Source organism: Flavihumibacter sp. UBA7668 (assembly GCF_002483205.1).
GTDB lineage: Bacteria > Bacteroidota > Bacteroidia > Chitinophagales > Chitinophagaceae > Flavihumibacter.
Window position 1 is genome coordinate 1 of sequence record NZ_DLHM01000002.1, and the last position, 115,343, is coordinate 115,343.

Here is a 115,343-nt window from a genome sequence, read left to right on the forward strand (position 1 = left end):
CTCCCAACCTAAGTCCCTCTCAACCTAAGTCCCTAGCAACCTAATTCCCTCTCAACCTAAGTCCATCCCAACCCTGGAGACTGCTGACCAGCTCCGAAACTATATGAACAATACCTTCAATGATCCCCTGCATGACCGATGCTAAACAAGTATCCCTCCCATCAAAAAACAGCATGGATTCTTCCTCTCAGTTGATCATCCTCTCTCAGCGGATTATCCAAAAAAACAGGGCTTATTTACAACAGCTAATGAACCATACCTCAATGATTATTGCTCATTGATTATTGCTCAATAATTACTGCTCAATAATTACAGCTCAATGCCCTGTCACAAGCCCTGCTATGCAGCTTTCCAAATGAGCCCCTTTCTACCTTCTCCTTTTTCTCCCTTGTCTCCCTTCTTCTACTTATCCAGACAACGCAGCATCCTGAATACCGGTCATTTCAAAAAATGCAACTATGCGAAATATTTTTCTATTAAGCCTTTCCCTTTGTACTCTTATTTCCTGCTCGAAAGACAAAGATGAAACAAATAAGTACCCGCTGAATGGCACCTATTCGGGAACTTTTAAACGGTATAATCAACCGGAGGATAAAACTGCAGCTGTTAGTTTGGAGTTCAATAAAAATACCTGGTCAGGTAACAGTAATTTCGCCAAATACCCGGCACTTAACCAGGGAACTTATACAATGAATGACGTTGATGCACTGATATTTAAAAATACTTCACCCTGGACTGCAGATTTTGATTGGACATTTATACTGGATGGTATGTATATCCTGCATCTGAATGGTGATAGCCTGATATTTACCAAAAGTTATGGCAATGGGGCTGTGGATGTTTACAAACTGAAGAAACAAGCCCAATAAAATGCCGTTTTTAGACTACCCGATTGAAAATAATGGTGAAGTTATTGAATGCAGGGGAGTACCAAATTCAGAGAAGGTGTGCCCGAACCTGAAAATATAGTAAAAAAGAAGGTCTGGTAGTAACTACCAGACCTGTATCTTTTGATGTGTTGTGCCTTGATTAATAATCGCGACCGCCACCACCGTAACCGCCACGGCTGCCGCCACCGCCGTAACCGCCGCCACCGCCACGGTTTCCACCGCCGCCGTAACCACCGCCACCGCCACGACTTCCGCCGCCGCCGCCGTAACCGCCACGGCTTCCGCCGCCACCGCCACCGAAGCTTTTCTTCTTGAATCCACCACCACCGCCAGATCCACCTTCACGGGGTTGTGATTCGTTTACAACAATGCTACGACCCATAACTTCTGTGCCATGAAGGGCAGCAATAGCAGCGTTTCCAGCTTCTGAGTCGCTCATCTCAACAAAACCAAATCCTTTAGAGCGGTTGTTGTTGAATTTGTCTGTTACGATCTTGGCAGAAAGTACCTCTCCATAAGGAGCAAACATTTCTAAAAGATCCTGCTCAGTTAAATCCCAACTGAGGTTGCCAACGTAAATGTTCATTTTCTATTTTTTTGAACTTTTTAATAAACCCATAATGAAGCACAGTGTTGCAAAAAAGCCAGAAAATCATTTACTTGGAAACGCTCTGGGAAGTCTGAAACTGTAAAGATCATTAAGGAACCAAAACGAAGGTAATGAAATTGTGGAAAAACATACAAAATATCTAAATATTTAAAAGGACAATCCGGCCGGTATTGCCCGCCAGATCGTCCTTTTACTAAAGAAGCTTTGTATTTTTACTCAGCAACTACCTCAAAATCAAGCTCGGTTGATTTACCGTTCCCGAAATCAATAGTGGCTTTGTACTGACCCAATTCTTTTACTTCATCTGTAATCGAAATTCTCTTCCGATCAATTTCATATCCCTTTTGTTCACGAATGGCACGGGAAATCTGAAGTGATGTTACACTTCCGAAGATTTTTCCACTGGTTCCGGTTTTAGCACCCAGTTTCAAAGCACCTTCCTGAAGTTTGGCAATAACCTGGTTGATTTCAGCCAGCATTTTATCTTCTTTTTTCTTCTTCACTTTCAGCTTCTCATTGAGTTGCTTGAGGTTGGAAGGAGAAGCTTCTACCGCCATTTTCTGTGGAATAAGGAAATTCCGCGCATAGCCATTTTTTACTGTTACCAGTTCATTGGCACCACCCAGATTATCTACATCCTGAATAAGAATAACTTGCATTTTGTTCTTTTTTAGTACCCCAAAGAGCCCAATCAAATCTTTTTTAAATCTGACTCAGACTGTCTCCGCCGAAGCTTTAGCGTAGGCGGATTAGGGATTGGTTACTAGTTTGTTTTTATAACCTGATGAATCTTATTTCAACAGATCTGTAACGTAAGGAAGGATCGCCATCTGACGTGCTTTCTTAACAGCTTCAGATACTTTTCGCTGAAATTTCAGACTGTTTCCGGTAATACGACGAGGTAACATTTTACCCTGTTCGTTCAGAAACTTTTTTAGAAATTCACCATCCTTGTAATCCACGTATTTAATACCGTACTTCTTAAAGCGGCAAAACTTCTTGGCACGCTTCTCGGTCTTAATCGCGGTCAGGTATTTAATTTCATTCTTTGCCATGATTAAGCCTCCACTTTTTCAGTTCCGGTAGGTACGCCACTTCTCTTTTTTGCATTGTACTCAACGGCGTATTTGTCGAGTACAGTAAACATCTGACGAAGAACGTTGTCGTCACGCAACAGCTGAATTTTCAGCTTCTCATTGAAGTCGGATGGCGCTTTGTAATCCATTACCCAGTACAAACCGGTGGTTTTTTTCTGGATAGGATACGCCAGTGATTTTAATCCCCAGGGATTAGAATTTACCACCTCACCACCATTGCTGGTAACCAGGTCGATAAATTTTTTCTGAGCAGCTTTGTAGTCCTCTTCACTCAGAACAGGGGTAAAAATCACCATCAATTCGTAATTGTTCATGATCCCTGATTTGTTAAATAAAAAAATTAATTGGGCTGCAAAGGTAAGTGGTTTCAGTCATATGGCAATAAAAACTACGCTTTTAACCTAGAATGGGTATCCTATAGCAATATTTAGGATCAGGTTCTCTCTCCTCCAGTCCGGTTCTCCCAGCCTGATCTGATCAAGCACCCATTTCTGTCCGGCTGCTAACCAGGGTTTACGCAAGGGGGTTGCTAAATCTGCCCGAATTATCAGAATGGAGGCATCAATCCGGACACCGATTCCGGCACCCACGGCCAGATCATTCATAAATTTTCCTCCTGGCCATGCCGACCCGGGTTTCTCCGGATTCTCCCGCTCCAGCCAGATATTGCCTGCATCCCCAAACAGGGCTCCTTTTACCACACTGAATAGTTTGAACCGAAACTCGGTATTAAATTCCAGCTTGATATCACCTGCTTCACTGGCCGCAAAAGTACTGGTTTCCGAGCGGTAGCTACCCGGACCAAGGGTTCTGGCCCTGAATGCCCGTAAACTGTTACTACCCCCGGTCATAAACTGTTTCACAAAGGGAAGCGAATTATTGTTTCCATACGAAAAGCCGGATCCAACCAATAAACGGTTTACCCATTGCAGCTCCCGACCTAATTTCCAATAATGCCGAACTTCCCCTGTAAGTCGCAGGTATTGGGCAAATGGCTGATAACCGATTGTTTTATTTCCATCACTGTTTTTGGGAATCAGTAAGCCAAGTACATTACCCGCTGCATCCAAATTGCCCTGTAAAAAAACACTGTGAATCCTCCTTTTATTTACGTTATTATAAGTAACAGTATAATTGCTTCCAATAATAAACTGTTTCTCAATCGACTGACGCAGGGTAGGGTCTTTTTCCAGAATCTCTTCAAATGCAGGGGAGATTCTCGTTGGCAGCACATAGGAGATGGATACAGGTACAAGATGATGATCTGTTAATCTTCCCGTCTTCCATTGGTACGCCTGTTGCAGTGTAAAGGAATTCAGGTTATACAGACCAGGCCTGCTCAGTAATTCATACCCGATACTCAGTCTTGTTCTCGGAATAAATGCATTGCTGGTTCTTATTTTAAAAAAGGGCACAATTATACCCGGTAAATTCAACGCCACCTCACCATTCAGACTGTAGCCTCTGGTATTTGCCTGGTCTACCTGATTACCACCTACCTGCCATTCAAATCCACCGGATAGTTTTACTTCAAAACGGTTCGCTCTTTTTAACCAATTCCGATTTAATGAACTGATCGTTATCTGAGAACCCACAAAATTATTTGACTTGCTGTTTCCATTTAATTCAACCTGTAAACTTCGCCTCGGAGTAGGAGTCATAAAAAAACGTGCCCTCAATCTGCTGCTGTCTGCTTCCTCTATTTCTGTTTTTACAAATTTGTAAGTGCCCAAGCTCATTAATCGTTCCAGGGTTCGCTCATGCGCTCTGAAACGATACAGGCTGTCCTCCTTCAGTAAAACATAGCGGCTAAATATTTTCGGTAAAAACATATCATTGATATCTTTTACCCGGTAAGGTCCCATATCAATTTCCGGGGCATTTCTAACCAGACTGTCCTCCGATAAATTATAACTCGGATACAACGTGATGCTTTGCATCCGAAAAGCTCTCTTTGCATTTTCCGGAATACTGTCCTTATACCGGATAAATAACTTTACTTCTCCATTGTAATTGCTATCCACCTCTGTCAATAGATAATCAGGTAGAAAATAATAATACCCCTGTTGCCTTACCTGATTACTGATCCGCTGACGTTCCTGTTTTATCCGATCCAGATTATAAAAACGGTCCTCCTTCAACAAACTTTTTTCCTGTGAACGCAAAATAGTTTTACTCAGTCGCGAACTGTCCAGTTCAAAAACAACATCGCGTATTTTATAGCGAATCCCCGAATTTACCTCGTACTGTATGGCAGCTTTTTTACTCCCCTTTGTTTTGGTTTCATGCGCAACGGATGCCTGCATAAAACCATTATCTTCCATATAACTGGTTAATACTTCAGCAGTGTAAGCAGGTTTTGCTTTGCTTAACAAAACCGGAGGCTCCCCCCATTTATTCCGCAGCAAATGATTAAGCCCCTTGCCGGCAGGTTTATTTCCAAGATTATATAACCATAAACGAATCGGCATGCCTAAAAATTTCCGATTCGGTGCCGGCCTGCTCATTGATATCAAATCAGGCTCCAGCTCTTTCCGTTGACCCGGTTTTTTTCCTTCCCATTTGATACTGGTTCCGGTATATAAGCGGTCACCTTCCGGAACCGTTCTGGTGGAGCTGCAGCTTACCAGGAATGCAAATCCTGATAACAAAACAAGACGAATTATATTATTTTGAATTCCTGCCATTCTCCTGTTGCTTTTTAGCTTTTTCAAAAATCTCGCGGAACTGATCAAAATCCATGACCAGCATAAAGGAAACTCCTGTTTCAATTATCTGTCCCAATAAAATAGCATCCGTCTGATTACGCTGATAGGCACGGATTCTGTACCGGCCATCCCTACTAAGCTTGTATTCAATTAAAACATCACCGATCAATTGCGCACCATTTGCGGGGGCATTGCCCATCAGTCCAATATTTGAACCAACCGACACGGTTAAACGATCATTGAAAAGTGTTTTGCTTGCTCCCACATTCAATACGGTGGATTCCTGCCTCCTGCCACTCATATAATCTTCCTGTGTTTCCAGATCAAAATTGAGATCAATGCCCTTGATCAGGGATCCTGCCAGTGTATTCAATTGTTGAGAAAGAATCTTACTCACACTTTGTTTTGCGGTAAATCCGATGCCTCCTTCATTTCTGTTTTGCAGACTTTCCAATGGATTTTCCGAAAGGAAGGTTTGCAATACCAGTAAGGCCATCACCTGCTTGGTGAGCTCAGATTCATTACTGTTGATTTGTTTTAATCGGGTATACACCGCACCATTAAAAAAGTTTCGGTCTTTTTCCGGCATATCCAATCGGAAATTAATAGTTGGCTCCATCAACTGATTGGTAATATCAAGATACACTTCAACCGGAACCTTCTGACGCAAACTGGTAAGTTCCGATCTGCTTCCGCTGCTTTGGTCGCGGATCAGATCAATTGCCGGGGCATTTACCTGATATTTTGCACTAATCGCAATCGTAGCTTCCAACGGATCTCCATTCCAGGTAATGCTGCTGCCTTTCTCAATACTGAAACTTCGTTTGATTAACTGACTTAGCGACATTTCATATTTCCCTTCTTCAATTTCATAAATCCCTGTAAGCGTTATGCGATTCCCCTGCTCAATTTTTAAATTCAGATTCGTAGTTCCCTTTACTTCAAGAAAGTCACCATTGTATGGATCAATCACTATGGTAAGCGTGGAAGCCGGCGTAATTTCTATATCACCTGTAAATTCTATACCACTGAATCCGACAACTGAAGGAGACTTTCCTTTGGTTCTTATAATAAGTGTGGTATCCACCGGGTTCTGTCGGTTCACAAATTCAATTACACCTTCCCGATTCACCACACCCGGTTCATCTTCCGGTACAACAAATCCTACCACCGACTTATCAACCAGTTTCAATTTCAGATCAACTTTAGGCAATTTCAAATCGCCACCTACACGGATGGTGCTATTAATTCTTGCGGGTCCCCACATCAATTGATCCTCCGATACTTTAGGGCCAAGCACCATGAAATTGCTTGCGTTAACACTCAAATCAAATACCGGATTCTGTAAATCTTCCAGTCTAATTAACCCGTCAATGATGGCATTTCCACCAGCTGTATCTTTTAATGTAAACTGGTTTAACTTCAGGCCGTTCTCACTAAATACAAGTTTCTGCTGATCTATACTAAGTGGATTATTCAAATAACTAACCCGCATTTTCCCGTTATTGAAAAGCAATTCACCATTTAGAGAAGGATTCGTTGGACTTCCATTTACATCCAGCGATCCGGTTATTGTGCCGGTCATATTAGTTACCGACCCACTGGTGAAAGGTTCAATACTGGCTAATTGTAAACTGTCTAATTGCAATTTGGCAAGCAATTCATCTCCATAATTTCCTTTGATCAAAACATTATTCCCATACCCGGTTAAACTTCCGTCAATTCCGATGTCTTTTCCATTCCGCACAAGGTCAGCTTTGATGGTACCTACTGGTTTTCCAAAAAGCCGAAGACTGTCAACTTCAATGTTTCCGGTTATACTTGAATCATTGGCTGCATGTGAAAACTGAAGCAAGGCATTGATTTTGCCCTCAGCAAGCGTGGTATCCTTTGAAATAAACGAGCTGATCGTTTTCGCCTGAAAATCTTTAATGGTAAGCAGATAGGCGGCCACTTTGCCAGAATCCGGCCGCTGGTGATGTATCCTGATTGATTGGCTGTCTGAACCAATCTCAACTTCGGCATCTACCAGTTTGCCATCTTTGAATATGAGACCAGTGTCAGCCTTGGCATAAAATATCTCTTTATTCAATAATACTTCCGGCGCCAGACTGATTTTCCAGTTTTTCACCGACTCTAATTCCATTCCTCCACCAATACGATAAGATGGCTTTCTGTCTGTATCATCAATTGCAAGGAGCCAGTTGATATTTCCTTTTTCTCCTTTAGCAGTAAAGGAACTATGGTGAATAGGGAAGGAAGGATGATCAATTGCCGCAAATTCAAGGGAAGTATGAATGCTGTCTGCATTCATATATGCCAGTATCTGAAGACTGTCTACAATGGCTGCTCCATATTTGAATTGCGGTTGGCTGGCAAGTATATAGATCAAACTGCTATCTGAATTCATTCGTGCTTCTATCATCAATGGCTTGCGAATTTCAAATTCCGGTAATAATTTCTCCATTGAGCGTGGAAGCATAAACGAACCCACCAATTTGGCTGACTGGCTTCCTATACTGTCTGAAATTGCCACCAGCCCGGTGTCAGATGGATTCAATTGCTTGTTTACCAGCATTGCAGTTGTTTTTGCAAGCTTGGTATAATCGTAATCTCCAGTCAGAGAAGCGGTACCAAACGGACTGTTTAATAGAATAGATTGTTCATCCGGTTGGGCTGTTGCATTCAGTATAATGCTGTCAAGCTGATACTGGCCGGTTTCATTTGCATACTGTACATGATGTACGTGCACAGAACCATTCAGTTGCCTGGGCTGTGTATTGGAAAGGTCCAGTTCAACCAAACCTTTTATTATCATAGGACTCGTAGTTAATCCGATTGCCATCAAATCAATCCGGTCAACCAGTACCTTTCCTGCCACGGATGGAAACCCTTCCATTAACTCACCACGGAGATCAACACTCGCTTGAAGATTGGAATCAAGACTGTTTAATTTTGCTGCATAATGTTTGTTTTCGAGACGTCCATCAATACTAATATTCTGATAGGTATACCCTTGTAATTTTGCCTGTCGAATAGTTAAAACTGCACTTGAATTCATGGAGGACGGATCAAATCCTTTACCCTTCACTTTGCCACTTGCCTGAATCAATCCAATACTGGTATCTGAAATCCATTTCCCTGCATCCATATCCAATTCATCTAATGCGATGTCATAGGTTGCAGTGGAGCTGTTCTGTAAATGCCGGACAGTTCCCCTGAGCCGCACCCTGCCATAACTTGATTGAAGGTTTAATACTGTTTTAAATCCTTTCAATCCGCCGGATAGAGATCCGTTCAAATTTATATCATCAGCTAATTTAATAGTTGGGGGAAGTACATTCGCCGGTAACCATGCATCAATAGCAGATTTTCCAGTTTTAATTACGATGGTATTCAGCTCACCGCTCAACCGGTCGGGGTTTGAAATATGAAACAACTTTCCATCCATTCGAATGTCATTGCCGGCATTATCATGGATATGAATTTGGTTAAGAACAAGAGAAGATAAATTTCCTCTAAGCCTGCCGCTGAGTCTGATTTCTTTATTCCACCATTTCTTAAAATTGGTGTCCTGTTCAAGTTCCGGAGCAAAATACAAGGCCTCTGCCAAAACCAGTTTGGATTCTGGTAAATCTGCAGTTATTCCAATTTCATCCGTACGTAATTTACCCTCACTGCCGGAAGGCAGATAAAGCAATAAATTATTCGAAAGATTACTGGATCCTGTTTGTAAATAATATTTTTTCAGCGATAGGCTATCTTTACCATAACGAATATCAGCTACTGCTTTTTTTAGCTGGAATCCGGATCTTTCTTTAACTGATAACTGTTTTAAAAATGCTGTCAGTATATCCTTTTCCCAACTGATTTCTTCAATGCTTGTTTCAATATTTTTCAATCCCAGATAATTAAAGTCGATGGCTTTTTTATAAGAACTTCTTGCCATTCCAGGGTTCTGCATTCCGAAGGAACCGTTCTTTATAGCTAGTGATTTAAGTTTTACAAACAAGGGTGAACTTTTTACCGAAACATTTTCCGTTGTATCCATTCCTTTTTGCTGAATCAAATAACCGCTGGGTTGCAAAAAATCAACTGAACCTGCCTGATAATTATTCTGCCCAATATCTGCCCTGATTAATTCAAGACGGGCATTTCCAACCTGCCACCCGGTTTGAATTCCACTGCCTTCATCTGAATAGGAAAAATGAATATTTTCCAGTTGGATCAGTTTTCCTTTTGCCAACAATTTCAATGGGTTGGTTGCCACTTGCTCTTCTGACATTTCTGCCTTTTCATTCCTGTATTGCTGATCAAAATAGCCGATCAGACCATTTATTCGCAATTCATTGAAATCATACAGACCGGAACTGATATCCGTTTCCCTGAATCTCCAGCTTAGGTGATTCAAAACGAGATTGGTATTAATTCCTGCGGGTTTGTCTTTATAACTTAACCAGATATTGTTAAGCTCTATTCGGCCAATTGAAATTTTCCAGGAACTGGCGGAACTGGTATCAATTTGTTCAGGTGCTTTTGAGGAAGGTGCCAGCTGGTTCAGAATAAACTGATAGTTCAGGCTGTCATTCTCTAACGTATAAACATTGGCAAGGAGTTTATTCCATTGCAGGCTGTAAACTTTCAATTCGCTCCAAAAAAGTGGCAGCAGGGCATAATGGACCGAAAGCGAATCACTGTGCAGCAAAACCTTGTTTTGCCGGTCAAACAAGGTTAATCCTTCAATACTTACCCGATCGAAACCGTCTAAACGGATCCGGCGAAGTTCGACCCTGGTTTGAAGTTTGCTTTCAAGGGTGGATTTTACCTTCCTGGTAAGGTATTCCTGTCCCCAATTGCTCTGAATAAGCAGTAGGATCAATGCCAGAAACAGCAAAATAGCCAGCATCACCCGCAGGCTGATTCGCAACCACCGGGGCCCCCTTTTTGGATAAAGATGTATTATTTTCAACTGATTCTCTGCTGCTTATATCCTATAAATTCCATGCCGAAGCTACTTAGAAATGAGGTTAAGGCTGACAGGTAGTGCAGAGTTTCTGCCAAATTTGCTGTTTCAGTCCCTGAAAACAGGCGTGGCACCCGATTTGAGGCGGGGCAACAGATAACCAACGAAAAATAGAACAGTATGCAAAAAGGAAGTATCAGGGTTCAAACGGAGAATATTTTCCCCATAATCAAGAAATTTTTATACAGTGAGCACGATATTTTTTTGAGGGAGCTCATCAGTAACGCAGTGGATGCCACCCAAAAACTTAAGACACTTTCTTCTATTGGAGAGGCAAAAGGTGAGTTGGGAGACCTTTCCATTACAGTTACAATCGATTCAGAAGCCAAAACACTTACCATTTCAGACAAAGGGGTAGGTATGACGGCAGAAGAAGTAGATAAATATATCAATCAGGTAGCCTTTTCCGGTGCCGAGGAATTCCTGAATAAATACAAGGGCCAAAATGAGAACAATATAATCGGTCATTTTGGCCTGGGTTTCTATTCCTCTTTCATGGTTAGTGACAAGGTTGAAATCAGGACAAAAAGCTTTAAAGAAGCGCCTGCCGTTCGATGGGAATGTGACGGAAGTCCGGAATACCAACTGGAAGAAACTGAAAAAGAAAACCGGGGAACGGATATTGTACTCTTCATAAATGAAGAGAGTAAGGAATTTCTGGAAGCAGACCGGGTAAAAACCGTTTTGAAACGTTTTTGCCGGTTCCTACCCGTTCCGATATTCTTTGAAGGAGAACAGATTAATAATCCAACTCCAGCCTGGACAAAAAAACCGGCTGATCTTACAACTGAAGATTACCAGTCATTCTATAAAGAACTCTATCCGTTTAATGAACCACCCCTTTTCTGGATTCATCTCAATGTGGATTACCCCTTCAATTTGACGGGCATCCTGTATTTCCCTAAAATCAAACAGAGTTATGAAATTCAGAAGGACAAGATCCAGCTGTACAGCAATCAGGTTTTTGTCACAGATGAAGTAAAAGACATAGTGCCTGAATTTCTTATGCTTTTGCAAGGGGTAATTGATAGTCCGGATATTCCGTTGAATGTAAGCCGTAGTTATTTGCAGGGTGATCCCAATGTGAGGAAAATCAATAACCATATTACCAAAAAAGTGGCGGATAAACTGGATGAGATTTTCCGGAATGACCGTGCCGAATTTGAATCCAAATGGGAAAGCCTGGGGCTTTTTGTGAAATACGGAATGATGACAGATGATAAGTTTCTCGAAAAAGCAGAGAAATTTCACATCATGCAGGATACCCAATCTGCAAAATTTTATACACTGGAAGAATATAAAACAGCAACACTTGCACTCCAAAAAAACAAAGAAGGAAAACAGGTTATTTTGTATGCGACAGATCCTGTTCAACAGGACACTTTTATAAAAGCGGCAACAGACAAGGGATATAGTGTAGTGAAGCTGGAAACCATAGTGGATGCCGCCTTTATCAACCAGATGGAAATGAAATGGAGTGATGTTCAATTTACCCGTGTGGATGCTGATATTGCAGATAATCTGATTGATAAACAGGAGACTGGCACATCTGTACTAAGCAAAGAACAGGAAGAACAACTGAAAAAATTATTTGAACAGCAGGCTTCCGGTTTGCACCTGACTGTTGAAGTAAAAGGATTAAATCCGGAAACAGCACCTGTAGTAGCAACCCGTCCGGAGTTTATGCGTCGGATGAAGGATATGTCTGCAGTAAGCGGACCAATGGGAAGTTTTTATGCCAATATGCCGGATGAAGTAACCTTGACTGTAAACGGAAATCATCCCATTTATCAGCAGATTTTAAATGGCGGTGACGAACAGAAACAGGAAAAGCTGACACGTAATCTGGCTGATCTTGCTTTATTGTCACAGGGACTTTTAAAAGGAAGTAATCTCACCTCCTTTATTGAACGCAGCGTTGATTTAATGAAAGCCTGATTTAATTTTCATTCATACTGGCCCGTAGATCGATAATTCTCAGCTGAAGGTGTTTGGATCCATTCCATTCATTTTCGTCAAGAGTAAAGACGATATCTACGGGCTTTTCATTTTCCAATAGAGGGAATTTTTCAGCCAACCCGAATCCGATGCCATTAAACAGTATACTGTCCTGGACAAGACTGAATTTAATATGCTGGTCTTTTACAATTTTCGACCAGCCATTGTTTTTAACCTGACGCGCCAGAAATACCGGTCGGGTATTTTCCGGTCCAAATGGCTCCATCTGACAAAGGATATTATAGAAACTGTTTTTTAAATCAGCCAATCGAACTTCTGCATCAATATTAATTTCCGGGCTTAATTGATCCGGACCAATGGTAGCAGCAACAATTTCTTCGAATTTTTCACGAAAAGCGGACACCTGATCCGGTAGCAGGGTCATACCGGCAGCAGCAAAATGACCTCCATAACCCAGGAGATGTTCTCTGCAGGCATGTATGGCTTCATATAGATTAAAACCGGCTACTGATCTTGCACTGCCGGCTACAATATCTCCACTTTGTGTAAGCACTACGGTTGGGCGGTAGAAGCGGTCAATCAATCGGGATGCAACAATTCCAACAACGCCTTTATGCCAGTGTGGCTGAAATACAACCGTGGATCGGCGGGATGCCTGGGCCAGATCATTTTCAATCATATCCATGGCTTCCACGGTGATAGACAAATCTGCTTCCTTGCGGTCATCATTATGCGAATGTAATTGTTCAGCCAGACCGGCAGATTTTGCCGGATCTTTTTCAACAAAAAGCTGAACTGCAAGGCGGGCATCATCCATTCTTCCTGCCGCATTTACTCTTGGTGCAATTACATAAATCAGGTTATTGATCGTAAGTGTCTGGTGCTCAATTTTTGATAATTGAATCAGCGCTTTGATGCCCGGGGAAGGATGTTCATTAACTCTTTTTAAGCCAAAATAAGCGAGTACCCGGTTTTCTCCGGTAATTGGAACTATGTCAGCGGCAATTGCGGTAACAACAAGATCGAGATACCTCAGATAATATTCATCCGGCATTTGCATGTGCATACAGAGCGCGGTGATCAGTTTGAATCCAACACCACAACCGCAGAGTTCTTTATAAGGATAAGGGCAGTCAGTTTGCTTAGGATTAAGGATCGCGGTTGCCGGGGGAAGTTGTGCATCCGGCATGTGGTGATCACAAACAATAAAATCAATGCCCAGTTCTTTAGCATAACTGATCAGCTCAACTGATTTAATGCCGCAGTCAAGTGAAATAATAAGGGTTACGCCATTGGCATGTGCCAGGTCAATCCCTTTTTTGGAAATCCCATAACCTTCTTTATACCTATGGGGGATATAATAATCCAATTTGTCAGATTCGTAATTGTCGAGCAGAAATTGAAACAGACAGGCTACTGCTGTGGTGCCATCCACATCATAATCACCGAAAACCATTATTTTTTCTCTGGCCTGCAGGGCTGAAACAATCCGGTCAACCGCTTTTTGCATATCCTTCATCAGAAAAGGGTCATGCAGTTCGGAAAGTTGTGGGCGGAAAAAAGCACGGGCTTCTTCAAAGCTTTGAATTCTTCGCTGAACCAGAATTTTACAGATTACCGGATGTACTCCCAGTTTTTCCTGCAGGGCTTTGACCTCTTTTTGGGGGGCATTTAATAGTTTCCATCTTTTCTCCATTCAGCTCAATATTTGCGGTCGGTCGTAAACCGGACCAGTTCTTCCAGGGCCATTCTGGTATCAGTTGCGGGAAATTCGTGTAAGATGGACAATGCTTCATCCCGGTATTGGAACATCTTATCAGTTGCATACCGGATTCCACCGGACTGAACCACAAAATCGATCACTTCTTTCACCTTTTCGGGGTTTTTGTGGTCGTTTTTAATAATATTTACCATTTTTCGGCGGATTGGTTTATCTGCCTGGTTCAGTGAATAAATAAGAGGTAAGGTAAGTTTTTTTTCTTTGATATCATTCCCGGTTGGTTTGCCAATGGCTTCTGAACCATAATCAAATAGATCATCCTTAATCTGAAAGGCAATGCCAACTTTTTCGCCAAAACTTTTGAGCATAGCCGCCTGGTTTTCATCATTTTGGGCTGAAAATGCGCCGGCTGCACAGGACGAGGCCAGGAGGGAGGCTGTTTTATTGCTGATGATTTCGAAATAGACGGATTCGTCCATATTCAGGCTCCGGCTTTTTTCAATTTGCAGTAATTCTCCTTCACTCATACGCCTTACGGCGTCCGAGAGTAATTGTAAAATCCGGAAATCGTTGTTATCCAGTGATAAAAGGAGGCCTTTGGCCAAAAGATAATCACCAATAAGGACAGAAACCTTGGCTTTCCAAAGGGCATAGGTGGAAAAGAACCCCCGTCTTTCCATGGATTCGTCCACCACATCATCGTGCACCAGGGTAGCTGTATGTAGTAATTCTACGAGAGATGCCGCCCTGTAGGTAGAGTCGGTAATGGGACCGCAAAGTCGGGCTGACAGCAACACAAACATGGGCCGGAGCTGTTTTCCTTTCCTTTTTACGATAAAACTGGTAATCCGGTCGAGCATGGGAACCTGACTTTTAACGGCTTCCCGGAACCTTTTTTCAAAGACATTCAGCTCTTCGGCTATAAGTGACTGTGCTAATTTCATGAATTTAAATACCGCGGCAAATTACGTCAATGCTGACCATTTTCAAGCAAACCAAATCTTTCATAATATGTCTTTCAATTGATTCTGTGGATATTAAAGAGTGTTTATATGAGTTTTTTATTTGGTATTTTGCGCTCATTTGATATTTTTGTGCTTAGTTTGGAATACTGTATCCTGTCAATTCATTAACCATTATTTATAAAAATCTATTATGGCAATCAAAAAATACACAGCGCTCATTGGGTTTCTGTGTTTGTTGGCATCTGGCTCGTACGCCCAGATCGGGACGAGTTATGATGTACAAGATTCCTCGTTGGTAACCAGAAAAAGACTGCCTCAGCACAACGAATTTATGAACAATGCCTACCCTTTCCCGGCCAAACCCCGCAACCAGTGGGAGATTGGTATCAAAGGTGGGTTATTTAATATTTTTGGTGATGTACCCACTACCTTCCCCACTTTTGGAGGTGGTTTACATGTTCGGAAAGCACTTGGATACATGTTTTCACTTAGAGCTGAATTTATGTATGGTGTAGGAAAAGGGCTTAACTGGAAAGGTCGCGGATCGGGTATAAACAACGCATGGAGAGAGGAAGGATATGGTGTTGCTCCTTTCGGAACCGTATTTGATAACTACCGTACGGTAATGAAAGACCTTAATCTACAGGCAATCATCTCCTTCAACAATATCCGTTTTCATCAGGCAAAGTCCAATTGGAATGCCTATGGTATAATTGGTTTGGGTGCCAGCTGGTATAAAACCAAAATCAATGCGCTGGATGATGCCGGAAATCCATATGATTTCAGTTCTATTACGGTTAGAAATATTTATAAAGAAAGAAAAGAAACCAGAAAGCAGCTGAAAGACCTGATGGATGACAGCTATGAAACGGATGCAGAAACCGATGGTGATGCCCGGCCTAAATTGGGCGGAAATACACTCGGTGGCAATTTCCATTTCGGTGCAGGTATGGCTTTCCGCATTAGTCCAAGGGTGAATATTGCGATTGAAGATCGATTCACAGTAACCAAGAATGACCTGTTGGATGGCCAGCGCTGGCAGGCAGCCAGAACCGGCAACCCGGCTTCTCCATTTGGTTCTATTCTGACTCCTGACTACGATACGTATAACTACTTTACGGTAGGTGCCAACTTTAATCTGGGTGGAAAATCCACAGAACCTCTGTACTGGATGAACCCGCTGGATTATGCCTACAACGAGTTGAATGCACCCAAGCATATGAAACTTCCAAAACCCATTCTGGATGATGCAGATGGTGACGGTGTTACCGATCAGTTTGACCTGGAGCCGAACACTCCGGCCAACGCACCGGTTGACAGTCATGGTGTAAGTAAAGATACAGATGGTGATGGTGTGCCTGATTTCAAAGACAAGGAACTGATTACTCCAACACAATGTCAGCCTGTTGATGCCGACGGTATTGGTAAATGTCCGGAGCCTGCATGTTGTAAGGAAATCAGAGAAAGCGGAATCATGATGGGTACACAAAGTCAGTGTAGCATCGGTGATCTTCCAAGTATCTCCTTCTCTGGCCGTACGGTTACCCTGAACAATGACTCCAAAGCGGTTCTGGCAAGTGTTGCTGAGAAAATCCGTACCAATCCGAACTGCCGTATTGCAGTGATTGGTTATGGCGAATCCAGCAAGTCTGCACAGCAGCTCAGCTGGGATCGGGTAAATTCTGTAATCAACTACCTGGTTGAGCAGGAAGGAATCAGCGCAGACCGCTTTATCTTCAAATATGGTGAAGGTGGTGGAGATCCAAATACTGTAGATCTCCGTGATGGAACTACAGATGAGGGTCCGAATGCAGTACCTGCACCGCACCCGAACCTCCGCAGAAGGAACTAATATTGGTTAATATTGATATAAAAGAACCCCGCAATTGCGGGGTTTTTTTATATTTGATCAAATGTGTTAACTTTGCCAGCCTTTATGAGATCAATCCTTTTAGTTTGCATGATAGCGCTCCTCGGAACAGGATGTTCCAAATTTGCTAAAGTGCAGAAAAGTACCGATTATGATTACAAACTGCGAATGGCAGACCAGTATTTCGCCAAAAAGAAGTACATGTATGCCCAACAGTTATACGAAGAGCTCTTTCCATTGCTGAAAGGAGGTGATAAGTTCGAAGCAGTCTATTATAATTTTGCCTATTGTGCTTATTATATGCGGGATTATATGAATGCGGAGAACCTTTTTAAAGGGTTTGTGGAAGTGTTTCCGACCAGTAAAAGGGCAGAGGAAATGGAGTATATGCGGGCATATACCTATTATAAACAATCGCCCAAGGTGGAACTGGATCAAACCAATACCATCAAAGCAATTGGTTTAATGCAGGCATTTATTAATACTCATCCGGGATCGGAACGAAATAAGGAAGCTACAGCTATAATTGATGAAGGGCGGGCAAAATTAGAGTTGAAGGAGTTTAAAGCTGCAGAATTATATTTTAATCTGCGCCAGTTCAAAGCAGCAGCCATTTCATTTACCAATCTGCTGGAAAATTACCCTGATTCTGAGAAGAGTGATGCCTATAAGCTGGAAGTAATCCGTTCTTATTTCGAATATGCCGTATTGAGTATTGATGAGAAAAAAGAAGAACGATTTAATAAGGTTATCGAGCAGTGTAATGAATTTGCTGACCGGTTTCCTGAAAGTAGCCTGAAAGGGGAAGTAACCAATTATCTGTCAACATCGCAAAGTAATATTAAAGCAATAAAAAATGAGCAAGTTAAGACGTCAGCTTAGTTCCAATACCAGTAATGTAGCGGAAGCGAAAAATCTGTTGGAAATCAAAGGCAGAACTGGTAACCTCTATGAGTCGATTGCCGTTATTGCCAAAAGAGCCAATCAGATCAACATAGCGCTGAAAGAAGAATTGCATAACAAACTGGAAGAGTTTGCAACGCATACAGACAGCCTGGAAGAGATCCATGAAAACAAGGAGCAGATTGAGATTTCCAGGGCATATGAAAGAATGCCAAACCCTCCGTTGCTGGCAACCCAGGAGTTTATGGAAGATAAAGTATATTACCGTAAGAACGAGGACAAATTGTTCAGCTGATTCTTATCCATATATTTGTTAAAGCGACGGCTATGCTGTCGCTTTTTTTTTAATTTTATCACATGTTGCAAGGAAAAAAAATCCTTCTTGGTATTAGTGGCAGTATAGCCGCCTACAAATCCATATCCCTGGTTCGCCTGCTTATAAAACAGGGCGCCTCCGTAAAAGTGATCCTTAGTCCGGCTGCCCGCGATTTTGTATCAACTCTTACACTATCCACATTGTCCAAACAGGAGGTGCTCAGTGATTTGTTTGATGAGGCTTCCTGGGCGAATCATGTAATGCTGGGCCGATCTTCAGATCTGTTCATTATTGCTCCTCTCAGCTGTAATACACTGGCCAAAATGGCTCATGGCCTATGTGATAATCTGTTATTGGCTACTTATTTGTCTGCCACCTGCCCGGTTTGGGTGGCGCCCGCAATGGACGAAGACATGTGGCAGCATCCCACTACCAAAACCAACCTTAATTTATTGAGGTCTTTTGGAAATCAGGTGATTCCGGTAAATTCCGGAGAACTTGCCAGTGGACTAAGCGGTGAAGGAAGAATGGCAGAACCCGAGGAGATACTGGCCCTGGTTTTTGAACATTTTACCAAAAGCGCAGACTTTACCGGCAAAAAAGCACTGGTTACAGCCGGACCAACCTATGAACCAATTGATCCGGTTCGATTTATCGGGAATCATTCTTCCGGGAAAATGGGGGTTGCCATCGCGCTCGAACTAGCCAACAGAGGCGCTTTCGTTGATCTGATTGCTGGTCCGGGTGTTCAATTGCCCCGTCATCCGGGAATCAGTATTCAATCAGTATCCACTGCAAAGCAAATGTTTGATGCCTGCAACAGCCGGTTTCAGGAGGTTGATCTCGCTATAATGTCTGCTGCTGTTGCGGATTATACACCCGAAACAGTTGCAGAAGAGAAGATCAAGAAAACAGCCGGCGGTATGGATCTGAAACTAACGAAAACCAAGGATATCCTCAAAGAACTAGGGCAGATGAAATCATCCAGGCAGGTGCTGGTTGGCTTTGCGCTGGAAACGAATAATGAAAGAGCCAATGCATTGCAAAAACTCGAATCAAAAAATGCGGACCTGATCGTTTTAAATTCATTACAGGATCAGGGAGCCGGATTCGGTCTGGATACAAATAAAATCACCGTATTTGACCGTTCCGGGCAGGAGGAAAAATTCCCGGTTAAATCTAAATCAGAAGTAGCAGCCGATATTATTGATCTGATCCATAAAAAATTCTATGAATAAAAAATGGCTTACAGGCATTCTGTTGTGCGTCCTCTGGTTCAATACCCAGGCGCAGGAACTGCAGGCGAAAGTAGTAGTAATTTCCAGTGAAGTTGGTTCCCGTGTAGATAGAAAAGTCTTCAATACACTTCAGAATGCGCTAACCAATTTTCTGAACAACAGGAAATGGACCAAAGATACCTATCAAACCAATGAACGAATCAACTGCAACTTTCTTATAACGGTTAAAACAGCACTGGATGGAAATATTTACCAGGCTACTCTGACGGTTCAGGCAGCCCGACCGGTTTACAATGCAGCGTATGAAACTCCGCTGGTAAATTTTATGGATGAAAACCTGTTGTTCCGGTATGTTGAATTCCAACAGCTGGAGTTTAATGAAAACAGGGTGAGTGGTAACGATCCCCTGGTGTCCAACCTGACGGCTGTTCTGGCATTTTATGTAAATATCATCCTGGGTATGGATGGTGATTCCTTTGCTCTTAAAGGCGGAGAACCCTATTTTATCAAAGCTCAGAATATCGTAAATAATTCACCCGATAGCAGAGATATTTTGGGTTGGAAGGCATTCGACGGACAAAGAAATCGATATTGGCTGATGGAAAATATGACGGGAGCACGCTATAATCTGATTCACGATGCTTTTTACGGATATTTCAGGCTGGGGTTGGATCAGTTTTACGAGAAGGAGGCAGAAGCCCGTAAAGCGGTTCTAAATGCCCTTCAGCAACTCAATACGCTGAATAGTGAAATCCCCAATTCAATGGTAATTCCCTTTTTTTTCCAGGGACGAACCGGAGAGTTAAGCAAAATGTTCAAGAAATCACCTCCCGATGAAAAAGCGACTGCAGTTGATTTATTGTCGAGGTTGGATATAACCAATGCCAATACCTATAAACAGGAGCTCCGCTAATGAGAAAACTGCAATGCTTCTGGTACGCCCTGATAGTGCTGTTTGCAGCCTGTAAAAATAATGGGGGAGAGGGAAATCCGCTTAGTCAGAAGAAAATGGTTCCACTGGTATACCAGTTGATGCTGGTAGATGAAATCAGCCTCGATTATAAGACCCGGGATTCCAGTTTTCGGGTGGATTCCATACGGGGGAAAAAATACGATCAGGTTTTTCATCTCAATAAAACCGACTATACAACTTTCAAAGAAAGTTATGAATACTATCTGGCTCGTCCCAATCAGTTAAAACAGATTTTTGATTCTGTTGAAGCCTATGCAAACAGAGACAGAATCGAACGAATGAATCCTTCTGCCTCAAAACCTGTAACAAGCCCGAAAAAGCTGAATAAGGACAAGAAGCCGGAATAAAAACGATGCCATATGAATAAAACGATGCAAAATGCAGATCAGGCGATTGCTGATATCAGAGACGGCGCAACACTTATGCTCGGAGGTTTTGGTCTTTGCGGAATTCCGGAAGCTGCCATTGCAGCACTGGTTCGCAAAGGAATTGGTAATCTTACCTGCATATCAAATAATGCCGGTGTAGATGATTTTGGATTGGGTTTATTACTCCAAACAAGGCAGATCAAAAAAATGATCAGTTCCTATGTTGGAGAAAATGCGGAGTTTGAACGGCAACTGTTGCAGGGAGAGCTGGAAGTAGACCTGGTGCCTCAGGGAACGCTCGCTACCCGCATTCAGATGGCCGGTATGGGAATTCCTGCTTTTTTCACGCCCGCAGGTGTGGGTACGGAGATTGCTGAAGGCAAAGAAAGCCGTCGGTTTGACGGAAAAGAGTATCTGATGGAATTGGCCCTGCATGCTGATTTCGCTTTGGTGAAAGCCTGGAAGGGAGACAGCTATGGTAACCTTGTTTTTCGTAAAACCACCCGGAATTTTTCCACCTCCATGGCAAGGGCCGGCACTATCACAATTGCCGAAGTGGAAGAGTTGGTAGAACCCGGCCAGCTGGACCCCGACCAGGTACATGTACCGGGTATTTATGTGCACCGGATTTTTCAGGCAGACCATTATGAAAAAAGAATTGAACGCAGAACCGTTCAATTACCTAATAAAAACTGACCAGCTTTCCATGTTTACAAGTAAAAATGAATTGGTTGAATCCATGGGGGTTGAACCTGAAATCGCAGCTTTTTTTGTTGATCGGAAATTGCCGGAGGGAAATCGTTACTGGAAAGGACGTTATCTGTATGTTTCTCGCGGGACGGGTTATTTGTTCATTCCACTTTTTTTTGATCTGCAACATAAAGCAGGCTTGCCGCTTGAAACAGTCATTAAGGAAGAATATGTTCAGTTGATGGAACAGATTTTACACCTGGCTGCATTGTACGAATTTGGAGAGAAGGATTTTATACAGCATATCCAGGAAATTGAATCCCTGGTAAAAGATAAAGTGGAGAATACTACACTTTATACTGAGTTGCATACCTACTTCCGCCAGCCCCAATTAATTAAACAGGGGCGAATTGGCACTAATAATCCGGCACTCAACAGAGGTGATGCATTATTATACCTGCTTACAACAATAGACATACCGGATGCTGTTTTAAACCTGATAATTATGGGTTGGTATCAGTTGGTGCCAAGCTTTTTATTGCTGGATGATATCATGGATTTTCAGGAAGACAAAGAAAAACAGGAGGAGAACTCCCTATCGCTTTATGGATACAATCCTGCAGGAGTTAAAAAAGCTATTGAAGTGGCGGAAACTAATTTCTCCGGACTCGCAGGGTTAAACCCTCCGCTGAGTGCTTTTTTTCAGAATGTATTGAATAAGAAAAAACAGACACCCTATTTCAAACATATTTTAAACGATTGATATGCCGCTTGACAAATATGGAATAGCCAAACGAATTGCGCAGGAATTGCAGGATGGAATGTATGTGAACCTTGGTATCGGTATACCAACCCTGGTTGCTAATTATATTCCGGTCGGAATGCATATTTTTCTTCAGAGTGAAAACGGCATGTTGGGAATGGGGCCTTATCCGCTTGAGTCAGAAATTGATCCGGACCTTATAAATGCAGGAAAAGAAACCGTTACCTTATTACCCGGCGGGGTGTTTTTTGACAGTTCGGAAAGTTTCGGTATGATCCGGGCCGGAAAGGTGGACCTGACCGTATTGGGGGCGATGGAAGTTAGTGATACCGGAGATATCGCCAACTGGAAAATCCCGGGAAAAATGGTTAAAGGGATGGGCGGTGCAATGGACCTGGTAGCAAGTGCCAGGAATATTATTGTTGCCATGATGCATACCAATCCAAAGGGGGAATCAAAATTGCTGCCGGCTTGCAGTCTTCCTCTGACCGGAGTTGCTTGTGTGCGTAAAATAGTAACAGAACTGGCGGTTCTGGAAGTAACAACGAACGGGTTTAAATTACTGGAGCGTGCACCTGGTGTACCGGTGGAGGAAATTGTGCAAAAGACAGCCGGTCGCCTGATCGTGGAGGGAGATATCCCGGAAATGCGGCTCAGCTAAGGTGACTGTTAATCAATCAGATTGTTCTTTACGGCGTAGAATACGAGTCCGGCGGTGTTTTTTGTGCCAAATTTCTCCATTAACCGGTCTTTGATGGCTTCCACGGTTCGCGGACTAACTTCCATTTTCTGTGCAATTTCAGTGGCGGTAAATTCCATACAGATGTATTTGATTACATCTCTTTCGCGATCAGTAAGGGTAATTTCGCTGGTCAGACTTGGAATTACTTTCTGCTTGGCATGTGATTTCTTTAGGAGGATCCGATTTACGAAATTATTGAGGTAATAACCTTTTTCAAACACTTCCATAATGGCTCTTCTGATTTCGGAAGGGTCTGCACTTTTTAGCAGATATCCATTTGCGCCGATTTCCATAAGGTGACTCACAAATCGTTCATCTTCAAACATGGTAAGCACCACGATATGAACATTCGGATAGGTTTTGGCCACATATTTGGTGGTTTCTATGCCGTCTTTAACAGGCATACGAAGGTCCATAAGAATTACATCAGGAGCTGATTCAGCCAATCCTTCAATTAATTCAGTTCCATTTTCAGCTTCCTGAACAAACTTAATATTAGTGAATGGGCGAAGGGACAGGATGACTCCTTTCCTGAAAATTTTATGATCGTCAGCAATGGCTACTTTGATTACTCTCATAGGAATTTTGCAATTCGCGAGGGGTAAAAATAAGGATTACTTATTGATTATCCTCTCTGTTTAGCTCAATGGTGACTTTATAATAGGTTTGGGAACTGTCTTTTTCGAAAAAAATTCGCCCATGCAGCACTTTCAGACGGCTCTGGATGTTTTTAAGACCTAGTCCGGCTGAGCTTTTATTCATGCGTTCAAAGTCGGCCTGGGTGATGCCTTTGCCATCATGGTGCATCCGGATATAGAATTTATTCCCGTTGGTATTCTGGGTTAAATGGATGAAACTGGAATTGCTGTGCTTCAGGATATTATTGATGAGTTCCTGTATTACTCTGAATACAATCAGTTCGTTATCGGTTTGGAGGCGTTCTTTATAATCATGAAAACGGCAACTGGCGTTGATAATACCTGAGCTGCTGATCTTTTGGAACTGGTCATTAACGGCTGATTCCAGGCCGAAATTCTTAAGGGTAGGGGGCATCAGGCTATGGGAAATATTCCGGATTAGCTGGATGGTATCGTCAATAATCTGTTTTGCGTTATAGATGCTTTGCAGCTGGCTGGTTTTGTCCAGATTTACCAGATTTTCATTGAGGTAAAGACGGGCAGTTGCCAGGAGTGGTCCGGCATCATCGTGTAAATCTGCAGCAATGCGCTGCCGTTCTTCTTCCTGCAGGCGGATGGAAGCATTCAGGAGCATTTTCTGTTGTTCCTGCTCCATTTTTTGCAGGGTCATTTGGTAGCGGATGACCTTTCTCTGGTGAAATATGATGAATACGATTAACCCGATAGTCAAAGCCAGCATACCGATAGTGCCAAAAAAAAGCACCAGCGACACGTTCGCACTAGAGTTATTTACCTGTAAAAGCAACATTTAAGGGGTTAGGGTTAGCTGGTTCTTTTATTCTAATTTATTGAAATAATATTCATCAACATTTAAAGTCTGTTGATTTTCAGGTTTTAAGGTAAACGAAATGGAAAAGAAAATATTTTTTAGAACGAAACAAATCATATTAATAATCCAAAAATTCACTCTTTCTTGTTGAGAAAGGTTGTCATATTGCAAGAATAGAAAAAAAGTACCTGAGAAATAAATCATTATTCCAACCACAACCCAAAAACTAGGTTTGCTATATATAAATGTTATATTGGGATTTTGAATGGACTCGAAAAAATATGTAATTGAGCCAGTTATTAATATTATTGAACTGACTGCAATTGGAACTGAATCAAATTCAGGAGAGTTAGATCTATAGCCAATAATCAAGTTGCCAACAGCTACTATTAAAAATATTATAGAAAATATTAATAATATTCTTTTTAAACTAATAGTTTTCAAAAGAATATATAAGTATGAAGAAAGAAGTATATACTCAATAATAGTGAAAGTTGAAAGTAAAAGGAAGTCTTTGTTTGGTATATCAGGTAAAAGATTTGTAATTAGATCAAATCCCCTAGTAAAATCATTCAGGAATGAATACAAACAGTAGAAAAAAATAAGAAAAGATAACTTATTCTTGTTTCGTGTATAAAACACAGCAAAAATAAGTATTGGCAATAAATGTGCTAAATAGATAATGTATACAGAAAAATCCACAAAAACAATTGTAGTTCAAATATAACAATGCTTTTGTGGATTTCTAAAATAATAAAAATGATCAATTATTGTCTACCACCAATCTGAAACAATGGAAGTAGATGTGCTTTTAGTCCCGGGTTTTGGGAGATCATTTCTATCAGCTACAATTCCTTTTTCTCTTTTTATAATGCCCTCAGCATTAATTGATGAATACTCGGAAATAATTTCTTCTTGAGAATTAATGCCCACAGAAACTAATGTTTTGCGACCTAACTCATCAAGTGCATGATAGAACCTAATCCCTTGGCAATCCGGCTGATTTAGGATTTTCTGTAAAATGTCTTTTCCGCTGAATACCCATTGATTTTCAGAAGGGAAAGCATCCTGGAAGTCCTTAACCATTTTGGCACCCAGCTCAGGACCAATGTCTTCTCCTACAGCTGCCAGGGAGGTGTTCAAAATTTCATTTTGCATCATAGTAGTAAGTTTTTAGTGAAGGGTTGGTTTTAGGCGTAATAACCTTCAAAAAAAAAAGAGTGACAATGGGGCATTTCTTGCACAAATTGTTATAAATTGGCTAAAATTCAGGCTGGTAGTAGGTTTACGAGGAATTAAGTAGTAAAGATACTACGGTAAATTGAGTAAAAATACTCTACTAAATTAGTAAAAACCACATTTTATAGTTAGTTTAACTACTAAGGTTTTTTACTTAAGAATTAGTTGCAGTAAGGAAACTATTAAAAAACATTAAATATTTATATTATATAAATGGTTTAGAAGTTTAAGTATTAAATCTAAAACAACACATTATTATTGAAGAACTTTTATAGTAAAAAACGAAGGATATTTACGTTTTAATAAAAACAATCGAGTGAAAGTACGATAACCGTAGTCTATGACGTTATTGATTAGCTAAAACTAAAAATCCATAAACTCCCCCCAAAACCTATGAGTTCCGAGTTAAGCATCAAGGTTAGTATTGCTGATGACCATAAAATATTTCGGGATGGAATTAAGATGGCTCTGAAAAATAAAGAGTATCTAAAAATATTATGGGAAGCCGAAGATGGAAAAGATCTAATGCACAAGATGCAGCTTAAAAAGCCTGATGTTCTATTAATGGATATCAGAATGCCTGAAATAGATGGAGTAAATGCTATCAATTTATTGCGAAAAGAATACGATGATGTCAGAATCATTGTTTTGACTATGTACGACGACCAGGAAATGATTTCCAAAATGATGGAAATGGGAGCGAATGCATACTTAACCAAAACAACTGATCCGGAAGAGATTTACCAGGCTATTTTAACCTGCATGAATGACGATTTTTATTTTAATGATTTAGTGAATAAAGCTGTTCTTTCCAAGCTACAAACGAAAAAAGCGGTTCGCCAATTTTATCCAAACCCTATAAAATTCTCTGAAAAAGAGGTTAGAATTTTAAAATTGTTGGCGGAGGATAAAACAACTGAAGAGATTTCAAAGGAAGTTTTTTTAAGCCCAAGAACAATAGAGACAATCAGGCAAAATATGAAATCTAAAGTAGGTGCTAAGACGATCGCCGGATTAATTATGTATGGTATGAGAAATAAAATAATTGATTGATATTGATATATTTCATTAATTGTATTAATAATATTTGTGATTATATGTTTTTGGTTTAAATAATGGAAATGGTTTTAGAAACATTCCAGATAAATTGAAGAATCTCAATTAGGTTAGGATGAAGTTAGGTTTCTACTTATTATTACTTTCGTTCCTGTTCCTTGAGAAGATATAATTTTACATTCTGCATTTAAAAGATTAGCTCTTTTAATTATATTCTTCAAACCATGATGCTTGTTTTTAGTCTCTTTGTTAGTTTCTTCAACATTAAATCCAGAGCCATTATCTGTAATTTCAAAAGTCAAATTTGTGGTACTTGTGAAAAGATTTATATCTATTTGTGTAGCTTTTCCGTGAATGATTGAATTTCTTATTGACTCTTGAAAAATTCTATACAGAATTAATTGCTCTTCACCATTGATGTGAGTCGGTTCAAATTGAGAAACAACATTAATTTTAGTGTTATTTATTTCAAACACTCTTTCGCTCTCAACTTCCAGAGTTCGCAATAATCCAAAATCTGTAAGTGTTTCTGAACTAAGAGTTCTAGAAATGTTTGCTAATTCGCTTATCGCTTTTGTTATCAATTCTTTCGAAATATTGATCTTGTTCAAGACAGAAATATCTAATTGAAGATTATTGAGATTTAGTTTTGATAAACTAAGCAATTGGGTAATGTTGTCATGTAATTCTTTAGATATTTTTTGAATTGTTTCTTCCTGAACGTCAATTCTCGTTTTTAAAATCTCCTTTTCCTTTTCTAAATTTCTGAATTGTAATTGGCGATTAAACTCTATATTTTTTTTATTATATAGAGTTATTATGTGGTTAAGGAAAATTATAAAGGAAATTATAGTGGCCAATGATCCAGTTATAGTCCATAATAATATTTCTGTTGTTTTGTCGTGCATAAAAGAGCTTTAGAAAATAATATATACATAAAGATATTAAGTATTATATATATGTTAAATGTCACATTTGCCAATTCACTATAATACTGATACCCTTTTATTTTTAGAATTATTATTTCCGAAATCCAATATGGAATTGAGCCAGTATAACAAACGCAAATGCCCATTACAATCCAATAGTGTGAAGCATTCTTAAGATTAATTACCTCCTTTATTTTAAACAGCCATATAAAATATTTACACACGTAAATAGTGATGTAAACATTTGAAATTAAATAGAGAATAGAAGTGTAATTATTAATTAATAACCGCGATAAAATATAAGTTCCTATGCAAATGATAATTTGAATGAAGTAATTGTTTTTTTCACCAATTACAGTAGCTATATAATTTGGTAAGAGAAAAATTTCGCAGCAAGCAAATATATACATTGTGGATTCTGTTATAATAAGAGGTATTTTTATGAACTCCACAGCAGCAAGAATTATCATTGCGAAAAAGTTTGCCAAACAATATGGCAGTATATATTTCTTCTCATGATCTTTGTTTTTTTGAGTAGTAACCACACAAATTATGGTTCCTAGTATAATAATGATGAACTGAATCACAGTAAATACTTTCAAGGATGTCATTCATATAGTTTAATGCTAATTTAATTATGTATTTTTTGGAAAAAAAGGGTGAAAAGACCCTTTTTCATATTTTTCAACCAACATTTATTCCTGTTCGCATCGGATTTTAATTTTATCTGTTAAAGTTTGGTCCTTTTTGAGAATTGATTATGGGTTGTTGGTTATCGATCTAATCACAGTTTTATTCAATGAATTTGACTCTTTATATTAGGTATATACTACTCCAAATTAAAGAGATATATTTTCATTTCTAGAATAGAGATGCTTATATAATTTAGCTACTCAACGTAGTTAACATTTATTTTAAACTGCTTGCTAACCAGAAGCGATAGTAAGAATTTTAATAGCCCAATTTGTGAAAACAATTACCCTTATGTTAAGTTGTAGAATTGGTATATAAAAGGAGGTTTTCTGTTTGCCAGTTATAACTTGGCAATATTTCTAGTAAATTAGTTTAACTCTTTTTACCTCAGCTTTTGATTTTTTTGTTGAGTAATTGTTATTTTATTTCATCTCCACCAGCCTATTTATCACCCCCTCCACAATTGCATCTGGACAAGAAGCGCCGCTTGTGAGGAGGATTTTTAGGGGAGCTTTTTCAGGAAGATAACCGCTGATTTCTACTTCCAGCTTTTGATGAATATCAAAACTTCGAATGGTGATCCTATCTAGTAAATTTGTTGCATCTTTTACAAAGTAAGTGGGGAGTTTTGTTTCGCAAATTTCGACCAGGTGAGTGGTGTTGGAAGAATTGTATCCACCCACTACAATAGCCAGATCAGCCTCAGTTTCTAACATCCCCATTACTGCAGACTGATTGTCATTGGTGGCATAACAAAGGGTATCCCTGGTATCAGCAAATCGCTCCTGAATGGTAGACGAATCCAGTTGATGCAATGTCAACATTTCACTTTTAAGGTATTCAGCAATTTCCTGCGTATCAGAAGCCAGTTGGGTGGTTTGATTAATTACCCCAAATCGTTCCAGGTCTTTTTCAATATCAAATCCGGCAGAATAACGTCCTTTGAAGGCGTCGTAAAATGCAGCTGCCGGTTTTTCTTTCCGGATATAAGCTGCTAATTCCTTTGCCTCTGCCAGGTCATTTACAATTACGGCCGGCGCATTGGCTGCTGCATGAGAAAATGTAGCCCTGGTTTCTTCATGAAGCGGCTTGCCATGTATGACAATGCTGTATCCCTTTTTTGCAATCTGCTCACCACGGTTCCATACCTTCTCTACAAATGGACAGGTTGTATTGTATTTCTCAGTTTGAATGCCCTTCTCCTGCAACATGGTTTCTAAATCCAATGTTGTACCAAATGCCGGAATTAAAACAATATCATCCGAAGTTATTGTATCAAACGGGATCAACTGACGACCATATGTGTCCTGTAAAAATTGAACCCCATATTCCTGAAGATCCTGGTTTACCTGTGGATTATGAATCATCTCACTCAACAGGAAAATTCGTTTGCCCGGATTCTCTGCAACCGTGCGAAAAGCAATTTCAATGGCATTTTCCACACCGTAGCAAAAGCCAAAATGCCGGGCAAGATAGATATGAAGATTGCCGAAATCCAGCAAAGTGGGACTGAAATCTTTCTTCAGCCGGTCTTCCTGTTTTCTTTTTTGCTTAACCGATGTAATCAATGGACTACGGTATTTTACCGGTACCTCGAATTGCTTCATATCACAAATGTACTTAGTTTGAACCTGACGTTGCTGTAGGCATATTTATCTTATTTTCACCTGATAGGAAACAAGCAGCCACCGTTTTGGTTGTGCCTATTAATTATTAGCAAAAAATATCAGATGTCATACCTGCCTTTTAAACCAGTTGACTGGAGCCGGGCCAGCAATGTTTATGAAATAAATCTCCGTCAATACTCCAAAGAAGGGACCCTAGCGGGTTTTCGCCCCTCCTTACCAAGATTACGCGATATGGGCATAGAAATCCTCTGGTTCATGCCTATTACCCCTATCGCTGAAAAGGAAAGAAAGGGTACTCTTGGCAGTTATTATGCCTGCTCCGACTTTTTTAATATTAATCCCGAATACGGCACACTGGAAGAATTCAAATCCCTTGTAGAGGAGGCCCATCAATATGGCTTCAAGGTTATTATTGACTGGGTTGCCAATCATACAGGATGGGATCATAGCTGGACGATCACCCACCCAGAGTATTACAAACACAATGAAGCCGGCAATTTTTTTGATTCCAATGGCTGGGACGATGTAATCGACCTGGATTTTACCAATACCCAAATGCGGCTTGCCATGATTGAAGCCATGCGCTTCTGGGTAAAAGAATGTGCCATTGATGGCTTCCGTTGCGATATGGCAATGCTGGTTCCATTAGATTTCTGGGTACAGGCAAGAGCTTCTCTCGATAAGGAAAAAGCCCTCTTCTGGCTGGCAGAATGTGAAGAACCCCATTATCACGAAGCATTCGATGTTACCTATACCTGGGAGTGGATGCACAAAACCATGGATTTTATGAAAGGCCATACCGACTTAAACGGATTGGAAAATCTGCTCTGGAAATATAATCACCAATTTCCGCAAGGTGCCATACGGTTGTATTTTACCACCAATCACGATGAAAACAGCTGGAATGGAACGGAGTTCGAAAAATATGGCGATGCACATAAAGCTCTTGCAGTTTTTAGCGCAACCTGGAACGGACTGCCCCTTATCTACAGCGGACAGGAACAGCCCAATAAAAAACGCCTGAAATTTTTTGACCGGGACCCGATTGAATGGACAGACCAGCCACAGTATGCTGATTTTTATAAAAAACTGCTGACCCTGAGAAGGTCTTTCAAATGCATGGAAGCAGGAACTGAAGGTGTTTACTGTTTCCGGTTAAAAACAACGGCTGATCAGCATGTTTTTGCTTTTCTGCGCACATCCGAGCAGGACCAGGTGCTTGTAATGATGAACCTTTCGCCCTACGATGGAGTAGGGGTCGGATTCCTTGACCCTGCCATCGACGGATCCTACGAGGATATGCTGGATGGAGGAAACTTTGTTTTCCATCCCGGTTACCGTTTTTTCCAATTAGGTGCCTGGGGGTATAAAATTTTCGCCCTTTCGCGTAAAGCATAAAAAAAGAGCCGGCTCCTATCCCGAGCCGGCTCCTATTTCACCTTTTATTTCTTCACTTCCCACTTCCCACTTCCTACTTCCCACTTCCCACTTCCAGTATCACTCGACTATTTTCATTGGGTATCTGAAAACACCCTCATACCCTGGATACATTCCATCCAACGTCACAGAATTACCTGCTTTTTCTATCTCAGAACGGAACTGATCAATATTGGAAACCTCTTTTCCATTTACTTTAAGGATCACAAATCCAGCTTCCATCCTGGTTTTGCTGAAGGCCCCTGATTCGGAAATGTTTTTCACGATTACACCGCCCTTAACACCCATTTCTTTGGCAAGTTTGGCATCGATATTTCCGAAATCAGCACCCAGTTTATCGAGCACACTGATTTTTACGATATCAGTAGTGCCACTGCTATTCCTCAGAACTACATCACTGGTTAATTCCTTTCCATCACGGCGATAACCGATTTTAACTTTATCACCCGGACGATAAGTGGCAATCTGTCCCACCATTTCTGCACCTGTCGTAACTGGAACATTGTTGATTTTGGTGATGAAATCGCCTTTTTTAATACCGGAATTGGCAGCTGCACCATCCTTGGTTACATCCAGTACAAATACACCATCGCCACTGGTAATGCCTTCCTGCTTTTTAACTTCTTCACTCAGGTTATCCGGGGCATAATTAATACCCAGATAAGCCCGCTGAACGGTGCCGAACTTCATCAGATCCGCCACAATCTTTTTTACCATATTCACCGGAATAGTAAAGGAATAACCGGCATACGATCCAGTGGGGGAGGCAATTGCAGAGTTAATTCCAATCAGGTGACCTGAGGTGTTAACAAGTGGTCCACCACTGTTTCCAGGGTTCACTGCTGCATCCGTTTGGATAAAGGATTCAATGGGTGTATTGCTCTGCCGACGGTTGATCTCCAGCGTACGGCTTTTCGCACTTACAATACCTGCGGTAACTGTTGTTTGCAGGTTCAGGGGATAACCAATTGCCAATACCCATTGGCCAACCCGAACATCATCGGAGTTGCCGTACAGCAGAAAAGGCAATTTTTTTGCATCTATTTTTAGTACGGCCAGGTCACTGCTGGGGTCAGCACCAACCAGCTTGGCTTTATACGTCTTTTTGTCGCTCATCGTAACCGTAATTTCATCAGCCCCGTCAATTACGTGGTTATTGGTAACGATATAACCATCATCACTTATAATTGCGCCTGATCCGGAAGCCATCTGAGGCATGCTCCTGGGAGCCATACCTTCATCCCAATCGAAACCAAAAAGGTCAAATAAGGGGCTTCTTTTAGGGAGATTATTACTGGCAGTACGGTTTGCTTTGGTTTTGATATGCACCGTGGCAGGTGTAGCAGCCGCTGCTGCCTGACTGAAATCTGTCGGGGTGTCGTTTTCCCCGTCAAAAAAACCGGCATAATTGGAGGGGATGCGGTTGCTGTCGGAGTTGTTGTAAACAATTTTCTCTCCGCCTATATAATTGTTATAGGCCCACATACTTCCTACCGATGTAACCGCGCTGATCAGAATAACGGGTACAATTTGCTGTAGTTTCATATGATTCTTCCTTTTTTGTTTTAGTTGGTCAAAGCTTGTGCCTGACTCACACAAAATAACGAAGCAGACATCTTTTCAGTTGCATGCATTTTCAGTTTAACAGAAGTTTTACTAAGGTCTTCGTAGATGGCTGTTCGCTTGTCAGTCAAACTGTTATAAAGTTACCAAAAATGTCATTGTGTCAACACCATCTGCATAATCTGTCCAGCCAGGCACCTGTGCCTGCCCAAATGGAGTATACCCATGTCCAACGATACATTGGATACTATTATTGCCATCCAGTTCCTTTTCCACAGCGGATTTGTCTGTATAAAAGCTGTAATTCAACTGACTGATAGGAGAAAAAACAGCCTCGTTTTCCGATAAAAGAATGGAGCCGTTTGTCATATAGTACTTGTTATTCAATAAGTGGATGGCCAGTTGATAATCGTAATTGTTTTTGAATTTGGAATGTTCAAAAAAGAAGCTGTATTTCCTCATGGCCTCTAAAACGGGTTCGAAGGAATAAGCAGTCGGAACATACAGCTTGGTTACATTGCGGCATCCCAATCCAAAATAAAGATGGGTATCATCAGCCAGTTTCTCCAGTTCTTCACTTGTTTCAGTACCATCCAGAATGGCAACCGAGGTCCGGTTCTTCCGGATGATATGTGGGTATTTGCCAAAATAATAATCAAAATAACGGGCGCTGTTATCAGATCCGGTTGCGATATAGGCATCACATCCTTTGAGCATTTCTGCAAATCCTGTCTGGTTCTGGATGGTTACTTCCCATTGATACAGCTGCGTCAATAAAAAACGAAACAAAATATTGTCGCGTCCAGAGGGCTTGATCAGCGCATTATGTCCCGATAAAAATACGCATAACCAGTCATGAAACCCTACCAGCGGAATATTGCCGGCCATTACAATTCCAATGGTTTTCGGCTGTTGAACTTCCTCCGGAATACCGTATCTGGTAGTGATGGACTCCAATACCGGCCGCGTCAGAAACTCAGTAGCAATCGCCTTTGCAGCCAGATCTGAAAATTGTGGTATAAACCAGGCGTTGGCATAGGCGGCACGTTGCCGGGCATCTTCCCAATCGGAATTGTTTTCCAGTATAAATTCGCCCAGTTGAACCAATAAATCAATCCGGTGTTGTAAATTCAACATGTACCTATAAATTTGCGTGCAAAGTTAACTTTTATCTAACCCATATTAAATTATATACAATGGCAATCAAAATAACAGATGAATGTATCAATTGCGGGGCATGTGAACCGGAATGTCCGAATAATGCAATTTATGAAGGTGGTGTAGAATGGGCATTGAGTGATGGAACCTCAGTAAAAGGCAGCTTTTCCCTGATGGATGGTACGGTTTTGGATGCCGACCAGCGAAATGCCCCAGTAAGTGTAGACACCTATTATATCGTTCCTAACAAATGCACAGAGTGTCAGGGCTTTCATGAAGAACCACAATGTGCGGCTGTTTGTCCGGTTGATTGTTGCGTTCCCGACGAAATGTACCAGGAAACGGTGGATGAATTAATGGCAAAAAAAGAACGTCTGCACCTGTAAAATTAATTTTCCTTATATCAGGGTAATTTTCGATATTACAGTATAAATCGTTTAATAGTAGCCTGGCTACTTTTTATAGGCGGGTGATATTTCCCGCTAGGTAACGGGTGAAGGAATGAATCCTTCACCTTTTTTCTTAACAACCAACCCATATTCCATGAATGCGCGACCAGTGATCGCCTTTTTAACCGGTGGTTATTCCGGTGAAGCTGAAATCTCCTACAAATCTGCTATTACAATTGAAAAAAATATTGATACCGATAAATACGAGGTATATAAAATCGATATCCGCCTGGATGGATGGTGGTATCAATCCTCCAATGGAATAGCAGTTCAGATTGATAAAAACGATTTTTCCCTTACAATTGATGGCGCAAAAATTCTTTTTGATGCCGTTTTAATCGGAATTCATGGAACACCAGGGGAAGACGGGAAACTCCAGGGCTATTTTGATATGCTGGGTATTCCTTATTCCAGTTGCGATGCGGCCACATCTGCACTTACGTTCAATAAACGATATACGGTTGCCGTGGCTGCTTTTGCCGGTATTAAAGTAGCGCAGTCTCTTCATCTGTTCAAACACCGGCCCATTGCTGCAGCCAGTATAGCAGCCCAATTGCAGATGCCTGTTTTTGTTAAACCCAATAACGGTGGCAGCAGCATCGGAATGAGCAAAGTGATGGATCCATCCGGACTGGATGCTGCACTTGAAAAAGCCTTTCAGGAGGATGAACAGGTGTTGGTGGAAGAATTTATTTCTGGAAGAGAATTTACCATCGGTGTATTCCGTAAAGAGGGACAAATTATTACACTTCCCTTTACCGAAGTCATAACCAAAAAAGATTTCTTTGATTTCGAGGCCAAGTACCAGGGCCTGAGTGAAGAAATCACCCCGGCTCAGGTGGAAGAGGAGATTGCAGTTAAAGTCCGTTCTGCTGCCCGCAGGGTTTATGAAGTTTTTAACTGCCGCGGAATTATCCGGATTGATTTCATTTACAATGAAGCAGCCGGTGAGCCTTATATGCTGGAAATTAATACAGTACCCGGACAAAGCGAGGCCAGTATTGTACCCCAGCAGGTGAAGGCAATGGGCTGGACACTGCGCGATTTCTACGCTGCGCTGATCGAAGAGGCCTTGGCAGATAAATAATTTTACCTTTCTTTGAGTCCAATCCTAAAAAAAATATAATTAGTGTTTGCATCCATTTCAAAAAAACCACTTTGGGTTAGTCTGTTAATAGCACTTGGCATAATTGCATTGCTGGTGTTTGGTTTTTTCAGTTCGCTGGATTTTTTCACCCGCCATGGAGATGAAGTCGAAATCCCGAATGTTACCGGAAAATCGCTTGCTGAAGCTACCAAAATGCTGGAAGGGCAGGGATTTAATGTATCCATTCAGGATTCTATCTATCGTGATACCATTGCACCCCTTGCCGTGATCAAACAATTTCCTGAATCTGAATCAAGGGTTAAAGCCAATAGAACAGTTTATCTCACCGTAAACCGGGCAATACCACCCGATGTAGTTATGCCCAACCTGGTAGGGATGAGTGTTCGGAATGCAGCCATTGTTTTAAAACAGTTCGGATTGAAGATGGGAGATACCAGCTATCGGCCTGATTTTGCAAAAAATTCTGTGCTGGTTCAATTACATAAAGGAAAAGAAATTAAAGCAGGAGTAAAGTTGCCAATGGGAACCTCCATCTCTCTGGTGCTGGGAAGCGGCCTGTCCAATATTGATATGGCTGTTCCGGATCTGATTGGTTTAACTTATGCAGATGCCCGTGATCTTTTACAAACCAGCGGGATCAGTTTTGGCGCGAAAGTGCTGGACCCGGATGTGAAAGATACTACCAATGCATTTATTTACAGACAGAGCCCCGATCGTAGTACAATTGACAGAAAGGTTAACAGAATCCGGCCCGGACAAATGATTGATATCTGGTTGAGTTTGAAAAAACCAGTTCGAGATACCAGTGCGCAGCAACAAAGAGTCACAACTCCCGTTGAGAATAATTATTAAACTTTTGCTATATGGAAAATATCAGTGTTGAAGAACTGAAAGCGAGATTGGATGCAGGTGAAAAACTGCACGTTATAGATGTGCGTGAGCCGGAAGAATTTGAAGCCTTTAATATCGGTGCGCAATTAATCCCGTTGGGGAGATTCCAAATGATGGATGTGGATGAATTATTGCCATTGAAAGAGGAAGAAATTATCCTTCATTGCCGCAGTGGTAAAAGAAGCATGACCGCCTGCCTTATTCTGGAATCAATGGGTTTCACCAATACCAAAAACGTGGAAGGCGGTATGCTGGCCTGGCAGGAAAAATTCGGAAGTTAGGCTTACCCTTTATTTACCGGCTGCAAGACTGAAAATGATGTAGAAGATCAGAATGATCAGTACATTGATTACAATGGTTTTTTTCATTAGATACGGAATTTGGCATTTAGCACTATCCGAAATAGTGCCAAATGCCAAATTTTTGCATAGGAAATATACCGGGATATTTACCTCGTAAGAATTACAGCCTGATATTTACGCCACCCATACAGTTAATTCCCGCCATTGGGTAAACGTAGTTTTCCGTTGTAAAACGTTGATCATAAATATAACTGAACGTATAACCATTGGGTTCATAAGGTTTGTCAAACAGATTGTTGAGTTGAAAAATTAAGGTAAGATCTTTAATCGCTTTACCTTTAACAGTATAGGATAAACGTAGATCCTGTGTATAAAAAGCAGGCAGTTGTCTGTTGTTATTGGATGTATTATCCAGGTACTGGCTGCCAACATATTTTCCAATCAAAGCGATTTCTGCATTTTTGAATGGGGTAATAACTGCGGATGCTGATCCCATGATAGCCGGAGAAAAAGAAATAGTTGTTTTTTCGTATTGTACTGATTTTTGCGTGCCTTCATCATAATCATCGAAAAATTCTTCAAAATCAAGCACCTTATTTTCACTTAGTGTAAGGTTGCCAAGAACGGTTATCCAATTGGCAACTTTGTAACTTCCCTGAAGTTCAATTCCCATGCGATAACTGTTATCAATATTTGTGCGTGCATAGGCACCCACATCGTTAATTCTTCCCGTTAATACCAATTGGTTGCGATAGGCCATGTAATAAAAGGTTGCACCCAAGGAACTCCTGCTTTTTTTATGTTCGAACCCGATTTCAAAATCATTGAGTCGTTCCGGTTTAGGCTGCTGGCTCACACCTGCCTCAAAATCATCGCGATTGGGCTCCTTGTTTCCTATAGCAAAAGAAGCAAATGCGTTCCATGCCTGATTCGTATAACTGATACCCACTTTGGGATTGAAGAAATGATACCGATTGTCGGTACTAAGTCCCGGATTATTGCGGAATCCACTGATTCTATAATCCACCGTTCTGTATTGAAGATCAAGGAAACTCTGCCAGTTTGAATTTATCGACTGAGTCCATTTTCCATAGAAGTTAATGTCTGATTTGCGGGCCTGATTCTGATACCATTGATGTTCCGGTGCAATGCCAAGTTCAGACCAGATTATTTTACCATAATGATCACCATCGTATTGAACAATAGCTCCTCCGAGTGTAACCTGAGTGCCTTTATTTTTGTATTGTGCTGAATAAATGCCGCCATAGAAATAGTTGTCGAGCCATAGCTGGCGTATCAGGTCTGTTGAGCTAACCGGACTTCCATTGATAACTGGATAATCAAGTCCGTAATCGGCATAATCTTCATCTGCTTTATACTGTTCGTAATAACCTCTTCCTCTGGTAAGAAATGCGGCTGAATTGAAAGAAATCCGATCGGACAGGGAATGATTGAAAAAGAGCTGATAATGATCCTGCTTGTAATTATCAGTTTCGTTTTTATAGGGACTGCCGGGCTTTTCCGTACCGGCACTGTTGTAGCGACGGTTAGGACCATTTGCTTCGGATTGAAGAATACCATTCCAGGCCTGATAGGTTTTTTCTTTTCCGGAAAAAATATTTAAGCGTAGGCTTGATTTTTCTGTTATATAAGCTCCCGAAACATAAAAGGACTGGAGATTGGTACTTGCCCTGTCAATATAGCCATCACTGCTGATTCTTGACAGGCGGGCATCGATGGTGAAATGATCGCCAATCAGTCCGGATCCCAATTTAACCGTATTCTTCCAGGTGTTGAAAGAGCCGAAGCTGTTATTAATTTCAGCATATTTTTCTTCCCTGAATTCGTTTGTGCTGAGGTTTAAAGTTGCGCCGAAAGCACCACCTCCATTACTGGATGTGCCTACTCCCCGTTGAATCTGGATGCTTTCAACAGAGGATGCAAAATCAGGCAGGTTTACCAGGAATAAACCCTGACTTTCTGCATCATTATAGGGGATGCCATTGAGGGTCATATTAATGCGGGTTGCATCCGAACCCCGGATTCTAATCCCCGTATATCCTACCCCATTACCAGCATCGGAACTCACAACTACCGATGGAGTCTGATTGAGCAGAAAGGTCAGGTCCTGTCCGAGGTTCTGTTTGGCCAGATCCTTTGTTTTCAGGTTGGTTAGGGCAAAAGGAGCTCTGTCTCCTGCACGAAGTGCGGTAACTTCTACCGGATCGAGAAAGAGATTGATGGGTTGCAAGAAAATGGTATCTAAGCTTACCGGGAAATTTAATTGAATGGTGCGGTAGCCAATACTGGAAATCGTCGCCTTCCCTTTTTGGGTGGAAAGCAAGAGTATTCCATGCTCGTTACTGGTACTGCCGCTGCCATTGGAAAATTCAAGGCTGGCGCTGGCAATCGGTTGTCTGGTTTGTTTGTCTGCAATAATAACCGGCTTGTTTTGAGCCACTAATGGGATAAGATACATTGTAGCGCATATCCCCAAAAGCATTTTTTTCATTGATTTACATTGAGTTGAAAAAATGATTTGAGAGAAATGCTGCGAAAGCAAAAGGAGGAATAGAAATATGTAAAACCACCTTCCCTGCGCAGGCATTACCCTGGTCAGGTTCTACGGGTATTATCTCAGCCTTGGATTAACCATCCTTAGCACCCCGAGGAATCTGATTGTTGATTACGGCCGTAATCAACAATGCAAAATAAGGGCAAAAAAAATTAAAACTGCTGTAACATTTCAGAAACCTCGTCCGTCCTACTCTAAATACTTCATCATGCGCACTATTTTCGGCCTTCTCCTGCTGCTTTGCATGAGTACAGGACTACTGGCTCAAACCACTACTGTTTCTGATAACAATGCCCGGACAAGAACAGTTGGCAGCTTTACCGGGGTAAAAGTTTCTACAGGGATTGAATTATTGCTACAACAGGGAGATAAGGAGGCGGTTGCCGTAAGTTGTTCCAATCCGGAATATACAGAACGGATTAAAACCGTAGTAGAAGGCGGGGTTCTGAAAATATACATCGATCACAATGATGGGAACTGGAAATGGAGAAAAAACCTGAAATTTAAGGCCTATGTTTCCATTCGTGAATTAACTGAATTAAGCGCTTCTTCCGGAGCCATTGCAAAAACCGGATCATCTATAAAGGGGGACAAAATCAAGCTGGATGCAAGCTCTGGAGCAATCATCGAAGTGAGCCTGAATGCTGCTGAAATTAATTCAGACAATAGCAGTGGTGCTATTACGGAAGTAAGCGGCAGTGTTGAAAAACTGACTGTTGAAGCCAGCAGTGGTGCTATATTCAAAGGATATGGCCTAAGTAGCAACTACTGTTCCGCCGATGTAAGCAGCGGAGGATTGATTGATATTACTGTAACAAAAGAATTGAATGCCGAAGCAAGCAGTGGTGGTGCTATTCATTACAAAGGAGGCGGCTTGATTCGTAACTTACGTACCGGTAGCGGTGGAAGTGTAAAATCTCAAAGTAAATAACTGTTCATTTTGATCTCTAAACATATTTTATGAAAGGAATAATTCTTGCATTTTGTCTGGTGTGTTCGGGATTTGCAGGTCGTGCCCAGAAATTTCTGATTAATGACAAAAACGCTGAAATGCGCACGGTACCGGCATTTACGGCAATAGATGCCAATAGCGCCATTGATATTTACATTTCACAAGGCTATGAAAACGGACTAGCGGTAAGTTCAATAGATAAAAAAGTAACGGACAGAATCCGTACCGAAGTAAAAGACGGGGTATTAAAAATCTGGTTTGTAAGTCAGGGTTGGACAGACTGGCGCAGTGATCGTAAAATGAAAGCGTATGTTTCAGTAAAAAATCTTTCCATGATAAAGGCAAGTGGTGCCTGTGATGTTTCAATTATGGGCGTTTTGAAATCCGATCAGCTAAATATTGAACTGGGAGGTGCCAGCGATATGTCGGGGGAATTGGAATGCAAGGAATTAACCATGAACCTAAATGGAGCCAGCGATACAAGGCTGAAAGGGAAGGTCGGAAAATTGTCGGCGAAAGTAAGTGGGGCAAGCTCTGTAAAAGGATGGGATCTCAGTGCTGATTATTGTGAAATTGATGCTAATGGAGCATCCTCCATAAATGTGGTTGTTCATAAGGAGATTTCAGCCAAAGCAGGTGGGGCATCTGATATAAAAATCAGAGGAGAAGGTCTGATCAGAGATATGAAAAGTAGTGGTGCCAGCTCTATTTCCCGGAAAGAAGGAAAATAAGACAGTAAAAAAAATCTTACGAAAGCCGCTGACAGAGCGGCTTTCGGCATTTAAAAAAGGGTTTATTAAAGAAATTTTTGGAAGGAAAGGAATCTCGCTGTACATTTGCAATCCAAATCGCGAAGTAGAGCAGCGGTAGCTCGTCGGGCTCATAACCCGAAGGTCGGAGGTTCGATCCCTCCCTTCGCAACCAGAGCCAGCAAGTTTTACTTGCTGGTTTTTTATTGTAAACACCACCCTGTTTCGGGTTCCTTTTGGAATTTAGTAGCTTTGTGGACATTTATTCTATGCGGCAACAATATCGCGTTGGAATCTGATTACCTCCTGATCCTGCTTTAGCGTGAGTCTGTTGCCCTTTAATCGCTAAAGATGAAAGTCGGATTTGTAAACATATTCGGGAAGCCCAATGCGGGAAAAAGCACATTGCTGAATGCTTTGCTGGGTGAAAAACTGGCAATCGTATCACCAAAAGTGCAAACGACCAGGCACAGAATCAAAGGAATTCTGTCTGAACCCGGATATCAGATCATCTTCTCCGACACCCCCGGAATTATTGAACCGAAATACAAATTGCACCAGCGCATGATGCAGGCTGTTAAAAGCGCGCTGGAAGATGCAGACCTCGCTATTTTATTAGTTGATACCTGGGATAGCTGGGAGGAAAGCGATGCTATTTTTTCTGCACTTCGGTTGAAAGTTCCTGCACTACTGGTGCTCAATAAAGTGGATGGCATTCAGGCTGAAAAACTGAAAATGGCAGAAGACTTCTTTAAAGAGAAGTCCTATGTAAAAGAAATACTTCCGGTATCTGCGCTTAACAAAACCGGACTGGAAGAATTGCTTTCGACCATACTAAGCTACCTTCCGGAAGGTGAGCCTTTCTTTGATGAAGAAAATTTAACCGATCTGCCTACCCGCTTTTTTGTTGGCGAGCTGATTCGGGAACAAATTTATCAGCTTTATCAGGATGAGATTCCTTATCATGCTGCTGTATTGGTTCAGGAATTCAAAGAAAAAACATCCCTGGTGAAAATAATGGCAGATATTATTGTTCATCGGGATACACAAAAAGGAATCATCCTGGGTGATAAGGGTAAAATGATTCGTGAGTTGGGAACCCGTTCAAGGCTTGAGATTGAAAAATTTCTGGGCCAGAAAGTATTCCTTGAATTGTTTGTAAAAGTGCGCCCGAAATGGAGGGATAATGATTTGTACCTGAAGGAATACGGGTACAAATGAGGTGAAAGGTGAAAGGTGAAAGGTGAAAGGTGAAAGAATTACCATAAATGCAATTTTTAAAATAATCATAGGACAACAACTTCAAACTTCATACTTCAAACTTCCTAATTCAATAAAATGTCTGGATATACAGTTGCAATCGTAGGTCGGCCCAATGTGGGGAAAAGCACTTTTTTTAATCGCTTGCTCGAGCAGAGGAAAGCAATCGTGGATGATGTAAGCGGCGTTACCCGTGATCGTCAGTATGGAATTGCCGAGTGGAATGGAAAAACGTTCAATGTGATTGATACAGGTGGCTTTGTGCCCCGGAGCAATGATGTGTTTGAACAGGAAATTAAAAAACAGGTACTGATTGCATTGGATGAAGCGGATGCCCTGATTTTTATGACGGATACCGCCACCGGAATTACTGATCTGGATGAGTCAATGGCGGACGTCCTCAGACGAACCACCAAGCCGGTTTATCTCACCGTTAATAAGGTGGATAATAATCAGCGTTTACTCGACGCTTCTGAATTCTACAGTTTAGGATTTGAAAAAATATTTTTCGTTTCTGCAATTAGTGGAAGCGGAACCGGTGAAATTCTTGATGCAGTAGTGGAAGCAATTCCTGATGACAGACTGGCGGATGATGAAACTGCAGATATTCCCAAGTTTGCCATTATCGGACAACCGAATGTTGGAAAATCTTCGCTGCTGAATGCCCTGGTTGGACAAGAGAGAACCATTGTTAGTGAAATTGCAGGAACTACACGTGATACGATTCACACACATTACAATATGTTCCAGAAGGAATTTGTGTTGATAGATACTGCAGGGATCCGTCGTAAACAAAAAGTGCATGAAGACCTGGAATTTTATTCAGTGATCCGCGCTATTAAAGCAATGGATGAAGCGGATGTTTGTTTGCTGGTGCTCGATGCCGAAAAAGGCATCTCTGCACAGGATTTAAGTATTTTCAGCCTTGCTGCAAGAAAAGGCAAAGGAATAGTAATCCTGGTAAATAAATGGGATCTGGTGGAGAAGCAAACCAATACTTCCCGTGATTATGAAAAGTTGTTGAAGGAAAGATTAGCTCCTTTTACGGATGTACCTGTGCTTTTCATTTCTGCGAAAGATAAATTACGCATATTTAAAGCAATTGAAATCGCATTGGAAGTTGTAGAAAACAAGAAGAAAAAAGTTCCTACTTCCCAACTGAATGATGTTATGTTGAAAGCTATTGCTGGCTATCATCCTCCGGTTGTTAGGGGTAATCCGGTTAGTATCAAGTATGTAACACAGTTGCCAACCCATGTGCCTTCCTTTGCATTTTTCTGTAATTATCCGGATGATATTAAAGCACCTTACAGGAACTATCTGGAGAATAAACTAAGGGAAAGCTTCGATTTCAAGGGTGTCCCGGTTCGTATTTTCTTCCGAAAAAAATAATCCTCAGTAAATTCTGCCTGATGAAAAATTTATCCTGCTTATTTATCTGTATTCTTTTTTTTATTGCCTGTGCTAATAGGAGTGATTCTTCAGGAACTACAGTTGACAGTACGGCAATTAAAGCTGCCGTAGATTCAGCCGTTGCTGTTTCAAAAGATGCAGCAGCCGCCATTGATTCAACTGTGAAAGCTGCGATAGATTCAAGTACTGCGGATAGTCTTAAGAAGTAACCGCTCGCCATACCGTTTTTTCACCCATTCCAATTTGAGCTGCACTTTTATTTGCGCCTGTTTTCTAATTTGGTGTTAGAAAATTGACGTGTATGAAAAAGTGGAGTTGGGTTTTCTTGCTGATTTGCCATTTTGGTATGGCACAAAAAAGATGGACTGGAAATAATGGTACCGCGTATTGGAATGATCCACTCAACTGGGAAGGCGATACAGTTCCTGGCAGCACGGATCAGGTGCTACTGGATAATAGTTTTTTTTCAGGAAGTTATGAAGTCATCCTTCCCGATGAAGAAATCGTTGTGGCATCACTTGAAGTTTCTCCTTCAGACAATCGGTTTATTCGTCTGTTGCTCCCCATCAGTAACACCTTTTCCAGCGCTGGCGATTCACCTTTACCCAGGGCTTTTACAACTTTGGGGTCAGGTTATTCCCTTCATTTAAGAAAAAATGCTGCATTTATAAATGCATCCGGCAGTGCCAGTGGATACGCCTTACGAATTAGCGATTCCATCCGGATTGATAATGGAGCACAGTATATACATCGCAGCAGAACAGGGCATGCAGATATGGTGAATCAGTTGAGCCGAATTTCCGGTACTGAATACGGTGTATTTCGAATGGAAAATCCGGATGCGGCTTCCACGTTTTCCATAAGTGGACGGGTATTTGGGAGTCTTGAATTATCAAGTTCTGCCAGTTCCTCCGGAACAACAACCTATTCTTCTTCCGGAACCAATCCTGTTGTAATCCGTGGGAATTTGGAATTGGATAGTGGTACCATGTTTTCCCTGCATTTTGATGATACGATTCAGTTGCATGGAAACCTGAAAATGAATTACGCTGTGCTTAATATGTCTACAGGCAACCGCTCTTCCTGTGTTGCTTTAAGGGGAAATTGGGAACAAATTCAATCACGTATAACAGAATCAAATTCAAGCGGGCATTCCGGTACAATATTGCTGAATGGAAAAAACACACAATTTGTTCAGTCAGATGGATGGAATGAAGATAGTATCCGGATTGTTGTGGATAATTCAGCAGGAATCCAGCTGTATTCCAATTGGAAAATTCCATATGAATTGAGTCTGAAGAAAGGCATAATCGAAACCGGATCCTATCTGTTGGAGATTTTGCATAATGCCCGAATATTGTCTGATCCTGATATGCCGGAAACTGGCATTTCTGGAACCGTATGGAAAGGATTTTTGTTGGATGACAATATGATCTTCCCTTTAATTAAGGGCAATGCAAAAAGTAGTATAAATGTTCGGAATTTTAAAGGGTCCATTCGGCTTTCCTATCATTTGGATGATGCTAATATTCCCGGACAATATTTTCAATCCGGACTTGCTTCCATTTCATCATTGGAATATTGGGAAGTAGATGCGCAGCCAGATGCAACATCTCCTGATCCTGTTTTTGAGTTTAGTTATGCAAGTCCGCAAAGTGGTTCCATCAATAATGCTGTTGAATTAACCATCGCTTCCTATCTGGATGATCAATGGTCCGTCGTAGGTGATGGACTTACCCTGGGATCCGATAATTCTAAAGGAAGCGTTCAAACTATTGCATTATCAGAGGAACAGCTAATGGCGAAAAGATATACGTTAGCAAACAAAACGGGCGGCAGCAATGTGTTGCCGATTTTACTGGAGTCCAGCTGGTTGTCCAAATCAATGCAGTCATGGGAGTTAAACTGGATTGTTTCGTCCGGCGTTTCTATTGCTGAATTTCAGATTGAATCGGCTGCAGATGGGCAGCATTTCAGAACCATTGCAACTGTTTTGCCAATGGAAGGTAAAAGAAAATATGAGTATCGAATTTTGCGATCGCAGGAAGGCGGTGTATACCGGATTAAAATCATTACAGAAAACCAACAACTTGTTTATGGCAATGGATTGAAATTGCCATCTAATGAGGAGGGTTCTGGTATTCTGGCCTTTCTGGTACCAATGTCATCCTCTCTAATACTCTCCTCAAACAAAGCTGACCGCTTTGTTATGGAACTATTTAACTCAGGTGGTCAATTACTGGAAAGAAAAAGTATATGGCAACCAGCTGGTATTGCAACTCATTTAGTTTCGCTGCCTTCTGGAAGAAATCAACTGATAATTCTTAAGTTAACCAATTCCAGCGGCAGCACCACAACAATAAAGCAATTTTGGTAATCACCTTAACTCTTCAACTTTCTTTTTATATTGACGGTATGCTTTTTGTTCATCGGAAATAAAACTGTTATCATTTAATTTGCCCACAACGGTTTCCATTTCTTCTTCATTTGCATACACTATTTTACGGAACTCATTCTGGTAATCTTTCGCCCTACTCTCATAAATCCTGTCTGTCATTTCCTTCCTTAATTCGATGGAGAAAGTCAGTATTTCACGGACAGCAGCAGGATTGGTGGATAAGTCCACACCAAATCTGTATTTGTAAATTGCAAGCGCATGAGCGAGTTTGCGGTCAGTATAATTATTGCTTTCATGTTGGTACAGTGTATGCATTTCCTGCCAACTGCTGATTTTGCCTGATCGTATGGAAGCAAGCCATTGCTGAACGGTAGAGCTTTCTACCAATTGTCCGCCTATATTTTCCCAGCCCGCAATTTTTCCTGCTTTCGGTAATTTGGCTACCATTCTGTTGATGGTGCTAAGTGGGTTTCGCTCAAAAAAGCTTATTATTTCGCGAGCAGCATAATAATCCAGCAGGTTGGAATACCATTTGTATGCCATTGCAGCTTTGCGAATAATTACCGGCCGGCTGCTGTTTTCAGCATCCTCCAATTGAATAACAAGTTCCTGGATGGCTGCTTCTCCCTGCTCAAGCAGTGCTTTTCCCTTATTATTCATTTGTCTGGCCGTGCCTTCTTTTCCTTCTTTTTGAAACCATGCCTTTCCGGTTTGCAGGGTTAAAATCTGAAGGGCTTCCAAAATTTCAGTTGCAGTATCAGGAGCCAGATAATCGTATTCAATATGTTGGATTTTTTCAATTCGCTGATCCCTTGCCACATATTTCCAGGAGTTTCTTGCAAGCGCGTACATATTATATTCGAACCAATAAGCGGGCATTACAACGAGTTGGTCGTTGGTGACATCATTGCTGATCAGTGAGAAGGGGAGACGAATATTCAATTCTGCCGGGAAATCGCCTTTTGCCAAAATGGAAAAGGAGGCAAATCTTGAATTATGTTTAAGGCTTACGCAGAGTCCTGGCCAGAATCCTCTCCCCGCTATTAATTCTCCATCCGCTGCTCTGGAATTATGATTCGATCCGATGGTTGCACCCGCGGCCATATTGGATTGTCCCATTACCAATGCTGCACAAAGAAAAGAGTTATTGTGGTGTTGTTCGTGTGCGGGAAAAATTAAAGAGTTCAATACTTCACAACAGGAGATAGTGGCGTTGTTACCGAGATAGGAGTTGATCAACCGGGCACCATATTTCAACTGGGAATGGCTTGCCATCATAAAACGTACAGCTTTGACACCGTAAAATATGCGACAGCCTTCGCCAATAATTCCATTCACCAATTCACAACCTTCTCCAACCTGTGTCCTGGCATCCGGTTTGGAATGTATTGTAACGTTTTTTATTTTGTTGGCTCCTTTAATATAGGCATCACTTCCAATCAACACATCTTTTAATATCCGGCTGTTTTTTATAACCGTCCGATCACCAACCTTGCCGTAATGCCCTCTTTCCGGATCAAATCGGGTATTGGTAAATTGGATAAAGCGTTCCTGCAATAGGTTGTCTTGCCGGTTTCTGCTCCATAAAAAAGCATCTCCGGGTAACATGCCATCAAAAGGAAGGATTCTTCTTCCTCCATTTTCATTGCATATTTCCAGCCAGATTCTTACTTTTTCATCTTCCCCTTCTTTAATGATTCCATTTCCAAATTTGGAGTGACTTGAAGTTGCCAGCTCATTTATATTCACCAGCATAACTTCGTTTCCAATAATGAAGTGAGAAAGATAATTTACATTATCAACCACCACATTGTCGCCAAAATCAGAACTTATAATGGTACTGTTGTATAAACCAACCGCCATACGAAGATTATTAAACTCCAGGCAGTAGGGTTCCAGTTTCCCAATACGAACCAGTCCATAGAATTTACAATTCTTTACCAGTTCCGGATTAAATGCATCGGAAACAAGCAGCTTATTCCAGTCGTCGCTTTGATTTCTGTTTCGAACCAGCACTTCAATTTCATAAGCTGTCAGTTGTCTGTATTTTATTCCGCTGTTGTTCTGCCGGTTTCTATGGAAATATTCATCCTTCCCTTCAGCCAGATAACGGTTTTCAATAAAACCATAACCCAGTGATTGAAGAGCATGTTTTTTAATGAGGTTCATATTGTGTGATTATTCTACCGTTACACTTTTCGCAAGGTTGCGGGGTTTATCAACATCCAATCCTTTTGCCACACCAATATAATAGGCGAGTAATTGCATAGGGATAACATTAATTATCGGAGCAATTAATTCATCGGCATACGGAACAACGATCAGGTCATCTGCCAACTGATTCGCAGAATCATCGCCTTCGCTGACAACAGCAATTACCTTCCCCTTTCTCGCTTTTATTTCCTGCATATTACTCAATACTTTTTCATGGAAACTATCCTTGGTTGCCACAAAAAATACAGGGAGCTGGTCATCCACCAATGCAATTGGACCATGTTTCATTTCTGCTGCCGGATAGCCTTCTGCGTGGATATAGGAAATCTCTTTGAGTTTTAATGCACCTTCCAGTGCAACAGGGAAATTGTACCCCCGCCCAAGGTAAAGCGCATCAGATGCGTTTTTATATTTATGCGCCACTGCTTCAATGGCTTCTTTTTGCAATAATGCGGTTGCTACTTTTTCAGGTACATCATTTAATTCGTTCAGCAAATGCATATAGCGTTTTTCACTGATGCATCCTTTCATATAACCAAGTTTCAATGCCATCATGGTTAATACCGCCAACTGACCGGTGAATGCTTTGGTACTTGCTACTCCAATTTCCGGACCGGCATGCGAGTAAGCCCCGGCATGTGAAGTTCTTGCTATGGAAGAACCTACCACATTTACGACCCCTAATATTATGGCCCCTTTTTCTTTGGCGCTCTCAATTGCAACCAGTGTGTCGGCAGTTTCGCCACTCTGAGAGATTGCAATGATTACATCACCTTTATTAATAACCGGATTACGGTAGCGGAATTCAGAAGCATATTCTACTTCAACAGGTATTCTGGTCAGCTCCTCAAAAATATACTCTGCTACCAGGCCGGCATGCCAGCTGGTACCACAGGCAATCATAATGATGCGGTTGGCAGTCATCAATTGTTCGGCATATTGCTGAATACCACTCATGGTAATGGTGCCGGCTGCGGCATCCAGTCTTCCTCTAAGGCAATCAAAGATGGTATGCGGCTGTTCGAAAATTTCCTTTAACATGAAATGGTCGTATCCGCCTTTTTCAATAGCAGCCAGTTCCATGTCGAGTTTGGTTATGAAGGGCGTGATTTTTTCATTGCCAAGGTTTTTTAAAATCAATTCATCCGGACGGATAATGGCCACTTCATAATCATTTACGTACACCACTTCTTTGGTGTATTCAATAATCGGTGAAGCATCAGAAGCCAGGAAATGTTCTCCTTTGCCAATGCCGATTACCAGAGGAGAGCCTTTTCTTGCTGCTATCAGCGTATCCGGATTGTCTTCGTCCAGCAAAACAATTACATAGGCACCAACCACCCTTTTTAGTGCAATACGTACTGCTTCTTCCAGCGATCCGCCATTATTTGAATGAATATCCTCAATAAACTTCAACAATACTTCCGTGTCAGTGTCACTTACAAAATTGTATCCTTTTTTTATGAGTTCTGATTTGATCTGCGCATAGTTTTCGATGATCCCGTTATGAATCATCGACAATTTCCCATTTTTGGAAGTATGGGGATGGGCATTTCTATCGCACGGTTCACCATGGGTTGCCCATCGGGTATGACCAATTCCAATAGTTGCATGCAGGTCTTTTCCAACTAGCGTTTCCTCCAGTTCAGCCACTTTCCCCTGCTTTTTATACACTTTCATTCCATTGTTCAGTAGAGCCACTCCAGAACTGTCATAGCCCCTGTACTCCAATCGTTTCAATCCCTTTAATATTACCGGATAGGCTTCTCTATGTCCAATGTAAGCAACAATTCCACACATGTTTATTAGCTTTTTGTGTTATATGAGGTTCAAAGTATAGAACGCAAACATAGTTAAAAAATTATTTAAGCAATCGATTGCGCAGGTCAGAGCATAAGTCCCCGAAGAAAGAGGTAGGCCACACTAAAATAGATTATCAACCCGGTTACGTCTACCAGCGTTGCAACAAATGGGGCAGATGAAACGGCTGGGTCCGCGCCTGCCCGTTTCAAAAAAATGGGTAACATGGATCCGCTGATTGTTCCCCATAAAATAACACCCATCAGGGAAATTCCGACTGCGGCTCCTAATTGTATATAATAAACGCCGTACACTTCCGGGAAAAACTGCGACCAGGCAACCACTCTGAAAAAACCGATTATTCCCAATACCGTACCGAGTAATAGACCGGATACTATTTCCCGTTTCAATACCCGCCACCAGTCAGAAATCGTGATTTCTCCTACGGCCATAGCCTGAATTATCAGCGTCGACGCCTGTGAACCACTATTTCCTCCACTTGAAATAATCAGCGGCACAAATAAAGCCAGCACAACGGCTTTTGCAATTTCATCTTCAAAATAACCCATTGCAGAAGCCGTAAGCATTTCTCCAATGAATAAGACCACCATCCAGACAATACGTTTTTTGAACAGTTTGAAAATAGGCATTTCGAGGTAGGGCTCATCCAGTGCTTCAGTACCACCAATCCGCTGCATATCCTCGCTGAATTCTTCATTGGCAACCCAGAGTACATCGTCAATGGTTACAATTCCAAGCAATAAATTGTGATCATCCAGAACGGGTAATGCAACCCGGTTATTCATTTTAAAAATCTGGTTCGCCACTTCCTGATCGTCGTTTACATGTAAGGCGATATAACGGTAATCAATGATATCACTCACCACCTTATCCGGACTGGTCATAATTACATCCCTGATTCTGACATCATCCACAAATTCACCTTTATCATTGACTACATAAATAACATCAATGGTTTCTGATTCCCTTCCCACTTCCCGAATATGATCCAGTACTTCGGTCATGGTCCAGTCAATATTAACCGTAATATAATCCGGGGTCATCAGGCGCCCCACACTTCCTTCGGGGTAACCAAGCAGGGAGAGGGTAATCCGTCTCTCTTCGGGGTCAAGCGTTTTTATAAGTTCCTTTACCACTTCATTTGGTAATTCTTCCAGGAAAGAAGTTCGGTCATCCGCCGGTAATTCATTCAGTAATTCGGCTGATTTCAAGGGAGGCAGTTCCTGGATTACCTGCTTTTGAACGGAAATGTCCAAAATCTTAAAAACACTGGCTGCCCGGTGCGTACTCATATTGCCGATGATCTGACTTGCGTAATCATCAAATTCATCAACCAGTTCAGCAACATCACTGATGTTCTGATTATTCAGGAACTCCCGTATGCGCAGTTTGTCTTCCATATGTATAATGGAAGAGAATTGTTCACTGAGGGAGGCAGGTGTTTCCAGATCTTCGGTCATGGGGTAAAAATACATTTTTATATTGCAGAATGATTTTGCCCAGCCTGATTATAGCACCTACCGACCAGATGGGAAGAGGTGTATTTACGCTCGACCCGCTTGAAGCTGATATTTTGGTGGAAATTAGTCCGGTTATTGTACTGTCAAATAAAGAACGCATTTTGCTGGATCAGACCCTTCTGCACCATTATATTTTTGAGTGGGGAGATGAACGCAAAGATTGCTGTGTTGCACTCGGTTACGTATCCATTTACAATCACAGTTTTGAAAGCAATTGCGAATATGAAATGGATTTTGAATCCCAAATGATCCGTGTCAAAACAGTTCGGCCCATTGCAGCAGGAGAAGAGCTTTTCATAAATTACAATGGCGACTGGAATGATCCCAAACCTTTATGGTTTGATGCCATTTAATTATTGCAGGGGCAGTTTGGTAATTACAAGACTTGCCATTCCTTTTACCTGTGCCTGAACCTGTACATTGTCCTTGTTGATTACAAGGCCGGTTAAACGTAATTCATCCGTTGCTCCTTTCATGAAAATACCATCCATGATTGAACGGTTAAACTGCGCATCGATTTTTGGTTTGTTTTTGAGATAAAGATCCCGAACATTAATTTTTGCCTGTTGTCTTAACCCTTCCAGTATTTGCCTGTTGAAAAATGTTTTGCCCACCACCAAAACAAGACTGGAAGAATTCAGGTCATATTCCAAATCCGGTACCTGCAACTGCTGGCTGACAAGATCCAATTCTGGTGTTCCGGTGAGAAACAGGGTTCCTTTTTTGGTTCCTGTAAAACTGATCTTAAATCGAACCTTATACTGGTCCAATCCACTGACCTCCACACTGGAAATCCTGATTTTTTCTCCTTTTACATCAAATTCTCGATTGCGTAAGGTTCTGGTTAACAAGGTGTCAATAGTCAGGTAGTCATAAACTGCATTGGTGGTCAGCGTAAAGCCATCGCCATTCACCACACCACTGAGTGGGGGTAAATGTTTGGTGGTGGCTGTATTAATGCTGTCTGAACTAATTTCCGGAAAACAGGAAATACCTGCAACAAAACGCAACGTGTCTCCGGCAAGATTGATGGCTCCCAGTTTTACTGAATTTGCATTTAATTTCATGTAGCCATAAGTGCTTAGCGGTATTTTTTTTCCTGCTCTTTCTGCAATTGGATTCAGTACTTCATCAAAGCGGAGATTTCGTAAATTCTGATCTATTTCATTTCCATAAAAGTTAACGGAAGCAGCAATACTATCCATTACCTGTTGGGTAACATCATTATTGAAGACCGTAACCACACATTTGTCGAGGGCCTGCACTTTTTCAACTCTTGTGCTGGTTTGAAGACGGTAATCGGTGGTGAATTTCAAATCAGATATTAACTGGATATTTACCCTGCGCATTGGTTCATCGCCAAATCCACAGCTGCCATTGATCCAGGGAGAAACGGATTGCCCCAATACACAAACCGTTTTACTTCCGGCAATCTGGTATCTTCCATTCATAGTCATGGTTACCCGGTTATTCAAACAGCTGAACTGAAAACCCGATCGGAGAAAGCGATACTTATAGCGAAAATCGCAGCCGCTTGGCATATAGGCCGGCCATCCATCTGAAGTGATTTCTTTGGGAGCCAATTGTTCTGCCTGCTGAAGGAAGGGTTTAACCACCACTTTAACCGGAATATGAATGACAGACTCCGTTAATGGAGGTAGTGTTTTCACAATTGGTTCCACTGTCGGGACGGTTGTTTTTTTACTGGTGCCACATCCTGCAAGTAGCAAAACAACAAGGATACTGAACGGATTTACTATTCGGATAAGCATAGATATTATCAAAGTATTTCGTTGATATGGATACGGATATTTTCTGCAATTTTTTCTGTCGGAACATCGTTGGCATCTCCTCCAAAAGGATCTTCAATTTCTTCTGCAATTAATTCCAGACTTGCCAGTACATAAAATACAAAAGCTACAACAGGAATAACGAGGTAGCCCATATTGAATACGAATCCAACCGGTAATGTAATTACATAAATGAAAATAAACTTCTTTATAAAAACACTGTAGGAATAGGGGATGGGGGTGTTTTTGATTCGTTCGCAGGCACCGCATATATCTGTAAAGGATTGCATTTCTGCATTGATTGTAATAAGCTGATCTCCGCTTATTACTCCTTTGCGATATAATTCCTGGACACGTTTCAGTAAAAGCGATGCCACCTGATTTGGCAGGTGCCTGGATTGGTCTATGGCCAGTTCCGGATGATCGATTTCATCCAATGCAAGTCGGGTTTTTTCTGAACGCAAATGATCTCTCAGCATGCTTGCGTATAAAGGAATGGATTTGCGAAAAAAATTCCGGTTTACCTGATCGTCTACTGATAAAATGCTGTCCAGCTTTATTGCCAGATTCCGGGTATTGTTGGTCAATGCACCCCATAGTTTACGCCCTTCCCACCAACGGTCATAGGCCGTATTGGTGCGGAATACAAGCAGCATTGAAATGGCAAAACCCAGCAGGCTGTGCATCAATGAAACAGATTTCAGGTGACTATTATCGGATAGTTTTAATACTTCAACTTCCAGATAGGCAACACCCCAGGAATAGAGAGACACCAATACAACCAGTGGAAACAGTTGCCTTACCGTATCCGCTTTGTGTAATTTGAACAGGACAGAAAGCCAGTCTTTGGTATTATACGATATCATTGTTTAGTTTGATTGTGTAGTAAAACGATAGCCACGTAAAAAATCAGCAATCTTCATTTTCTTTTTGCCCTGTAACTGGATTTCTTCAAGATGGATATAACCATCCGGTGTCGCAAACTTCAGATAAGTCTGATGATCTGTTTCAAAATGTCCGGGTGCAGAAGCCGGTTCAGTCTGTTCCCTGGTTGATTTAAAAACTTTGAGGCTTTTACCTTCCAAAGATGTATAAGCACCAGGATATGGTGATAAGCCACGTATCAGATTATGCACTTCATCAATATGCTTAAACCAGTTTATATGGCAGGTTTCAGTAAAGATTTTCGGCGCATGTTTGGGTTCAAGTTCCGCATTCAGCAAGTTTTGCTGCGGAATTTCTATTAATGTTCCATTGGCCAACCCCTCTATCGTTTTTAAAAGGGTAGCAGCCCCCAATACTTTCATTCGATCATGAACGGCTCCGGCATCCTCCTCTTCTCCAATTGATAGTTTTTCCTGCATTAGTATGTTACCCGTATCAATGGCATGTTGCAACTTAAAAGTAGTTACACCGGTTTCTTTTTCCCCATTGATAACTGCCCAGTTGATGGGGGCCGCTCCTCTGTAATTGGGCAGTAATGATCCATGTACATTGATTGTTCCCATGGGAGGAAGATCCCAGACCATTTCCGGCAACATGCGAAATGCGACAACAACCTGTAGATCAGGTTTCATTTTGTCAAGCGCTTCCAGAAAATGAGGATCCCGGAGTTTTTCCGGTTGTAACACAGGCAGTTTATGAATAACCGCATATTGTTTGACCGCACTTTCCTGTAAATGCATACCCCTGCCAGCCGGACGGTCTGGTGCAGTTACAACGCCAACAATGTTGCAGCCTGCTTTTGCCAGCGCATCCAACGAAGCAACTGCAAATTCTGGTGTGCCCATGAAAACTATACGAAGGGAACGAAAATCCATATTATGGAATAAGTTATAGTGTTAAGGATAGAGGAGGTATTTTGCTCTTATTTTTTTGAATTTTTCTAAACCTGGTTGCCAGGAAGTCCTGATTTCTTTCATGGTTTTTTCCTCTTTGATTTGTTGCATGAGCTGGCTGTTTCCTGCCAGCTTGTTGAAAAAATAAGCTGTGGGAGCAGCATCTGGTTTACCCAGAAAAAAACCTGATTTATCCGGATACAAACGATATGCATCAATCAGGTAATCCAATTTTAATTGACCATTTATTTTTTTCAGCACTTCAGAAGGTTTATCAGAAAGATTCCATCCATAACAAAGTTGATCCTTCAGCTTTGGATTTTTAGCACCTTCTTTGGATCGGGGGGTAAAGGAATAAAGATTTTTGGGCAGGGAAGGATGACCAAATACCTGGAAGGGCAAATCTGTTCCACGCCCTTCACTTAAAATGGTGCCTTCAAAAAAACAGGTGGAAGGATACCAGTAGATTGCTGACATGTCTGGAAGATTCGGAGAAGGCTTTACCGGCAGGGTATACAGACTGTCATGTGTATAGTTTTTACAGGGTATTACACTCAGGTGGAAGTCTTTGGTTAGAAGAGTAGTATCCAGCCATTTTTCTCCCAGCAACATTTTCGCATACTCGCCAATTGTCATTCCATAAACCACCGGAACGGGTTGCATGCCAACAAAAGAGCGATAGGGTTTTTCCAGAATAGGGCCATCCAAATAAAATCCATTGGGATTGGGTCGGTCCAGTACCAGTAATGTTTTTTTTGCTGCAATGGCTGCTTCCATAAATTCTTCGAGAGAAGAAATATAGGTATAGAATCGAACACCTACATCCTGAATATCAAAGACCAGAATATCCACAGCGGCGAGATCTTCTTTTTTAGGAATTCGGTTTTTCCCGTACAGAGAAATAACCGGGATTCCTGTTTCGGGGTCGATCGAATTTCCTACTTTTTCGCCTGCATCTGCAGTTCCCCGAAATCCATGTTCAGGAGAAAAAATCCGGGTGATTTTAATTCCTTTTTTTGTCAATACATCCACCAGATGCAGGGTGTCATAAACTACCGTTGTCTGGTTGGCAAATATTCCAACCCGAAGTCCCTTTAATTGTGGAAGATATTGGTCAAATTGTTCTGCACCGGGTTCAATCCGCTGCGCCTGGGTAAAAGAGTTAAAAATGAAGAGGAAAAAAAGGCCAAAAAAAATCTTTTTCATGGGTCAAATATAACGGTTTGGTAGCAGGAGCTCTCCCGCTTTTCCCTTACCTTGTGTGCTGATTTGATCAATTTAAATATTTTTTATGCAACAAGTACAATCTGGCGATACAGTGAAAGTTCATTATCATGGTCGCCTTACCGATGGAACCACCTTTGATAGTTCCGAGGGTCGTGATCCATTGGAGTTCCAGGTAGGCAGTGGTATGGTTATCGCCGGTTTCGACAACGGTGTAGTGGGGATGCTGGCGGGTGATAAGAAAACCGTTCATATTCCTGTTGATGATGCCTATGGTCCGAAAAATCCTGATATGATAATCGAGTTCCCGAAAGAACAGGTTCCTTCAGATATGCCAATGGAAATTGGTATGCGCCTTAATTTAAATAACAGCCAGGGCCAGATGGTTCCTGTTGTTATTACCGAGATACAGGAAGCGGCTATCCTGTTGGACGCGAATCATCCGCTGGCGGGTGAAGACCTGGTTTTTGATATTGAACTGGTTGAAATAATCGGCGCCCCTTCCCGTATAATTATGCCTTAATTATCAATATTTTCAATAAAAAATGGTTGCCTTTAAGGCAGCCATTTTTTATTGAACTGTTTGGAATATAGCAGAAAAAGTAGAAAGATGACAACCAGCATAAGGATTGAGTTGATAAGGGAGCCCTCGAAGCCAAAATTGCCGCCGGTTATGGTATCTGACCCTGTTTGATTCTGCACCAGAACAGAAGGGAGTGACAGGCCACTTACTTCATAACCTAATATGGGACCCTGTAGAAAATTCCAGATAAAATGCAGTCCGATTCCAAACCAGAGATTTCGGGTATAAATAAAATTAATCCCAAGTAATATCCCTGCCAGAAATACATTCAGGATGGATAAAACAGAAGCATTCGGATTGGTTCCGTGAAAGAGGGCGAAGATCAAAGCAGAAATAAGTAATGCAAAAAGCGGATGGATACTTTCCATAAGGTTGTTGAGTATATAACCCCTGAATGCAAGTTCTTCATAAAAAGCTACCAGCAACATCAGTCCGAGTGAAATAAAAAAAGCAGTACCATTCCACTGCACATCTGTCCATTCAATTGCATTCAATACCAATAATATACAGGTGCCTCCGCCCAATATAGCGATGGCAATCAGGATGCCGACGCTAAAATCGAGTTCAAATCCCCCCCATTTCCAGCCAAGAGACATCCAGCTTTCCCGATCCATTTGTACTCTTAGTACATAGGTAAGCAGTGCTGTAAGGATGGCCAGCACAGTTGTGGTAAGGTAGATGTCGAAACCCAGCATCGCGCCAATTGTTCCCCCTCCAATCAATATGCCCAGAAACAAAAGGGTGTACACGATAGCTCTCAGGTAACCTGGTAAATTCCAGGGTTTTCCAATTGTCTGCTTTGACATCAATACATTAATTTGGCCGAAAATTAACCAATCATGCCGGAATTCGATCGGGTTACTGTAAAAGATCGCCTGATGCGATATGTACAAATTGATACGCAGAGTGATCCCAATAGTGAATCCCAGCCCAGTACCGAAAAACAAAAGGATCTGTCGCGTTTATTGGTGCAGGAATTAATGGAAATGGGAATTGCCGACGCGCATCTGGACGAGTACGGGTATGTGTATGCGACAATTCCGGCAACCAGCAAAAAGTCAGTACCGGTAATCTGTTTTTGTTCTCATGTTGATACGGCGCCAGATTGCAGCGGTACCGGTGTTCAGCCAATTCTTCATCCCAGTTATACCGGAGCACCGATTGTATTGCCAGATGATCCCTCGCAGATCATTAAAATTGAGGACCATCCCTACCTGAAAGAAAAAATCGGGGATGATATTATCACGGCATCCGGTTCAACCTTGTTGGGGGCGGATGATAAAGCCGGGGTTGCAATTATCATGGACCTGGCTGCCTGTCTCGTAAAAAATCCCGGACTTGCACATGGCGATATCAAAATCCTATTTACGCCAGATGAAGAAATAGGGCGGGGTGTTGATAAAGTGGATCTTCAAAAACTGGGTGCTTCCGTTGCTTATACTTTGGATGCAGGAGAGCTGGGTAGTTTGGAGGACGAGAATTTTTCTGCGGATGCCATGACAGTTTATTTTCATGGAATTGCTGCACATCCCGGTTCGGCAAAAGGAAAAATGATCAATGCCATTAAGCTGGCCGGCGAGTTTCTGGCTGCTTTGCCTAAGGAAAACTTATCGCCGGAGGTTACGGAAGGCAGACAGGGCTTTGTTCACCCGGTTCGGATTTCCGGTGGTGCTGAATTGGCCCAGGTAGATTTTATTATTCGTGATTTTGATACCCTGTTGCTGGGCCAGCATGAATACCTCCTGCAACACCTTGCAGATGAAATTGTGTTGAGATATCCAGGTTCGCGCACAAGCTACGAGGTGAAGGAACAATACCGCAACATGAAAGAAGTGTTGAAAGAGCATCCCAAAGTGGTGGAACTGGCGGAGGAAGCGATGAAAAATTGCGGGATTTCCGCAAGAAAATTTCCTATCCGGGGCGGTACGGATGGAGCCCGTTTGTCTTTTATGGGGCTGCCCTGTCCGAATTTGTTTACCGGAGAAATGTCGCTGCACAGTAAACAGGAGTATGTAAGTGTACAGGATATGGAAAAATCTGTACAGGTATTGATTGAATTGGTGCAGCTTTGGGAGAAGAACTCCTGAGAATAGTAGTATATTAACCGCAAATCCATAAAAATGTTAGATTTTATTTCGTCCAGTTGGTGGATTATTATAGTGGTACTGGCTGCATTAGCCGGACTGAAAACCATCAATCAGGGAACGATTGGTGTTGTGACGATGTTTGGTAAATACCGTCGGGTTTTGCACCCCGGACTGAATTTTATCATTCCTTTTATTGAACAGATTTCCAAGCGGGTTTCCATTCAAAACCGGTCGGTGGAATTGGAGTTTCAGGCCGTAACCGCAGACCAGGCCAATGTGTATTTTAAAAATATGTTGCTCTATGCTGTGCAGAATGAAAATGAAGACACCATCAAAAAAGTGGCCTTTAAATTTATCAGTGAACGTGATCTGATGCAGGCCCTGAGTCGGACTATTGAGGGAACCATCCGTTCTTTTGTTGCAACCAAACGTCAGGCGGAAATTCTGGCATTGCGGAAAGAAATCGTTGAATACGTAAAGGACCAGATTGATCAGTTGCTGGAAGAATGGGGGTATCACCTGCTTGATTTGCAGATCAATGATATTACGTTTGATCAGGTTATTATGGATTCGATGAGCAGGGTAGTGGCATCTCATAACCTGAAAGCTGCTGCTGAAAACGAAGGGCAGGCCTTGCTGATCACCAAAACCAAAGGAGCTGAAGCAGAAGGGAATGCCATCAAAATAGCCGCGGAAGCTGAGCGGGAAGCTGCACGTCTTAGAGGTCAGGGTGTTGCGCTCTTCCGGGAAGAAGTAGCCAAGGGGATGAGCGAGGCAGCAGATCGGATGCGTCAGGCTAATCTGGATACCAATGTTATTCTCTTTAGCATGTGGACGGAAGCCGTTAAGAACTTTGCCGAATATGGTAAAGGAAATGTTATTTTCCTGGATGGCAGCGCAGAAGGAATGGAGAAAACCATGAAACAGATTCAGGCGATGATGGTGAAACAGATAGGTGCAGATCACCCAACTCCATAATCTTTAGAATTCCTTAGCAAATAATAGCCTTATTTTCACACCCGACAAATAGAATAAAACAACCAGATGAATTTGTTCCTTCTTCAGATTGCAGATACGGCCAAACAAATGGTCGAAGGTGCCCAGGCTACAGCCAATGAAAACAAAGACCTCAGCATGATCAACCTGCTCTTTCAGGGCGGTCCGCTGATGATTCCGCTGTTTTTATTGTTTATTATCGCCGTCTATTTCTTTTTTGAACGTTACCTGGCCATCAATAAAGCCAGTAAGATTGATGAGAACTTTATGAGTATCATCAAAGATCATATCCTTAGTGGAAATGTTGCCGCAGCAAGATCCCTGGCCAAAAACACCAATAATCCGGTTGCCCGGATCATCGATAAAGGCATTCAGCGGATTGGGAAACCTATAGATGCTATTGAAAAAAGCATGGAAAATGTAGGCCGTTTGGAAATGTATAAGATGGAAAGAAATCTTTCAGTTTTATCGCTTATTTCCGGTATTGCACCCATGTTTGGTTTTCTTGGCACCATTGTGGGGATGGTTCAATTGTTCTATGGGATTTCTTCAACGGGCGAATACACACTGAGTACCATTGCAAGCGGGATCTATGTAAAGATGATTACCTCAGCAACCGGTTTGATTATTGGTTTGCTCTCCTATGTTGGTCATAGCTTCCTGAATGCTCAGGTTGATAAAACTGTGAATCGAATGGAAGTAGCCAGTTCTGATTTTATTGATACCCTTCAGGAGCCAACGAGATAAAGGATAAGAATGAATTTAAAACGACGTTTACGCGGCCATGCCGAAGTACATACCGGAGCATTGAATGACATCCTGTTCATTCTATTGCTGTTTTTCCTCATTGTTTCAACCCTGGCTAATCCGAATGTGATTAAACTTTCTCAGCCCAAAGCAAAAAGTGATACCAAAGCAAAACAAACGGTGGTGGTGTCGATTGATGCCAATAACCAGTTTTTTGTGGGAACATCCAAGGTGAGTCTGGAGGAGTTGAAAGCACGCTTACAACCTATTCTGGCAAAGGAAACTGACCAGCCTTCCGTGGTAATCAATGCGGATAAAAATGTTCCCATTGAAAATGTGGTGGCGGTGATGCGGGTGGCACGCGAATTGGGAGCCCGTTCCGTATTGGCGGTGGATAAAAACGGGGTTCAGTAATCAATTATGGCCGAATAGCTTTAACCATCCGATCTTTTCCCTGCATATCTTTCCGGATTTCAATGTTTTTCATCCCACAGTGTTCTAACACCTGTCTGACACCTAATGGGTGATCTTCGTGGATTTCCAGATAAATTCCGGCACCGGACTTGGTTTTTTGCAGGGCGAAACGAGCGATCGCTTTATAAAAAAGGTAGGGATTCTGGTCTGGGACAAACAATGCCATCCCAGGTTCATATACTACAACATGTTGGCTCATAAGATCTGCTTCTTGCTTTGGAATATAGGGCGGATTGCTCACTATACAATTTGGCGCAGGCAACGCTGACCAGTTGGATTCATCCAGGAAATCCAGCTCCTGCCAGTGAACCACAGCATTTAAACGGGCCGCGTTTAAATGAGCAACAGTAAGTGCTGAAGAGCTTAAATCGCAACTGTGAATTTGAGCGGTTGGAAGTTTTTTTGCCAGGCTGATTGGAATACACCCGCTTCCTGAGCCAATGTCCAGAATTACCGGCGCAGCAATAGCCCGATAATCCTGAATCACCCATTCCACCAGTTCCTCCGTTTCAGGCCGGGGTATAAGTACCCGCTCGTCTACGAAAAAGGGCATTTCCTGAAACCAGGCTTCATTTAGTACATATTGTATCGGGCGATGGCTTACCAATTGTTCCAGCATCTCTTCCAGTTGTACCTGTTGCTGATCGGAAAGATTGGCTGCCTTTATATGCCTTACTTCCTGCCTGGGCAACCCACTAATCTTCCCCAATACCATTTCTGAAATAATTCCAGCTTCCTCCTTTCCATAAAGAGGACTGAGTTGCCGGATTATATGATCACGTGGTGTAGACAATTAAATGGCTGATTTTTTGATTGGTAAAGGTAGGCAGCACTGGCCCAATTTTTTTGTAACTTTTGGCATGAGTGAAAAAAAATTGAAAGGGCAGATCGCCCTGGTTACTGGTGGAAGTTCCGGTATCGGAAAAGCCATCGCAATAGCATTGGGTGAAGCAGGTGCCGCCGTTGTAGTTAATTATGTATCGAGTTCGGATGCCGCTGAAGAAGTGGCGGCTGAAATTCGGCGTGCCGGTTCAGATGCAATTGCCCTCAAGGCCGATGTTAGTAAGGAAGAAGAGGTTTTCTCTATGTTCGGGGAAATAATGCAACAGTATGGCACCCTTGATATTTTAGTAAATAATGCCGGTCTCCAACAGGATGCTCCCTTTCAGGACATGACCCTTCAACAATGGCAAAAAGTGATTGATGTGAACCTGACTGGTCAGTTTTTATGTGCCAGGGAGGCGATTCGTGAATTTTTACGCCGGGGTGTACAGCCAGATCGTTCCAGAGCATGTGGAAAAATTATATGTATGAGCTCCGTGCATGAATTGATTCCCTGGGCCGGACATGTTAACTATGCCGCTTCAAAAGGAGCTATTAAAATGCTGATGCAGAGCCTCGCTCAGGAATTTGGCCCCAAACAAATCAGGGTAAACAGTATTTGTCCGGGTGCCATCCGAACTCCTATTAACAGGGAGGCCTGGGAAACACCCCAGGCCTATCAGTCGCTCATGAGTCTGATACCCTATAACCGGATCGGAGAACCTGATGATGTTGGCAAGCTGGCCGTTTTCCTGGCTTCAGATGATTCAGACTACATATCAGGGGCCAGCATCTTCATTGATGGAGGTATGGCCGTGTATGAAAGTTTTGCAGATGGCGGATAAAATTCCGACCTTCATTGTAAATCAAATAAGTTTCGCGTATGGCCAGATCGAAAGAATCGTTCAATAAGAAGGAAATGGAAAAGAAGCGGGCAAAGAAGAAGCAGGAGAAAGAAGAACGTAAAGATGAGCGGAAGCAGGATGCAAAAAAAGGGAAGTCATTGGAAGATATGATGGCCTATATTGATGCGGATGGCAATATTGTTAGTACACCACCGGATCCATCTGCAAAAGTGGAAGTTAATGCAGAAGATATTCAGATAAGCATACCAAAACAGGCAGAATTATCCCCTGAAGACCTGATCCGTTCCGGAATTATTTCTTTCATGAATGAAGCAAAGGGATTCGGATTTATCCGTGATTTGCAAACCCAGGAAAGTATTTTCGTACATGTAAATGAAATGCAAACCCGTCTGGGTGAAAACGATAAAGTAAATTTTGAAGTGGTAAGTGGTCCTAAAGGTTACAGTGCCATCAATGTACGCAAGATGAAATAAGTTCAATGTTCGGCGGCCATGTTAAAGAAACGATTCAAGCGGACCCTGCGTTATTCAAAATATATCTACTACAAGGAAACTCTCGTAAATAGAGAAGAAAAATTTTGGTCCTTCCTGGGTTCTTTTATCGGTATCGGAATTATTGCATTCTGGCAAAATTACCAGCTGGAAGATTCGGACAGTCTTTTTCTCATTGGTTCATTCGGGGCCTCCAGTGTTCTGGTTTATGGGATAATTCAAAGTCCACTTGCACAACCCCGTAATTTAATTGGCGGACACCTGATTTCTGCTTTTGTTGGTGTCAGTGTTCAATTATTATTACCGGATATAATTTGGCTTACAGCACCGTTGGCGGTTTCACTTTCTATTATTGCGATGCAATTCACGAAAACGCTGCATCCACCCGGAGGTGCAACCGCCCTGTTGGCTGTTATCGGTTCAGAGAAAATAAAGGTGCTGGGGTATTCTTATATACTTTTCCCGGTTTTAAGCGGAGCACTGGTTTTATTATTGGTTGCCCTGATTTTCAATAATATTACACCCAATCGCCGATACCCAATCAATAGAAATTATAAAAAAAGGATCAGGAAGCTGTTATTGCTTCGATGATCCAGGTTTGGACTTTTTTTATCAGCTGTTGTTCCCTAGCTCCCTCTATAGGTTGAATAGCTATAAGGAGTTACTACAATGGGGATATGATAATGTTCTCTTTTTTTTATTTCAAAAACTACCGGAATGAAAGGATATATAGGATCTACTCCTTTCTGAACAAAATAAGGTCGAATAAAAAAACTGAGTCGGTAAACACCAGCATGCTCCCTGCCTTCCAGAAAATTCCCAATTCGGCCATTTTTATCCGTTACCAACTGCCCAATTTTTGACCAGCTAACCGGGCTATCCTGCTTCTCAAGCAAAACATCTACGCCTTGTGCGGGTTTCCCAGACCAGGTATCCAATATATGTGTACTTAACTGAAATACTTTGTCAGACTGAGAATAACCTGAATAATAAATAAGCAATGCTGTAAAGAGGAAAAGCTGTTTCATTTTAACGTTTATTGGTTAACTTAAACGGGCCTGAATTGTTTGTTAGAAAGTATATATTCACATTTTTTTTTAAACTGACACTATGAATTGGATTAAACGAATAGGGCTTTTAGTGCTGGTAATGTTCTCCGTAATGGCTGGACCGGTTACAGCACAGGCGCAGACAGATAATTTGAAAAAACAGCATAAAAGTGTTTCCAAGGCAGAGCGAAAAGCAAAAAAATCTGCCAAAAAAGCCAAAAAGCACAAAAAGAGATTGAATAAATCTCAAAAGAAATTGAAAAAGGAGAAGAAAAGGCAGGAAAAAAACCTTCGTCGCCAGCAAAGGGAACTTCGTAAATCAGTAGGTACCTCTCCGGTTGAATAGTTGTTATTTTTTTACTATTTTGTCTGCTCAAACTCGAACCTATGGCATTTTTTAAATCCGGGAATCCGGCACTTTCAGAAAAAAAATTTGAAGCTTCATTAGTTGGTCACAGTTCAGAAACGATGACCGAAAGAGGCACCATGAACAAATTTATTTTCCTGTTCTTTTTGTTAATGTCCTCCGCACTGCTAACCTGGAAAGCCTATTTTGAAGGGGTAAACGTTATGCCCTGGGTTATTGGATCAGCCATAGTCGGCCTGATTCTGGCCCTTGTAATCAGCTTTCGTCCGCAATGGGGCGCGTATGCTGCACCAGTTTATGGGCTGGTTAAAGGTGTATTTGTGGGTGGTATTTCTGCTGTTTATTCTGATGCATTTGCAGCAGCTGCTCCCGGGATTGTTATGCAGGCAGTTGGATTAACTTTTGGAACCGTAATCGCTATGTATGTTTTATATCGTACCGGAATAATTAAGGCAACAGAACGATTTAAATCAATTGTATTCACAGCTACGGCAGGAATTGCTATATTTTATTTAATTGCAATGGTGCTGCGTATTTTTGGCGTAGATATCGCGTTTTTACACGAAGGCAGTTTGTTGGGAATTGGCTTTTCACTTTTCGTTGTAGCCATTGCTGCACTTAATCTGATTCTTGATTTTGACATGATCGATTCCGGCGTAAAAATGGGTGCTCCAAAATATATGGAATGGTTTGGTGCTTTTGGATTAATGGTAACCATTATCTGGTTATATGTTGAGATGCTTCGTTTATTAAGTAAACTTAGCAGTCGCGATTAAAATTTAAAATTGGAGCAAACCTGCTTTATACAATGAATTCATTGGTTTGTTATCCCAGAATAATTCAAAATCGGGTAAACCGGCAGCATCATAAGAGGATTGAATTTCCTGCCTGGTGATGATTTTGTTGGTATTTAACTGCAGAAGAGGGAGAATGCTTATTAACCATTTTCCCTCTTCTGGTTGAAGCCGGATTGAATGGGTTGCCTGTGCTGTTTCAAAATTCAGCTCCATTAATTCCCACTGCTGGCCTTTTTTGGATTTCGTAACAATTTCAGTGGTTGGCAATTCCCCAATAAAAATAATTTTCGTTTCCGGTTTGGTGGCAGCCAATTCTTCTACCTCCAATACTTTTTCGATATAATCCGGTGGAATACTGGTCTTCGGTATTTTGAAGTCAAACCATTTGTGTAGCGGGTAATCCAGGCAGTTGCCATGCATAAAATTCAGCAATGATTTTTTCAAACCATACCCATAGGCTGCATGATCTGCCCCTGTTGGGTCTTCATGTTCCACATCATTATCTGCAAATTCAATCAGTACCGGCTTTACTGCCCTGACCTTGAATTTTTCCGGATCCAGACCAACCGGACTATGAGCCGTCATGGTGAATTGATGCCAGAAAGCACTTTGCAAAACACCGGTTACAAATAACTGGCGAACCATTTCCAGTGAATCAATGGTCTCCTGATCTGTTTGCGTAGGGAATCCATACATAAGGTAGGCATGTACCATAATTCCTGCTTCGGTAAAGTGCTTATTTACCTTCGCTACCTGAGCCACGGTAATGCCTTTATCGATCAATGCCAGTAGTCGGTCCGATGCAACTTCCAATCCGCCAGATACACCAATGCAGCCAGCTGCTTTGAGCAGAAGGCAAAGATCTCTCGTGAAACTTTTTTCGAACCGGATATTGGTCCACCAGCTAACCACCAATTTTCTTTTCAGTATTTCCATGGCCAGAGCACGCATGAGTGCGGGAGGTGCGGCTTCATCTACAAAATGGAATCCGTTATTACCTGTTTGCTGTATAAGTTCTTCCATTCTGTCTGCAATCAGACTTGCTGCAACAGGCTCGTATATCCGAATATAATCAAGACTGATATCACAAAAAGTGCACTTACCCCAATAGCAACCATGTGCCATGGTCAGTTTATTCCATCTTCCGTCACTCCATAAAGAATGCATCGGGTTGATGATCTCAATTGCCTGGATATATAAATCGAGGGGAAGTCCGGAATAGTCCGGTGTGCCAGTTTCAGTCTGTTTATAATCACGGCAGCTGGAATTCTGAATAAAACTGATTGTGCCATCCTGAAGCAGGAACGTTCTTTTCAATTCACTAACCGGGATTTTTCCATCGAGATAAGAAAGCAATTGTTCAATTGGAGCTTCGCCGTCATCCAGGGTTATAAAGTCAAGAAATTCAAATACGCGTTTATCTTTGAGTGAGCGCAATTCCGTATTCGGAAATCCTCCACCCATTGCAATTTTTATTTGCGGATGATGTTTTTTCAGGTATTGACCACATCGTAATGCGGCAAAAAGATTGCCGGGAAATGGAACCGAAAATGCAATCAGCCCGGGTTGATAATGGTGGATATATTCCTCCATCAATTCGAGCATTTTTTGGTCTATAAAGCCTGGTGGTTTTTGAAGATAGGTATAAAGCTCATCAAACTGATTGGCTGACCTTGCCAGTTTCTCTGCATACCGGCTGAAACCAAAATGTTCATCAATGGATTCCTGAATAAAATCGGAGAGGTCTTCCAGGTACATAGTGCCAAGGTGTTTAGCCTTGTCCTGGGTTCCCATGGCACCAAATGCCCAGGAAAGATCATCAAGTTGGGCAAAGCGACCGGCTTCCGGAAGGAAGTTTCTCCTGGCAATCCGGTGTGCCAATGTTGGCTCTTTTCCCTGAAGAAAACGGATCAGTTCATCTATTGTTTGAATATAGCTGTGTCGGAGACGATAAATTCTATTTGCATTGGCACTGCGTTCAACTGACGGATCAACCTGTTCAAATAATTCAGTTAATCCCCCGCTGCTAAATACAGCCAGGGTAAGGTCTATTCCGAGGTCTGCCTGTGCAGAAGGAATTCCTTTTGTGTTCAGGAAACCCTTCAAATAGGCCGTTGCAGGGTAAGGCGTATTTAACTGCGTAAATGGAGGAGTTACAAGAAATACCGCTGTGCTCAAAAAATCCAGTTTAGCTGGCAAATTTACCCCATTAAGGGCAGTATCAGAAATATCCTGTTTTTCATTCAATATGATTTTAGCAGAAGGTGTCAAAAAATTGACAAATTGGCAAGCTGGCTTTAAAAATATCCTATCTTTCGCTGGCATCAATTGATCAAAGAATCTGCAAGTTATGGACCGACGTCAGGTGATCCGGCATTTTTTAGTAGTAGGCGCAGGGATGGCATTTATTCCCTCCTGTGTTTATAAGGAAGGTAAAGTTTCTATTCAGTTAAAATCCATTCAGGTTACACCCGCACAGGAACAGTTTTTAAAAGAACTGGCGGATGCTATGATTCCACCCACTGATACACCCGGAGCTGCTGAATTGGGCAGCCATCTTTTTGCACTAAAAATGGTGGATGATTGTTTTGTAAAAGAAGAACAGGAAGCATTTGTTGCAGGTTTGAAAAAACTGCAATCAGAAAAAGCAGAGCCTGTTTCATTAATGGCCACAGCTGAAAAAAATAAGCAGAAAGAGGAACTTGCATTTCTGAAATCTTTCAGGAGACTGGTAATTCAGGGCTACACGCAATCCGAATATGTGATGACCAATTTACTGCCGTATCAATTGGTGCCGGGTAAATATTATGGCTGCGTTGATCGGAACAGCACAACTTCAAAATCATAAGTATGGGGTATTTGAATACAAAGGGTGTAAAGGAGAATTCCTTTGATGTTATCATTGTCGGCTCCGGAATCAGTGGAGGCTGGGCAGCCAAAGAATTTACAGAAAAAGGATTGAAAACCCTGGTGCTGGAAAGGGGTAGGGATGTAAAGCATCTGAAAGATTATCCAACTACCAATAAAATGCCCTGGGAGCTCGAACATCGCGGACAGTTAACCCGTGAAATTATAGAAGCGAACCCCGTGGTTAGTAAATGTTATGCATTCCGTGAAGATGCATTGCATTTTTTTGTGAAGGATAAAGAACATCCCTATGTTCAGGAAAAACCATTCGACTGGATACGGGGATATCAGGTGGGTGGAAAATCGTTGTTATGGGCAAGGCAAACCCAGCGGTGGAGTGAATATGATTTTGAAGGTCCTGCAAGAGATGGTTTTGCGGTGGATTGGCCTATCCGTTACAAAGACCTGGCACCCTGGTACAGTTATGTAGAAAAATTTGCCGGTATTTCAGGTAATAAAGACGGGTTGGATATTTTGCCGGATGGAGAATTTTTGCCCGCTATGGAAATGAATTGTGTGGAAGATTATTTTTCTAAAAAGATGGCAGCAGCCTATACCAATCGTCCGGTTATTATTGGACGGGCTGCTCATATTACTGCACCTCAGCCCATTCATCTGGAGCAGGGCAGGGCGCAATGCCAGAACAGAAATCTCTGCCAGCGTGGTTGTCCGTTTGGTGGATATTTCAGTAGTAATAGTTCTACTATTCCCTGGGCGATGCGAACCGGAAATCTGACCTTGCGTCCGAATTCAGTTGTGCATTCCATCATTTATGACGATGCCAAACAAAAAGCAACCGGCGTTCGGGTGATCGATGCCGTCACAAAGGAAGCCACGGAATATTTTGCTCCGGTTTTGTTTGTAAATGCTGCTGCGTTAAATACGAACCTGATTTTATTGAATTCCACTTCTTCCCGCTTTCCACAGGGCTTGGGTAATGATAATGGTTTACTTGGGAAATACGTGGCTTTTCACAATTACAGGGCAAGGGTATCTGCAGTGTATGAGGGCTTTGCTGACAAAACAACTTCAGGAGGCCGTCGGCCAAACAGCGGATATATTCCCCGTTTCAGGAATGTGAAAAAACAGGAAACTGATTTTTTACGCGGATATGCTGCTGGTTTTGGTGCTTATCGCCCAAATCAGGGAGCAGATGGATGGGGGGAAGAATTAAAGAAGAATCTCTTGAATCCTAAACCAGGTCCCTGGCAGGTCGGTTCCCATATGATGGGTGAAACTATTCCCAAAGAAACAGGCCGGGTGAGCCTGGATGCCGATCAAAAGGATGAATGGGGCGTGCCGCTGCTGAATATCAATATAGAATATGATCAGAACGATGAAAAAATGGTAAAAGATTATCTGGAACAGATGACAGAAATGTTTACACTGGCTGGATTTAAGAATATTGAAACAGCTGATTCCAAACAGGCACCAGGATTGGATATTCATGAAATGGGCGGGGTGCGGATGGGGAATGATCCCAAAACATCGTTGTTGAATAAATGGAATCAACTCCATCATTGCAAAAATGTATTTGTAACGGATGGTGCCTGCATGACGTCTACCGCAACACAAAATCCCAGTTTAACCTATATGGCCCTCACTGCAAGGGCAGTCGATTATGCATTTAAAGCGCTAAAAGCCGGAGATTTGTAGGAAATTACCCGCATGGAGGGATACGAAGAAAAAATCAAAGGAGAACTGTGGATATGGCAGCAGGAAATGCAGTCAAATCCCGGGTTTATTAATCGGCTTTCCAAGTCCTGGCAAAATAAAGTCAATTCCTGGATACCTGAGAAAGTACACCAGGCAGTTACTGCCACCATCAAACAAATGATCAGGGCAGTTTTGTTTGGTGCGCAGTATACAAGTCCGGTACCGCTGCAATCCGAATCATTTTGGGCAAGGGAAGCCGCTATTAAAGAGCGGATCAACTGGTATCAGAAAACGGCCTCTGTAGAAGGCGCGGTAACCGGTGCAGGTGGTTTATTATTGGGACTGGCAGATTTTCCCATATTACTCGGACTTAAATTGAAATTGTTGTTTGATATAGCCAGTATGTATGGATTTGATGTAAAAGATTATAAGGAACGGATTTATATTTTACATGTATTGGAACTCGCTTTTTCAAGTCAGGAACACCGGCAAAAAATTTATCAGAAAATGGAGAACTGGACAGAAAAAGCAGCTTTGTTACCGGATGATATTCATCAGTTTGACTGGCGGAATTTTCAACAGGAATACCGTGATTATCTTGATATAGCTAAGCTGGCGCAACTGATTCCGGTTATCGGAGCACCGGTTGGATTGGTAGTAAATTACAGACTCGTGCGGAAGTTGGGGGTAACTGCCATGAATGCCTACAGGATGCGGATTCTGGCTTAATTTTGAGTATATGATCAGTCAATTTGTTCGCCGGTTTAAATGGGCTTATTCACTCTATAATTTGTTTCACAAAAAACAACTCAGTCATACTGTCGAAAAGTACCGGCAACTTGGATTGAATAAATTTTATTTTTCATCCGTTTCCAGCAGAGATTTTCTTAAAGTGCCCGAGGAGCTTCAAAAAAAAAGATTGCCTAATTGTTCTGGTGTTCAGGCAACGAAACTGTATAGTTTATTAGATGCTGAAAGTAAAAAATCGCTGGACAACTTTGAACAAAATGGCTATGCTGTTTTGAATCAATACCTGGACCAACATCAGGTGGACTCCATTAACGCAGAAATGCACGATCTTTTAATGAAGGGCACTGTTCAGCAGGGGAATGGAGGAAAAATCATGTTTGCGATTCACCACTCACAACTGCTTCGGGAAATTGGAAAAGATCCTGAGCTGTTGAGCCTTTTATCAGAATTGATGGACGGACATGCTGTACTCTTTCAGAGTATAAATTTTTTAAAAGGAAGTGAGCAGGCTAGTCATTCTGATAGTATTCATATGACAACCTACCCGCTGGGTGGCTTACTTGGTGTTTGGATAGCATTGGAAGATATTCATCCGGAAAACGGACCTCTTCATTATTATCCGGGTTCGCATAAATTACCTTATTATCTGAACGCTGATTATAATAATGAAGGCAATTTCTTTTTACTGGGTCCCAAAGATTATTCAGCATACGAGCAATTCATGCAGGGAAAAATTAAAGAGCTTGACCTGAAAAAAGAAATCTTATGCATTCCGAAAGGCAGTCTGATGATCTGGCATGCCAATCTTTTTCATGGAGGTGAGATACATAGAGATAAATCGAAAACGAGAAAAAGTATTGTTTTTCATTATTTTGATGATGAAAGCATATGTTATCATGAAATTACCCAGCGCCCGGCATTAGTACGATCCGGACTAAAATAATACAATGAAGCAGGATCAGATTTATATGAAGCGTTGCCTGCAACTGGCTGCACTTGGAGCCGGCAGGGTAGCGCCTAATCCGTTGGTAGGAGCAGTACTGGTTTATAATAACCGGATAATTGGGGAAGGCTATCATGAAGCATATGGAAATGCACATGCTGAAGTGAACTGTCTTGCTTCCGTAAAACCCGAAGATCGAGTTTACATACCTGATAGTACACTCTATGTTTCACTTGAACCCTGTGCCCATTTTGGAAAAACCCCGCCATGTGCAGATCTGATCATCCGGAATGCAATAAAAAAAGTAGTGGTTGCTACACGTGATCCATTTGATCAGGTAAACGGAAAAGGAATTGAAAAATTAAAGAATGCCGGGGTTGAAGTGGAACTTGATGTTGAAGGGGCGGCTGCAAGAGAGCAGAATCGTCGCTTTTTTACGTTTCATCTAAATAAACGCCCCTATATTATTTTAAAATGGGCTGAATCATTAAATCAGGCGATTGCAGCGAAAGATAAGGCCAGAACAGCAATAAGTGGTCCTCTTGCCGGACGGCTGGTTCATCAGTGGAGGGCAGAAGAAATGGCCATTCTGATAGGAGCAACAACGGCAATAAGCGATGATCCTTCATTAACCGTCCGGTGGGTAAATGGTAAAAATCCGGTTCGGTTGCTAATTGATCCCCAATTAAGAGTTCCTGAAAATGCCAGGTTGTTTTCTGAACCGGGAAATACAATCGTCTATAATTTTCTGAAAAATCAGGTTGAAAACCAGGTTGAATGGGTACAGCTGAAAACAGATCAGCCTTTATTAGAACAGTTGCTGACAGATTGTTATAGGCGATCCATTATTTCCATTCTCGTAGAAGGAGGCTCCCTAACAATCGACCGTTTTTTGAAAGCTGGTTATTGGAATGAAATCAGACAAATCCGTTCAACCAGCCTTTATCTCGACCAGGGATATCCGGCTCCCCGCCCCGAACATGCCGTTCTTCATGCAAGGTATATGGCAGGAGAGGATGAGGTATTTGTATATCGACCTGTTTCTAGCCCTTAAAACAGTACCTTTGCGCGCTGTTTTCAGTGTACGCTATGGATAATAAAACTTTTTATACAACAATTGAAAAACCAGGTACGGCTGAATTCCGCGACAGAGGAAGCCGCTTTATCGGATATGCATTTCCGATTGGTTCTGTTGAGCAATTCAAAAAAGAGCTGGAACAAATAAAAAAAGAACACCCCAAAGCCACTCATCATTGCTTTGCATATCGAATTGGTCTGGATGGTAACAGTTTCCGTGTGAACGATGATGGGGAGCCTTCCGGATCAGCTGGTAAGCCGATCCTTGGACAGATAGACAGTAAGGTACTGGTGAATGTGGGTGTGGTAGTTGTTCGGTATTTCGGTGGAACCATGCTGGGAGTTCCGGGTTTGATCAATGCGTATAAAACAACAGCCAGCGTGGTGTTGCAGACTATCCCCTTTGTTCAGAAGACGATTGAGCGCTCTTATCAACTACAGTTTGATTATACTATGCTCAATGAGGTGATGATGCTGATCAAACAATGCAATTGCACCCTTCTTCAGCAGGAAGTACAATTGTTTTGTTTGTATAAGATAGGAGTTCCTTTAAACCGTGAAGAGGAAGTATTATATCGGCTTAAGCAGTTGCATACAGTGGAAGTCAAAGCTTGCTGACCAGCCAACCCACTATTTCTTTATTTAATCTATTCCATTTTTCAAGTAGCGAAAAGTCGGGCCATATCCAGTCATACCATTGCTGAAAACCGTTGGTCACTTCATAGTTTGCACAATGCCTGGTTATCCTGATTCCGACTTTGTTAAATTCTGATTCACATCGGCGCATGTGCATGGCAGAGGTCACCAGAATAAAAGGCCCCCTCATTTTCAAACTGTCAATCAAGGACTTAGTAAAGCTTGCATTCTCCTTCGTGTTACGGCTTTTGTTTTCAGTAAAAATGATGGCCGGTGAAATTCCATTTTGGATTAATTCCGTTTTAACAAAATCTGCTTCAGGCGGTAGCTTCCTGTTTAGGAAACCATTTCCGCCGGTCACAATTACCTTTTCTGCCACCCCGCTATGAACCAGCTTTGCGGCCTGAATGAATCGATCTGCAGCCTGTCCGAAATATCCCTGTCCATTTTTATCATAGCTGGAAAGTCCGCCTGGCAGAATAACTGCCTCAAATTTTCCAGTAGCCGGCACAAAAGCTGGTTGCCAGGATTGGAGACAGAAATAAAAAAGGGCAGGATTGGTGAAGAGCAATGTTATCGTGACCAGGACTATTCCATAGCGACGTTTCCAATTTCCGGGTTTCCCTATTAAAAACAGCAGTGCAATAACCAATATCCAGTTGGCAGGTGATAGGAAGAACGTGACAATTTTTGAAAGCAGTGGAAGCATGAAAAAATCAATAATTGTTAAAGTTATCTAAAACACAGGAGTCGAACCCAACCCTTTTGAGAGCAGCGAAGGTATAGTCCATAGTTAAAACAATATACAATCATGAAACAGATCTTTAGCCTTTTCCTTTTGAGTATTCTATTTCTTACCGCCTGTCAGAAAGATGATGAGGTGATCATTCCTTCAAAACCGGGTCCTAAGGACCCCATTGCTGTAAAAGATTCCGGCATTTTCCAACTGGAACTGGGATTGCAGGAATTGCATGCAGAAGATAGTCTGGATGCCTATATAACAGTGGTAAATAATCAAAACCAGCCTGTACTGCAAAACAAACCAATCAGGATTGGCAAAATTGGTCCACAAGCCTACCAGTGGAGATCGCAGGAGATAGTTCTTGATAAAGGCACTTACTCTATGACTCAACTAGTGGTTAAAAAGGAGAATAAAGCGCTTTATGCTACCCCACTCTCCAATTCAAGACTGGCTCAGAACATCCAGATTGGTTTACCACAACACCAATTGCTTACTAAAGAGCCTACGGTTTTCCGTCCGCAGTTATTGATTACGGATGAAATGGTTGGTCCGGAAGATTTCGGCTACTCCAAAACTACGTTCCAGCGTAATGGACTGCTGGTAAATGTCCAGGCTGCAATCACTATAGCAGGTATCGTATACGACGCACCGGTTTTAAAATTCAACCTGGTTTCTACATTCGGTAATGGAGAAACAGTAACCCGTACCATTGAGCGTAACAGCCTGGAAGAGGAGATTCGTTTCAGTGAGAGGGCTGTTAAGTTTGAACTTGTTGGAAATATCTGGAATGTGCCTGTCAAAAAAGTAGTGACTCGCGAAGAAGTAGCTGGAGGCAATCGTATCATCCTGGAAGGACAGAAGAACCGCAAATGGTTGCAGCAGGAAGAAACCTACCTGGAGATCATGGGTAACTGGCAGAAACAATCCCTTACAATGTACCAGCAGCAGGCCGATGGTCAGTTAAAAGAAGTAAACTATTACCAGAAAAAACCGCAGAGCCAGGACTTGCAGTACATTTTCTCTGATAAAGGAATCTACCAGGGTTCAACTCTGATTGGAGTAGACCGTATCGACCCAACTAATAAAAGAGTAGGTGAAACCCGCTATGAGCTGGATGGAAACGGAAAGGTAACTCATATCATACAGACAATGTATGATCGTACCACTACCAGTGTAATTGAAAATGGTATTTCAACTGAGGGCGGCGTAACAGATGTGTATATGGTGTTGGACAATGGACATACAGTTCATTATGCAGCTACTTTTGCTGGTGGTAATAAGGTGAGCTATACTGCTGCTACTTCAACAGGCGGACAGGAAGGTGGTAAATTTCAGTACGACCAGATGATCAACCCAAGATTTACCAACAAGCTCTTCCCTGATATGTATCTGTCGCATGTTTCGAAGAATAATGTGGCAGGAAGAAATTCAGGCTATTCGGGTGCTATTCCTTCATCTGTTCCATACAAGTATGAGTATGAGTACAATGCAGATGGATATCCGGTAGTATTGTATACTTATTATAAATCTTATCAGGACAACACTGATATGTATCGCATGAAAACAGTTTATACGTATAGTAATTAATATCTTTAATGATCACTTTTATGAAATATCTGATACTGTTCAGTTGGGTGCTTTTGTTATCATGCAGCGCAGCGAAAGTAGCTGTACCCGGAGAATTTGAAAAGGCTGCAACGCCCATGAAAGTGAAAGGCGTAAATGGATGGATGATTAATCAGCAATTGACTTTTGGAGAATACCAGACCAGCTCCGTAAAAAGGGGCTGGGACTTTACCTCTGTATGGCAGGCCAGTCGCATTAGTTTTAAACCCGAAGACCAGATTTTGAAAGTATTTGATATAAATACAGATAACAGAAATACAACAGAAAAGAACAAGCTCCAATTCACCATAACTAACGGGAAAGAAAAAGCGGCGGTTTTTGCACTGGAGAAATTTAATGAGCGTCAACTAGTTTATAAAAACAGGGATCCCAGATGGGGAGAGTTGGCAAGAACCACCAGCTTGCAATACGCATTTTCAGCTGCTATTATGATGGTAGCTGATGCTGCACCTGAACCCTGGCAGTTGGTAATGGTACATAAGGAAGGGAAGTCCACTGAATATGAAGAACAGGGGTATCTTACAAATGGAGATATACAGTTTTCTATCCAGACCTTACGAATAGGAAATTATACCAATACGAAGGGTAAAGAGGTAAAAGTGCTGGGCGGACCAACATTTGCAGGTTATGAAATCCGGATTGATGGGGGGGTAGTTGGGATTGTTGATTTGCTTGATAATCAGATCTGGATACTAAATGACCTGGATCCTGCGTATAAGATGATGCTGGCTGCTGCCTCTTCTTCTTTATTATTAAAACGAAAGCAGGATCTGACAAATAATTGAGCACGACCCTTGACATACAGGTTATAATTGATGGTTGTATAGCGAACAACCGGAAGGCACAGGAATATTTATACCGCCAGTACTATTCCTATGCTATGGTAATTGCCCAACGTTATTCAAGAGATGAAGCAGATGCAGCTGATATTGTGAGCCAGGCCTTCGTTAAAGTGTTTAAAAGCATCAAAAGTTTTGATCCATCCATTGCGGCATTTCAAACCTGGTTGCGAAGAATTGTTATAAACGAAGGCCTGGATCATATTAAAGCAAGATCGAAGTTTGGGAATGAAATGGAACTGGAGTTTGAAACAACTGCAGCTCCCAATATAAATAATGAAGCTATTGAGCAATTAAATGCGAAGGAGTTGATGACAATGATCCAGCAGCTTCCTCCGGCTACCCATGCAGTGTTCATATTATATGCAGTGGATGGTTATAACCATCGTGAGATTGCAGAGAAACTGCAGATCAGCGAGGGAACCAGTAAATGGCACCTCAGTGAGGCAAGAAAACAACTCATCAAAAAACTACAGGATTCGCATCATTCATGAATGCAACCTTCCCATATGAACAATTAATTGCAAGCAAGCTGGAGCAATTGCCCCCCTTACCGGAAATGGCTGATGGAATCTGGCTTCGCATAACTACAGAGCTCGATAGAGATCTGCCAACTGATGATGATGATTTTGGCAATGACCCTGGCAATGGCGGTGAGCCTGTTACCGATCCTGCAGGAACCACCCCTGTTTCCGGCTGGCGGGGTTGGACTTTATTATTAATATTGGCAGGAATCGCGATCTTCCTGCTGTACCGATTTAATTCCAATAAGATTATCCCAGATGACAATATTCTTCTGCCCCTGGATATGCCAGGTTTACCTTCAACAACTGCAGAGCCCATTTTATCCAACGAAAACCAGCAGGTAAATGCTGTTTCTCCGACTGGGACCGGGACGGGGAAAGGCCCAATTGTTTCAGATTCAGCTTCGTTCTTGCTTCCGAATCAGGTTGTTTTGCCTTCTCCGGATTCAGCCAGAACGCAACAACCTGTACCACCCTTAAATGAAATAACCGGGCAGCCAGATAGCGCCCGGTTAGATACAGTGTCCACAACAACAGCTTCCGAAATCAAAAAAGATTCCTCAGGAGGCCGTAAACGCCCGTCCGGTATCAAGGGAATCAGTTCCGATGACTACCGGATCGTACCGCAAAAAGGACAAAGGGACAGTACTTAATACACCAACACACTCAATGTAGAAAGTTCCATGATTTCAGCATCCTTTATTGGTTCATGGTCAGGCGCCTGATTAATAGCCTGGCTATAACTACATTTGGACTTGTAACCTGCTGATAAGCTGGTTGTTAGAATTAATCCAAGTGCTAGAATGATAATTGAAGCCAGTTTCATGTTCAAAGGTTTAATGGAATCCTGGTAAATGATTCGGGTATAAAATTGAATATAAATCAGGCCAAATGCAAGAGGATTCTGCTAAACCGCTGTTTTTACGGCATGAAACTGCAAAAAGCAGGATTAAATCGCAAAACCTGCCTGCTGAAATGCAGCTTTACTGGCTGAATCGGGGATGAACCACCAAATCTTTTGAACCTTTCGTGTAGAGATAAAAGCCTTCTCCTGATTTTACCCCAAATTTTCTGGCAGTTACCATATTGGTTAATAGTGGGCAGGGAGCATATTTGGGATTGCCCAGGCCCTCGTGCAGCACTTTCAGAATGCTGTGGCAGGTGTCCAGCCCGATGAAATCCGCTAATTGTAGTGGTCCCATCGGATGTGCCATACCAAGTTTCATAATGGTATCAATTTCTTCCACACCGGCAACGCCTTCATATAAACTATAAATGGCTTCATTGATCATGGGCATCAGAATGCGGTTCGCTATAAAACCAGGGTAATCATTTACGACAGAGGGGATTTTATTAAGCAGCCGGCTTAATTCAACTATTTTCTCTGTAACCTGCTGTTCTGTAGAATAACCATTGATGATTTCCACCAATTTCATTACCGGAACAGGATTCATAAAATGCATTCCGATTACTTTTTCTGGTCGTTGGGTAGCACTGGCTATTTTGGTAATGGATATAGAAGACGTATTGGAGGCAAGAATGGCATCACCTGGAGCCAACTGGTCCAGCTCTTTGAAAATGGAAAGTTTCAGTTCGGTATTTTCAGTAGCAGCCTCAATAATGAGATCGGCAGCCTGAATCCCTTCTTTGAGGTTCTGGACAGATTGAATCCGCTGAAGGGCCTGCTCGCTGTCCTGCTCTGTTAAAAGTCCTTTTCCTACCTGACGCTCCAGATTTCTGGTGATGGTTGCTATTGCCTTTTCCAGTTGGGCGGGATCTCTGTCTACAAGGTTAACCCTGAATCCGAACTGAGCAAAAACATGGGCAATACCATTTCCCATGGTGCCCGCACCTATGACAGCAATCTGATTGAACATAGCAATAATTTAGACCGTAAAAATAAGGGCTAGTTTTTTCTTTTGAAATCACCCCGCTTCCAGGATTTGATAAACTCTGCCCATGCCATCGGGTTCATAAGATTGATTGGAGGAGTTGTACCCTGATAGGAATAGCGGGTTGCCTGTTGGCGAAGTGCATAATTGGCCGCTTCCTTACCATCAGCAGGCAAAATACTCATTAACGCCCTTCGGGTTTGTTCATTTGTGTTTTTTCTGGCTATTTCGAGGTCGTCATCAGCTACTGTCATGTTCACAAAATCCCGCTCAAACTGTTCCCTTGTGGGTCTGGGCCGAATGATGGTTGCAGGAAGGTATTGGGTATCTATCACCATTAACTGAACTATACTGAATTGATTACCTTCCAGATTACGGGGAATTTCCGCAAGCTTGGGCTTGTAACCCACACTGGTGAATTCAATAATATCACCTTTCAATGCAACGATGGAAAACACACCCTGGTCATTTGTAATGGTACCTCTGCCACTTCCTTTAATAGAAACACTAACAGAGGGGATTCCATCCAGACTGTCAGCAGTCATCACCACTCCATACAACATCACTACAGAGTCTTTCATGGTTTCAAACTGTGCGGAAGCCGGCTTACAAATACAAAAAATACTTACTATGACAAGAGATAAAATTCGCTTCATTGCATCAAATATAACATATCGGGGTATCTGGTTCAACAATTTACCGATACCATTGGTTAATTTTGCACTAAAATTCTCTATCAATATTAATAATAATGACGCAAGAAGAAATATTAAAAGCGCTGGGAAATGTGCAGGAACCTGATTTGGGAAGTGATATTGTCAGCCTGAATATGGTAAAGGACCTGAAGATCAATGGAAATGAAGTAAGTTTTACAATTGTTTTGACCACTCCGGCCTGTCCAATGAAGGATCTGATGAAAAATGCATCGATCAATGCGGTTAAATTACTCGTAAATAAGGACGCACTTGTTACAGTAAATTTTACAGCAAATACAAATAGTAAAAGAACTGATTCGGGGCAAATACTTCCCAAAGTCAAAAATATTATAGCTGTAGTAAGCGGTAAAGGAGGTGTAGGAAAAAGTACTGTTTCTGCAAATCTTGCCCTTGCGCTGGCGCAGGGTGGCGCAAAAGTAGGATTGATGGATGCCGATATCTATGGTCCAAGTGTTCCGATTATGTTTGGTGTAAGGGGAGAACGTCCAAAGATGATGGCCGGTGGAGAAAAAGGACTGATCGTTCCGCTGGAGCGATATGGCATCAAACTGATGTCTATTGGTTTGCTGGTGGATGAAAAAAATGCAGTTGTCTGGCGGGGACCTATGGCCAGCAGTGCCATTAAACAATTTGTTACCGATGTTTTCTGGGATGAGTTGGATTATCTTGTTATCGACATGCCACCGGGAACCGGCGATATTCACCTTACACTGATGCAAACCGTTCCTGTTACCGGCGTGGTGGTGGTTACTACTCCCCAGGATGTGGCACTCGCTGATGCAAAAAAAGGAATCGCGATGTTCGGTCAGGCACAAATCAAAGTTCCAATTATTGGAATAGTTGAAAATATGAGTTATTTCACCCCGGCAGAATTGCCCAATAACCGCTACTATATTTTTGGAAAAGAAGGCGGAAAAAAACTGGCGGAAGAATATGATATCCCCTTCCTCGGACAAATACCCCTGGTTCAGTCGATCCGCGAAGGAGGTGATAAAGGAATGCCAATCATGATGTCGGATGACGAAATTACAAAAGAAGCTTTTTTACATTTTGCCGGATTGGCAGCAAGAAGTATTGCCATGCGGAATGCCAGCCTGGAAGCCACTCGCGTTGTGGAAGTGGTTGCCTAAATTAGCAGCATGCAACTATCACTTGAAAATAAAACTGCCCTGGTTTGCGGAAGCTCCCAGGGCATTGGCCTAGCAATTGCTAAGGAACTGGCCTTATTGGGTACTTCCTGCATTTTGCTTGCAAGAAATGAAGCAGCACTTCAGGAAGCAGTTAAAACGCTGGACTGTTCCAAAGGACAAAAACACAGCTATGCGATCGCTGATTTTTCCCGATGGGAACTTATTAGCGATCTTGTAAAACAACTTTCTTCAGAAAAGCGCATACAGATTCTCGTAAATAATACCGGTGGACCAAAACCCGGACCAATAATAGAAGCAGATGCTACCAGCTTTCTTGCAGCATTTCAGCAACATATTCTGGTAAATCAGTCACTTACTCAAACCCTGGTGCCAGGCATGATTGAAGCAGGTTATGGAAGAATTATCAATATCGTTTCAACCTCTGTAAAAATTCCTTTAAATAACCTGGGTGTATCCAATACTATTCGCGGAGCAGTTGCTTCCTGGGCGAAAACTATGGCGAATGAATTGGGCAAGCATGGTATTACCGTAAATAATGTATTACCCGGCTTTACTTCCACAGCAAGACTGAAAAGTTTGGCTGAAAACCTGGCTTCCTCTAAAGGAATCAGCGTGGAAGAGCAGGAAGCTTCCATGACAGCTGAAGTGCCTTTATTGCGTTTTGGACTGGCTGAAGAAATTGCTTCCCTGGCTGCATTTTTGGCGAGTCCGGCTGCTTCCTATATAACCGGAACGAGTATTCCGGTAGATGGTGGGAGAACAGGGGCCATTTAGGAAGTGGGAAGTGGGAAGTGGGAAGTGGGAAGTGGGAAGTTAAAAGTTTGAATTATGAGAAGTGATTTGGGATATGCATTGGAGCTGGATGCGGTGGATCCGCTGGCTGCTTTTCGGGATGAATTTATAATTCCTGAAGTGCAGGGGCGTGAACAGGTTTATTTTCTTGGTAATTCACTGGGCTTACAACCGAAAAAGACCTCGATTTATTTACATCAGGTGCTGGATCAATGGGCGCGTTTTGGTGTTGAAGGTTTTTTTATGGGAGAAGACCCCTGGTTGCAATACCATGATCACCTCCTGAAACCGCTTGCAGAAATTGTGGGCGCATTGCCTGCTGAACTGGTCGTTATGAACCAGCTGACTGTCAATCTACATCTGATGATGGTGAGTTTCTACCGTCCAGGCGGCAAAAGAAAAAAAATAATCTGCGAAGCCAGGGCCTTCCCAAGCGATCAATACATGTTTGAAACGCACCTGATATCCCTTGGTCTGAATCCCGATGAAGAACTAATAGAAGTTGGTCCCCGTGATGGAGAAACTACTATCCGACTGGATGATATCTTATCAGCCATTCATGCAGCCGGAGAGGAACTTGCATTGGTATTATGGGGAGGAGTAAATTATTATACGGGACAGGTTTTTGATCTGGAATCCATCACGCAGGCCGGACATGCGGTGGGTGCAAAAGTTGGCTTTGATCTTGCACATGCAGCCGGAAATATAAAACTTGAATTGCATAGCTGGAACATCGATTTCGCCTGCTGGTGCAGTTACAAATACCTGAATGCAGGTCCGGGTGCAATCGGAGCTGCGTTTATTCATGAGCGTTACCACAAGGATGAAACACTTCATCGTTTTGCAGGTTGGTGGGGCTATGAAAAAGAATCACGGTTTAAAATGGAGAAAGGCTTTAAGCCTGTACAATCAGCAGAGGGCTGGCAATTAAGTACACCATCACCCCTGCTTTATGCCCTTCACCGATCCTCTTTAGTAGTTTTTGCTGCAGCAGGTTTTGATAATTGCCTCGTGAAAGCACAAAAAATGGCGGCTTATCATAGATTTTTATTGGATCACCTGCTTACTGACCAACCTGGAAAATTTGAAATACTCACACCGGCAGAATCAATGGCAAGAGGATGCCAGGTTTCATTATTGGTAAAGCAAGGTGGCCGCACACTGTTTGACCAATTGACAAGGCAGGGCATATTTGCAGATTGGAGAGAACCCAATGTAATTCGTGTAGCACCTGTTCCTCTTTATAACCGATACGAAGAAATCTGGCGATTTGTTCAGGTATTGGGCAGTTAATCCTTCTTATCTTTGCGGGTATGAACAGGCACGAACTCGTTGAACAAATCAAAAAGAAAAAATCTTATTTGTGTGTTGGACTGGATACCGATCCTTTAAAAATTCCAGCCTTCCTTCAGCAAAAGCCGGATGCAGTGCTGGCATTTAACAAGGCTATTATTGATGCAACAGTTGACCATTGTGTCAGTTATAAAATTAATACAGCTTTTTATGAAGCAATGGGAACAAAAGGCTGGCAGATTATGGAAGAAACGGTTCACTATATTCCATCCACCCATTTGAAAATTGCAGATGCAAAACGTGGAGATATTGGAAATACCAGTTCTCAATATGCGAGAGCATTTTTTGAAGCCTTGCCGTTTGATGCCATTACTGTAGCTCCCTATATGGGAGCTGATAGTGTTCAGCCTTTTCTGGAATACAAAGATAAATGGACCATCGTTTTAGGCTTGACTTCCAATAAAGGGGCGGCCGATTTTGAGTTGCAGAAAATGGGATCGGAATTTTTATATGAAAAAGTGATGAGAACGGTGGCTTCCTGGGGAAACCCGGGAAATCTGATGTTTGTTGTGGGTGCTACGCAGGCAGATGAATTCGAAGCTATCAGACGGATTTTGCCTGATCATTTTTTCCTTGTACCCGGTGTTGGAGCACAGGGCGGAAGCCTTAAGGAAATTTCCGCCAGGGCAATGATTCCAGATGCGGGCTTATTGGTTAATGCCAGTCGGGCCATCATATATGCCTCCGAGAACGAAGATTTTGCTGAAGAAGCCCGCGCCATTGCTCATCAATATCAGGTGGAAATGAGCGGGTATTTAGCATAAACTGACTACATTCATAGGATTAAAAAACGTTGCCATGGCCCAGGATTTGTTTCAATCTCCCGATTATCTTTTACTCGATGATTTGTTGAGCGAAGAACAACATATGATTCGTGATGCGGTACGAAACTATGTGAAGCAGGAAATTTCACCCATTATTGAAGACTATGCACAAAAAGCAGCCTTCCCTCGCCAGATAGTTAAACAAATGGGCGAACTGGGGGTGTTTGGTCCCACTATTCCGGTTGAATACGGCGGTGGTGGTCTGGATTATATTTCCTACGGATTGATGATGCAGGAATTGGAGCGCGGAGATAGCGGTGTTCGTTCTACCGCATCCGTTCAGGGCTCACTGGTTATGTTTCCAATTTATGAATTCGGCAGCGAGGAGCAAAGAAGAAGATATCTCCCAAAACTGGCAAGCGGAGAATGGTTGGGTTGTTTCGGATTAACAGAACCCAATCATGGCAGTAATCCTGCTGGTATGTTAACGAATTTTACCGATGCCGGAGATCATGTGATTCTCAATGGTGCCAAGATGTGGATTTCCAACGCACCATTCGCCGATCTGGCAGTAGTATGGGCTAAAAATGAAGAAGGAGTTGTGCATGGATTAATTGTTGAACGTGGTATGGAAGGTTTCAGTACCCCTACAACTCATGGAAAATGGAGTCTTCGTGCTTCCGCAACTGGTGAGTTGGTATTTGATCAGGTAAAAGTTCCAAAAACTAATATACTCCCAAATTGTAAAGGAATGCGGGGACCGCTTAGTTGCCTCACAAAAGCCAGATTTGGTATTGCCTGGGGAAGTATCGGAGCTGCAATGGATTGTTATGATACCGCTCTTCGTTATGCAAAAGAAAGAATCCAGTTCGACCGGCCTATTGCTGGCTTTCAATTACAACAAAAGAAACTGGCTGAAATGATAACGGAGATTACCAAGGCACAGTTATTGAACTGGAGAGTAGGTGTGCTGATGGATCAGGGGAAAGTAACACCTGCTCAGGTTAGTATGGCCAAACGAAACGGTTGTGAAGTAGCACAACAGATTTGCCGTGATGCCCGACAAGTCTTAGGCGGAATGGGTATTACCGGCGAATTCAGCGTGATGCGCCATATGATGAATCTCGAAAGTGTTGTAACCTATGAGGGCACGCATGATATCCATTTGTTAATAACCGGGATGGATATTACCGGTTTGAACGCATTCAGTTGATATGAAAATTTATCTGATTGGATTCATGGGAAGCGGTAAATCGCATTGGGGCCGGCAATTATCGGCCTGTATGAATATTCCATTTTTTGATTTGGACGATGTGATTGTGTTACGCGAAGGCAAACCCATTACAGAGATTTTCTCCGAACAAGGTGAAGAGTACTTCCGACTACTTGAAAAAGATACACTTATGAATCTTACCAATAGTCACGAAGCATTTGTGCTTTCCTGTGGTGGAGGTACTCCCTGTTTTTTTGGAAATATCGATTATATGAAAGAGCATGGGAAAGTAATCTGGCTGAATACGGCAACTGCTGTTTTAATCGAACGTTTACTGAAAGAAAAAAAACACCGCCCCTTATTAAGTGATATTCCGGATGAGGATATGAAGTCCTTTATTATTAAAAAATTGCACGACAGGAAAATGTATTATGAGCAGGCTCATTTGTCGCTGCATGAAGAAGAACTTTCACTGGAACAAATAAAAGAAGCTATTTTAAATGAGTAAATCCATATTATCCAGTGCTGCTCTTTTAGGCGCATTGGCAGTTGTATTAGGAGCTTTTGGTGCCCATGGTTTGAAACAGATTGTACCACCCGAAACAGTAACTACTTTTGAAACCGGAGTCCGGTATCATTTTTATCATGTATTTGCGCTGCTTGCAACTGGATTAATAGCCATACATTTCCCGGGTCCGCTTTTGAGAAGGGCTGCCCAATCCTTCCTGGTTGGAATTTTACTTTTCAGCGGTTCTTTATATGTACTGACATTTTTGAAAGCAACTGATACGGTTGGTCTTTCTAAACTGGGGTTAATAACTCCAATAGGCGGACTCTTTTTGGTGCTTGGATGGGTACTGCTTTTTGGGGCTTTATTGAAGCGGAATACTTAGGGTAACAGTGGTTCCATTTTCATCACGGATGTTGAAATGTCCGTCAATGGTGTCCATTCGTTTCCGCATATTCGTTAATCCATTGCTGAATTCACGCATATTGGTTTCTTTAACTCCGATGCCATTATCAATAATCTGAATAACCAGGTGTGGCCCGATTTTAAAAAGAATTTTGACCTGGGTGGCCTGTGAATGTTTCAACGTATTATGCAGGGCCTCTTTTATACAGAGAAATACATTCCTTCTTTTTTCTCCACTCATTTCAATACTGGGCAGGTTGTCGGGGTATTCTACCGCGCATCGGATTTCTGTGTTATCAAAAAATTCGGCTGCATATGATCGGACATAGGCTATCATATTGTCCACCGAATCATTGGAATTTTTCATTGTCCAAATGATGGTATTCATTTTACTGATCAGATCATTGGCTGAATTTGAAATCCGTTCAAGCTCAGGCAGGCTATGGTCTTTCATCTTGGTTTTTGCAAGCTCGCTCATGAGGCGAATAGCTGTTACCCCTGATCCCAGTTCATCATGCATATCGGCAGATATACGATTTCGTTCTTCCTGTTTTGCCGCAAGGATTGCCATTTTTCTTTCAATGGCACTTTTTTCATATTCCATCAGCAAACGTTCCTTTTCTCTTGCCCGGGTCGAAATGTCCAGCCGGTTTTTATAAGAAAGTGCGATCAGGAAAAACATCAGTTCAAAAAGAATCCCCATTTCATACCAGAATAGAGAGTCGTTCATGAGAGAAGCCAGCTGATGATTGAATCGATAGGAGGAATTGATCAGGAATAAAGAAAGCAATCCGCCTAAAAACAAAAAACAGTGTCCAATGGCCAGATAAGTCAGGAGATGATGCCGCGTGATCAATGCATAAATTATAAAGAATATTGTGCAGGCTGACCAGGCATACTTGACTATGTTTTCTGTTAGGTTTTGAAAATCGAACTTATTACTAAAGAAGTGCAATACGGTAAATAATAACATGCCCGAGATGGTGATCGCCTGTTGTATAAGCAATACCTTGTTCAGGATGGGGAATTCGACGGCAGACTGCGTAAACTTCCGGAGGAACATAAAATAAAACAGCGTTCCGCCCGCCTGCAACATGAAATCAAAATAGGATTCAAAGAAATAATTGGAAGGGGTGGGCGTCTTATATAAAAAGGCCTTGAAAAAAAACATGATTCCCAGCAAAATAGCATAAGCAGAATAATATAGAAATACCCGGTTCCGGTTGATATAAAATTCAGCAAGGGAATAAAAAATCATCATCAGCATGATGCCGCAAACCAGGAAAGTGATAATGGTGTTTATTTTTCGCTGATTCTGCACTTCGGAAAGCAGTGTTGGTAAAAAATAGCCAAATGAAAGGGTAGGGGTAATGGTATTAATAGTGGTTTTGATGAAACTGAGCTTGGTTACATAGGTGGAAGTTTCACCTGGTTGCAGGATTAGCTTACTGATTACATTAGGATTAAAAATACCTTCTCCCGGGTATTCTGGAGCAGGTTCAAGTTCTTTTGTTTGGTTGTTATACCGGTACAGATCTATGTCTTCAAAATAAAATCCGGGTAAAAAATAAACGGTGCTTGCCGTATCTGCATCATTAAACAGCGTGAATTGCAGAAAAATTGGTTTTCCTACAAAATAACTTGGGATTCTTTTTTCATAATTTTCAGTAACTGCCTGTAAAGACGGCAGGTTCCTTATCTGTTCTTTTTCAGCCTTTTCCGTGCTGTCTATATAAAGTCCGGTAAAATCCCTGATAGAGCAAAAAAAGCGAATCTGGCTGGTTTTGATTGTATCCCAACCGGGTTGCTGTTGTGCCTTTACATCTGTGCCTGGCAATAACAGCAGGCCCAGCAGGTTTAAAAAGCATATTCGTAGGAGGTTCGATTTAATTGATTTGACCATGCGTTTTTTCATACCCTATCGGATATGCCAAAATACAATTTATTTCCAGCCTGCTCAGCATGTATATTTGTGTTTATGGCGAATAAGGTGAAGACCAAGAAAAAATCACGACCCGATGCGGTGGATCTGCGCCCGGATAAAGAGGAACAGGTGGAGGTGAAAAAGCTGGTTAAAGACGAACGGACACTTAAAATTATTGGAGCCGTATGTCTCCTGCTGGCCATCTTCCTGTTTATTGCATTCAGTTCCTACCTGTTTACCTGGAAAGCCGATCAGGATAAGGTATTCAGAGGAGGAAGTTATTTCCTCTTTGCAGAAGATATTAAAGTTGCCAACCTGCTTGGCAGACTGGGTGCCTGGGTATCTCATTTCTTTTTCTATAAGGGATTTGGGCTGGCTTCCTATTTTCTTTGCAGTTTGTTTTTTGTGCTGGGTGCTAACCTGCTCTTCCGTAAAAAACTTTTTCGGGTAGGCCGGAATTTCCGCTATGTACTGGTTGGGTTATTATATTTCAGTGTAAGCCTGGCATTTTTCTCCGGTTCAAGCAGTTTTGCATGGGGAGGAGCTGTTGGTAATATGATCAGTAAATGGCTGACCAGTTTTCTCGGAACAATTGGTGCTGCGGCTGTTCTGCTATTAGGTGGTATTGCCTATTTTATCTGGCGTTTTAATCCGGTATTTTCAGTTCCCAAATTACCTCAGTTACCGGTTCGTAAAAGCGGCGGGGCGGTAATGCCGGTTGATCCCGGTGAGGAAGAGGAAGAGCCAGCTAATGATCAGGATGCAGAGGCCCGTTTGGTAGTGGATGAAGCGCTCGCAAAGAAAAATGGACTGAAGAAAAAAGGTGGTGTGGTCGTAATGCCCCCAACACAGGAAGAAATGCCGATACCCTTTGATATTATTGAGAAGGAAGAACCGACTGAGCCATTAACTGATTCAATAGAAGAGGAAGCACCTGCAGAACCGATACTACCTGAAGAACCAAAGCATCCGGTAGTTATCCTGCCTCGCAATGAAGAACCCGTATCCCTGGAAGAATTGCCCCTGGAAATTAAATCCATGCCGGATGATGAGCCGGCTGAGGAAGACGGAAAAAAAATAGAAGAGTTGGCCCCTTATGAGCCAACACTGGATCTGCGGGATTATAAATACCCCGGATTGGAACTGCTTGAAACACACGGAAGTGAAAAGATTGTCCAGGATCCTGCAGAACTGGAAATGAATAAAAACCAGATCATCAACACACTTAAGAATTACGATATCAATATCCAGAAAATAAGTGCAACTGTTGGTCCAACTGTAACACTTTATGAAATTGTGCCTGCAGCCGGTGTGCGGATTTCCAGAATCAAAAACCTGGAGGATGATATCGCCCTTAGTCTGGCTGCATTGGGGATCCGGATTATTGCCCCTATTCCGGGAAAAGGAACCATCGGGATTGAAGTGCCGAATGTGAAAAAGACCGTGGTAAGCATGAAGACCCTGCTCAGTTCGGACAAGTTTCTTCATAATACTTTCAGTCTGCCAATAGCAATTGGTAAAAAAATCGATAACGAAAATTTCATTGTGGATCTGGCTGCCATGCCTCACCTACTGATGGCTGGTGCCACAGGTCAGGGTAAATCTGTCGGATTAAATGCGATCCTCGTTTCACTCCTGTATAAAAAGCACCCCTCCCAGTTGAAATTTGTATTGGTAGATCCGAAGAAAGTGGAACTGAGTCTGTATAGAACGATTGAACACCATTTTCTGGCCAAATTACCTGGGGAAGAAGAAGCAATTATAACCGATACCAAAAAAGTAATCAATACCCTGAATGCACTTTGTATCGAAATGGATAACCGGTACGATTTACTGAAGGAAGCCGGCACCAGGAATATTAAAGAATACAATGAAAAATTTGTCAAAAGAAAATTGAATCCACAGAAAGGGCATCAGTTTCTACCCTTTATTGTGCTTGTAATTGATGAGTTCGCAGATCTGATCATGACGGCCGGTAAAGAAGTGGAAATGCCCATAGCCAGACTGGCACAATTGGCCAGGGCAGTTGGTATTCACCTGATTATTGCAACCCAGCGTCCATCCGTTAATATCATCACCGGAACCATCAAAGCCAACTTCCCGGCCCGGATTGCGTTCAAAGTTTCTTCAAAAATTGACAGCCGGACTATCCTGGATGCCGGAGGAGCCGAACAACTTATCGGAAAAGGGGATATGCTGATATCCTATAATGGAGAGCTTACCCGCCTGCAGTGTGCTTTCGTAGACACGCCGGAAGTTGAAGATGTAACTGATTTTATTGGTGATCAGCGCGGATATCCGCAGGCTTTTCTGCTACCGGAATATGTAGATGAAAAAGATATGGAAGGGAAAGATTTTGATCTGGCCGATAAAGATCCCTTATTTGATGAGGCAGCAAGATTAATCGTTGCGAATCAGATTGGATCAACATCCCTTTTACAAAGGCGCATGAAACTCGGCTATAACCGGGCAGGTCGATTAATGGATCAATTGGAAGCCGCGGGAGTTGTAGGCCCCAATTTGGGGAGTAAGGCCCGGGAAGTGATGATCAAGACAGAACACGAGCTCGAAGAAATCCTGATGAGGTAGGAAATTAGAATTGGGGAGTCGGACATTCTGTCTGATTTTGGCAGTATTCTGTTAAAAACGGCTTAAAGACCCGGGGGGGATTAATCCCTGCACCTTAATTGTAGTCTATACAGAGACACAAACAATTATCTTTGCACCTTTATTTTAATTCGAGCACATGAATAAACTTTTAACTCTCGTAGCATTTCTGATAGGATTTGGTTCCGCAACAAATAGTATGGCCCAGTCTGATCCGGCTGCCAAACAAATACTTGATGGTGTTAGTGCCAAATTCAAGTCCTTCAAAGCAGTACAATCCGGTTTTACACTCAAAGTGGAAGATGGAAAAGGAAAAGTACAGGGTGAGAAATCCGGAGTGGTATTTATGAAAGGTGGAAAATATCGGGTGAATATATCCGGACAGGAAATTTATAGCGACGGATCCAATGTATGGACCTATGATAAAGCTACGAATGAGGTAACAATTACAAAAATGGAAGGTGGTCAGAGTGCGCTTACACCACAAAAACTGTTTACCAACTTTTACGACAAGGATTTTTTATATAAACTCAATGGAGAGAAAAAAGTAGGAGCGAAACTTGTTCAGGAAATTGAACTTACTCCGGTGGATAAAACCAAGGCCTTTCACAAGGTTTACCTGATGGTGGATAAGGCACAGAAATCAATTTACAATGCAAAAATTCTGGAAAAAAATGGAAATGTGTATACCTATACCATTTCTAATTTTAACGGGAAAGCAGTTATACCGGATGCGCAATTTGTATTTGATAAGAAAAAATATCCGGGAGTGGAGGAGATAGACCTGCGATAGTCAGGCTCTGATTTCACTGGGCAGCAGATTGAATTCTTTTTTGAATGCAGCAGCAAAATTGCTGAGATTGGAATATCCAATCTGCAGTCCCACTTCTTTTACGGAATAATCTCCACTTAATAACATATCCCTGGCAACACTCAATCGCTGTTTCTGGTAATAGGCATAAATACTGGTGCCATAAACTTCTTTAAACAGTTTTTTCAACTTTGCCGAACTCATGGCAGCTTCCTGTGCCAGCTGATCGATGGTGGGTGGCCTTGTCAGAATATTTTCGGTTAGTAATGCTTCCACATGCATCAGTTGATGTATATCGTAACGCGAGATTTTCGGACTGGCAAGTACTGATCTGCTTCTCTCATAAAGTCGACTGAAAAATCGCTCAATCAACAACATGATTCGATTCTGGATGGTAGCCATGCGAAGCGGACTGTCGTCCTCAATCTGCAACATTTCGGTAAAATACCGGCGGTATTCATTGTCAATTGGCTCCATGGTGAAGGAAGCCGTTTTTAATTGCAGATAGGTACACAGCACTTCATCCGGATCACTGATCTGCAGATGAATCGCCAGCCAATTTTTATCGAATAAAATATTGATTCCCCTGTTATGACTGCCTTTTCTACCCAGATAAGAGATGTCGAAAAGAGAACTGGTAAGAAAGATGCCGGCATGGTGTTCGTTTTTAGTAGAAAGCACCTCTCCATCAATTTTCAGCGTTAATTCTTCTTCAATCCTGAATTCTTCATACCGCAGTACATAAAATTCCTCTTCTTCTTTTACCCGCTTTAGAAAGAAATGATCGTTTAACGTATAATCAGAAAGGATGGCCTGCAAACCATTCGGTAATTCAATAATGGTTGAATAGCCAGTTGCGAAATGTTCAGGATAAACAAGGGTATTTCCCTGCATTTGAACCCCAAGTTCATGCGCCATCCTCGTTAACAGGTGACGGTAGTTATTGGACTGATATTCAAAACTGAACAAGTTATAAGAATTATTAATCCAAATGTAAGGAAGAAAATTAAGGAGTGCCCCATCTATAGGTTTTATTCTCCAGTCCGGCCAGGTCCAATACCCTGTCTACCACCGTTTGTGCAAGTTCTGCTACTGTAGATGGGCGGGAATAAAAAGAGGGTGTAGCCGGACAAATAATTCCCCCTGCCAGGGTGATGGTTTCCATATTTCGGATATGCATCAGGTTATAGGGCGTTTCTCTTGCTACACAAATCAGTTTTCTTCTTTCTTTAAGGATAACATCTGCAGCTCTTGTAATCAGGTCGTCTGATTGTCCGCCTGCAATTCGGCCTAAGGTTCCCATAGAACAGGGAATGATGATCATGGTAGTATATTGTCCGGATCCGCTGGCAAAGGGGGCTGTAAAATCGGTTTTATCATAGAATCGGATTCCCTGCTGCTGGAATTCCAGATAGCTTTCATTATCCAACTCGGTTTTCCATACTTCTCCGGCATTTTTAGTCATTACAACAGATAACGCATCCCATTGCTCCCGGAGTTGAACCAGCCGGTTAAGCAGTAATTGCGCATATATTGAACCGCTTGCTCCGGTGATGGCTATAACAATTCTTTGCATGTGGATTCGTTATTTTTATACTAACAAAAATAATCATGCATAGGTTTATTGCCATTATAATCGTTTTGATGGGGGGATTATCTGCCAGCGCACAAAAAGTTTCGGAAAAGGATATCCGATGGATGACCCTTCAGGAAGTTGAAGCGGCAACTAAAAAACAACCTCGTCCCGTCTTAATTGATCTTTATACCGATTGGTGCGGATGGTGCAAGGTGATGGATAAACGAACTTACCGGCATCCCAAAGTCACAGCCTATCTGAATGAAAAATATTATGCAGTAAAATTGGATGCGGAAGCAAAAACGGCCTACCAGTGGATGGGGAAATCTTTTGCTTTTAATGCTAATTATAAAACCAATGATATTGCATTGTACCTGACAGGCGGACAATTATCCTATCCAACAACAGTTATCATACCGTCTCCTGGTGAAGCACCTCAGGCTATTCCCGGTTATATGGCACCTCATGAATTGGAACTTATCGTTAAATATTTTGGTGATGGCGCTTATCCCGGAACTCCGTTTCCCGTATACCAGAAAGAGTTTAAGAGGAAATGGTAAGAAGGGAGAAGGGAGATGGGGAATTAAAACGGGATTAAAATGCTGGATAATTTTAACATCCCTGCAACGGTTTTAGCTAAAACCATATCTATATGGTAGGTTTTTCATAGGATATTGGAAATAATTCGGACGGGATTTTTATCCTGTCCCTTTTTAACCCCATTTGTCACGGGGATGTCATAAATGGATGTAAATCAACTGGCTTATCATAAGGAAATACTTATGTGTGATTGATTTACGTCAAATTCTGTCGTGTACTTCAAAAAAAATACGGCTGATGCAACTAATGTTTACTCATTAACATCTTATATTTGAATTTTCATAGGATAAGGTTTAATGGTTAATGGTATTTGATTAGTGCATCCCGCCGTTTACGGCGGGATTTTTTTGTTAAGGGAGGAAAAGGAGACAACGGGGAAAAGGAGACAACGGGGAAAAGGAGACAACGGAGAAAAAGGAGACAACGGAGAAAAAGGAGACAACGGGGGAAAAGGAGACAACGGAGAAAAGGAGAAAAGGAGATGAGTAGGAACGTAAAAGTGAAGGTGGACGCAAAGGACTAAGAGCGAAGGGGACCTCGAAATTTCAAACTTATTGTATAAAAAAAGGGAGGCCATCAGCCTCCCTTTTTCCCTTTTCACCTTTTACAGTCTCCTTCTTTTCACCTTTCACCTTTCACGTCTCTCTTTCACTTTTCACCTTTCACCTTTCACCTTTCATCTCCTACATCGCCTCCGCCATATCAGGAATTTCGGCAACCTTATATTCGCCGGCATCCAGCTTGGCCTTGGTTTCGGTGAAAGCCTGCAGGGTTAACTGAATATCTTCATCGGTATGCGCTGCGGTAGGAATCAACCGATAAATAATCTGTCCTTTAGGAATAACGGGGTATACAACAATTGAACAGAAGATATTATAATTTTCTCTCAGATCGAGTACCATGGCAGTTGCTTCGGGTACATCTCCCTTCATGTAAACAGGTGTAACCATGGTATTGGTTTTACCGAGATCAAACCCTCTTTCTCTTAAACCATTTTGCAGGGTATTGGTAACATGCCAGAGCTTTTCGCGGAGTTCAGGCATTGTTTTCAGCATTTCCATCCGTTTCAGCATGCCTTCAACAATCAGCATAGGCAGACTCTTTGCAAAAATTTGAGAACGGGTATTATACCGGAGATAAGCCAGTACATCTTTCGGTCCGGCTATAAATGCACCAATACTTCCCATTGATTTTACGAAGGTGGAGAAATAGAGGTCGATTCCGGCCTGGCATCCCTGCGCTTCATCTGCACCAGCACCAGTTGGACCCATTGCACCAAACCCATGTGCATCATCAATCAGGATACGGAACTCATATTTTTCTTTCAGTGCTACAATTTCTTTCAGTTTGCCCTGATCACCGCTCATACCGTATACTCCTTCTGTAATCAGGAGAATACCACCACCTGTTTTCTCTGCCATTTTAGTGGCCCGTTGAAGCTGTTTTTCGCAATCTTCCACATCGTTGTGCTTGTACGTATAACTGTAACCCAGATGCATCCGGATTCCATCAACAATACAGGCATGGCATTCCGCATCGTATACGATAATATCACGACGATTTACCAACGCATCAATACAACTCATAATTCCCTGGTAGCCAAAATTCAGCAGCATGGCATCTTCCCGCTTTACAAACTGGCTCAGCACTTTCTCCAATTCTTCGTGGTATATACTATTCCCGCTCATCATACGGGCACCCATCGGATAACCCATTCCCCATTTTTCAGCAGCAATGGTATCGGCCTTTCGCGTTTCCGGATGATTGGCAAGTCCGAGATAGTTGTTCAAACTCCAGACAATTCGTTCTTTTCCGCGGAAAAACATCCTGCTTCCCAATTCTCCTTCCAGTTTTGGAAAAGCAAAATAACCATGCGCACGTTTCATGTGTTGACCAATCGGTCCGCCATCTTTCACCAGCTTCTCGAAGATATCTGCCATATGTTATGTGTAATTATGGGTTTAAAATTCACGCAAAGGTAGTTTTTTTAAGCCTTTGTTATGAATCTGTACGGCGGAACTTATCCTGCCATAGGGACTATATTTGCAAAAAAACACCAACATGCTTCAGCGCTTTTTATTAATCTGTACGGCAAGTCTGGCAATTGTAGATGCTTCTGCCCAGGCACCACAGAAAACAGCGGCAGCTACCGGGATAAGCCGCCCTAAATTGGTTATTGGCCTTGTGGTAGATCAGATGAGATGGGATTTTCTATATCGGTATCAGGATCGATATCAGACAAACGGCGGATTTAACCGGCTCCTGAAACAGGGGTTTTCCAATGAAAATACCTTTATTCCCTATGCGCCAACTGTTACGGCCTGCGGTCATAGTACCATTTATACCGGAAGTGTTCCTGCAATTACAGGTATTGCTGGTAATGCCTGGTACGACCAGCGACTGAACAGAACGGTGTATTGTGTTGAAGATGCAACAGTGAGTACCGTTGGAAGCAGCTCCAAAGCAGGACAAATGAGTCCCCGGAATATGCATACCACCACCATTGGCGATGAATTGAAGCTGGCTACTAATTTCAGGTCAAAAGTTATTGGTATTGCTATCAAAGACCGGGGTGGAATTCTGCCAGCCGGACATACTGCGAATGGGGCATACTGGTACGATGGAAGCAGCGGTAACTGGATCACTTCTACCTATTATCGTACGGAACTTCCAACCTGGGTAAAATCCTTTAATGACGCAAAATGGGTGGATAAATACTATGAAGCGGGATGGAATACCCTGTATCCGATCGATACATATATCAACAGCGACAAAGAAAGCAAGCCCTATAAAAGCAGGCCATTGGGGTCGAATGCAGCAGCTCATCCCTATGATTTGAAAAGTATGATCGGAAAAAATTTCGGTGCCATATCTTCCACTCCATTTGGAAATACAATGACCCTGGAACTGGCAAAAGCAGCCGTAAAGGGAGAATCCCTTGGGAAAGGAGCGGTAACGGATATGCTTACCGTAAGTTTATCTTCACCAGATTATATTGGTCATTCCTTCGGTCCCAATTCAGTTGAAGTGGAAGATACCTATCTGCGGCTGGATAAGGAATTGGGCGCATTTTTTGAATTTCTGGATAAGGAAATCGGAAAAGGACAATACCTGTTTTTTATTTCTGCAGATCACGGAGTTGCACATATTCCCGGCTTCATGAAAGAACATAAAATTCCGGCTGGAACTTTTGATGATGGCAAATGCAAAGAAGGTATGAATGCATTGCTGAAAGAAAAGTTTGGGCAGTCGAATTTGATTGTAAGTATGTATAATTATCAGGTTCATCTGAACCGTCCATTGATCGACAGCCTGGATCTTGACAAAGATGAAATCACCGAATCTGTAATTCGCTACATGCAAAAACAACCGGAAGTGATGCGGGCTTTTGACATTGCAGAACTTTCAGAAACAACCCTGCCTTCAAAATTAAAAACCATGATCGCAAATGGATATGATCCAAACAGAGGGGGCGATGTGCAGTTCGTTTTATATCCACAGTATATTGATGGCGGACCAACTGGTACAACCCATGGTTTATGGAATCCGTATGATTCCCATATTCCATTGGTATGGTATGGCTGGAATATAAAACCGGGCAAATCCAATAAGGAAGTGTATATGTCAGATATAGCTCCAACCATTGCTGCTTTATTACATATTCAAATGCCCAATGGAACGGTTGGTAAACCTATAGATGCCATTCTCCCCTAATATTTTCCTGAGGTATTCAGGTATATTAACCCGAACCGTTCAACGGTTCGGGATTTTTTTTAGGATAGATTGTAGATTCGCCCTATATCAAAGCGGTTAAAATGAAAAAAAGCTCATTTTCAGGTAAATGGTTGCTCCTGTTTCTTGTCGGTTTTGGATGGACGGAATCGTTGCTTGCTCAAACAGCTATGGACGCGGTTTTGTCGCCGGATCCATCGGTGAAAATCGGGAAACTGGAGAATGGACTCACCTATTATATCAGGCAAAATAAAAAGCCTGAAAATAAAGTGGAACTAAGACTGGCATTGAATGCAGGGTCTATTAATGAAGACGAAGATCAGTTAGGGCTGGCACATATGGCTGAGCACATGGCCTTTAATGGTACAAAAAACTTTAAGAAGAATGAACTGATTTCCTTTTTGCAGGATATCGGTGTTGGATTTGGAAACGATCTGAATGCATACACCAGTTTTGATGAAACGGTCTACATGTTACCAATCCCCACAGATAAACCGGGTAATCTTGAAAAAGGATTTCAGGTACTGGAAGATTGGGCCCATCAGGTTACCTATCTTGATGAAGATATAGAATCGGAAAGAGCCATCATACTGGAAGAAAGCCGATTGGGAAAAGGTGCGCAGGATCGTATGATGCGGCAGGTGTATCCTAAATTATTTGCGGGATCAAAATATGCCGTACGCTTACCAATCGGATCTGAACCAATCATTAAAAATTTTAAACCGGATCTTATTCGTCGGTATTATAAAGACTGGTACCGGCCAAACCTGATGGCTGTATTGGTTGTAGGTGATGTGGATCCTGTTAAAGCGGAAGAACTCATAAAAAAACATTTTGCCGGTTTAAAAAATCCGGTGAATGAACGCAAACGGGAATTGGTTAAAATTCCTGCCTATGCCGCAAGTGAGGCAATAGTGGTTACGGATAAAGAAGCAACAGGATATTCGATTACACTTAACTATCCGATAAAGGAAGCGAAAGAAGATCCTACGGTGAGTGGCTATCGCAGGAACCTGATTCGTCAGTTGTTTTCAAGTATGCTGAACCAGCGTTTACAGGAATTGACACAGCAGGCGAATCCGCCTTTTGTTGGAGCGGGTGCAGGATTTGGTGAGTTTGTTCGTGGCCATGAAAACTTTCGTGCGGTTGCTTTTGTAGGCACTGGTGATATAAAGAAAGGCCTGGATGCGCTGAGTACGGAATTGCATCGGGTCTATCGGCATGGATTCCTTGCTTCTGAATTGGACCGGTCGAAAAAAACGCTGCTGAATTCAATGGAACGTTCCTATAATAACCGGGATAAAACAGAATCACAGGTTTGGGTGGATGAATATGTACGGAATTTTTTAACGGGCGAAGTCATCCCGGGTATCGAAAAAGAATTCCAGCTAACTAAAGAAATGTTGCCGGGTATAGGATTGGATGAGTTGAATGCAATGGCAAAAAATGCAATGAATGAAAGCAATCAGTTGGTTTATGTAACCGGACCAGAACAGGCAGCTTCTGCTGATTTACCGACCGAAAATGAATTGCTTGCGATTGTTGCGGATAATGCAAAAAAGACAATTAATCCGTATGTTGAAAATGTGGTGACTACTTCATTATTAGCTACAATGCCAAAAGCGGGAAAACTTACCAGGACAGAAAAGGACACTAAGATGGGATCCACCAGAATTACGCTGAGTAATGGAGTGGTGGTTACGCTTAAACCTACCTCTTTTAAGAACGATCAAATCCTGATGGGGGCTACTAAAAACGGAGGAAAGAATTTATATGGCGTGGCTGATAAATTCAATACGCAGTTTGCGGTGCAGGTTGTTTCTTCAATGGGTGTGGGAAGTTTTACACCCGCCGATTTGAAAAAAGCACTGGCAGGTAAAACGGTGAATCTCACGCCTTCAATTGGAGAAGTAACGGATGGATTAAATGGCTCATCGGGTAACAAGGATATTGAGACACTTTTGCAGTTGGTTCATTTATATATGACACAGCCGCGAAAGGATACAGCACTTTTTAATGCGTATAAACAACGATCAATAGCACAATATGCAGCCTTATCGTCCAATCCTCAGGCCGCATTTTTGGATACACTGAATCAGATCATGTATAATAATAATCCCCTGTCACCGATTGTGTTTCCTAAAGTCGAGAATTTTAAGGAAATCAAACTGGATAGGGTGATGGAAATTTATCGGGAAAGGATTGGAGATGCTACCGGAATGCAGTTTGTTTTTGTTGGTAGTTTCAAGGAGGAAGAGTTGATTCCCTTATTGGAAACCTATCTGGGCAGCCTGCCGGTAAGTGGAAGAAAAGTGGAGAAAAAAGATAATAAGGTTCGGCCGGTGACCGGGAAAAAAGAATTGGTTGTTCGGAAAGGTAAAGAGCAAAAAAGCCTGATTCTGAATTTTTATACCGGTGAATTGCCCTACAGCCAGGATATGGAGTTGAAAGCAAATGCAATTGCAGAAATATTAAATATTCGGGTAATAGAGGAATTAAGGGAAAAAATACAGGGAATTTATGGGGGCGGATTTTTTGCTGATGTTACAAAGTATCCATATCCGAATTATTCCTTTGTATTGCAATTACCCTGTGGCCCGGAAAAGGTGGATACCTTATTGAAGGCAGTGCAGTCGGAAATTGACTGGATAACCAAAAAAGGTCCTGATACTTCTTATCTGAATAAGGTGAAAAAACAGTGGCTGGAACAATACAAGACCAGTCAGAAAGAAAACGGTCGCTGGTTGCAGGAGTTACTGGGACAGGTTGGCGAAGGCAATGATCCTTCCTATTTTCTTCAGTATGAGCAGATGGTAAATAAACTGACCGTTAAAGACATACAGGCTGCAGCACAAAAACTCTTCAATGGCAAAAATATTTTCAGTGCAGTTTTAATGCCGGAAAAAATCGAAGAAACGAAGAAAGCGTTTTAGGTGTCAGACACCAGTGAGACAGGTGTCAGATACATGTCTAAGAGTGTTCTAACATGTATCTGATACCTGTCTAACAACGTTCTAACATGTATCTGACACCTCTCTAACAACGTTCTAACACCTGTCTGACACCTAATTCCTGTTAATGCAATTCAAATCAGTGAAAGCTTCTTCCAGACGTAGCACGAACTGATCCTGCCCCTTACGTAACCAGGCTCTCGGATCATAATATTTTTTATTCGGCTTATTCGGGCCCTCAGGATTACCCAACTGGCCCTGCAGATACAATTCATTTTTCTTGTAATATCCCAATACACCTTCCCAGAATGCCCATTGCATATCTGTATCAATATTCATTTTGATTACACCATACCCCAGGGTTTCATGAATCTGCTCTTTCGGCGATCCGCTTCCACCATGGAATACAAAGAATACCGGCTTGTCTTCCGTGTTGAACTGCTGTTTGATATAATCCTGGCTGTTCTTAAGGATTTCTGGACGAAGTTCCACATTACCCGGACTATAAACACCATGCACATTACCAAATGCCGCAGCCACTGTAAAGAGACGGCCAATTTTGCCGAGTTCTTCATAAGCATACGCCACGTGCTGAGGCTGCGTGTATAATTTATCATTCTCCACACCGCTATTATCAACCCCGTCTTCTTCACCCCCGGTTACTCCCAGTTCAATTTCAATACCCATGCCAAGCGGCTGCATTCTTTTGTAAAAACTGGCAGACGTCTGAATGTTTTCTTCCAGACTTTCTTCTGAAAGATCCAGCATATGAGAGCTAAACAGGGGCTGGCCTTTCTCTTTATGAAAGGTTTCACCTGCATCAATCAGGGCAGAAATCCAGGGAAGCCATTTATGTGCAGCATGGTCGGTATGTAATACGACCGGTACTCCATAATATTTGGCAACATTATGAACATGCAGCGCTCCGGAAATAGCTCCGGAAATATTTGCCTGTAATTTGTCATTGGGCATTCCCTTTCCGGCCATAAACTGAGCTCCACCGTTGGAAAACTGAATGATCACCGGAGAATTAACTTTAGCGGCAGTTTCCAGGGTCGCATTAATGGAATCAGTTCCAATCGTATTTACCGCTGGCATCGCAAATTTGTTGGCTTTGGCGTCTTTATAAAGGGCTTCCAATTCATCGCCGAAAAGAACGCCTGCACTGTACTTACTCATTTTCTATTGGTTGGTTAAGTTGATTAAACAGACAACTACAATCGTTAAAAAGAAGCGCTAATATAGCAAATAATGGTTTAATCCTCTGAACGTCCCCAAAACCGGGGAATCAGCAGCAGGTTTTTACGCAAACAGACTTTCAGGTGTTCTTTTACCAGTTGTCCCATGTTCTGAACCTTCAACAACCCCTTATGATGCTGATGCAATTCACTCAGTTCCGCAGATAATTGCCGGATTTTTTCCGGAGTGGAAATCGTATCCTTCCCCATAATATCCAGCAATTCCTTAATGCGGTAACGGGCCGCTACCAGACGAAAAGTCATCATGGTCCGTTCCTCCGTCTGGTATTGTTCAATACTGTCTCTGTTCAGGTGTTTGATCGTAGTTTCAACCAGCGGAAAATTTTCTTTGAAAAACTGTGGCAGGTATAGACTCTTTCGCCCCTCATAAGACTGCTGATCAAAGTCGATCGCCCTGATCCGGTACTGGTAATCTTCAATATCCGGCGTAATGTCAATCACAAAATTATAACTCCGCATATCGCCCAGCAGCCTTACAAAACAACGTTCGTTAAACTTCACAAACTCTTTCGCAATCCTGATTTTATTTGTATCCGGACGATTCAAATGCTGTTTGATAAATACATCACCGGGAATACCGGGAATATGTTCCTCTACCAGCGTATGGTTATTCGTTAAATACGTAATCCGGTTGGGCGATAACATATGCTCGAGCTCCAGACCATATATCCTGGAAGCATCTGCCACTTTAATATAGTAGTGATCGTAGTTATCATTGAATTTATTAACGATCCGGATCCGAAATGGCTGGGAATTCCCAAATGCACAATAATCAATCCGGGCAACATCCAGGTGTTTGCTGAAGGTCATATCTCCTTCCGTCCGCAAAAGTGCATAAATCCGAATCAGACCATCCCGGATATATTCCCATTCCCGCATATCATATACCACGGTTTCCCACATGGTATCCTGGCCTTCTTTGTCTTTAAGCGCAACGGAATAGGTAAACCGCTGCAGATCGCGATAAGCAACCGGTAATTTAACCTCGCGGCCATGGTGTTTCAGAAAGTTACGCAGGGCGGAACTCACCGGAAACATCGGTTTCTTTCTCGATGGCCGGTCGGGTTCGCCACGTGAAAAGCCGGATCGGAATGCAGAAAACAAATTGACAGATTTAATTGATAATTGAAATCAATTTAGGGATTTACACCAAGCTCATCAATCAAATTCTGAAAATAGTCCGGGGCTTTCTTCATCCGGCTGCCATACCAACTGAAATACTCCCCATCCACCAGCCGAATCTGTGTTGCTGGCAAAATTTCTTGCAGTTCATCAAGATCCTTTTGTTTAAATGGATAGGGTTCGGAAGAAAGCAATACCAGATCAGGAACTGCTGCCTTCAAATCCGCTATACTTATCTCCGGATACCGCACATAATCCGGCCAAATCAGATCAAATCCACAGCTGTTCAGCATATCAAAAATAAAAGTATCCCGGCCAACGGTCATATAGGGGTTTTTCCAAATCAGATAAGTGGTTTTCAGCGGACTCGCAACACGTCGAAGCCGGATAAACCGATTGCGGATCTCATTTGCCAGTACACTGGCTTCCGCTTTTTTTCCAACCAGCTCACCAATCCCCAAAATCATATCCAGCGCCGTTTCCAGATTCGATACATCGCTGGTCCAGACCGGAACCAGTTCCCTGATCGCCTCCACCTGCTCCCGAACATTTTCTTCTTTATTTGCGATCACCAAATCTGGCCCAAGCCCTACTATTTTATCCAGATGAATGGACTTGGTTCCACCAATCCTTGGTTTGGTCCGGAACCAATAAGCCGGATGAATGCAGAATTTTGTAATACCTGCCACTTCTTTTTCAAGCCCCAGTTCATACAGAAGTTCTGTTTGAGAAGGAACCAGTGAAATAATTCGGGAAGGAGGGAGAGCAAGGTTCACTTCATAACCTGTTTGGTCGGTAAATATCGCCACTCGTTTTAGCCACAAAATAAGAAAGCTTTTGTTGCAGCAGTGCCAATTGTCAGGTTGTTAGGACAATTGAAACCAGTACAGCAAAAGCCGGGCAACGGAACTACGGTAAAATAAGGTAAGCACAGGCCAACAAAGGCAGGGATAAAAGAAGAGGTTAGGGGCTATCGACCGATAGCTTCAAGGGGTGGCGGATGGTACAATGAGTCGCTGTTTCAGCGGTCAGGGTGTATGGATAGTAAAAACGGGGCAACTTAATGAATCGAAGACCACTTCGGCCTCCTGCCTTACAGCTTGGACGGGCTACAGGGCAGGAGGGTACCGGATTTCAAGATCTGATTCTAAAGAATCAACAGGAGATTCAAAAGAATCCTAGTGGTTTTAAGGACATGGTGCTTTTCACCTGGACATTGGACACTTGAAACCAGTACACAGAGTTTTGGACGTATGGTTACTGGACATTGGTTTGCGCCGGCTTCAAGTTGGTTTTAACGCTTTTCGTAGGATTTGGTGCTGATTTCGGTTCTTGGTTTTTACGTTAGGATTTAGGAAAAAAGGAAGTTGACTGATATTGGATTTTCAATTAGTTTTTTCAAGTCGATATTGGATATAATTGGTTTCTCCGGGATATTGGTGCGATTGAATTATCAATCAACTTCTGATACAAAAGTAGGCTCCCACAGTCTACCCCACAAGAGCGCATTTGCTTAATTTTAACAGTTCGGTTTTTACTTGTAAACTAGTAACGGTCACATAGATGTGACCGTTATTGTACCTGTTCAGGTATCGTAAAACTACGTGATTAGCCGCTTCATTTTCCCATCGCCTGCAATACATCATATTTGGTTACTATATGATAGGTGCCCAATTCATCTTTACTGAGCACCGCCCCGTTCTCTTTGTTTATCAATGTGCTAAGCTTTTCAACCGGGGTGGTAAACTCAACCACAGGAAAGGCCTTTTCCATGAATTCTTCAATTTTTGCCTGCCGTATATCGGTATTCGAGAAGAGTTGCTGAAATAATCCCCCTTCAGTTACCGAACCAACGGGATTTCCCCCTTCAAAAACCGGAATATGTTCGATATCGTATTTCCGCATCAGTTCAACTGCCTCGGTAACCGTATTTTCCGGAGAAATGGTCACCAGTCGTTGTTTGATGCCCCTTCCATTTATTATATCGCGGAAGGTTTTCACTTCCATAAAACCCCGTTCCATCATCCATTGGTCGTTATAAATTTTTCCAACATACCGGCTGCCATGGTCATGAAAAATACAAACTACCAGATCATCCGGCTTCAGCCGGTCTTTCAATTGCATCAGTCCCTGTATACAGGAACCAGCACTATATCCACAAAACAAGCCCTCTTCTTTTGCGAGGCGGCGGGCCATGATGGCTCCCTCCTTATCTGTAACCTGCTCAAAATGATCAATCACCGACATATCATAATTCTGTGGAACAAAATCCTCTCCAAACCCTTCTGATATATAGGGATGAACCTCCTTCATATCAATTTCACCCGTGCGGAAATAGTTCGTTAATAGTGATCCATACACATCGATGGCCCAAATTTGAATGGCCGGATTCTTTTCTTTCAGGTACTGAGCTGTGCCGGTAATGGTGCCGCCTGTTCCTGCTGTACAAACCAAATGCGTGATTTTGCCATCCGTCTGTTTCCAGATTTCCGGTCCGGTTGTTTCATAGTGAGCCAGCCGGTTGGCCAGGTTGTCGTATTGATTAAAATGATAGGAGTTAGGAATTTCACGTGCCAGTCGCTGGGCTACTGAATAGTAAGAGCGCGGATCATCCGGTTCCACATTCGTTGGACAAACAATCACTTCCGCACCCACGGCTTTAAGAATATCCATCTTTTCCTTACTCTGCTTATCTGTGGTGGTGAAAATACATTTGTACCCCTTTACCACTGCGGCCAGCGCCAATCCCATTCCGGTATTTCCGCTGGTACATTCGATGATGGTTCCACCCGGTTTGAGTTTTCCTTCCTGTTCTGCCACTTCCACCATCTTGAGTGCCATCCGGTCTTTAATGGAATTACCCGGATTGAAATAATCAACCTTGGCAAGGATGGTTCCCGGCACTGCTTTTGTAATTTTGTTTAAACGGATCAGTGGTGTATTACCAATTGTTTCAAGAATATTATTTTTTATATCCATAGCATGCTGTTAGATGGCTGCTAAGGTACAATTTTAGAATCGCTGCAATGAATGTCTACTTTATACCGGGATTAGGTGCCGATAAGCGGGTGTTTAAACATATTGTATTACCCGATGGATTCGAAGTCCGGCATATCGAGTGGCTGCCTCCTGAAGCAGAAGAGTCACTTCCGCAGTATGCAAAACGACTGGCTGCGTTAATACCGGAAGAGGAACCCTGGTGCCTGGTTGGATTATCCTTTGGTGGTATGCTGGCAACAGAAATCAGTAAAATGCGGCATCCTGAAAAAACAATTCTGATTGCCAGTATTCAATCTCCTGAAGAACTTCCTTTTTATTTTCGATGGGCTGCACCATTGAACTTACATAAGATCCTTCCTGTCGGCTTATTTAAACAGGCATCCCTTGCCAAACGAATATTTACAACAGAAACGAAGGAAGATAAAGAACTTCTGAGAAAAATTATTGAAGAATCGGATCCGGTTTTTTTACGTTGGGCAATGGGCGCGATTATAAACTGGAAACCAGAACAGCCCGCCGGAAAGCTCTATCATATTCATGGCACAGGCGACCGTTTATTGCCCATTCGATATACGCGTCCCACACATCTTATTAACGGTGCAGGCCATTTAATGGTGATGAATCGCGCAGTAGAAATAAACAAAACCCTGGCGGCTATTCTGGCGGATAAAAAATAGTGGTTTTTTTGATGTTTCATCCGGCTATATTTGCGGTCCGAAATCAGTGTATATGGATCCAAGATATTTGCCCGTCATTGCCCAGAAATTGTCCCTCTCCGGAAAACAGGTAAACAATGTGTATAATCTGCAGGCAGAAGGTGCTACTGTGCCTTTTATGGCCCGTTATCGCAAAGAAGCGACCGGTAATCTGGATGAAGTGGTAATCAACTCCATTGTTGAAGAAATTGCGTATTTCTCCGATCTTGAAAAACGGAAGGAAACCGTTGTCAAAACAATTGACGGATTAGGTAAATTAACACCGGAATTAGCACAGAAAATCGAAGCCTGCGTCAATGCTACCGAACTGGAAGATATTTATCTGCCTTACAAACCAAAACGTAAAACAAGAGCCACTCAGGCAATTGAAAAAGGTCTGGAACCTTTGGCTGAACTGCTGTTGTTACAGGGGAAGGAAGATCCTTCAATTGCTGCAGCAGCTTATGTAAAAGGTGAAGTGAAAGATGTTAAAGAAGCCTTACAGGGTGCACGTGATATTATTGCAGAACGGGTGGCTGAACACCAGGAAGCACGTACCGCTATCAGAAATCAGTTCGCATCATCTGCCCAATTGGTTTCAAGAGTCCTGAGTTCTAAAAAAGAAGAAGCAGATGCGCAGAAATACCGCGATTATTTCGAATTTTCAGAAGAGCTTTCCAAATGCCCTTCTCATCGAATGATGGCAATACGCCGTGGTGAAAAAGAAGGTTTTTTGCTGATGGATATCAATATTGAAAAAGCGACTGCAGTAGAAACCCTGGAGGATATTTTTATTAAACATTCATCCGCTGCGGCAGAAGAAATTAAACTGGCAATTGCTGATAGTTTTGACCGATTATTAAAACCATCGATAGAAAATGAGTTCCGCCTTAATTCAAAAACAGCGGCTGATGAAGAAGCAATTCAGGTATTTGCAGAAAATCTAAGGCAGTTGCTGCTGGCTTCTCCGCTCGGTTCAAAACGAGTGCTGGCGCTGGATCCGGGCTATCGTACCGGATGTAAACTGGTATGCCTGGATGCCCAGGGTAATTTGGTTCATACAACTACTATTTATCCCCATCCTCCGCAAAATGACTGGCAGAAAAGTGTTCAGGTCTTACAGCAATTGGTAAAACAATATGATATTGAAGCAATCGGCATAGGGAATGGAACAGCCGGACGTGAAACGGAATCCCTGGCCAGATCCATCGACTTTGGAAAACCGGTCAGTGTGTTTCAGGTGAATGAAAGCGGAGCTTCCATCTATTCCGCCTCCGAAGTGGCAAGAGAAGAATTTCCGGAACAGGATATTACCGTTCGGGGTGCCGTGAGTATCGGCCGCCGTTTATTGGACCCGCTTAGTGAACTGGTGAAAATTGATGCCAAATCAATCGGAGTGGGACAATACCAGCATGATGTAAACCAGCCTCGCCTGAAAGAAAGTCTGGATAGAGTAGTGGAAAGCTGTGTAAACCATGTTGGCGTTGATCTGAATACAGCCAGTAAACATTTGCTGATGTATGTATCCGGACTCAGTGCCACACTGGCTAAAAATATTGTGGAATACCGATTGAAAAATGGTCCTTTTAAATCAAGGGAGGAAGTGAAAAAAGTAAGCCTGATGGGGCCTAAAACCTTTGAACAGTGTGCCGGTTTTTTACGCATCCGCGAAGCTATAAATCCATTGGATAACAGTGCGGTTCATCCGGAAGCCTATCATGTGGTGGAAGCCATGGCGAAAGACCTGAATTGCAGTGTCGTAGAACTCATTGGTCAGCCTGCAATCGGTAAACAAATCAATAGAAAAAAATACATATCGGAATCAATTGGTGAATTTACCATTGAGGACATTATCAAGGAACTGGAAAAGCCGGGTCGTGATCCGCGTGCTCCCATTGAAGAGTTCCGGTTTGAAGACAGTATCAAATCAATGGAAGATGTAAAAGTAGGTATGGTGGTTCCAGGTATTGTAACCAATATTACCAAGTTCGGTGTGTTTGTTGATATTGGTGTTAAGCAGGACGGACTGGTTCATATTTCTCAACTCAGTGATTCCTTTGTTAGTGATCCGGCCGAAGTGGTGAAATTGCAACAAAAAGTAACCGTTACTGTTACCGAAGTTGATCTGGCGAGGAAGCGGATTGGTTTGTCGATGAAAAAGGAAAAAAGAGATACAAAGGAGAAGGGAGAAAGGAGAGGAGATAGAGGAGAGAGGAAAGGGGACAAGGCAGAGGGGAAAAAGGAGACGGGAGTGGATGATTTTCAGAGTAAGCTGAATGCATTGAAAAATCGCTTTAAATAATTCAATATACCACTTTTAGGTGATGGGGAAAACACCCTTACCAAAGGTGGTTTTTCTTTAAATTAAGTTCATATTGAAGTGCTAGGTTTGCATTTCAACCTTTTGCTATGTTAGTTTACCTCTTTACACCACTTGATCAGGCAAACCTGGAAAAAGCCCTTTATCCGGTTCTTCCTGCCTGCCTTCTTTTGCTTGGTTTTCTGGTTTTGACTGTGATAATTTCTTTAGGAATTAAAAATAAAATCAGAACCCATCGGTGATTGCGTTGTAAGTTTACCGGTCAAACGGGAACCTATGTCGCATGTATTATTGGAAGATGGACAATTTTACCGGGATGATAAATTGATGATTGGTGCCAATAACCGTGGATTGCGGTACGGAGATGGTATTTTCGAAACAATGAAGGTGAATAAGGGGCAGATCCAATTGGCCGACTTTCATATGCAACGCCTGTTTTCAGCACTTTCCCTGCTTCAGTTTGATTGTCCATCTTATTTTACTCCGGAATATCTAAAAGACAGAATCTTACAACTGGTTCATCGCAATGGCCACTCTGATCTGGCAAGGGTGCGGCTGATGATACACCGTGGTAATGGTGGATTATATGATGCTATCAGTCATTTCCCCCATCATATTATTCAAAGCTGGTCGCTTCCTGCTGCCAATCATTCATGGAATGAAAATGGATTGGTACTGGGTTTTCATCGCATAGCACAGAAACCAATGGATCTTTTGGCGAATGCAAAAACGAATAATTATCTGCCTTATGTAATGGGTGCATTAAATGCAAAAAAAGAAAAATGGAATGATGCAATTATTTTTAATGCAGCAGGACGAATTGCAGATTGTACCATCGCCAATTTGTTTACAGTAAAAGATGGCATCATACGTACACCTGCCGCTACAGAAGGCCCCGTACTGGGTGTTATGCGCCGTTTTCTTATGGGATTCTGTAGGGAAAATGGCCTTGACATGCAGGAGTCGGCCCTTTCTGAATCCGATTTATTGGAAGCCGATGAATTGTTTTTAACCAATTCCAGTTATGGAATAAGATGGGTTGGTAGTCTGGAGAATAAAAACTATGTAAATCAATTCAGCAGCCTGCTTTATAGAGATGCCATCCGCCCCTTATTTAAAATTGCCCGGTAGTTGAACCAAGCTATATTTTCTTTGTTAATTGGATAAACAATTCAGATGCCAGGGGCAGGAAAAATAGTGATTTGCTGGTTTCGTCGCGATTTAAGGCTGGAGGACAATGCCGCATTGTATCATGCATTGCGTTCCGGGTTTCCTGTGCTGCCTGTTTTTATTTTTGATAAAAATATTCTGGACGATCTGGAGGATAAATCCGATAAAAGAGTGTTGTTCATTTATCAGATGCTCGAACGGATGCAACAACAGTTAATCAAGCTTGGCAGTAGTCTGGATATTCGATATGGTTCACCGATTGATATATATAAATCGCTCATTAAAACGTATTCGATTGAAGCCGTTTATACCAATCATGATTATGAACCCTATGCCCTTGAGCGCGATACCGCAATTGCGGAATTCCTGAAAACGCAGGGGGTTAATTTTCACAGCTTTAAGGATCAGGTCATTTTTGAAAAACTGGAAGTGGTAAAAGACGATGGATCTCCATATACTATATTCACTCCCTATTCAAGAAAGTGGAAAGCAAAACTGAATGCGTTTTATTTGAAATCGTATCCAACAAAAAAATACCTTAGCGCCTTCCTTCAATTATCACCAATACCTGTTCCTGATTTGAACGAAATTGGTTTTGAAAAAACCAGTTTTTCATTTCCCGAAAAAGATCTTGATACAGAGCTGGTAAAAAAATATTCAGATAATCGGGATATTCCTTCTATACGAGGAACATCAAGATTGGGGATACATCTTCGTTTTGGTACAATCAGTATCAGAACACTGGCAAGACAAGCACAGAAGCTGAATGAAACTTATCTGAATGAGCTTATCTGGCGTGATTTTTACCATATGATTTTGTGGAATTTTCCCCGGGTTGGGAAAGGGCTTGCATTTAAGGCTGAATACGATCGCATCCAGTGGAGAAATAAGGAAGAAGAATTTGCTGCATGGTGCGAAGGACGAACAGGTTATCCCATTGTAGATGCCGGTATGCGGGAATTGAATGAAACAGGTTTTATGCACAATCGGGTGCGAATGGTGGTTGCTTCTTTTCTTACCAAACATTTGCTGATCGACTGGAGATGGGGAGAAGCCTACTTCGCAAAAAAATTACTCGATTATGACCTGGCTGCCAATAATGGCGGATGGCAATGGGCTGCCGGAAGCGGTTGCGATGCGGCGCCTTATTTCAGAATTTTTAATCCCTATCTGCAAACCAAAAAATTCGATCCGCAGGGGAAATACATACACCAATGGGTACCTGAATTAAATGAATTAAACTATCCATTACCAATTGTAGACCATGAACTGGCCCGGAAACGTTGTCTCGAAACTTATTCTGCAGCTATCCGTTGATGCACTTCTTCCAGTTTTGAAACCGCTTTTTTACCCGCTTCTCCAAGGGAAAGAGAGTAGTCATTTACATATAGTTGGATATGCTGCCGCATTACATCTTCACTCATTTCCTGTGCATGGAGAGAAACAAAATCAGAGAGCTGAGGATAATTTGACCAACTATATCGTATGCTTTTTTGAATGAGCTCCGTTATAATGGTATCATATTCTTTAGGTTGATCTTTCCTTATTACAATTCCGCCCAATGGAATGGGGCAGTTCAGTTCTTTTTCCCAATACGCACCGAGGTCCAGTAATTTAATCAGCCCTTTGTCCTGATACGTGAACCGGTTTTCATGTATGATTACACCAGCATCCACTGTTCCTGAAATTACCGCCTCTTCAATTTCATGAAAGAGGGTGAATTCTTTGAATTGTGCATCCGGAAATGCCATGGAAAAAAGCAGGTGAGCGGTGGTGTTTTTACCGGGGATGGCAACTTTCAACCGGGGAATTTCAGTAAGTTCAACTTGTTTTTTGGATATCAATAAAGGCCCAACGCCAAATCCGAGTGCTCCACCAGCATCCAGCATCCGATACTTGTCTTTTATAAGCGGCCAAACACCATAACTGATTTTACTTAGTTCTAAACGTCCTTCCAATGCCCATTCATTCAGGGTTTGCACATCTTCCATTACTGTATTGAACTGAAGCCCTTCAGTATCAATTTTTCCATTCACCATTGCGTCAAAGATGAAGGTGTCATTCGGGCAGGGAGAAAAAGCCAATCCAATCTTCGCCATGAAATTCTGTTATAAGTAAATTCATTTAATATTTTCACCTCTCACCTCTCTCCTTTCACCTCTCACCTTTCACCTTCTCACCTTCTACAGTCCTTCCAACAACCGAACCAGCACCTTGTTCAGATTATCAATCGCAAGCGGAAGATTCCATTTCTTTTTATTGCGCTCTCCAACCAGATTGGATACACTTCGCAGTTGCATAAAAGGAATATTTTCCTGCAAACAAACATAATGCAGGGCAGCCCCCTCCATAGTTTCCAGGGTAGGATGGTAGAATTCCAGGTATTCCTGTATTCTTTTTTTGGACGTACTGATTTCGTTGACGGTGATGGCCGTCACTTTTTTCAGCCGGCTTCTTTTTAAGAGCGTCTTGTTTGGATTAATCAGCATTGATTGTTTGAAAGGTGCTTCATTGCTGGCAGCAAGCCCCATTTCAAATATGTTTTGAAATCCTGTTTTTGCCTGAACCCCCAAATCGGCCAATGCCTCCTTGTGCACGGCAAAAACGGTACCCTGCTCAATTGTTGAATCAAAACAGCCGGCTACCCCTGCCTGAATGATCAATTCAGGGCGTTTATGTTGCAGGTACCTGGTAATAGCATAGGTAGCTGAAACAGCTCCAACTCCGGTAATCAGGATGTCAACATCGAAGTCTATATGAACTAATTTTTCCGTTTGAGCCAGATGGTCGGTAAATGGAGCAATTTCCGCGGCAGTTGCTGCAACAAGTAAACAATGCATGTCCGATTGGTTTGGCGCAAATGTCGGGAATCCTGATAAATCACCATGATTGCCTAGATTTGTCAGCAGAAGGATTCGGTTTTTATTATTTTTTGAACAATTCAGAATCCATTCTGTTAAACTTTCAAGACTAAATACTTAAACAGTTTAATCGGCACACTTCCGATTCGCTGTTGGGGAAACTCATCCATATGACTAAAAAAGTTGCGATTTACAGAAAGGAACATTTTAATGCTGCCCATCGGCTTTACCGGTCAGATTGGGATGATGCCCAGAATTTTGAAGTTTTTGGCAAATGCAGCTATCCGCATTATCATGGACACAATTATGATTTGGAAGTAAAAGTGTTGGGTGAACCCGATCCCGTTACAGGTTTTGTGATGGATATGAAACTGCTGTCTGACATTATTCAACGGGAAGTGCTGAATCAGTTTGATCATCGCAACCTGAATTTGGATACACCCTATTTTAAGGAAAAGAATCCAACAGCAGAAAATATTGCAGTGGTCATTTATGATCTCCTGCGTCCCCATATCGATCCAAAACACGAGTTGGGGATCCGTTTGTTTGAAACAGAACGAAATTTTGTAGAATACCCGGGGAAGTAGGAAGTGGGAAGTGGGAAGTGGGAAGTGGAGATGAAAAATTTTAAAATTTTGATTGATGGCATATAGTAAAGTAGAGCAGTACGACGAAAAAATTACATCCGGATTAATGGAGAATTACAGAGAATCACTGGCTTTGCTGGGGGAAGATCCCGATCGTGAAGGATTATTGAAAACTCCTGAACGAATGGCCAAGGCCATGCAATACCTGACGCAGGGATACCAGATGGATGCCAAAGCTATTTTGGAATCTGCTAAATTTCATGAAGATGTAAGCGAGATGATTATCGTTAAAGACATTGAATTGTTTAGCATGTGTGAGCATCATATGTTGCCCTTTTTTGGAAAAGCACATATTGCGTATATACCAAACGGTTATATTACCGGGTTAAGTAAAATTGCCCGTGTGGTGGATGTATACAGCCGCCGTTTGCAGGTTCAGGAGCGATTAACCACTCAAATTCTGCATGCAATAAAAGAATCGCTCAATCCGATTGGGGTGGCCGTTGTTATAGAAGCCAAACACCTTTGTATGATGATGCGGGGCGTACAGAAGCAAAATTCCGTTACAACTACCTCGGCATTCTGGGGAGAATTTGAGAAATCTGAAACCAGGAGCGAGTTCACCAAATTGATTTCTTCCAAACTGAGTTGATCTGATTATTTTTGCGGCATAACAAGAACCGCCTATATGAAGCATGCATATGTTTTTCCCGGACAGGGATCTCAATTTCCGGGAATGGGTAAAGAGCATTACGATAATAGTGCCTTTGCAAAAAAATTATTCGAACAAGCCAATGAAATACTTGGCTTTCGCATTTCTGATATTCTATTTACCGGTACAGAGGATGATCTTCGCCAAACCAAAGTAACACAACCGGCTGTATTTTTACATTCAGTGATTGCCTATAAAGGAATTGAGCAGAATAAACCGGATATGGTAGCCGGACATTCACTGGGAGAGTTCTCTGCCCTGGTAGCCAATGGGGTGTTGAATTTTGAAGATGGTTTGCAACTGGTTTCCGTTCGAGCACTGGCGATGCAGAAAGCCTGTGAGCTACAACCATCTACCATGGCAGCCGTACTCGGACTGGAGGATCAGAAAGTGGAAGAAGTTTGCGCCAGGGTACAGACAGAATCCGGTGAAATTGTGGTGCCGGCAAATTATAATTGTCCCGGTCAGCTGGTTATAAGCGGATCCGTCAAAGGAATAGAGCTCGCTTGTGAACAGATGAAAGCGGCTGGTGCAAAACGAGCCCTGGTATTACCCGTTGGCGGCGCCTTCCATTCACCCCTTATGGAGCCTGCAAAACTGGAATTGAAAGAAGCCATTGAGGCCATGAAATTTCAAACACCCGTCTGTCCCGTGTATCAGAATGTAGTTGCTAAGGCAGTTATTGATCGCGATGAAATCAAGCATAATCTGATTCAGCAATTAACCGGCGCCGTGCGCTGGACACAAAGTGTTCAGGCAATGATCCAGGACGGCGCGTCCAGATTTACGGAAGTTGGTCCGGGTAAGGTTTTGCAGGGCCTGATTGGAAAAATCGATAAATCAGTTGAGGTGAAAGGTGAAGGGTGAATGGAGAGAGGCCCGTCGGGTTTACCCGACGGGTATGGAGCAGTTGATCCATTCAGGATCAAAATCGGCTTTGTATTTTTTGTAGAACTGAATGGCGGGTTCATTCCATTCCAATACCTGCCATACGATTCCGCTGAATTTTTTCTCTTTGGCCTCTTCTATCAACTGATCAAATAAAAGTTTTCCAACTCCCTTACCCCGCATGGACTCCGTTACCAGAATATCCTCCAGATACATACGTTGCCCCTTCCAGGTGCTGTACCGGAT

At 42.1% G+C, this 115,343-nt stretch carries 106 protein-coding genes, 1 tRNA gene and 1 riboswitch (1 of these 108 running past the window's edge); of the genes, 64 read left to right on the plus strand and 43 right to left on the minus strand.

What is annotated here, in order from left to right:
* Window positions 1–458 precede the first annotated feature (458 nt).
* Window positions 459–869: a hypothetical protein gene (locus B2746_RS03550; protein ID WP_290791056.1), complete on the plus strand. Its 411-nt coding sequence runs from the start codon at window positions 459–461 to the stop codon at window positions 867–869.
* 160 nt (window positions 870–1,029) lie between these two features.
* On the opposite strand, the gene B2746_RS03555 is transcribed toward B2746_RS03550, so the two are convergent.
* The 6 genes from B2746_RS03555 to B2746_RS03580 form a co-directional block, all read right to left on the minus strand.
* Window positions 1,030–1,476, minus strand: coding sequence for an RNA recognition motif domain-containing protein (locus tag B2746_RS03555; protein ID WP_290791057.1), 447 nt, complete (start codon window positions 1,474–1,476; stop codon window positions 1,030–1,032).
* 236 nt (window positions 1,477–1,712) lie between these two features.
* Entirely contained in the window at window positions 1,713–2,159 is a 447-nt protein-coding gene (rplI, locus tag B2746_RS03560) for a 50S ribosomal protein L9 (protein WP_290791058.1), read from the minus strand.
* Window positions 2,160–2,291: 132 nt separating this feature from the next.
* Window positions 2,292–2,555, minus strand: a complete 264-nt coding sequence (gene rpsR, locus B2746_RS03565) for a 30S ribosomal protein S18 (RefSeq protein ID WP_150849522.1) — start codon at window positions 2,553–2,555, stop codon at window positions 2,292–2,294.
* Window positions 2,556–2,557: 2 nt separating this feature from the next.
* Entirely contained in the window at window positions 2,558–2,911 is a 354-nt protein-coding gene (gene rpsF, locus B2746_RS03570; RefSeq protein ID WP_290791059.1) for a 30S ribosomal protein S6, read from the minus strand.
* Window positions 2,912–2,998: 87 nt separating this feature from the next.
* Window positions 2,999–5,284, minus strand: a complete 2,286-nt coding sequence (locus B2746_RS03575; protein ID WP_290791060.1) for a BamA/TamA family outer membrane protein — start codon at window positions 5,282–5,284, stop codon at window positions 2,999–3,001.
* Window positions 5,265–10,232, minus strand: coding sequence for a translocation/assembly module TamB domain-containing protein (locus B2746_RS03580; RefSeq protein ID WP_290791062.1), 4,968 nt, complete (start codon window positions 10,230–10,232; stop codon window positions 5,265–5,267). Before B2746_RS03580 ends, B2746_RS03575 begins: the two co-directional genes overlap by 20 nt.
* A 216-nt stretch (window positions 10,233–10,448) precedes the next feature.
* On the opposite strand from B2746_RS03580, the gene htpG reads away from it, so the two are divergent.
* On the plus strand, window positions 10,449–12,266 hold the full coding sequence (htpG, locus tag B2746_RS03585; protein ID WP_290791063.1) for a molecular chaperone HtpG: 1,818 nt from the start codon (window positions 10,449–10,451) through the stop codon (window positions 12,264–12,266).
* A gap of 1 nt (window position 12,267) precedes the next feature.
* Here the strand turns inward: htpG and recJ are convergent, their stop codons facing one another.
* Window positions 12,268–13,983, minus strand: coding sequence for a single-stranded-DNA-specific exonuclease RecJ (recJ, locus tag B2746_RS03590; protein ID WP_290791065.1), 1,716 nt, complete (start codon window positions 13,981–13,983; stop codon window positions 12,268–12,270).
* Window positions 13,984–13,988: 5 nt separating this feature from the next.
* Window positions 13,989–14,951, minus strand: coding sequence for a polyprenyl synthetase family protein (locus B2746_RS03595; protein ID WP_290791066.1), 963 nt, complete (start codon window positions 14,949–14,951; stop codon window positions 13,989–13,991).
* A gap of 211 nt (window positions 14,952–15,162) precedes the next feature.
* Here B2746_RS03595 and B2746_RS03600 point away from each other — a divergent pair, with 211 nt between their 5' ends.
* The 9 genes from B2746_RS03600 to B2746_RS03640 all read left to right on the plus strand — a co-directional run bounded on the left by B2746_RS03600 (window position 15,163) and on the right by B2746_RS03640 (window position 22,754).
* Window positions 15,163–16,824, plus strand: a complete 1,662-nt coding sequence (locus B2746_RS03600) for an OmpA family protein (protein ID WP_290791068.1) — start codon at window positions 15,163–15,165, stop codon at window positions 16,822–16,824.
* A gap of 84 nt (window positions 16,825–16,908) precedes the next feature.
* Window positions 16,909–17,724, plus strand: a complete 816-nt coding sequence (locus tag B2746_RS03605; protein ID WP_290791070.1) for an outer membrane protein assembly factor BamD — start codon at window positions 16,909–16,911, stop codon at window positions 17,722–17,724.
* Window positions 17,699–18,040 carry a DNA-directed RNA polymerase subunit omega gene (locus tag B2746_RS03610; protein WP_290791072.1) on the plus strand — a complete coding sequence of 114 codons (342 nt, stop codon included), beginning with the start codon at window positions 17,699–17,701 and terminating at the stop codon, window positions 18,038–18,040. The genes B2746_RS03605 and B2746_RS03610 overlap by 26 nt, the downstream gene beginning before the upstream one ends.
* 62 nt (window positions 18,041–18,102) lie before the next feature.
* Complete coding sequence (gene coaBC / locus B2746_RS03615; RefSeq protein ID WP_290791074.1) at window positions 18,103–19,299, plus strand: bifunctional phosphopantothenoylcysteine decarboxylase/phosphopantothenate--cysteine ligase CoaBC; 1,197 nt, start codon at window positions 18,103–18,105, stop codon at window positions 19,297–19,299.
* On the plus strand, window positions 19,292–20,212 hold the full coding sequence (locus B2746_RS03620) for a DUF4835 family protein (protein ID WP_290791076.1): 921 nt from the start codon (window positions 19,292–19,294) through the stop codon (window positions 20,210–20,212). The genes coaBC and B2746_RS03620 overlap by 8 nt, the downstream gene beginning before the upstream one ends.
* On the plus strand, window positions 20,212–20,619 hold the full coding sequence (locus B2746_RS03625; RefSeq protein ID WP_290791077.1) for a DUF4296 domain-containing protein: 408 nt from the start codon (window positions 20,212–20,214) through the stop codon (window positions 20,617–20,619). Before B2746_RS03620 ends, B2746_RS03625 begins: the two co-directional genes overlap by 1 nt.
* Window positions 20,620–20,631: 12 nt before the next feature.
* Window positions 20,632–21,336 (plus strand): CoA transferase subunit A, encoded by a 705-nt coding sequence (locus B2746_RS03630; protein WP_290791079.1) that lies wholly within the window; start codon window positions 20,632–20,634, stop codon window positions 21,334–21,336.
* Between the two features lie 10 nt (window positions 21,337–21,346).
* Window positions 21,347–22,093: a hypothetical protein gene (locus tag B2746_RS03635; RefSeq protein WP_290791081.1), complete on the plus strand. Its 747-nt coding sequence runs from the start codon at window positions 21,347–21,349 to the stop codon at window positions 22,091–22,093.
* 1 nt (window position 22,094) lies between these two features.
* On the plus strand, window positions 22,095–22,754 hold the full coding sequence (locus B2746_RS03640) for a 3-oxoacid CoA-transferase subunit B (protein WP_290791083.1): 660 nt from the start codon (window positions 22,095–22,097) through the stop codon (window positions 22,752–22,754).
* An 8-nt stretch (window positions 22,755–22,762) separates the two neighbouring features.
* Here B2746_RS03640 and B2746_RS03645 read toward each other — a convergent pair whose 3' ends face one another.
* From B2746_RS03645 to B2746_RS03660, 4 genes are all read right to left on the minus strand, one after another.
* Window positions 22,763–23,413, minus strand: coding sequence for a response regulator transcription factor (locus B2746_RS03645; RefSeq protein ID WP_290791085.1), 651 nt, complete (start codon window positions 23,411–23,413; stop codon window positions 22,763–22,765).
* 40 nt (window positions 23,414–23,453) lie between these two features.
* Window positions 23,454–24,281: a sensor histidine kinase gene (locus tag B2746_RS03650; RefSeq protein ID WP_290791086.1), complete on the minus strand. Its 828-nt coding sequence runs from the start codon at window positions 24,279–24,281 to the stop codon at window positions 23,454–23,456.
* 27 nt (window positions 24,282–24,308) lie between these two features.
* Complete coding sequence (locus B2746_RS03655) at window positions 24,309–24,746, minus strand: hypothetical protein (protein WP_290791088.1); 438 nt, start codon at window positions 24,744–24,746, stop codon at window positions 24,309–24,311.
* Between the two features lie 330 nt (window positions 24,747–25,076).
* Window positions 25,077–25,463: a hypothetical protein gene (locus B2746_RS03660; RefSeq protein WP_290791090.1), complete on the minus strand. Its 387-nt coding sequence runs from the start codon at window positions 25,461–25,463 to the stop codon at window positions 25,077–25,079.
* Window positions 25,464–25,934: 471 nt separating this feature from the next.
* On the opposite strand from B2746_RS03660, the gene B2746_RS03665 reads away from it, so the two are divergent.
* Window positions 25,935–26,594 (plus strand): response regulator transcription factor, encoded by a 660-nt coding sequence (locus B2746_RS03665; protein ID WP_290791092.1) that lies wholly within the window; start codon window positions 25,935–25,937, stop codon window positions 26,592–26,594.
* A 113-nt stretch (window positions 26,595–26,707) separates the two neighbouring features.
* Here B2746_RS03665 and B2746_RS03670 read toward each other — a convergent pair whose 3' ends face one another.
* A complete protein-coding gene (locus B2746_RS03670) occupies window positions 26,708–27,505 on the minus strand; it encodes a sensor histidine kinase (RefSeq protein ID WP_290791094.1) in 798 nt (265 codons plus the stop codon).
* Window positions 27,506–28,641: 1,136 nt separating this feature from the next.
* Window positions 28,642–29,826: a 4-hydroxy-3-methylbut-2-enyl diphosphate reductase gene (locus B2746_RS03675; protein ID WP_290791096.1), complete on the minus strand. Its 1,185-nt coding sequence runs from the start codon at window positions 29,824–29,826 to the stop codon at window positions 28,642–28,644.
* Between the two features lie 123 nt (window positions 29,827–29,949).
* Between B2746_RS03675 and B2746_RS03680 the strand changes: the two genes are divergently transcribed.
* Window positions 29,950–31,245: an alpha-amylase family glycosyl hydrolase gene (locus tag B2746_RS03680; protein ID WP_290791098.1), complete on the plus strand. Its 1,296-nt coding sequence runs from the start codon at window positions 29,950–29,952 to the stop codon at window positions 31,243–31,245.
* A gap of 99 nt (window positions 31,246–31,344) precedes the next feature.
* On the opposite strand, the gene B2746_RS03685 is transcribed toward B2746_RS03680, so the two are convergent.
* Window positions 31,345–32,829: a trypsin-like peptidase domain-containing protein gene (locus B2746_RS03685; protein ID WP_290791100.1), complete on the minus strand. Its 1,485-nt coding sequence runs from the start codon at window positions 32,827–32,829 to the stop codon at window positions 31,345–31,347.
* 153 nt (window positions 32,830–32,982) lie between these two features.
* Window positions 32,983–33,984 (minus strand): acyl-CoA reductase, encoded by a 1,002-nt coding sequence (locus B2746_RS03690; protein ID WP_290791102.1) that lies wholly within the window; start codon window positions 33,982–33,984, stop codon window positions 32,983–32,985.
* Window positions 33,985–34,043: 59 nt separating this feature from the next.
* Here B2746_RS03690 and B2746_RS03695 point away from each other — a divergent pair, with 59 nt between their 5' ends.
* From B2746_RS03695 to B2746_RS03710, 4 genes are all read left to right on the plus strand, one after another.
* Complete coding sequence (locus B2746_RS03695; protein WP_290791104.1) at window positions 34,044–34,391, plus strand: 4Fe-4S dicluster domain-containing protein; 348 nt, start codon at window positions 34,044–34,046, stop codon at window positions 34,389–34,391.
* Window positions 34,392–34,548: 157 nt separating this feature from the next.
* Window positions 34,549–35,541, plus strand: a complete 993-nt coding sequence (locus tag B2746_RS03700; RefSeq protein ID WP_290791106.1) for a D-alanine--D-alanine ligase — start codon at window positions 34,549–34,551, stop codon at window positions 35,539–35,541.
* A gap of 42 nt (window positions 35,542–35,583) precedes the next feature.
* Window positions 35,584–36,414, plus strand: coding sequence for a PASTA domain-containing protein (locus B2746_RS03705; RefSeq protein WP_290791108.1), 831 nt, complete (start codon window positions 35,584–35,586; stop codon window positions 36,412–36,414).
* Between the two features lie 11 nt (window positions 36,415–36,425).
* Window positions 36,426–36,734 (plus strand): rhodanese-like domain-containing protein, encoded by a 309-nt coding sequence (locus B2746_RS03710; protein WP_290791110.1) that lies wholly within the window; start codon window positions 36,426–36,428, stop codon window positions 36,732–36,734.
* 181 nt (window positions 36,735–36,915) lie between these two features.
* On the opposite strand, the gene B2746_RS03715 is transcribed toward B2746_RS03710, so the two are convergent.
* Window positions 36,916–39,267: a TonB-dependent receptor gene (locus B2746_RS03715; protein WP_290791111.1), complete on the minus strand. Its 2,352-nt coding sequence runs from the start codon at window positions 39,265–39,267 to the stop codon at window positions 36,916–36,918.
* A 64-nt stretch (window positions 39,268–39,331) separates the two neighbouring features.
* A riboswitch (TPP riboswitch) is annotated at window positions 39,332–39,434 on the minus strand.
* 104 nt (window positions 39,435–39,538) lie between these two features.
* On the opposite strand from B2746_RS03715, the gene B2746_RS03720 reads away from it, so the two are divergent.
* From B2746_RS03720 to B2746_RS03750, 7 genes are all read left to right on the plus strand, one after another.
* Window positions 39,539–40,261, plus strand: coding sequence for a head GIN domain-containing protein (locus B2746_RS03720; protein ID WP_290791112.1), 723 nt, complete (start codon window positions 39,539–39,541; stop codon window positions 40,259–40,261).
* 29 nt (window positions 40,262–40,290) lie between these two features.
* Complete coding sequence (locus tag B2746_RS03725) at window positions 40,291–41,013, plus strand: head GIN domain-containing protein (RefSeq protein WP_290791113.1); 723 nt, start codon at window positions 40,291–40,293, stop codon at window positions 41,011–41,013.
* A gap of 118 nt (window positions 41,014–41,131) precedes the next feature.
* Window positions 41,132–41,206 (plus strand) — tRNA-Met (locus tag B2746_RS03730).
* Between the two features lie 176 nt (window positions 41,207–41,382).
* Window positions 41,383–42,252: a GTPase Era gene (era, locus tag B2746_RS03735; protein ID WP_290791115.1), complete on the plus strand. Its 870-nt coding sequence runs from the start codon at window positions 41,383–41,385 to the stop codon at window positions 42,250–42,252.
* A 117-nt stretch (window positions 42,253–42,369) separates the two neighbouring features.
* Window positions 42,370–43,683 carry a ribosome biogenesis GTPase Der gene (der, locus tag B2746_RS03740; RefSeq protein WP_290791117.1) on the plus strand — a complete coding sequence of 438 codons (1,314 nt, stop codon included), beginning with the start codon at window positions 42,370–42,372 and terminating at the stop codon, window positions 43,681–43,683.
* Window positions 43,684–43,703: 20 nt separating this feature from the next.
* On the plus strand, window positions 43,704–43,913 hold the full coding sequence (locus B2746_RS03745; RefSeq protein ID WP_290791119.1) for a hypothetical protein: 210 nt from the start codon (window positions 43,704–43,706) through the stop codon (window positions 43,911–43,913).
* Window positions 43,914–44,005: 92 nt separating this feature from the next.
* Entirely contained in the window at window positions 44,006–46,081 is a 2,076-nt protein-coding gene (locus B2746_RS03750; RefSeq protein WP_290791121.1) for a hypothetical protein, read from the plus strand.
* On the opposite strand, the gene B2746_RS03755 is transcribed toward B2746_RS03750, so the two are convergent.
* The 3 genes from B2746_RS03755 to mgtE form a co-directional block, all read right to left on the minus strand.
* Window positions 46,082–48,271, minus strand: coding sequence for a DUF4954 family protein (locus tag B2746_RS03755; protein ID WP_290791123.1), 2,190 nt, complete (start codon window positions 48,269–48,271; stop codon window positions 46,082–46,084).
* Window positions 48,272–48,280: 9 nt separating this feature from the next.
* Complete coding sequence (gene glmS / locus B2746_RS03760; RefSeq protein ID WP_290791125.1) at window positions 48,281–50,116, minus strand: glutamine--fructose-6-phosphate transaminase (isomerizing); 1,836 nt, start codon at window positions 50,114–50,116, stop codon at window positions 48,281–48,283.
* 86 nt (window positions 50,117–50,202) lie between these two features.
* On the minus strand, window positions 50,203–51,597 hold the full coding sequence (mgtE, locus tag B2746_RS03765; RefSeq protein ID WP_290791126.1) for a magnesium transporter: 1,395 nt from the start codon (window positions 51,595–51,597) through the stop codon (window positions 50,203–50,205).
* Between the two features lie 29 nt (window positions 51,598–51,626).
* Between mgtE and B2746_RS03770 the strand changes: the two genes are divergently transcribed.
* Window positions 51,627–52,010 (plus strand): SET domain-containing protein, encoded by a 384-nt coding sequence (locus tag B2746_RS03770; RefSeq protein WP_290791127.1) that lies wholly within the window; start codon window positions 51,627–51,629, stop codon window positions 52,008–52,010.
* Here the strand turns inward: B2746_RS03770 and B2746_RS03775 are convergent, their stop codons facing one another.
* The 4 genes from B2746_RS03775 to B2746_RS03790 are packed head-to-tail and all read right to left on the minus strand — an operon-like array spanning window position 52,011 to window position 56,491.
* Complete coding sequence (locus B2746_RS03775) at window positions 52,011–53,429, minus strand: DUF4403 family protein (protein ID WP_290791128.1); 1,419 nt, start codon at window positions 53,427–53,429, stop codon at window positions 52,011–52,013.
* An 8-nt stretch (window positions 53,430–53,437) separates the two neighbouring features.
* On the minus strand, window positions 53,438–54,313 hold the full coding sequence (locus B2746_RS03780) for a bestrophin family protein (RefSeq protein ID WP_290791129.1): 876 nt from the start codon (window positions 54,311–54,313) through the stop codon (window positions 53,438–53,440).
* Between the two features lie 3 nt (window positions 54,314–54,316).
* A complete protein-coding gene (gene fmt / locus B2746_RS03785) occupies window positions 54,317–55,267 on the minus strand; it encodes a methionyl-tRNA formyltransferase (protein ID WP_290791131.1) in 951 nt (316 codons plus the stop codon).
* Window positions 55,268–55,288: 21 nt separating this feature from the next.
* Entirely contained in the window at window positions 55,289–56,491 is a 1,203-nt protein-coding gene (locus tag B2746_RS03790) for an exo-beta-N-acetylmuramidase NamZ family protein (RefSeq protein ID WP_290791134.1), read from the minus strand.
* 85 nt (window positions 56,492–56,576) lie between these two features.
* Between B2746_RS03790 and B2746_RS03795 the strand changes: the two genes are divergently transcribed.
* Complete coding sequence (locus B2746_RS03795) at window positions 56,577–57,032, plus strand: FKBP-type peptidyl-prolyl cis-trans isomerase (RefSeq protein WP_290791137.1); 456 nt, start codon at window positions 56,577–56,579, stop codon at window positions 57,030–57,032.
* 32 nt (window positions 57,033–57,064) lie between these two features.
* On the opposite strand, the gene B2746_RS03800 is transcribed toward B2746_RS03795, so the two are convergent.
* The gene (locus tag B2746_RS03800; RefSeq protein WP_290791139.1) at window positions 57,065–57,898 is read right to left on the minus strand and encodes a CPBP family intramembrane glutamic endopeptidase; all 834 of its coding nucleotides are present in this window, start codon (window positions 57,896–57,898) and stop codon (window positions 57,065–57,067) included.
* Window positions 57,899–57,931: 33 nt separating this feature from the next.
* Between B2746_RS03800 and pepT the strand changes: the two genes are divergently transcribed.
* From pepT to B2746_RS03820, 4 genes are all read left to right on the plus strand, one after another.
* Complete coding sequence (gene pepT, locus B2746_RS03805; protein ID WP_290791140.1) at window positions 57,932–59,179, plus strand: peptidase T; 1,248 nt, start codon at window positions 57,932–57,934, stop codon at window positions 59,177–59,179.
* 33 nt (window positions 59,180–59,212) lie between these two features.
* Window positions 59,213–60,157: an SPFH domain-containing protein gene (locus tag B2746_RS03810; RefSeq protein ID WP_290791142.1), complete on the plus strand. Its 945-nt coding sequence runs from the start codon at window positions 59,213–59,215 to the stop codon at window positions 60,155–60,157.
* A gap of 66 nt (window positions 60,158–60,223) precedes the next feature.
* A complete protein-coding gene (locus B2746_RS03815) occupies window positions 60,224–60,922 on the plus strand; it encodes a MotA/TolQ/ExbB proton channel family protein (protein ID WP_290791144.1) in 699 nt (232 codons plus the stop codon).
* A gap of 9 nt (window positions 60,923–60,931) precedes the next feature.
* Window positions 60,932–61,336: an ExbD/TolR family protein gene (locus B2746_RS03820; protein WP_290791146.1), complete on the plus strand. Its 405-nt coding sequence runs from the start codon at window positions 60,932–60,934 to the stop codon at window positions 61,334–61,336.
* A gap of 4 nt (window positions 61,337–61,340) precedes the next feature.
* Here B2746_RS03820 and prmC read toward each other — a convergent pair whose 3' ends face one another.
* On the minus strand, window positions 61,341–62,189 hold the full coding sequence (gene prmC / locus B2746_RS03825) for a peptide chain release factor N(5)-glutamine methyltransferase (protein WP_290791148.1): 849 nt from the start codon (window positions 62,187–62,189) through the stop codon (window positions 61,341–61,343).
* A gap of 67 nt (window positions 62,190–62,256) precedes the next feature.
* Here prmC and B2746_RS03830 point away from each other — a divergent pair, with 67 nt between their 5' ends.
* Genes B2746_RS03830 through B2746_RS03840 form a run of 3 tightly spaced genes read left to right on the plus strand, consistent with a single transcriptional unit; the run spans window position 62,257 to window position 64,166 of the window.
* Window positions 62,257–63,063: an SDR family oxidoreductase gene (locus tag B2746_RS03830; RefSeq protein WP_290791150.1), complete on the plus strand. Its 807-nt coding sequence runs from the start codon at window positions 62,257–62,259 to the stop codon at window positions 63,061–63,063.
* A gap of 38 nt (window positions 63,064–63,101) precedes the next feature.
* A complete protein-coding gene (locus B2746_RS03835) occupies window positions 63,102–63,557 on the plus strand; it encodes a cold-shock protein (protein WP_290791152.1) in 456 nt (151 codons plus the stop codon).
* A gap of 18 nt (window positions 63,558–63,575) precedes the next feature.
* Complete coding sequence (locus B2746_RS03840) at window positions 63,576–64,166, plus strand: HPP family protein (protein WP_290791153.1); 591 nt, start codon at window positions 63,576–63,578, stop codon at window positions 64,164–64,166.
* A gap of 35 nt (window positions 64,167–64,201) precedes the next feature.
* On the opposite strand, the gene uraH is transcribed toward B2746_RS03840, so the two are convergent.
* Entirely contained in the window at window positions 64,202–64,603 is a 402-nt protein-coding gene (gene uraH / locus B2746_RS03845) for a hydroxyisourate hydrolase (RefSeq protein ID WP_290791154.1), read from the minus strand.
* Window positions 64,604–64,685: 82 nt separating this feature from the next.
* Here uraH and B2746_RS03850 point away from each other — a divergent pair, with 82 nt between their 5' ends.
* Together B2746_RS03850 and B2746_RS03855 are read left to right on the plus strand one after the other, a co-directional pair.
* Window positions 64,686–64,970, plus strand: a complete 285-nt coding sequence (locus B2746_RS03850) for a hypothetical protein (protein ID WP_290791155.1) — start codon at window positions 64,686–64,688, stop codon at window positions 64,968–64,970.
* Window positions 64,971–65,011: 41 nt separating this feature from the next.
* Window positions 65,012–65,767, plus strand: a complete 756-nt coding sequence (locus B2746_RS03855) for a Bax inhibitor-1/YccA family protein (protein WP_290791156.1) — start codon at window positions 65,012–65,014, stop codon at window positions 65,765–65,767.
* Window positions 65,768–65,770: 3 nt separating this feature from the next.
* On the opposite strand, the gene B2746_RS03860 is transcribed toward B2746_RS03855, so the two are convergent.
* Complete coding sequence (locus B2746_RS03860) at window positions 65,771–68,059, minus strand: B12-binding domain-containing radical SAM protein (RefSeq protein WP_290791157.1); 2,289 nt, start codon at window positions 68,057–68,059, stop codon at window positions 65,771–65,773.
* Window positions 68,060–68,138: 79 nt separating this feature from the next.
* On the opposite strand from B2746_RS03860, the gene B2746_RS03865 reads away from it, so the two are divergent.
* The 6 genes from B2746_RS03865 to B2746_RS03890 are packed head-to-tail and all read left to right on the plus strand — an operon-like array spanning window position 68,139 to window position 73,739.
* Window positions 68,139–68,636 (plus strand): gluconate 2-dehydrogenase subunit 3 family protein, encoded by a 498-nt coding sequence (locus B2746_RS03865; RefSeq protein WP_290791158.1) that lies wholly within the window; start codon window positions 68,139–68,141, stop codon window positions 68,634–68,636.
* Window positions 68,637–68,638: 2 nt separating this feature from the next.
* Window positions 68,639–70,351, plus strand: coding sequence for a GMC oxidoreductase (locus B2746_RS03870; protein ID WP_290791159.1), 1,713 nt, complete (start codon window positions 68,639–68,641; stop codon window positions 70,349–70,351).
* Window positions 70,352–70,363: 12 nt separating this feature from the next.
* Window positions 70,364–71,080 carry an EcsC family protein gene (locus tag B2746_RS03875; protein ID WP_290791160.1) on the plus strand — a complete coding sequence of 239 codons (717 nt, stop codon included), beginning with the start codon at window positions 70,364–70,366 and terminating at the stop codon, window positions 71,078–71,080.
* Window positions 71,081–71,090: 10 nt separating this feature from the next.
* On the plus strand, window positions 71,091–72,044 hold the full coding sequence (locus B2746_RS03880) for a phytanoyl-CoA dioxygenase family protein (RefSeq protein ID WP_290791161.1): 954 nt from the start codon (window positions 71,091–71,093) through the stop codon (window positions 72,042–72,044).
* 4 nt (window positions 72,045–72,048) lie between these two features.
* A complete protein-coding gene (ribD, locus tag B2746_RS03885; protein WP_290791162.1) occupies window positions 72,049–73,098 on the plus strand; it encodes a bifunctional diaminohydroxyphosphoribosylaminopyrimidine deaminase/5-amino-6-(5-phosphoribosylamino)uracil reductase RibD in 1,050 nt (349 codons plus the stop codon).
* Between the two features lie 35 nt (window positions 73,099–73,133).
* A complete protein-coding gene (locus B2746_RS03890; RefSeq protein ID WP_290791163.1) occupies window positions 73,134–73,739 on the plus strand; it encodes an IMPACT family protein in 606 nt (201 codons plus the stop codon).
* Here B2746_RS03890 and B2746_RS03895 read toward each other — a convergent pair.
* Window positions 73,726–74,466: a YdcF family protein gene (locus tag B2746_RS03895; RefSeq protein ID WP_290791164.1), complete on the minus strand. Its 741-nt coding sequence runs from the start codon at window positions 74,464–74,466 to the stop codon at window positions 73,726–73,728. The two genes, B2746_RS03890 and B2746_RS03895, sit on opposite strands and share 14 nt — an antisense overlap.
* A gap of 102 nt (window positions 74,467–74,568) precedes the next feature.
* Here B2746_RS03895 and B2746_RS03900 point away from each other — a divergent pair, with 102 nt between their 5' ends.
* From B2746_RS03900 to B2746_RS03915, 4 genes are read left to right on the plus strand one after another with little or no spacing between them, the layout of a single operon-like run.
* Window positions 74,569–76,086 (plus strand): hypothetical protein, encoded by a 1,518-nt coding sequence (locus B2746_RS03900; RefSeq protein WP_290791165.1) that lies wholly within the window; start codon window positions 74,569–74,571, stop codon window positions 76,084–76,086.
* Window positions 76,087–76,106: 20 nt separating this feature from the next.
* Entirely contained in the window at window positions 76,107–76,910 is an 804-nt protein-coding gene (locus tag B2746_RS03905) for a hypothetical protein (RefSeq protein WP_290791166.1), read from the plus strand.
* On the plus strand, window positions 76,907–77,458 hold the full coding sequence (locus tag B2746_RS03910) for an RNA polymerase sigma factor (RefSeq protein WP_290791167.1): 552 nt from the start codon (window positions 76,907–76,909) through the stop codon (window positions 77,456–77,458). Before B2746_RS03905 ends, B2746_RS03910 begins: the two co-directional genes overlap by 4 nt.
* Window positions 77,455–78,141, plus strand: a complete 687-nt coding sequence (locus tag B2746_RS03915) for a hypothetical protein (protein ID WP_290791168.1) — start codon at window positions 77,455–77,457, stop codon at window positions 78,139–78,141. The genes B2746_RS03910 and B2746_RS03915 overlap by 4 nt, the downstream gene beginning before the upstream one ends.
* On the opposite strand, the gene B2746_RS03920 is transcribed toward B2746_RS03915, so the two are convergent.
* The 3 genes from B2746_RS03920 to B2746_RS03930 form a co-directional block, all read right to left on the minus strand.
* Window positions 78,138–78,314 carry a hypothetical protein gene (locus B2746_RS03920; protein ID WP_290791170.1) on the minus strand — a complete coding sequence of 59 codons (177 nt, stop codon included), beginning with the start codon at window positions 78,312–78,314 and terminating at the stop codon, window positions 78,138–78,140. The genes B2746_RS03915 and B2746_RS03920 overlap by 4 nt on opposite strands.
* A 157-nt stretch (window positions 78,315–78,471) precedes the next feature.
* Window positions 78,472–79,365, minus strand: a complete 894-nt coding sequence (locus tag B2746_RS03925; protein ID WP_290791171.1) for a 3-hydroxyacyl-CoA dehydrogenase family protein — start codon at window positions 79,363–79,365, stop codon at window positions 78,472–78,474.
* 29 nt (window positions 79,366–79,394) lie between these two features.
* On the minus strand, window positions 79,395–80,036 hold the full coding sequence (locus B2746_RS03930; RefSeq protein WP_290791173.1) for a carboxypeptidase-like regulatory domain-containing protein: 642 nt from the start codon (window positions 80,034–80,036) through the stop codon (window positions 79,395–79,397).
* A 95-nt stretch (window positions 80,037–80,131) separates the two neighbouring features.
* On the opposite strand from B2746_RS03930, the gene B2746_RS03935 reads away from it, so the two are divergent.
* The 7 genes from B2746_RS03935 to B2746_RS03965 are packed head-to-tail and all read left to right on the plus strand — an operon-like array spanning window position 80,132 to window position 86,262.
* On the plus strand, window positions 80,132–81,226 hold the full coding sequence (locus B2746_RS03935) for an Mrp/NBP35 family ATP-binding protein (protein ID WP_290791175.1): 1,095 nt from the start codon (window positions 80,132–80,134) through the stop codon (window positions 81,224–81,226).
* 9 nt (window positions 81,227–81,235) lie between these two features.
* Window positions 81,236–82,021 carry an SDR family oxidoreductase gene (locus B2746_RS03940; protein WP_290791177.1) on the plus strand — a complete coding sequence of 262 codons (786 nt, stop codon included), beginning with the start codon at window positions 81,236–81,238 and terminating at the stop codon, window positions 82,019–82,021.
* Window positions 82,022–82,075: 54 nt separating this feature from the next.
* A complete protein-coding gene (gene kynU, locus B2746_RS03945) occupies window positions 82,076–83,332 on the plus strand; it encodes a kynureninase (RefSeq protein WP_290791178.1) in 1,257 nt (418 codons plus the stop codon).
* 20 nt (window positions 83,333–83,352) lie between these two features.
* Window positions 83,353–84,156, plus strand: coding sequence for an orotidine-5'-phosphate decarboxylase (pyrF, locus tag B2746_RS03950; RefSeq protein ID WP_290791180.1), 804 nt, complete (start codon window positions 83,353–83,355; stop codon window positions 84,154–84,156).
* Between the two features lie 34 nt (window positions 84,157–84,190).
* Complete coding sequence (locus B2746_RS03955) at window positions 84,191–85,369, plus strand: acyl-CoA dehydrogenase family protein (protein WP_290791181.1); 1,179 nt, start codon at window positions 84,191–84,193, stop codon at window positions 85,367–85,369.
* A 1-nt stretch (window position 85,370) separates the two neighbouring features.
* Window positions 85,371–85,877, plus strand: a complete 507-nt coding sequence (locus tag B2746_RS03960; protein WP_290791182.1) for a shikimate kinase — start codon at window positions 85,371–85,373, stop codon at window positions 85,875–85,877.
* The gene (locus tag B2746_RS03965) at window positions 85,870–86,262 is read left to right on the plus strand and encodes a DUF423 domain-containing protein (protein ID WP_290791184.1); all 393 of its coding nucleotides are present in this window, start codon (window positions 85,870–85,872) and stop codon (window positions 86,260–86,262) included. Before B2746_RS03960 ends, B2746_RS03965 begins: the two co-directional genes overlap by 8 nt.
* Here the strand turns inward: B2746_RS03965 and B2746_RS03970 are convergent.
* Entirely contained in the window at window positions 86,242–88,197 is a 1,956-nt protein-coding gene (locus tag B2746_RS03970) for a sensor histidine kinase (protein ID WP_290791186.1), read from the minus strand. The two genes, B2746_RS03965 and B2746_RS03970, sit on opposite strands and share 21 nt — an antisense overlap.
* Before the next feature lie 63 nt (window positions 88,198–88,260).
* Between B2746_RS03970 and B2746_RS03975 the strand changes: the two genes are divergently transcribed.
* Both B2746_RS03975 and B2746_RS03980 read left to right on the plus strand, forming a co-directional pair.
* A complete protein-coding gene (locus B2746_RS03975) occupies window positions 88,261–90,795 on the plus strand; it encodes a DNA translocase FtsK (protein WP_290791188.1) in 2,535 nt (844 codons plus the stop codon).
* A gap of 157 nt (window positions 90,796–90,952) precedes the next feature.
* Window positions 90,953–91,606 carry a LolA family protein gene (locus B2746_RS03980; protein WP_290791190.1) on the plus strand — a complete coding sequence of 218 codons (654 nt, stop codon included), beginning with the start codon at window positions 90,953–90,955 and terminating at the stop codon, window positions 91,604–91,606.
* Here B2746_RS03980 and B2746_RS03985 read toward each other — a convergent pair whose 3' ends face one another.
* Together B2746_RS03985 and B2746_RS03990 are read right to left on the minus strand one after the other, a co-directional pair.
* On the minus strand, window positions 91,607–92,593 hold the full coding sequence (locus B2746_RS03985) for a helix-turn-helix transcriptional regulator (protein WP_290791192.1): 987 nt from the start codon (window positions 92,591–92,593) through the stop codon (window positions 91,607–91,609).
* Between the two features lie 37 nt (window positions 92,594–92,630).
* On the minus strand, window positions 92,631–93,200 hold the full coding sequence (locus B2746_RS03990; RefSeq protein ID WP_290791194.1) for a UbiX family flavin prenyltransferase: 570 nt from the start codon (window positions 93,198–93,200) through the stop codon (window positions 92,631–92,633).
* A gap of 35 nt (window positions 93,201–93,235) precedes the next feature.
* Between B2746_RS03990 and B2746_RS03995 the strand changes: the two genes are divergently transcribed.
* Window positions 93,236–93,760 (plus strand): thioredoxin family protein, encoded by a 525-nt coding sequence (locus tag B2746_RS03995; protein ID WP_290791196.1) that lies wholly within the window; start codon window positions 93,236–93,238, stop codon window positions 93,758–93,760.
* A gap of 723 nt (window positions 93,761–94,483) precedes the next feature.
* Here B2746_RS03995 and B2746_RS04000 read toward each other — a convergent pair.
* Entirely contained in the window at window positions 94,484–95,740 is a 1,257-nt protein-coding gene (locus B2746_RS04000; protein ID WP_290791198.1) for an aminotransferase class I/II-fold pyridoxal phosphate-dependent enzyme, read from the minus strand.
* A 121-nt stretch (window positions 95,741–95,861) separates the two neighbouring features.
* Between B2746_RS04000 and pafA the strand changes: the two genes are divergently transcribed.
* Both pafA and B2746_RS04010 read left to right on the plus strand, forming a co-directional pair.
* A complete protein-coding gene (gene pafA, locus B2746_RS04005) occupies window positions 95,862–97,514 on the plus strand; it encodes an alkaline phosphatase PafA (RefSeq protein ID WP_290791200.1) in 1,653 nt (550 codons plus the stop codon).
* A gap of 101 nt (window positions 97,515–97,615) precedes the next feature.
* Complete coding sequence (locus B2746_RS04010; RefSeq protein ID WP_290791202.1) at window positions 97,616–100,465, plus strand: M16 family metallopeptidase; 2,850 nt, start codon at window positions 97,616–97,618, stop codon at window positions 100,463–100,465.
* Between the two features lie 132 nt (window positions 100,466–100,597).
* Here the strand turns inward: B2746_RS04010 and fbaA are convergent, their stop codons facing one another.
* From fbaA to B2746_RS04030, 4 genes are all read right to left on the minus strand, one after another.
* On the minus strand, window positions 100,598–101,662 hold the full coding sequence (fbaA, locus tag B2746_RS04015; RefSeq protein ID WP_290791204.1) for a class II fructose-bisphosphate aldolase: 1,065 nt from the start codon (window positions 101,660–101,662) through the stop codon (window positions 100,598–100,600).
* Window positions 101,663–101,739: 77 nt separating this feature from the next.
* On the minus strand, window positions 101,740–102,846 hold the full coding sequence (locus B2746_RS04020) for a hypothetical protein (RefSeq protein WP_290791206.1): 1,107 nt from the start codon (window positions 102,844–102,846) through the stop codon (window positions 101,740–101,742).
* Window positions 102,847–102,878: 32 nt separating this feature from the next.
* Complete coding sequence (locus B2746_RS04025; RefSeq protein ID WP_290791208.1) at window positions 102,879–103,688, minus strand: helical backbone metal receptor; 810 nt, start codon at window positions 103,686–103,688, stop codon at window positions 102,879–102,881.
* Between the two features lie 793 nt (window positions 103,689–104,481).
* Window positions 104,482–105,843, minus strand: a complete 1,362-nt coding sequence (locus tag B2746_RS04030; RefSeq protein WP_290791210.1) for a pyridoxal-phosphate dependent enzyme — start codon at window positions 105,841–105,843, stop codon at window positions 104,482–104,484.
* Between the two features lie 47 nt (window positions 105,844–105,890).
* On the opposite strand from B2746_RS04030, the gene B2746_RS04035 reads away from it, so the two are divergent.
* From B2746_RS04035 to B2746_RS04050, 4 genes are all read left to right on the plus strand, one after another.
* Complete coding sequence (locus tag B2746_RS04035) at window positions 105,891–106,541, plus strand: alpha/beta fold hydrolase (protein WP_290791212.1); 651 nt, start codon at window positions 105,891–105,893, stop codon at window positions 106,539–106,541.
* 52 nt (window positions 106,542–106,593) lie between these two features.
* Window positions 106,594–108,861 (plus strand): Tex family protein, encoded by a 2,268-nt coding sequence (locus B2746_RS04040; protein WP_290791214.1) that lies wholly within the window; start codon window positions 106,594–106,596, stop codon window positions 108,859–108,861.
* Window positions 108,862–109,155: 294 nt separating this feature from the next.
* Window positions 109,156–110,010, plus strand: a complete 855-nt coding sequence (locus tag B2746_RS04045) for an aminotransferase class IV (protein WP_290791216.1) — start codon at window positions 109,156–109,158, stop codon at window positions 110,008–110,010.
* 45 nt (window positions 110,011–110,055) lie between these two features.
* The gene (locus B2746_RS04050) at window positions 110,056–111,366 is read left to right on the plus strand and encodes a cryptochrome/photolyase family protein (RefSeq protein ID WP_290791218.1); all 1,311 of its coding nucleotides are present in this window, start codon (window positions 110,056–110,058) and stop codon (window positions 111,364–111,366) included.
* Here B2746_RS04050 and B2746_RS04055 read toward each other — a convergent pair.
* Together B2746_RS04055 and mqnB are read right to left on the minus strand one after the other, a co-directional pair.
* A complete protein-coding gene (locus B2746_RS04055; protein WP_290791221.1) occupies window positions 111,345–112,148 on the minus strand; it encodes a 1,4-dihydroxy-6-naphthoate synthase in 804 nt (267 codons plus the stop codon). The two genes, B2746_RS04050 and B2746_RS04055, sit on opposite strands and share 22 nt — an antisense overlap.
* Before the next feature lie 84 nt (window positions 112,149–112,232).
* Window positions 112,233–112,889, minus strand: a complete 657-nt coding sequence (mqnB, locus tag B2746_RS04060) for a futalosine hydrolase (protein WP_290791223.1) — start codon at window positions 112,887–112,889, stop codon at window positions 112,233–112,235.
* 191 nt (window positions 112,890–113,080) lie between these two features.
* On the opposite strand from mqnB, the gene B2746_RS04065 reads away from it, so the two are divergent.
* From B2746_RS04065 to fabD, 3 genes are read left to right on the plus strand one after another with little or no spacing between them, the layout of a single operon-like run.
* Window positions 113,081–113,497: a 6-pyruvoyl trahydropterin synthase family protein gene (locus B2746_RS04065; protein WP_290791225.1), complete on the plus strand. Its 417-nt coding sequence runs from the start codon at window positions 113,081–113,083 to the stop codon at window positions 113,495–113,497.
* 55 nt (window positions 113,498–113,552) lie between these two features.
* Window positions 113,553–114,149 (plus strand): GTP cyclohydrolase I FolE, encoded by a 597-nt coding sequence (gene folE / locus B2746_RS04070; protein ID WP_414655278.1) that lies wholly within the window; start codon window positions 113,553–113,555, stop codon window positions 114,147–114,149.
* A gap of 36 nt (window positions 114,150–114,185) precedes the next feature.
* On the plus strand, window positions 114,186–115,076 hold the full coding sequence (gene fabD / locus B2746_RS04075; protein WP_290791227.1) for an ACP S-malonyltransferase: 891 nt from the start codon (window positions 114,186–114,188) through the stop codon (window positions 115,074–115,076).
* Window positions 115,077–115,097: 21 nt separating this feature from the next.
* Here fabD and B2746_RS04080 read toward each other — a convergent pair whose 3' ends face one another.
* Window positions 115,098–115,343, minus strand: the 3' portion of a protein-coding gene (locus B2746_RS04080; protein WP_290791229.1) for a GNAT family N-acetyltransferase. Its footprint extends 204 nt past the window's final position; only the last 246 of its 450 coding nucleotides appear in the window; the start codon falls outside the window, past its right edge; it ends in the stop codon at window positions 115,098–115,100.

What these genes read in the sequence shown, in the direction of transcription:
- B2746_RS03550 (WP_290791056.1), top strand. Translation starts at nt 459, where the DNA reads ATGCGAAATATTTTTCTATTAAGCCTTTCCCTTTGTACTCTTATTTCC.
- B2746_RS03555 (WP_290791057.1), bottom strand. Translation starts at nt 1,476, where the DNA reads ATGAACATTTACGTTGGCAACCTCAGTTGGGATTTAACTGAGCAGGAT.
- rplI (WP_290791058.1), bottom strand. Translation starts at nt 2,159, where the DNA reads ATGCAAGTTATTCTTATTCAGGATGTAGATAATCTGGGTGGTGCCAAT.
- rpsR (WP_150849522.1), bottom strand. Translation starts at nt 2,555, where the DNA reads ATGGCAAAGAATGAAATTAAATACCTGACCGCGATTAAGACCGAGAAG.
- rpsF (WP_290791059.1), bottom strand. Translation starts at nt 2,911, where the DNA reads ATGAACAATTACGAATTGATGGTGATTTTTACCCCTGTTCTGAGTGAA.
- B2746_RS03575 (WP_290791060.1), bottom strand. Translation starts at nt 5,284, where the DNA reads ATGGCAGGAATTCAAAATAATATAATTCGTCTTGTTTTGTTATCAGGA.
- htpG (WP_290791063.1), top strand. Translation starts at nt 10,449, where the DNA reads ATGCAAAAAGGAAGTATCAGGGTTCAAACGGAGAATATTTTCCCCATA.
- recJ (WP_290791065.1), bottom strand. Translation starts at nt 13,983, where the DNA reads ATGGAGAAAAGATGGAAACTATTAAATGCCCCCCAAAAAGAGGTCAAA.
- B2746_RS03595 (WP_290791066.1), bottom strand. Translation starts at nt 14,951, where the DNA reads ATGAAATTAGCACAGTCACTTATAGCCGAAGAGCTGAATGTCTTTGAA.
- B2746_RS03600 (WP_290791068.1), top strand. Translation starts at nt 15,163, where the DNA reads ATGGCAATCAAAAAATACACAGCGCTCATTGGGTTTCTGTGTTTGTTG.
- B2746_RS03605 (WP_290791070.1), top strand. Translation starts at nt 16,909, where the DNA reads ATGAGATCAATCCTTTTAGTTTGCATGATAGCGCTCCTCGGAACAGGA.
- B2746_RS03610 (WP_290791072.1), top strand. Translation starts at nt 17,699, where the DNA reads ATGAGCAAGTTAAGACGTCAGCTTAGTTCCAATACCAGTAATGTAGCG.
- coaBC (WP_290791074.1), top strand. Translation starts at nt 18,103, where the DNA reads ATGTTGCAAGGAAAAAAAATCCTTCTTGGTATTAGTGGCAGTATAGCC.
- B2746_RS03620 (WP_290791076.1), top strand. Translation starts at nt 19,292, where the DNA reads ATGAATAAAAAATGGCTTACAGGCATTCTGTTGTGCGTCCTCTGGTTC.
- B2746_RS03625 (WP_290791077.1), top strand. Translation starts at nt 20,212, where the DNA reads ATGAGAAAACTGCAATGCTTCTGGTACGCCCTGATAGTGCTGTTTGCA.
- B2746_RS03630 (WP_290791079.1), top strand. Translation starts at nt 20,632, where the DNA reads ATGAATAAAACGATGCAAAATGCAGATCAGGCGATTGCTGATATCAGA.
- B2746_RS03635 (WP_290791081.1), top strand. Translation starts at nt 21,347, where the DNA reads ATGTTTACAAGTAAAAATGAATTGGTTGAATCCATGGGGGTTGAACCT.
- B2746_RS03640 (WP_290791083.1), top strand. Translation starts at nt 22,095, where the DNA reads ATGCCGCTTGACAAATATGGAATAGCCAAACGAATTGCGCAGGAATTG.
- B2746_RS03645 (WP_290791085.1), bottom strand. Translation starts at nt 23,413, where the DNA reads ATGAGAGTAATCAAAGTAGCCATTGCTGACGATCATAAAATTTTCAGG.
- B2746_RS03650 (WP_290791086.1), bottom strand. Translation starts at nt 24,281, where the DNA reads ATGTTGCTTTTACAGGTAAATAACTCTAGTGCGAACGTGTCGCTGGTG.
- B2746_RS03660 (WP_290791090.1), bottom strand. Translation starts at nt 25,463, where the DNA reads ATGATGCAAAATGAAATTTTGAACACCTCCCTGGCAGCTGTAGGAGAA.
- B2746_RS03665 (WP_290791092.1), top strand. Translation starts at nt 25,935, where the DNA reads ATGAGTTCCGAGTTAAGCATCAAGGTTAGTATTGCTGATGACCATAAA.
- B2746_RS03670 (WP_290791094.1), bottom strand. Translation starts at nt 27,505, where the DNA reads ATGCACGACAAAACAACAGAAATATTATTATGGACTATAACTGGATCA.
- B2746_RS03675 (WP_290791096.1), bottom strand. Translation starts at nt 29,826, where the DNA reads ATGAAGCAATTCGAGGTACCGGTAAAATACCGTAGTCCATTGATTACA.
- B2746_RS03680 (WP_290791098.1), top strand. Translation starts at nt 29,950, where the DNA reads ATGTCATACCTGCCTTTTAAACCAGTTGACTGGAGCCGGGCCAGCAAT.
- B2746_RS03685 (WP_290791100.1), bottom strand. Translation starts at nt 32,829, where the DNA reads ATGAAACTACAGCAAATTGTACCCGTTATTCTGATCAGCGCGGTTACA.
- B2746_RS03690 (WP_290791102.1), bottom strand. Translation starts at nt 33,984, where the DNA reads ATGTTGAATTTACAACACCGGATTGATTTATTGGTTCAACTGGGCGAA.
- B2746_RS03695 (WP_290791104.1), top strand. Translation starts at nt 34,044, where the DNA reads ATGGCAATCAAAATAACAGATGAATGTATCAATTGCGGGGCATGTGAA.
- B2746_RS03700 (WP_290791106.1), top strand. Translation starts at nt 34,549, where the DNA reads ATGAATGCGCGACCAGTGATCGCCTTTTTAACCGGTGGTTATTCCGGT.
- B2746_RS03710 (WP_290791110.1), top strand. Translation starts at nt 36,426, where the DNA reads ATGGAAAATATCAGTGTTGAAGAACTGAAAGCGAGATTGGATGCAGGT.
- B2746_RS03715 (WP_290791111.1), bottom strand. Translation starts at nt 39,267, where the DNA reads ATGAAAAAAATGCTTTTGGGGATATGCGCTACAATGTATCTTATCCCA.
- B2746_RS03720 (WP_290791112.1), top strand. Translation starts at nt 39,539, where the DNA reads ATGCGCACTATTTTCGGCCTTCTCCTGCTGCTTTGCATGAGTACAGGA.
- B2746_RS03725 (WP_290791113.1), top strand. Translation starts at nt 40,291, where the DNA reads ATGAAAGGAATAATTCTTGCATTTTGTCTGGTGTGTTCGGGATTTGCA.
- era (WP_290791115.1), top strand. Translation starts at nt 41,383, where the DNA reads ATGAAAGTCGGATTTGTAAACATATTCGGGAAGCCCAATGCGGGAAAA.
- der (WP_290791117.1), top strand. Translation starts at nt 42,370, where the DNA reads ATGTCTGGATATACAGTTGCAATCGTAGGTCGGCCCAATGTGGGGAAA.
- B2746_RS03745 (WP_290791119.1), top strand. Translation starts at nt 43,704, where the DNA reads ATGAAAAATTTATCCTGCTTATTTATCTGTATTCTTTTTTTTATTGCC.
- B2746_RS03750 (WP_290791121.1), top strand. Translation starts at nt 44,006, where the DNA reads ATGAAAAAGTGGAGTTGGGTTTTCTTGCTGATTTGCCATTTTGGTATG.
- B2746_RS03755 (WP_290791123.1), bottom strand. Translation starts at nt 48,271, where the DNA reads ATGAACCTCATTAAAAAACATGCTCTTCAATCACTGGGTTATGGTTTT.
- glmS (WP_290791125.1), bottom strand. Translation starts at nt 50,116, where the DNA reads ATGTGTGGAATTGTTGCTTACATTGGACATAGAGAAGCCTATCCGGTA.
- mgtE (WP_290791126.1), bottom strand. Translation starts at nt 51,597, where the DNA reads ATGACCGAAGATCTGGAAACACCTGCCTCCCTCAGTGAACAATTCTCT.
- B2746_RS03770 (WP_290791127.1), top strand. Translation starts at nt 51,627, where the DNA reads ATGATTTTGCCCAGCCTGATTATAGCACCTACCGACCAGATGGGAAGA.
- B2746_RS03775 (WP_290791128.1), bottom strand. Translation starts at nt 53,429, where the DNA reads ATGCTTATCCGAATAGTAAATCCGTTCAGTATCCTTGTTGTTTTGCTA.
- B2746_RS03780 (WP_290791129.1), bottom strand. Translation starts at nt 54,313, where the DNA reads ATGATATCGTATAATACCAAAGACTGGCTTTCTGTCCTGTTCAAATTA.
- fmt (WP_290791131.1), bottom strand. Translation starts at nt 55,267, where the DNA reads ATGGATTTTCGTTCCCTTCGTATAGTTTTCATGGGCACACCAGAATTT.
- B2746_RS03790 (WP_290791134.1), bottom strand. Translation starts at nt 56,491, where the DNA reads ATGAAAAAGATTTTTTTTGGCCTTTTTTTCCTCTTCATTTTTAACTCT.
- B2746_RS03795 (WP_290791137.1), top strand. Translation starts at nt 56,577, where the DNA reads ATGCAACAAGTACAATCTGGCGATACAGTGAAAGTTCATTATCATGGT.
- B2746_RS03800 (WP_290791139.1), bottom strand. Translation starts at nt 57,898, where the DNA reads ATGTCAAAGCAGACAATTGGAAAACCCTGGAATTTACCAGGTTACCTG.
- pepT (WP_290791140.1), top strand. Translation starts at nt 57,932, where the DNA reads ATGCCGGAATTCGATCGGGTTACTGTAAAAGATCGCCTGATGCGATAT.
- B2746_RS03810 (WP_290791142.1), top strand. Translation starts at nt 59,213, where the DNA reads ATGTTAGATTTTATTTCGTCCAGTTGGTGGATTATTATAGTGGTACTG.
- B2746_RS03815 (WP_290791144.1), top strand. Translation starts at nt 60,224, where the DNA reads ATGAATTTGTTCCTTCTTCAGATTGCAGATACGGCCAAACAAATGGTC.
- B2746_RS03820 (WP_290791146.1), top strand. Translation starts at nt 60,932, where the DNA reads ATGAATTTAAAACGACGTTTACGCGGCCATGCCGAAGTACATACCGGA.
- B2746_RS03830 (WP_290791150.1), top strand. Translation starts at nt 62,257, where the DNA reads ATGAGTGAAAAAAAATTGAAAGGGCAGATCGCCCTGGTTACTGGTGGA.
- B2746_RS03835 (WP_290791152.1), top strand. Translation starts at nt 63,102, where the DNA reads ATGGCCAGATCGAAAGAATCGTTCAATAAGAAGGAAATGGAAAAGAAG.
- B2746_RS03840 (WP_290791153.1), top strand. Translation starts at nt 63,576, where the DNA reads ATGTTAAAGAAACGATTCAAGCGGACCCTGCGTTATTCAAAATATATC.
- uraH (WP_290791154.1), bottom strand. Translation starts at nt 64,603, where the DNA reads ATGAAACAGCTTTTCCTCTTTACAGCATTGCTTATTTATTATTCAGGT.
- B2746_RS03850 (WP_290791155.1), top strand. Translation starts at nt 64,686, where the DNA reads ATGAATTGGATTAAACGAATAGGGCTTTTAGTGCTGGTAATGTTCTCC.
- B2746_RS03855 (WP_290791156.1), top strand. Translation starts at nt 65,012, where the DNA reads ATGGCATTTTTTAAATCCGGGAATCCGGCACTTTCAGAAAAAAAATTT.
- B2746_RS03865 (WP_290791158.1), top strand. Translation starts at nt 68,139, where the DNA reads ATGGACCGACGTCAGGTGATCCGGCATTTTTTAGTAGTAGGCGCAGGG.
- B2746_RS03870 (WP_290791159.1), top strand. Translation starts at nt 68,639, where the DNA reads ATGGGGTATTTGAATACAAAGGGTGTAAAGGAGAATTCCTTTGATGTT.
- B2746_RS03875 (WP_290791160.1), top strand. Translation starts at nt 70,364, where the DNA reads ATGGAGGGATACGAAGAAAAAATCAAAGGAGAACTGTGGATATGGCAG.
- B2746_RS03880 (WP_290791161.1), top strand. Translation starts at nt 71,091, where the DNA reads ATGATCAGTCAATTTGTTCGCCGGTTTAAATGGGCTTATTCACTCTAT.
- ribD (WP_290791162.1), top strand. Translation starts at nt 72,049, where the DNA reads ATGAAGCAGGATCAGATTTATATGAAGCGTTGCCTGCAACTGGCTGCA.
- B2746_RS03890 (WP_290791163.1), top strand. Translation starts at nt 73,134, where the DNA reads ATGGATAATAAAACTTTTTATACAACAATTGAAAAACCAGGTACGGCT.
- B2746_RS03895 (WP_290791164.1), bottom strand. Translation starts at nt 74,466, where the DNA reads ATGCTTCCACTGCTTTCAAAAATTGTCACGTTCTTCCTATCACCTGCC.
- B2746_RS03900 (WP_290791165.1), top strand. Translation starts at nt 74,569, where the DNA reads ATGAAACAGATCTTTAGCCTTTTCCTTTTGAGTATTCTATTTCTTACC.
- B2746_RS03905 (WP_290791166.1), top strand. Translation starts at nt 76,107, where the DNA reads ATGAAATATCTGATACTGTTCAGTTGGGTGCTTTTGTTATCATGCAGC.
- B2746_RS03915 (WP_290791168.1), top strand. Translation starts at nt 77,455, where the DNA reads ATGAATGCAACCTTCCCATATGAACAATTAATTGCAAGCAAGCTGGAG.
- B2746_RS03920 (WP_290791170.1), bottom strand. Translation starts at nt 78,314, where the DNA reads ATGAAACTGGCTTCAATTATCATTCTAGCACTTGGATTAATTCTAACA.
- B2746_RS03925 (WP_290791171.1), bottom strand. Translation starts at nt 79,365, where the DNA reads ATGTTCAATCAGATTGCTGTCATAGGTGCGGGCACCATGGGAAATGGT.
- B2746_RS03930 (WP_290791173.1), bottom strand. Translation starts at nt 80,036, where the DNA reads ATGAAGCGAATTTTATCTCTTGTCATAGTAAGTATTTTTTGTATTTGT.
- B2746_RS03935 (WP_290791175.1), top strand. Translation starts at nt 80,132, where the DNA reads ATGACGCAAGAAGAAATATTAAAAGCGCTGGGAAATGTGCAGGAACCT.
- B2746_RS03940 (WP_290791177.1), top strand. Translation starts at nt 81,236, where the DNA reads ATGCAACTATCACTTGAAAATAAAACTGCCCTGGTTTGCGGAAGCTCC.
- kynU (WP_290791178.1), top strand. Translation starts at nt 82,076, where the DNA reads ATGAGAAGTGATTTGGGATATGCATTGGAGCTGGATGCGGTGGATCCG.
- pyrF (WP_290791180.1), top strand. Translation starts at nt 83,353, where the DNA reads ATGAACAGGCACGAACTCGTTGAACAAATCAAAAAGAAAAAATCTTAT.
- B2746_RS03955 (WP_290791181.1), top strand. Translation starts at nt 84,191, where the DNA reads ATGGCCCAGGATTTGTTTCAATCTCCCGATTATCTTTTACTCGATGAT.
- B2746_RS03960 (WP_290791182.1), top strand. Translation starts at nt 85,371, where the DNA reads ATGAAAATTTATCTGATTGGATTCATGGGAAGCGGTAAATCGCATTGG.
- B2746_RS03965 (WP_290791184.1), top strand. Translation starts at nt 85,870, where the DNA reads ATGAGTAAATCCATATTATCCAGTGCTGCTCTTTTAGGCGCATTGGCA.
- B2746_RS03970 (WP_290791186.1), bottom strand. Translation starts at nt 88,197, where the DNA reads ATGAAAAAACGCATGGTCAAATCAATTAAATCGAACCTCCTACGAATA.
- B2746_RS03975 (WP_290791188.1), top strand. Translation starts at nt 88,261, where the DNA reads ATGGCGAATAAGGTGAAGACCAAGAAAAAATCACGACCCGATGCGGTG.
- B2746_RS03980 (WP_290791190.1), top strand. Translation starts at nt 90,953, where the DNA reads ATGAATAAACTTTTAACTCTCGTAGCATTTCTGATAGGATTTGGTTCC.
- B2746_RS03990 (WP_290791194.1), bottom strand. Translation starts at nt 93,200, where the DNA reads ATGCAAAGAATTGTTATAGCCATCACCGGAGCAAGCGGTTCAATATAT.
- B2746_RS03995 (WP_290791196.1), top strand. Translation starts at nt 93,236, where the DNA reads ATGCATAGGTTTATTGCCATTATAATCGTTTTGATGGGGGGATTATCT.
- B2746_RS04000 (WP_290791198.1), bottom strand. Translation starts at nt 95,740, where the DNA reads ATGGCAGATATCTTCGAGAAGCTGGTGAAAGATGGCGGACCGATTGGT.
- pafA (WP_290791200.1), top strand. Translation starts at nt 95,862, where the DNA reads ATGCTTCAGCGCTTTTTATTAATCTGTACGGCAAGTCTGGCAATTGTA.
- B2746_RS04010 (WP_290791202.1), top strand. Translation starts at nt 97,616, where the DNA reads ATGAAAAAAAGCTCATTTTCAGGTAAATGGTTGCTCCTGTTTCTTGTC.
- fbaA (WP_290791204.1), bottom strand. Translation starts at nt 101,662, where the DNA reads ATGAGTAAGTACAGTGCAGGCGTTCTTTTCGGCGATGAATTGGAAGCC.
- B2746_RS04030 (WP_290791210.1), bottom strand. Translation starts at nt 105,843, where the DNA reads ATGGATATAAAAAATAATATTCTTGAAACAATTGGTAATACACCACTG.
- B2746_RS04035 (WP_290791212.1), top strand. Translation starts at nt 105,891, where the DNA reads ATGAATGTCTACTTTATACCGGGATTAGGTGCCGATAAGCGGGTGTTT.
- B2746_RS04040 (WP_290791214.1), top strand. Translation starts at nt 106,594, where the DNA reads ATGGATCCAAGATATTTGCCCGTCATTGCCCAGAAATTGTCCCTCTCC.
- B2746_RS04045 (WP_290791216.1), top strand. Translation starts at nt 109,156, where the DNA reads ATGTCGCATGTATTATTGGAAGATGGACAATTTTACCGGGATGATAAA.
- B2746_RS04050 (WP_290791218.1), top strand. Translation starts at nt 110,056, where the DNA reads ATGCCAGGGGCAGGAAAAATAGTGATTTGCTGGTTTCGTCGCGATTTA.
- B2746_RS04055 (WP_290791221.1), bottom strand. Translation starts at nt 112,148, where the DNA reads ATGGCGAAGATTGGATTGGCTTTTTCTCCCTGCCCGAATGACACCTTC.
- mqnB (WP_290791223.1), bottom strand. Translation starts at nt 112,889, where the DNA reads ATGCATTGTTTACTTGTTGCAGCAACTGCCGCGGAAATTGCTCCATTT.
- B2746_RS04065 (WP_290791225.1), top strand. Translation starts at nt 113,081, where the DNA reads ATGACTAAAAAAGTTGCGATTTACAGAAAGGAACATTTTAATGCTGCC.
- folE (WP_414655278.1), top strand. Translation starts at nt 113,553, where the DNA reads ATGGCATATAGTAAAGTAGAGCAGTACGACGAAAAAATTACATCCGGA.
- fabD (WP_290791227.1), top strand. Translation starts at nt 114,186, where the DNA reads ATGAAGCATGCATATGTTTTTCCCGGACAGGGATCTCAATTTCCGGGA.